The sequence below is a fragment of the Pseudomonas sp. FG47 genome (genome assembly GCF_057809115.1).
Map to the genome: position 1 here is coordinate 57672 of NZ_JBMDJI010000003.1, position 114340 is coordinate 172011.

The 114340-nt window shown below is 63.7% G+C and carries 102 protein-coding genes and 5 pseudogenes (2 of these 107 only partly in view); 43 read left to right on the forward strand and 64 right to left on the reverse strand.

What is annotated here, in order from left to right; all coding sequences use genetic code 11:
* The 3 genes in view from ACODS5_RS04505 to ACODS5_RS04515 are tightly spaced (at most 30 nt apart) and all read right to left on the reverse strand, a layout consistent with a single transcriptional unit that may run on beyond the window.
* On the reverse strand, positions 1-375 hold the beginning of the coding sequence (locus ACODS5_RS04505) for a DHA2 family efflux MFS transporter permease subunit (protein WP_489108047.1). It extends 1161 nt beyond the left edge of the window; the window shows 375 of its 1536 coding nt (coding positions 1-375); the start codon lies at positions 373-375; its stop codon lies beyond the left edge, outside the window.
* Positions 372-1565, reverse strand: coding sequence for an EmrA/EmrK family multidrug efflux transporter periplasmic adaptor subunit (locus ACODS5_RS04510; RefSeq protein ID WP_489108048.1), 1194 nt, complete (start codon positions 1563-1565; stop codon positions 372-374). The genes ACODS5_RS04505 and ACODS5_RS04510 overlap by 4 nt, the downstream gene beginning before the upstream one ends.
* Positions 1566-1595: 30 nt before the next feature.
* Positions 1596-2069 (reverse strand): MarR family winged helix-turn-helix transcriptional regulator, encoded by a 474-nt coding sequence (locus ACODS5_RS04515; RefSeq protein ID WP_134689613.1) that lies wholly within the window; start codon positions 2067-2069, stop codon positions 1596-1598.
* Positions 2070-2212: 143 nt separating this feature from the next.
* Between ACODS5_RS04515 and alkB the strand changes: the two genes are divergently transcribed.
* Positions 2213-2857 carry a DNA oxidative demethylase AlkB gene (gene alkB, locus ACODS5_RS04520; RefSeq protein ID WP_489108049.1) on the forward strand — a complete coding sequence of 215 codons (645 nt, stop codon included), beginning with the start codon at positions 2213-2215 and terminating at the stop codon, positions 2855-2857.
* A 128-nt stretch (positions 2858-2985) separates the two neighbouring features.
* Here alkB and ACODS5_RS04525 read toward each other — a convergent pair whose 3' ends face one another.
* From ACODS5_RS04525 to ACODS5_RS04570, 10 genes are all read right to left on the reverse strand, one after another.
* Positions 2986-3897 carry a LysR family transcriptional regulator gene (locus tag ACODS5_RS04525; protein ID WP_134689615.1) on the reverse strand — a complete coding sequence of 304 codons (912 nt, stop codon included), beginning with the start codon at positions 3895-3897 and terminating at the stop codon, positions 2986-2988.
* A gap of 99 nt (positions 3898-3996) precedes the next feature.
* Positions 3997-4947 carry a peptidylprolyl isomerase gene (locus ACODS5_RS04530; protein WP_489108050.1) on the reverse strand — a complete coding sequence of 317 codons (951 nt, stop codon included), beginning with the start codon at positions 4945-4947 and terminating at the stop codon, positions 3997-3999.
* Positions 4944-5420 (reverse strand): YbjN domain-containing protein, encoded by a 477-nt coding sequence (locus tag ACODS5_RS04535; RefSeq protein WP_489108051.1) that lies wholly within the window; start codon positions 5418-5420, stop codon positions 4944-4946. Before ACODS5_RS04535 ends, ACODS5_RS04530 begins: the two co-directional genes overlap by 4 nt.
* Positions 5421-5448: 28 nt before the next feature.
* On the reverse strand, positions 5449-6096 hold the full coding sequence (locus tag ACODS5_RS04540; RefSeq protein WP_489108052.1) for a DNA repair protein: 648 nt from the start codon (positions 6094-6096) through the stop codon (positions 5449-5451).
* A 15-nt stretch (positions 6097-6111) separates the two neighbouring features.
* Entirely contained in the window at positions 6112-7809 is a 1698-nt protein-coding gene (locus ACODS5_RS04545) for a putative porin (protein WP_134689619.1), read from the reverse strand.
* A gap of 38 nt (positions 7810-7847) precedes the next feature.
* Positions 7848-8522, reverse strand: coding sequence for a TonB family protein (locus ACODS5_RS04550; RefSeq protein WP_489108053.1), 675 nt, complete (start codon positions 8520-8522; stop codon positions 7848-7850).
* Positions 8523-8530: 8 nt separating this feature from the next.
* The gene (locus ACODS5_RS04555; RefSeq protein ID WP_011534002.1) at positions 8531-8956 is read right to left on the reverse strand and encodes an ExbD/TolR family protein; all 426 of its coding nucleotides are present in this window, start codon (positions 8954-8956) and stop codon (positions 8531-8533) included.
* 10 nt (positions 8957-8966) lie between these two features.
* Positions 8967-10772 (reverse strand): DUF2341 domain-containing protein, encoded by a 1806-nt coding sequence (locus ACODS5_RS04560; RefSeq protein ID WP_489108054.1) that lies wholly within the window; start codon positions 10770-10772, stop codon positions 8967-8969.
* Positions 10773-10828: 56 nt separating this feature from the next.
* Complete coding sequence (locus ACODS5_RS04565) at positions 10829-12421, reverse strand: ShlB/FhaC/HecB family hemolysin secretion/activation protein (protein WP_134689621.1); 1593 nt, start codon at positions 12419-12421, stop codon at positions 10829-10831.
* 35 nt (positions 12422-12456) lie between these two features.
* Entirely contained in the window at positions 12457-13053 is a 597-nt protein-coding gene (locus tag ACODS5_RS04570) for a transposase (RefSeq protein ID WP_489108055.1), read from the reverse strand.
* Between the two features lie 273 nt (positions 13054-13326).
* Between ACODS5_RS04570 and ACODS5_RS04575 the strand changes: the two genes are divergently transcribed.
* On the forward strand, positions 13327-14349 hold the full coding sequence (locus ACODS5_RS04575) for a FecR family protein (RefSeq protein WP_489108056.1): 1023 nt from the start codon (positions 13327-13329) through the stop codon (positions 14347-14349).
* Positions 14350-14397: 48 nt separating this feature from the next.
* On the opposite strand, the gene ACODS5_RS04580 is transcribed toward ACODS5_RS04575, so the two are convergent.
* Positions 14398-15717, reverse strand: a complete 1320-nt coding sequence (locus tag ACODS5_RS04580; protein ID WP_489108057.1) for a Na+/H+ antiporter family protein — start codon at positions 15715-15717, stop codon at positions 14398-14400.
* A gap of 587 nt (positions 15718-16304) precedes the next feature.
* Between ACODS5_RS04580 and ACODS5_RS04585 the strand changes: the two are divergent.
* The 8 genes and pseudogenes from ACODS5_RS04585 to ACODS5_RS04620 form a co-directional block, all read left to right on the forward strand.
* Positions 16305-17270 (forward strand): annotated as a pseudogene (locus ACODS5_RS04585) (methyl-accepting chemotaxis protein); the annotation flags it as partial.
* Positions 17271-17615: 345 nt separating this feature from the next.
* Positions 17616-18128 (forward strand): annotated as a pseudogene (locus tag ACODS5_RS04590) (methyl-accepting chemotaxis protein); the annotation flags it as partial.
* Positions 18129-18298: 170 nt separating this feature from the next.
* The gene (locus ACODS5_RS04595; RefSeq protein ID WP_489108058.1) at positions 18299-19315 is read left to right on the forward strand and encodes an ABC transporter substrate-binding protein; all 1017 of its coding nucleotides are present in this window, start codon (positions 18299-18301) and stop codon (positions 19313-19315) included.
* On the forward strand, positions 19312-20160 hold the full coding sequence (locus ACODS5_RS04600) for an ABC transporter permease (protein WP_489108059.1): 849 nt from the start codon (positions 19312-19314) through the stop codon (positions 20158-20160). The genes ACODS5_RS04595 and ACODS5_RS04600 overlap by 4 nt, the downstream gene beginning before the upstream one ends.
* A gap of 53 nt (positions 20161-20213) precedes the next feature.
* The gene (locus ACODS5_RS04605; RefSeq protein ID WP_489108060.1) at positions 20214-21077 is read left to right on the forward strand and encodes a LysR family transcriptional regulator; all 864 of its coding nucleotides are present in this window, start codon (positions 20214-20216) and stop codon (positions 21075-21077) included.
* A gap of 173 nt (positions 21078-21250) precedes the next feature.
* Positions 21251-22168 (forward strand): AEC family transporter, encoded by a 918-nt coding sequence (locus ACODS5_RS04610; RefSeq protein ID WP_134689629.1) that lies wholly within the window; start codon positions 21251-21253, stop codon positions 22166-22168.
* Between the two features lie 47 nt (positions 22169-22215).
* A complete protein-coding gene (locus ACODS5_RS04615) occupies positions 22216-22824 on the forward strand; it encodes a cell wall hydrolase (protein WP_134689630.1) in 609 nt (202 codons plus the stop codon).
* Between the two features lie 169 nt (positions 22825-22993).
* Complete coding sequence (locus ACODS5_RS04620; RefSeq protein ID WP_134689631.1) at positions 22994-23851, forward strand: CAP domain-containing protein; 858 nt, start codon at positions 22994-22996, stop codon at positions 23849-23851.
* Positions 23852-23930: 79 nt separating this feature from the next.
* Here the strand turns inward: ACODS5_RS04620 and ACODS5_RS04625 are convergent, their stop codons facing one another.
* Positions 23931-24893 (reverse strand): GlxA family transcriptional regulator, encoded by a 963-nt coding sequence (locus ACODS5_RS04625; protein ID WP_489108061.1) that lies wholly within the window; start codon positions 24891-24893, stop codon positions 23931-23933.
* Between the two features lie 100 nt (positions 24894-24993).
* Here ACODS5_RS04625 and ACODS5_RS04630 point away from each other — a divergent pair, with 100 nt between their 5' ends.
* Positions 24994-25605, forward strand: a complete 612-nt coding sequence (locus ACODS5_RS04630) for a LysE family translocator (protein WP_134689633.1) — start codon at positions 24994-24996, stop codon at positions 25603-25605.
* A gap of 23 nt (positions 25606-25628) precedes the next feature.
* Here the strand turns inward: ACODS5_RS04630 and ACODS5_RS04635 are convergent, their stop codons facing one another.
* Both ACODS5_RS04635 and ACODS5_RS04640 read right to left on the reverse strand, forming a co-directional pair.
* Positions 25629-26834, reverse strand: coding sequence for an MFS transporter (locus ACODS5_RS04635; protein WP_489108062.1), 1206 nt, complete (start codon positions 26832-26834; stop codon positions 25629-25631).
* 106 nt (positions 26835-26940) lie between these two features.
* The gene (locus tag ACODS5_RS04640) at positions 26941-27840 is read right to left on the reverse strand and encodes a LysR family transcriptional regulator (protein ID WP_489108063.1); all 900 of its coding nucleotides are present in this window, start codon (positions 27838-27840) and stop codon (positions 26941-26943) included.
* Positions 27841-27912: 72 nt separating this feature from the next.
* Here ACODS5_RS04640 and ACODS5_RS04645 point away from each other — a divergent pair, with 72 nt between their 5' ends.
* Positions 27913-28242, forward strand: a complete 330-nt coding sequence (locus ACODS5_RS04645; protein ID WP_134689636.1) for a cupin domain-containing protein — start codon at positions 27913-27915, stop codon at positions 28240-28242.
* On the opposite strand, the gene ACODS5_RS04650 is transcribed toward ACODS5_RS04645, so the two are convergent.
* A complete protein-coding gene (locus ACODS5_RS04650) occupies positions 28230-29600 on the reverse strand; it encodes an MATE family efflux transporter (RefSeq protein WP_489108064.1) in 1371 nt (456 codons plus the stop codon). The genes ACODS5_RS04645 and ACODS5_RS04650 overlap by 13 nt on opposite strands.
* A 103-nt stretch (positions 29601-29703) precedes the next feature.
* Here ACODS5_RS04650 and ACODS5_RS04655 point away from each other — a divergent pair, with 103 nt between their 5' ends.
* From ACODS5_RS04655 to ACODS5_RS04665, 3 genes are all read left to right on the forward strand, one after another.
* Complete coding sequence (locus ACODS5_RS04655) at positions 29704-30297, forward strand: TetR/AcrR family transcriptional regulator (RefSeq protein WP_134689638.1); 594 nt, start codon at positions 29704-29706, stop codon at positions 30295-30297.
* A 159-nt stretch (positions 30298-30456) separates the two neighbouring features.
* On the forward strand, positions 30457-32862 hold the full coding sequence (locus ACODS5_RS04660; protein WP_489108065.1) for a glucose/quinate/shikimate family membrane-bound PQQ-dependent dehydrogenase: 2406 nt from the start codon (positions 30457-30459) through the stop codon (positions 32860-32862).
* Positions 32863-32969: 107 nt separating this feature from the next.
* Entirely contained in the window at positions 32970-34220 is a 1251-nt protein-coding gene (locus ACODS5_RS04665; protein ID WP_489108066.1) for a carbohydrate porin, read from the forward strand.
* Positions 34221-34251: 31 nt separating this feature from the next.
* On the opposite strand, the gene argE is transcribed toward ACODS5_RS04665, so the two are convergent.
* Both argE and ACODS5_RS04675 read right to left on the reverse strand, forming a co-directional pair.
* On the reverse strand, positions 34252-35412 hold the full coding sequence (gene argE, locus ACODS5_RS04670) for an acetylornithine deacetylase (protein WP_489108067.1): 1161 nt from the start codon (positions 35410-35412) through the stop codon (positions 34252-34254).
* The gene (locus ACODS5_RS04675; RefSeq protein WP_134689642.1) at positions 35405-36082 is read right to left on the reverse strand and encodes a DUF1028 domain-containing protein; all 678 of its coding nucleotides are present in this window, start codon (positions 36080-36082) and stop codon (positions 35405-35407) included. The genes argE and ACODS5_RS04675 overlap by 8 nt, the downstream gene beginning before the upstream one ends.
* Positions 36083-36336: 254 nt before the next feature.
* Here ACODS5_RS04675 and ACODS5_RS04680 point away from each other — a divergent pair, with 254 nt between their 5' ends.
* Both ACODS5_RS04680 and ACODS5_RS04685 read left to right on the forward strand, forming a co-directional pair.
* Positions 36337-37653 (forward strand): flavin-containing monooxygenase, encoded by a 1317-nt coding sequence (locus tag ACODS5_RS04680; protein ID WP_489108068.1) that lies wholly within the window; start codon positions 36337-36339, stop codon positions 37651-37653.
* Complete coding sequence (locus ACODS5_RS04685; RefSeq protein ID WP_489108069.1) at positions 37653-38069, forward strand: RidA family protein; 417 nt, start codon at positions 37653-37655, stop codon at positions 38067-38069. The genes ACODS5_RS04680 and ACODS5_RS04685 overlap by 1 nt, the downstream gene beginning before the upstream one ends.
* 49 nt (positions 38070-38118) lie before the next feature.
* On the opposite strand, the gene ACODS5_RS04690 is transcribed toward ACODS5_RS04685, so the two are convergent.
* The 4 genes from ACODS5_RS04690 to ACODS5_RS04705 form a co-directional block, all read right to left on the reverse strand.
* Positions 38119-39006 carry a pirin family protein gene (locus ACODS5_RS04690; RefSeq protein WP_489108070.1) on the reverse strand — a complete coding sequence of 296 codons (888 nt, stop codon included), beginning with the start codon at positions 39004-39006 and terminating at the stop codon, positions 38119-38121.
* Positions 39007-39288: 282 nt separating this feature from the next.
* Entirely contained in the window at positions 39289-40926 is a 1638-nt protein-coding gene (gene pgm / locus ACODS5_RS04695) for a phosphoglucomutase (alpha-D-glucose-1,6-bisphosphate-dependent) (protein WP_134689646.1), read from the reverse strand.
* Between the two features lie 81 nt (positions 40927-41007).
* Positions 41008-43263 (reverse strand): ATP-dependent DNA helicase, encoded by a 2256-nt coding sequence (locus tag ACODS5_RS04700; protein ID WP_489108071.1) that lies wholly within the window; start codon positions 43261-43263, stop codon positions 41008-41010.
* Complete coding sequence (locus tag ACODS5_RS04705; protein WP_489108072.1) at positions 43260-44909, reverse strand: VRR-NUC domain-containing protein; 1650 nt, start codon at positions 44907-44909, stop codon at positions 43260-43262. The genes ACODS5_RS04700 and ACODS5_RS04705 overlap by 4 nt, the downstream gene beginning before the upstream one ends.
* 321 nt (positions 44910-45230) lie before the next feature.
* Here ACODS5_RS04705 and ACODS5_RS04710 point away from each other — a divergent pair, with 321 nt between their 5' ends.
* From ACODS5_RS04710 to ACODS5_RS04720, 3 genes are all read left to right on the forward strand, one after another.
* Entirely contained in the window at positions 45231-45620 is a 390-nt protein-coding gene (locus tag ACODS5_RS04710) for a DUF2946 family protein (protein WP_134689649.1), read from the forward strand.
* Positions 45621-45691: 71 nt separating this feature from the next.
* Positions 45692-47845 carry a TonB-dependent receptor gene (locus ACODS5_RS04715; protein ID WP_489108073.1) on the forward strand — a complete coding sequence of 718 codons (2154 nt, stop codon included), beginning with the start codon at positions 45692-45694 and terminating at the stop codon, positions 47843-47845.
* Complete coding sequence (locus ACODS5_RS04720) at positions 47845-49317, forward strand: PepSY domain-containing protein (protein ID WP_489108074.1); 1473 nt, start codon at positions 47845-47847, stop codon at positions 49315-49317. The genes ACODS5_RS04715 and ACODS5_RS04720 overlap by 1 nt, the downstream gene beginning before the upstream one ends.
* A 34-nt stretch (positions 49318-49351) precedes the next feature.
* On the opposite strand, the gene ACODS5_RS04725 is transcribed toward ACODS5_RS04720, so the two are convergent.
* On the reverse strand, positions 49352-49762 hold the full coding sequence (locus ACODS5_RS04725) for a GFA family protein (protein ID WP_489108152.1): 411 nt from the start codon (positions 49760-49762) through the stop codon (positions 49352-49354).
* Between the two features lie 179 nt (positions 49763-49941).
* Here ACODS5_RS04725 and ACODS5_RS04730 point away from each other — a divergent pair, with 179 nt between their 5' ends.
* The 6 genes from ACODS5_RS04730 to ACODS5_RS04755 all read left to right on the forward strand — a co-directional run bounded on the left by ACODS5_RS04730 (position 49942) and on the right by ACODS5_RS04755 (position 55549).
* Complete coding sequence (locus ACODS5_RS04730) at positions 49942-50289, forward strand: metalloregulator ArsR/SmtB family transcription factor (RefSeq protein ID WP_134689652.1); 348 nt, start codon at positions 49942-49944, stop codon at positions 50287-50289.
* 21 nt (positions 50290-50310) lie between these two features.
* The gene (locus ACODS5_RS04735) at positions 50311-51594 is read left to right on the forward strand and encodes an arsenic transporter (protein ID WP_489108075.1); all 1284 of its coding nucleotides are present in this window, start codon (positions 50311-50313) and stop codon (positions 51592-51594) included.
* A gap of 26 nt (positions 51595-51620) precedes the next feature.
* A complete protein-coding gene (locus tag ACODS5_RS04740) occupies positions 51621-52091 on the forward strand; it encodes an arsenate reductase ArsC (protein WP_489108076.1) in 471 nt (156 codons plus the stop codon).
* A gap of 224 nt (positions 52092-52315) precedes the next feature.
* Positions 52316-52858 (forward strand): cysteine hydrolase family protein, encoded by a 543-nt coding sequence (locus tag ACODS5_RS04745; RefSeq protein ID WP_489108077.1) that lies wholly within the window; start codon positions 52316-52318, stop codon positions 52856-52858.
* Positions 52859-53034: 176 nt separating this feature from the next.
* Positions 53035-53346, forward strand: a complete 312-nt coding sequence (locus ACODS5_RS04750; protein ID WP_489108078.1) for a cupin domain-containing protein — start codon at positions 53035-53037, stop codon at positions 53344-53346.
* Between the two features lie 544 nt (positions 53347-53890).
* A complete protein-coding gene (locus tag ACODS5_RS04755; RefSeq protein WP_489108079.1) occupies positions 53891-55549 on the forward strand; it encodes a hypothetical protein in 1659 nt (552 codons plus the stop codon).
* Positions 55550-55671: 122 nt separating this feature from the next.
* Here ACODS5_RS04755 and ACODS5_RS04760 read toward each other — a convergent pair whose 3' ends face one another.
* Both ACODS5_RS04760 and ACODS5_RS04765 read right to left on the reverse strand, forming a co-directional pair.
* The gene (locus tag ACODS5_RS04760) at positions 55672-57078 is read right to left on the reverse strand and encodes a hypothetical protein (protein WP_489108080.1); all 1407 of its coding nucleotides are present in this window, start codon (positions 57076-57078) and stop codon (positions 55672-55674) included.
* A gap of 246 nt (positions 57079-57324) precedes the next feature.
* On the reverse strand, positions 57325-58347 hold the full coding sequence (locus tag ACODS5_RS04765; RefSeq protein ID WP_134689656.1) for a zinc-dependent alcohol dehydrogenase family protein: 1023 nt from the start codon (positions 58345-58347) through the stop codon (positions 57325-57327).
* Between the two features lie 207 nt (positions 58348-58554).
* Here ACODS5_RS04765 and ACODS5_RS04770 point away from each other — a divergent pair, with 207 nt between their 5' ends.
* On the forward strand, positions 58555-59469 hold the full coding sequence (locus ACODS5_RS04770; RefSeq protein ID WP_489108081.1) for a LysR family transcriptional regulator: 915 nt from the start codon (positions 58555-58557) through the stop codon (positions 59467-59469).
* Between the two features lie 327 nt (positions 59470-59796).
* On the opposite strand, the gene ACODS5_RS04775 is transcribed toward ACODS5_RS04770, so the two are convergent.
* The 4 genes and pseudogenes from ACODS5_RS04775 to ACODS5_RS04790 all read right to left on the reverse strand — a co-directional run bounded on the left by ACODS5_RS04775 (position 59797) and on the right by ACODS5_RS04790 (position 67808).
* Positions 59797-63630, reverse strand: coding sequence for a CHAT domain-containing protein (locus tag ACODS5_RS04775; protein ID WP_489108082.1), 3834 nt, complete (start codon positions 63628-63630; stop codon positions 59797-59799).
* A gap of 349 nt (positions 63631-63979) precedes the next feature.
* Positions 63980-64145, reverse strand: a pseudogene (locus ACODS5_RS04780) (IS5/IS1182 family transposase); the annotation flags it as partial.
* Positions 64146-64540: 395 nt separating this feature from the next.
* On the reverse strand, positions 64541-67006 hold the full coding sequence (locus tag ACODS5_RS04785; protein WP_489108083.1) for a DEAD/DEAH box helicase: 2466 nt from the start codon (positions 67004-67006) through the stop codon (positions 64541-64543).
* A gap of 1 nt (position 67007) precedes the next feature.
* Entirely contained in the window at positions 67008-67808 is an 801-nt protein-coding gene (locus tag ACODS5_RS04790; protein ID WP_489108084.1) for a Hachiman antiphage defense system protein HamA, read from the reverse strand.
* A gap of 452 nt (positions 67809-68260) precedes the next feature.
* Between ACODS5_RS04790 and ACODS5_RS04795 the strand changes: the two genes are divergently transcribed.
* Both ACODS5_RS04795 and ACODS5_RS04800 read left to right on the forward strand, forming a co-directional pair.
* Positions 68261-68578 carry a type II toxin-antitoxin system PrlF family antitoxin gene (locus tag ACODS5_RS04795; protein WP_028687716.1) on the forward strand — a complete coding sequence of 106 codons (318 nt, stop codon included), beginning with the start codon at positions 68261-68263 and terminating at the stop codon, positions 68576-68578.
* The gene (locus ACODS5_RS04800) at positions 68578-69039 is read left to right on the forward strand and encodes a type II toxin-antitoxin system YhaV family toxin (RefSeq protein ID WP_489108085.1); all 462 of its coding nucleotides are present in this window, start codon (positions 68578-68580) and stop codon (positions 69037-69039) included. The genes ACODS5_RS04795 and ACODS5_RS04800 overlap by 1 nt, the downstream gene beginning before the upstream one ends.
* A gap of 384 nt (positions 69040-69423) precedes the next feature.
* Here the strand turns inward: ACODS5_RS04800 and ACODS5_RS04805 are convergent, their stop codons facing one another.
* From ACODS5_RS04805 to ACODS5_RS04840, 8 genes are all read right to left on the reverse strand, one after another.
* Positions 69424-69723 (reverse strand): LysR family transcriptional regulator, encoded by a 300-nt coding sequence (locus ACODS5_RS04805; RefSeq protein ID WP_489108086.1) that lies wholly within the window; start codon positions 69721-69723, stop codon positions 69424-69426.
* A gap of 21 nt (positions 69724-69744) precedes the next feature.
* Entirely contained in the window at positions 69745-71187 is a 1443-nt protein-coding gene (locus ACODS5_RS04810) for an efflux transporter outer membrane subunit (RefSeq protein ID WP_489108087.1), read from the reverse strand.
* The gene (locus ACODS5_RS04815) at positions 71184-74324 is read right to left on the reverse strand and encodes an efflux RND transporter permease subunit (RefSeq protein WP_489108088.1); all 3141 of its coding nucleotides are present in this window, start codon (positions 74322-74324) and stop codon (positions 71184-71186) included. Before ACODS5_RS04815 ends, ACODS5_RS04810 begins: the two co-directional genes overlap by 4 nt.
* Before the next feature lie 14 nt (positions 74325-74338).
* Complete coding sequence (locus ACODS5_RS04820; RefSeq protein ID WP_489108153.1) at positions 74339-75463, reverse strand: efflux RND transporter periplasmic adaptor subunit; 1125 nt, start codon at positions 75461-75463, stop codon at positions 74339-74341.
* An 88-nt stretch (positions 75464-75551) separates the two neighbouring features.
* Entirely contained in the window at positions 75552-76412 is an 861-nt protein-coding gene (locus tag ACODS5_RS04825; protein WP_489108089.1) for an oxidoreductase, read from the reverse strand.
* A gap of 196 nt (positions 76413-76608) precedes the next feature.
* Positions 76609-77565, reverse strand: coding sequence for an SDR family NAD(P)-dependent oxidoreductase (locus tag ACODS5_RS04830; RefSeq protein ID WP_489108090.1), 957 nt, complete (start codon positions 77563-77565; stop codon positions 76609-76611).
* A gap of 41 nt (positions 77566-77606) precedes the next feature.
* A complete protein-coding gene (locus ACODS5_RS04835) occupies positions 77607-78476 on the reverse strand; it encodes an oxidoreductase (protein WP_489108091.1) in 870 nt (289 codons plus the stop codon).
* 48 nt (positions 78477-78524) lie between these two features.
* Entirely contained in the window at positions 78525-79391 is an 867-nt protein-coding gene (locus ACODS5_RS04840) for an oxidoreductase (protein ID WP_489108092.1), read from the reverse strand.
* 104 nt (positions 79392-79495) lie between these two features.
* Between ACODS5_RS04840 and ACODS5_RS04845 the strand changes: the two genes are divergently transcribed.
* Both ACODS5_RS04845 and ACODS5_RS04850 read left to right on the forward strand, forming a co-directional pair.
* Positions 79496-80422 carry an AraC family transcriptional regulator gene (locus tag ACODS5_RS04845; RefSeq protein ID WP_134689666.1) on the forward strand — a complete coding sequence of 309 codons (927 nt, stop codon included), beginning with the start codon at positions 79496-79498 and terminating at the stop codon, positions 80420-80422.
* Positions 80423-80587: 165 nt separating this feature from the next.
* Positions 80588-80851, forward strand: a complete 264-nt coding sequence (locus ACODS5_RS04850; RefSeq protein WP_256660222.1) for a GTP-binding protein — start codon at positions 80588-80590, stop codon at positions 80849-80851.
* Here the strand turns inward: ACODS5_RS04850 and ACODS5_RS04855 are convergent.
* The gene (locus ACODS5_RS04855; protein ID WP_167659428.1) at positions 80826-81014 is read right to left on the reverse strand and encodes a hypothetical protein; all 189 of its coding nucleotides are present in this window, start codon (positions 81012-81014) and stop codon (positions 80826-80828) included. The two genes, ACODS5_RS04850 and ACODS5_RS04855, sit on opposite strands and share 26 nt — an antisense overlap.
* 244 nt (positions 81015-81258) lie before the next feature.
* Between ACODS5_RS04855 and ACODS5_RS04860 the strand changes: the two are divergent.
* Positions 81259-81375 (forward strand): annotated as a pseudogene (locus ACODS5_RS04860) (IS481 family transposase); the annotation flags it as partial.
* 164 nt (positions 81376-81539) lie between these two features.
* Here ACODS5_RS04860 and ACODS5_RS04865 read toward each other — a convergent pair.
* Positions 81540-82484: an alpha/beta hydrolase gene (locus ACODS5_RS04865; protein WP_489108093.1), complete on the reverse strand. Its 945-nt coding sequence runs from the start codon at positions 82482-82484 to the stop codon at positions 81540-81542.
* A 134-nt stretch (positions 82485-82618) separates the two neighbouring features.
* Between ACODS5_RS04865 and ACODS5_RS04870 the strand changes: the two genes are divergently transcribed.
* Positions 82619-83512, forward strand: coding sequence for a LysR family transcriptional regulator (locus ACODS5_RS04870; RefSeq protein WP_489108094.1), 894 nt, complete (start codon positions 82619-82621; stop codon positions 83510-83512).
* A gap of 134 nt (positions 83513-83646) precedes the next feature.
* On the opposite strand, the gene ACODS5_RS04875 is transcribed toward ACODS5_RS04870, so the two are convergent.
* From ACODS5_RS04875 to ACODS5_RS04895, 5 genes are read right to left on the reverse strand one after another with little or no spacing between them, the layout of a single operon-like run.
* Positions 83647-84594 carry a LysR family transcriptional regulator gene (locus ACODS5_RS04875; RefSeq protein WP_134689770.1) on the reverse strand — a complete coding sequence of 316 codons (948 nt, stop codon included), beginning with the start codon at positions 84592-84594 and terminating at the stop codon, positions 83647-83649.
* Positions 84595-84603: 9 nt separating this feature from the next.
* On the reverse strand, positions 84604-85224 hold the full coding sequence (locus ACODS5_RS04880) for a TetR/AcrR family transcriptional regulator (RefSeq protein ID WP_134689668.1): 621 nt from the start codon (positions 85222-85224) through the stop codon (positions 84604-84606).
* 31 nt (positions 85225-85255) lie between these two features.
* Complete coding sequence (locus ACODS5_RS04885) at positions 85256-86644, reverse strand: efflux transporter outer membrane subunit (protein ID WP_489108095.1); 1389 nt, start codon at positions 86642-86644, stop codon at positions 85256-85258.
* On the reverse strand, positions 86641-89781 hold the full coding sequence (locus ACODS5_RS04890) for an efflux RND transporter permease subunit (protein ID WP_134689670.1): 3141 nt from the start codon (positions 89779-89781) through the stop codon (positions 86641-86643). Before ACODS5_RS04890 ends, ACODS5_RS04885 begins: the two co-directional genes overlap by 4 nt.
* 43 nt (positions 89782-89824) lie before the next feature.
* Positions 89825-90949 carry an efflux RND transporter periplasmic adaptor subunit gene (locus ACODS5_RS04895; protein WP_489108096.1) on the reverse strand — a complete coding sequence of 375 codons (1125 nt, stop codon included), beginning with the start codon at positions 90947-90949 and terminating at the stop codon, positions 89825-89827.
* 15 nt (positions 90950-90964) lie between these two features.
* Here ACODS5_RS04895 and ACODS5_RS04900 point away from each other — a divergent pair, with 15 nt between their 5' ends.
* A complete protein-coding gene (locus ACODS5_RS04900) occupies positions 90965-91183 on the forward strand; it encodes a hypothetical protein (protein WP_489108097.1) in 219 nt (72 codons plus the stop codon).
* Positions 91173-91940, forward strand: a complete 768-nt coding sequence (locus ACODS5_RS04905) for an IclR family transcriptional regulator (protein WP_134689672.1) — start codon at positions 91173-91175, stop codon at positions 91938-91940. Before ACODS5_RS04900 ends, ACODS5_RS04905 begins: the two co-directional genes overlap by 11 nt.
* Before the next feature lie 13 nt (positions 91941-91953).
* Here ACODS5_RS04905 and ACODS5_RS04910 read toward each other — a convergent pair whose 3' ends face one another.
* The 10 genes from ACODS5_RS04910 to ACODS5_RS04955 form a co-directional block, all read right to left on the reverse strand.
* Positions 91954-92853, reverse strand: a complete 900-nt coding sequence (locus tag ACODS5_RS04910; protein WP_489108098.1) for a SphA family protein — start codon at positions 92851-92853, stop codon at positions 91954-91956.
* A 100-nt stretch (positions 92854-92953) separates the two neighbouring features.
* A complete protein-coding gene (locus ACODS5_RS04915; RefSeq protein WP_134689674.1) occupies positions 92954-94042 on the reverse strand; it encodes a zinc-binding dehydrogenase in 1089 nt (362 codons plus the stop codon).
* Positions 94039-94779: an SDR family NAD(P)-dependent oxidoreductase gene (locus ACODS5_RS04920; RefSeq protein WP_489108099.1), complete on the reverse strand. Its 741-nt coding sequence runs from the start codon at positions 94777-94779 to the stop codon at positions 94039-94041. The genes ACODS5_RS04915 and ACODS5_RS04920 overlap by 4 nt, the downstream gene beginning before the upstream one ends.
* A 78-nt stretch (positions 94780-94857) precedes the next feature.
* Positions 94858-95877 carry a 4-hydroxy-2-oxovalerate aldolase gene (mhpE, locus tag ACODS5_RS04925; RefSeq protein ID WP_489108100.1) on the reverse strand — a complete coding sequence of 340 codons (1020 nt, stop codon included), beginning with the start codon at positions 95875-95877 and terminating at the stop codon, positions 94858-94860.
* On the reverse strand, positions 95874-96806 hold the full coding sequence (locus ACODS5_RS04930) for an acetaldehyde dehydrogenase (acetylating) (protein WP_489108101.1): 933 nt from the start codon (positions 96804-96806) through the stop codon (positions 95874-95876). Before ACODS5_RS04930 ends, mhpE begins: the two co-directional genes overlap by 4 nt.
* 17 nt (positions 96807-96823) lie before the next feature.
* Positions 96824-97618 carry a 2-keto-4-pentenoate hydratase gene (gene mhpD / locus ACODS5_RS04935; RefSeq protein WP_134689678.1) on the reverse strand — a complete coding sequence of 265 codons (795 nt, stop codon included), beginning with the start codon at positions 97616-97618 and terminating at the stop codon, positions 96824-96826.
* 76 nt (positions 97619-97694) lie between these two features.
* Positions 97695-98501: an alpha/beta fold hydrolase gene (locus ACODS5_RS04940; RefSeq protein WP_489108102.1), complete on the reverse strand. Its 807-nt coding sequence runs from the start codon at positions 98499-98501 to the stop codon at positions 97695-97697.
* Between the two features lie 29 nt (positions 98502-98530).
* Positions 98531-99766, reverse strand: coding sequence for an LLM class flavin-dependent oxidoreductase (locus ACODS5_RS04945; protein ID WP_489108103.1), 1236 nt, complete (start codon positions 99764-99766; stop codon positions 98531-98533).
* Positions 99767-99854: 88 nt separating this feature from the next.
* A complete protein-coding gene (locus tag ACODS5_RS04950; protein ID WP_134689681.1) occupies positions 99855-100682 on the reverse strand; it encodes an alpha/beta fold hydrolase in 828 nt (275 codons plus the stop codon).
* A gap of 77 nt (positions 100683-100759) precedes the next feature.
* Positions 100760-101704: a catechol 2,3-dioxygenase gene (locus ACODS5_RS04955; RefSeq protein ID WP_489108104.1), complete on the reverse strand. Its 945-nt coding sequence runs from the start codon at positions 101702-101704 to the stop codon at positions 100760-100762.
* 505 nt (positions 101705-102209) lie between these two features.
* Between ACODS5_RS04955 and ACODS5_RS04960 the strand changes: the two genes are divergently transcribed.
* Both ACODS5_RS04960 and ACODS5_RS04965 read left to right on the forward strand, forming a co-directional pair.
* On the forward strand, positions 102210-102698 hold the full coding sequence (locus tag ACODS5_RS04960) for a flavin reductase (protein WP_489108105.1): 489 nt from the start codon (positions 102210-102212) through the stop codon (positions 102696-102698).
* Between the two features lie 153 nt (positions 102699-102851).
* On the forward strand, positions 102852-103541 hold the full coding sequence (locus tag ACODS5_RS04965; protein ID WP_167659431.1) for a TetR/AcrR family transcriptional regulator: 690 nt from the start codon (positions 102852-102854) through the stop codon (positions 103539-103541).
* A 291-nt stretch (positions 103542-103832) separates the two neighbouring features.
* Here ACODS5_RS04965 and ACODS5_RS04970 read toward each other — a convergent pair whose 3' ends face one another.
* Positions 103833-104645: an alpha/beta fold hydrolase gene (locus ACODS5_RS04970; protein ID WP_489108106.1), complete on the reverse strand. Its 813-nt coding sequence runs from the start codon at positions 104643-104645 to the stop codon at positions 103833-103835.
* Between the two features lie 20 nt (positions 104646-104665).
* On the reverse strand, positions 104666-105826 hold the full coding sequence (locus tag ACODS5_RS04975; RefSeq protein WP_489108107.1) for an MFS transporter: 1161 nt from the start codon (positions 105824-105826) through the stop codon (positions 104666-104668).
* A gap of 99 nt (positions 105827-105925) precedes the next feature.
* On the opposite strand from ACODS5_RS04975, the gene ACODS5_RS04980 reads away from it, so the two are divergent.
* The 3 genes from ACODS5_RS04980 to dapF all read left to right on the forward strand — a co-directional run bounded on the left by ACODS5_RS04980 (position 105926) and on the right by dapF (position 108332).
* A complete protein-coding gene (locus ACODS5_RS04980) occupies positions 105926-106414 on the forward strand; it encodes a MarR family winged helix-turn-helix transcriptional regulator (RefSeq protein ID WP_489108108.1) in 489 nt (162 codons plus the stop codon).
* A 146-nt stretch (positions 106415-106560) separates the two neighbouring features.
* Complete coding sequence (locus tag ACODS5_RS04985) at positions 106561-107376, forward strand: isocitrate lyase/PEP mutase family protein (protein ID WP_489108109.1); 816 nt, start codon at positions 106561-106563, stop codon at positions 107374-107376.
* Between the two features lie 149 nt (positions 107377-107525).
* Positions 107526-108332, forward strand: coding sequence for a diaminopimelate epimerase (dapF, locus tag ACODS5_RS04990; protein ID WP_489108110.1), 807 nt, complete (start codon positions 107526-107528; stop codon positions 108330-108332).
* A gap of 318 nt (positions 108333-108650) precedes the next feature.
* Here dapF and ACODS5_RS04995 read toward each other — a convergent pair whose 3' ends face one another.
* From ACODS5_RS04995 to ACODS5_RS05015, 5 genes are all read right to left on the reverse strand, one after another.
* Positions 108651-108851, reverse strand: a complete 201-nt coding sequence (locus ACODS5_RS04995; RefSeq protein ID WP_489108154.1) for a DUF2514 family protein — start codon at positions 108849-108851, stop codon at positions 108651-108653.
* Positions 108787-108951 (reverse strand): hypothetical protein, encoded by a 165-nt coding sequence (locus ACODS5_RS05000; protein ID WP_489108155.1) that lies wholly within the window; start codon positions 108949-108951, stop codon positions 108787-108789. The genes ACODS5_RS04995 and ACODS5_RS05000 overlap by 65 nt, the downstream gene beginning before the upstream one ends.
* 110 nt (positions 108952-109061) lie before the next feature.
* The gene (locus ACODS5_RS05005; protein ID WP_134689691.1) at positions 109062-109406 is read right to left on the reverse strand and encodes a hypothetical protein; all 345 of its coding nucleotides are present in this window, start codon (positions 109404-109406) and stop codon (positions 109062-109064) included.
* A 103-nt stretch (positions 109407-109509) separates the two neighbouring features.
* Positions 109510-109896, reverse strand: a complete 387-nt coding sequence (locus ACODS5_RS05010) for a hypothetical protein (protein ID WP_167659432.1) — start codon at positions 109894-109896, stop codon at positions 109510-109512.
* A gap of 163 nt (positions 109897-110059) precedes the next feature.
* Positions 110060-110392, reverse strand: coding sequence for a hypothetical protein (locus ACODS5_RS05015; RefSeq protein ID WP_134689692.1), 333 nt, complete (start codon positions 110390-110392; stop codon positions 110060-110062).
* Between the two features lie 371 nt (positions 110393-110763).
* On the opposite strand from ACODS5_RS05015, the pseudogene ACODS5_RS05020 reads away from it, so the two are divergent.
* The 3 genes and pseudogenes from ACODS5_RS05020 to ACODS5_RS05030 form a co-directional block, all read left to right on the forward strand.
* A pseudogene (locus ACODS5_RS05020) lies at positions 110764-111069 on the forward strand (site-specific integrase); the annotation flags it as partial.
* A 20-nt stretch (positions 111070-111089) separates the two neighbouring features.
* Positions 111090-112676, forward strand: coding sequence for an ABC-F family ATPase (locus ACODS5_RS05025; protein WP_489108111.1), 1587 nt, complete (start codon positions 111090-111092; stop codon positions 112674-112676).
* A 187-nt stretch (positions 112677-112863) separates the two neighbouring features.
* The gene (locus ACODS5_RS05030; RefSeq protein ID WP_489108112.1) at positions 112864-114042 is read left to right on the forward strand and encodes an MFS transporter; all 1179 of its coding nucleotides are present in this window, start codon (positions 112864-112866) and stop codon (positions 114040-114042) included.
* Here ACODS5_RS05030 and ACODS5_RS05035 read toward each other — a convergent pair.
* On the reverse strand, positions 113992-114340 hold the 3' portion of the coding sequence (locus ACODS5_RS05035; RefSeq protein ID WP_134689695.1) for an alpha/beta hydrolase family protein. Its footprint extends 710 nt past the window's final position; 349 of the gene's 1059 nt are visible here — the last part of the coding sequence; its start codon lies beyond the right edge, outside the window; it ends in the stop codon at positions 113992-113994. The genes ACODS5_RS05030 and ACODS5_RS05035 overlap by 51 nt on opposite strands.

The window sequence follows — 114340 nt, forward strand, 5'->3', positions numbered from 1 at the left end:
GGTCATCGGGTACAACGGCCCGGCCACCACCCCTTGCAGCACGCGAAACAGCACTAGCTCCGGCATCGACTGGGCGACGCCGCACAGGAACGAGGCCAGCACGAACAGCAGCGTGGCCCAGATGAACAGCTTGACCTCGCCGAAGCGCCGGCTGAGCCAGCCGGTCAGCGGCAAGGCAATGGCATTGCTCACCGCGAACGAGGTGATCACCCAGGTACCCTGCTCCGAGCTCACGCCAAGGTTGCCGGAGATGGTCGGCAACGCCACGTTGGCGATGGTGGTGTCGAGCACCTGCATGAAGGTCGCCAGCGACAGGCCAATGGTGGTCAGTAGCAGGCTCGGCGGGGTGAACTGCGCGGCTGCCTGCTGGCTCATCGCTGGGCCGTCTTGCCGGCGGCGCTGTTGTCGTGGATCAGACGGGCGATCAGCTGGTCGGCTTCGACCAACTGGCGGTCATACACCTGGGTGGTGTAGCTGGCCTGCTGCGGCGGTTGTTGAGCCAGGGCCGGGCCGCTCTGGTCGTGCAGGTCGACCTCGGCGACAGTGGACAGGCCGATGCGCAGAGGGTGCTCCTTGAGCTGTTCGGGGTCGAGGTGGATACGCACCGGCACGCGCTGGACGATCTTGATCCAGTTGCCGGTGGCGTTCTGCGCCGGCAGCAAGGCGAAGGCGCTACCGGTGCCGGCGCCAAGGCTGTCGACGGTACCGTTGTACGTGACCTCGCTGCCGTACAGGTCGGCGCTGATCTGCACCGATTGACCGATACGCATGTCGCGCAGCTGGGTTTCCTTGAAGTTGGCGTCGATCCACACCTCATCCAGCGGGATCACCGCCATGGTCGCGCTGCCCGGTTGCAGGCGCTGGCCCAACTGCACGGTGCGCTTGGCCACGTAGCCGGTGACCGGCGCCACCAAGGTGGTACGGGCATGGTCCAAGTAGGCCTGGCGCAGGTCGGCGGCGGCGGCCATGACTTCGGGATGCGACGAAACCACGGTGTCGTCGACCAGGGCGGTGCTGGTGTTCAGTTGCTGGCGGGCACTGTTGACGGCGGCCTCGGCCACGCTCAGGTCATCGCGCGAATGGGACACTTCCTCGGCGGCGATGGCGCCACTGTCGGCGAGAATGCGCCGGCGGTTGTAGTCCTGCCGGGCCTTTTGCAGCTCGGCCTGGCGGGTGGCCAGTTGCGCCTTGAGCGAATCGACGTTGCTGTACAGCCCGCGCACCTGGCGCACGGTACGCGCCAGCTTGGCCTCGGCCGCCTGCAAGGCGACTTCGCTGTCGGCCGGGTCGAACTGCAGCAACACCTGGCCGGCATGCACCAGGTCGCCATCATCGGCGCCGATGCTGGTGACAGTGCCGGTCACCAACGGGGTGATCGCCACCACGTTGCCGTTGACATAGGCGTCGTCGGTGCTTTCATGCCAGCGCCCGATCAGGCTGTACCAGGCCCAGGCGCCGGCCCCGGCAAGGATTAACAGCAGCAGCAGGGCCAACAGCCAGGCCTTGCGCTTGCGCGTGTTGTCCGGCGCGACGGCCGGGGGGGAAGTGTCGGCGGGAGTAGCCATGACAATACCTTGGAAAAGAGTGGCTTAGGATCAACGATCGGCGAAGCGGCGGATCGTCAGGGGGTCGCCAGCGTGCAGCAGGATCTTCGCCAGCAGGCCCTCGAGGGCCTGCAATTCTTCAGCCTGCAGCACGCCGACCAGTTCGTTCATCGCCGCCGCCCCCACCAGAGGCAGGCGATCGGCCAAGCGCTGGCCGTCGGCGGTGAGGGCCAGGCGCACTTGGCGACGGTCGTCGGGGCAGCGCTTGCGCAGCACCAGGCCCTTCTGTTCGAGACGGTCGAGCATGCGCGTCATCGACCCGCTGTCCAGGCCCAGGTAGCGGCACAGCTCGGCGGGCGTGTCGACCTGGTATTGGGTAGCGATAACCAACACCTTGAACTGGGCGGCGGTGACGCCATCGGCCTCCAGGTGGCAGTCGAGGATGCGGTCCTTGAGCAGCGCGGCGCGACCGAGCAGCATGCCGATGGTGCAAGTCTGGAAGTTTTCCGGTGTGAAATGAGACATGGGGACCTGTCCGGATAATTGTGTACAAATATTACTGCCTAGGCAGTAATTGTCAAAGACTTGATTAGCTGACTAATTAAAATTTCATGAAACATCCCCTGGAAAGGATAGAATGCTCGACATCCGCTCTGTTGATGCGCGCCATGATTCAGTCCGACCTCGACCTGTTCGGCCCCCAGCCGCAACGCCTGGCCAGCCATACCGTGCTGCTGCCCGGCTTCGCCCTGGCCGAGCTTGAGGCCCTGCTCGACGCCCTGCGCCCGGTGCTGCGCGCGGCGCCATTTCGCCACATGCGCACGCCGGGCGGGCAGCACATGGCGGTTGCGCTGAGCAATTGCGGGGCATTGGGTTGGGTCAGCGATTCCGGGGGCTACCGCTACAGCGCCACGGATCCGCTCAGTGGCAAGCCATGGCCGGCGCTACCGCCCATTCTGCTGGCACTGGCCACGCGGGCGGCGGCGTTGGCCGGTTTCGAGGGGTTCGAGGCGGATGCCTGCCTGGTCAACCATTATCTGCCCGGCACACGCCTGAGCTTGCACCAGGACCGCGACGAGCAGGACTACGGGCAGCCGATCGTGTCGATTTCCCTGGGGTTGCCGGCGGTGTTCCTGTTCGGCGGCCTGCAGCGCGCCGACCGCGCCCAGCGCATCGCCCTGAACCATGGCGATGTACTGGTGTGGGGCGGTGAGGACCGGTTGCGCTTTCATGGGGTATTGCCGATCAAGCCGGGGGTGCACCCGCGCATGGGCGAGCGACGGATCAACCTGACCCTGCGCAAGGCCGGCTGACCACCTCGCCGGGCCATCCATCGCGTCGCCTGCTTCGCCAGCAAGGCTGGTTCCTACGCGGCCGGGTTGGCCGAAACCGTCCATGGCAGCTATGCGCCTGGCTGATTTCGTCATGGGTGCCAGCCCAGCTATCGGAACCACTCGCGACGCTCGTCGAACGCCGCGCGAATCGCCGCGAGCATCACCTGCACCAAGGGGTCGCCCTCGGTATCGGCGTTGACCGCCAACCATACCCGGCGGCGCATCGGCTCGCGGAACAACCCCGGCAATGCCAGCAAGCCACGGTCCAGGTGCCCGGCATAGTGCGGTAGCAAGCCCACGCTGGCACTGCATTTGATCAACTGGCAGTACATCTCGTAATCCTGGATCTGCGTCACCCCGGCGCTACGGCTCTGCAGCAGAGCCTGCCAAGGCCTGAGCGCCTCGACGCCGACCTCCCCCTGCCACTGCACCAGCATGTAGTCCTGCAAGTCGGACAGGCTGCTCGGCCGATTCGCCTCGCGGGCGTAGCGCTTGGCGATATGCGGTAGATAGTCCAGCGTGGCCAACGCCTCGGGCGCGCCACCCTGGGTGCTGCTAGGCGGTTGCAAGTCGCCCAGCCAGAGCGCAATGTCGGCGCCTTGCCGCGGCACCTGACAGCCGTCGAGCGTGGCCACCTCCAGGCGCATGCCCGCATGCTGGCGCACAAAGTTGATCAGGTTGCGCCCCAGCAGGTCCTGCAACAGCGGCTCGGCCACCGCCAGGCGCACCCTGGCGCCCTCCTCCTCTGGCAACTGCACCGGCACCGCAGGCTCACGGGCCTGCAGCACCAGCAGCAAGCGTTCACCCTGCTGGCTGAGCATCGGGTTGTTGTTGCGGTTGACGAACAGGCTGTAGCCCAGGCGCGCTTCCAGCGCCGCCAGGCGTTTGCGCAACACCACCGGTTTGAGGTTCAGCCGCCGCGCCGCCTGCATGAAGCAGCCGCAACGGGCGGTGACCAGAAAACAGTTGAGGGTCTGTTCGTCCAGGGCCAACGGCACCTGGGAGCGAACGACAGGCATGGCAGTTTCCGGGGGTCGCCCCCGGGACAGATCGATCGGCATCCCTCGCCTCCCGCGGGCCCGCCTGGGCAGGCCCGATTCATCCATGGTTGTTGAGGTTCAGCGGCTGCTCTCGAGTACCTGGTTGAGCGCCGCGCCATCGATACTCAGGGTGGCGCTGTCGAACATGCCCTCGACATAGGCCTTGGCCACCTGTTCCTGGCGCTGGGCACGTAGCACCTGGCGCAGGCGCGGGGCGACCTCCTCGAGCGTCGCCGCACGCGCCGGCTGCTGCTCGACCAGCTTGATGATGTGATAGCCCGCCGCACTCTGCACCGGCTCGCTGACCGCGCCAACCTTGAGCCTGGGCACCACCCCACGCACCTCGGGCAACAATTGCGCCAAGGCTTGCAGGCCGGTGTCGCCGCCCTTGGTGGCAGTGCCGGCATCCTGCGAGTGCTCGCGGGCCAGCGCCGCGAAATCGGCATCGCTGGCCTGGGCCTGCTTGGCCAGGGCCTGGGCCTGCTTGCGCACCGCTTCGTCATCCCTGGGGTTCTCCAGGCGCAGGAAAATCTGGCTCAAGCGGTAGCGCACCGGCAATTGCAGCCCGGCCTTGCCTGCCTCGTAGGCTTGCTTGAGTTCAGCCTCGCTAGGGTAGTCGTCGGGCACCTGGCTCACTGAGCTCAGGTAGTCGCGCAGCACGATCTGCTCGGTGGCCGCGCGTGTCTGCGCCTGGATCTCGGGCCGTTGCAACCAGCCCTGGGCTTCGGCCTGCTGGTACAGGGCCTTTTCCGCCAGGCGCGCGCGGATCCACGCCTCCAGGGCCGGACGATCGCCACGCAGGTTGGCCCGGGCATCTTCGGGCAACTGGGCAATGAGCGCCTTGAGCTCACCGCTGCCGACCATCTGCTGCCCCAGGCTGGCCAAGGCCGGGCCGGTATCGTTGGTGGCCTGCACGGACGCCGAGCGCGCCGCCGCCACCGGTTCAGCGCCCGGGCGCAAGGCCAGGGCGACCGCCACCGCGACCACGGCCAGCGCGCCAGCGCTGGCCCAGAAAGCGCGCGCCGTCACGAGGCGCGCTCTTGGTCTGCGCCGACCTGGGCGGGCTGCTGGTCGGCGACGTTGCGGCTGTAGTCACGCAGGTAGACGATCAGTTCCTGCAGCAACCGGTCCCACAGCACCAGGCTGCCCAGCAGGTGCTGCTGGCTGACGCCGTCGGCGACCACCACGTCCTGTTCCATCACCAGGAACTCGCCCTGCACCGACAGGCGGGCGAAACGGCGCGTGGCGTTCCAGTGCTCGGCCAGGCCCGCCGGCAGCTCGCCCTGGATGCGTAGCGCGCAACTGAAGGTGAAGTCGAGGAACTCGCCCTCCTTGCCCACGGCACGGTTGCCGAAACGCACGGCATAGCCTACGCCCTGGCTGGCGCTGAGCAGTTGCACCACGGCGTTCTGTTCGGTGCGATTGACCCGGCAGCCGGCGTCCTGCAGCAGCTGGGTCAGGGAGTCGGCGCTAACGGTTTCGATCAGGGTGACTGCGGTCATGTGCTTACTTCCTTGCGTTGAGAAAACATCACTGGGTCACGCCCTTGGGGGCGTCGAACTGACTTTCGTAGAGTTTGTCGCCATAGGCCTGGGCGAGCTCCTCGAAGCGCACCCGGGCAGCGCCTGCGAACGGCTGGCGCATCTTCATCACATCGGCGATATCGACCTTCTCGTAGGCAGCCAGCATGTCCTTGGCCACCCCGTACATCTGCTGGTTGCGCGCCTGACACTGCTGCACCTGGCCCTCTCGCTCGGCCAGTTGTGCCTGCAGGCCGGCACGCTCGCTTTCCTTGGCCCGGGCCATGCCCAGCAGCTCGTCGTAAGCCTGTTTGTACTTGTGCAGTTGCGCGCTGCTGCTGGCCACCAGGGCCTGGGCCTGGCTGTGCACGGCCTGCTGCTGTCCGGCCAGTTGCTCGCTCTGGCCGCGGGCCTTGGCCAACTGCGCGGTGAGCTCGCGCACCTGGCCCAGGGCGGCATCGCGCTGCTGCTCGGCGGCCTGGCGCGCGGCGCTGGCCTGGGCCTGTTCGCTCTGCAGTGCCTGGAGTTGCTGGGTGGTGCTGCGCAGCTGGGCGCGCAAGCGTTCCTCGAGGGTGTCGGCCGACACCGGGGCCGCCAGGCTTGCGCCCAGGGCCAGCACCAGCCAGGTACAGCGACGGCGGTAAGCTCCCTTGTTCATGCCCGTGCTCCTTCCCTAGAAACGCGTGTTGACTTCAAGTTGTAGCACATCGATATCAAACGGCGCGCCGTAGACCGCCTCGCTGCTCAGCCAGCGCGCTGTAGCGTAGACGTTGTCGGCCAAGCCATAGTTGCCGCCGAGGAAATAACCCTTGGCGTTGGTGCCCCCCAGGTGGAAGCTGGAGTCGTTGAAACCGTCCGGCAAGGCATCGGGCTCGATGCGCTTGTAACCGGCGAACAGGTTCCAGTCGCCCGCCTTGCGCATGTCCAGGGCGTTGCCCAGGGTGAACTGGAACATCCAGGCATCGCTGCCGCTCTTGATGTTGCCGTTTTCATCGACGTTGTTGGCCAGTTGGCCAGCCGAGCGCTTGCGCATTTCACCCTCGTCGTAGGCCAGGTTGTGGATGTAGTTGGCCTGGCTGCGCAGCTTGAAGTCATGCGGCAGGTCGCTGTCCCAGACCAGGTTCAGGTCGAGCAGTTCGAACTCCGAGGCGATGCCGACGAACTGCGGTTGCGCCGTGGCAGCCGGGTTGGCCGGGTTCGGCGTGATATCGCGCAGCAGGAACAGGGTATTGCCCTTCTGCATGAAGGTCGGACGGGTCTCGTCGGTGTCGCAGCCGGGCTGGCCATCCCAGGGCGCGCAAGGGCTTGAACGCTCGCCGACGATATCGTCGAAGCGGTAGTAGGCGGCCGCGCCCTTGAGCCGGTTGTGCTCGTTGATCGCCCACTTGGCGCCGAGCTGGGCGCCATACAGCCACTTGTTGTCGCTGTCTTCCTTGTCGAAACCATTGCTGGTGGCGTTGTCGTCGCTGTACTGCACCGGGAACGCGCCGACGGTGCCGAACACGCTGAGGTCAGGGTTCACCGGCTGGTCGAAGATCGCCGCCAGGCCATCGAAGTTGAGGTCGTGGGAGTACAGGATATCGGTGGACATGAACGGGTTGGCGATGCGCCCGCCGGTGAGTGTCAGGTGCTCGCTGGGGCTCCAGCTGAGGTAACCCTGGTCGAGCCAGAGGTCTTTCTTGCCGAAGCCGCCACCTAGGTTCTGGGTGGTCGACACGGGGTTATTGTTGGAACCGGTGGCGATGCGAATGCCCGCCACCCAGTGCTCGGCCAGTTGCGCCTTGAGGCCGAAACGCGCGCGCAGGCGCAGGATGCTGTCGCGGTCCTCGCGGGTGTTGAGCAGTGGCGGCAGGCTCGAGCTGCTGTTGGGGTTGACGTCGTAGGGGCCCTTTTCGTTGAGTTTGGCGAAGTCGACGATCTCGTTGCTGTTGCTGTCGGCGTACGAGCGCGATTCACCGCGCAGGCGCAGGTCGCCGTCGAAGCTGATGCGCGAAGCCCAGTCAGGGAAGGTATTGGGCGCGGCCCACTGTTCCTGCTTGGCGGTGTTCAGCACCTCGGCCTTGATCTCGTCGCGGATCTGCTGGCGCACGATGGCCGGCACGTACTGCACCCGCACCTCGCCGTTGGCCGCCGGGGCCTGGGCGACGATTGGCGCGCTACTGGCGGCACGCGCCTGCTGGGCCTCGCGCTCGGCCTGGGCAATCAAGGCAGCGGCCTTGTCCTGCTTGAGCACGCCCTGCTCCACCAACAGGCGAATCAGGTTGACGGTCGCGTTTTCCGACGGCGCGGCGTGGGCGACGGCCGGACCGACCGCGGTGGCGGCGGCCAGCAGGCCGAACGCCAGGGTCAATCGGTTCACTGGGCACTTCATGGGTGTGCAACTCCTGTTGGTCTGTGCGGTTGCGTTATTCATGGCCGGCGCCCCTGCAGGGCGATCTTCACCGGCAAGGTGAGGCTGGCGGGCGGACGTTGGTCGAGGGCGCGGGCGGCGCGCAGGGCGGCGAGCACCTGGGTATCGACCTCAGGCTCGCCACTGCCGCGCAGCAGCTCGACCCGGGTGATTTCCCCGGCGGCGCTGAGCCAGATCTCGGCCTGCAGGTTGAAAACGAGGTTGCGCAGCTCGGGGCTCTCGCGCAGCAAACGCTGGAAGGCGTAGGCCAGATACTGGCTGTAGGTGCCGCTGCCCAGGCCTGCGCCGCCACCGCCGGCCATGCCGCCACCCTTGCCGGCGCCGACGTTGAAACTGTCACTGCCGGCCTGCGCGTCACCGTCCATCTGCATGGGATCGGCCAGGTCCTGGGCCGGATCCGGCGCCTCTTCGGCCGGCTTGACCTCCTCGGCCTCCGGCACCGGTTGCGGCTCGACGATCTTTTCCTCCACCGGTGGCTCGGGCTCCTTCGGCGGCTCGGGCGGCGGCGGTGGTGGCGGTGGTGGCAGCGGGATGATCGCCGGCACCTTGGGCGCCTCGCGGCGCACCCCGGCCATGTCATTGGCCCACTGCCACAGCAACCAGGCCAGGCCGACACCAGCCACGGCGAGCACTGCCCAGGTCAGCAGGCGACGGGGATTGGCTTTAGCTTGCATACTCGCCCTCACCCCTGGTTCGGCTTGCCGGTCACCAGCCCGACCTGGGCCAGTTCGAGGCGACGCAACAGGTCGAGCACCTCGACCACCTTCTGGTACTGCACCCCGGCGTCACCGCGCACGATCAACGGGAAGTCCGGATTACGCGCCTTCTCGCTGCGCAGGCGGTCCTCGAGCTCCTGCAAGGTCACTGGGTAGGCGTCGAGGAACACCTGGCCTGCGTCGTTGATCGAGATCGCCTTGGTCTTGGGCTGGGCCAGCGACACCGAGGCGCTGGCCTTGGGCAACTGCACCTGGATCCCCGAGACCTGCGCGGTGGCGGTGAGGATGAACATCACCAGCACCACCATGAGCACATCCACCAGCGGGGTGATGTTGATGCTGTCCACGGCCGCGTCGGCGTCGTCGTCATGGGCGTTGTTCACGGATGCCATGGCTGCGCCCTCACGCTGGAACCGATGGGCTGATACCACGCGCGCTGCTGCGCTGCGCGGCTTCGCCTGCCTGCCCCTGGCCATGTAGCTCGGCCAGACGGGTGATGAACTCGTCGACGAACACCCGCATATCAGCGCTGACTTCGCGGTTGCGGGTGGTCAGGCGGTTGTAGCCGAACAGCGCCGGGATGGCGACGAACAGGCCCATGGCAGTGGCCAGCAGCGCGGCGGCCATGCCTGGGGCAATGGCGTTGATGTTGACGTCACCGGCCATGGCGGTGCCGAGGAACACCACCATGATCCCCAGCACGGTACCAAGCAGGCCGATGTACGGGCCGCCGGCAATGGCGTTGGACAGGCTCGACAGCTTCGCCGACAGCGCCTGGTTCTCCCGGGTGCGCACGCCGTCCATGGAGCAGCGGATCGCCTCGATGGTGGCCGCCGACACCTCGGTGGTGTCGGCGCCCTGGGCGCGGCGGGTACGAATTTCCTGCACGGCCACCAGGTACAGGCGCCACAGCGAGGAGTCATGCAGGCGCGCTTGCAGGTCGCGATCGTCGGCGAACTGCTCCAGGCGCGTGCCGACCGTGGCGAACTGCTCACGGAACTGCGCGTTGGCCGCCGTGACGCGGTTCAGTGTGCGCTGCTTGCGCAGCATGATCACCCACGACTGCACCATCATCAGCACCAGAATGGCGATGATCACCCAGGCATCAACCGGCACCGCCTTGAGCAGGAAGCCCAGGCCGCCGAAGCCGAAGCCCGACTGTTCCTCGTCGACGCCGTACACCACTAGCCGCGACTCGGCGCCCTGGGCCAGCACATCGGCCTGCAGGCTGGCCAGGGTGCGGGCGACACGAGAGAGGCGCAGCTCATCCAGGGCGCCGACGAAGGGCGCATAGGAGCTGGCGGCCTCGCCCTCGGCTGGCGGCAGGTCGCCGCCGATACCGATTGCCCCACTGAAGGCCGCAGGGCTGGCCGCCAGGCGTGCGACAGGCTGGCCCTCGACCAGCACGCTCAGGTTGCCGCCCTCGCCCACCAGTGCCAGGTGTTGCCATTGCCCGGCGCTGAGCGCCTGGTTGGCATTGGCACGCTGGCCGTCGACCTCGACGAAAGGCACGCCCTGGGCCAGGCCCAGCAGCAGGCCATGCCCGGCCTCGCGCCGGGCCAGCAACAGTTGCTCGCCCAACGCCTGGTCCTGGCGCACCCAGGTGCTGAAGGTGAAGGCCGCGCCGGCCGGCAGCTGCAGCGCAGCGCTGGGCGGCAACTGCAAGGCCTGGCCGCCGAGCTGGATGGCCCGGCCAATCACGCCATCGACGCTGACCGTCGGCCCTTGCAGCGGATTGCCGTAAGGGCTGGCATCGCGCGGCGTGGCGCCGTCGAAGTGGTACAGCGCGGTGTAGTCGGCGTCGAAGCTCGGCTGGCCAGCGGCGGCCTGGGCCTTGGGGTTGCCGTAGTACATCCACAGCTCCTGGCGCTGCCCAGCCTCGATGCGCGGCACGTCCACCCAGATCAGCGCCATGCCCATCAGCGGGTCGAACTGCTCGACGTGGTGGTTGAGCACGGTCTTGTCGTCGGCACTGACGAAGCGGATATCAGCGCCGGTCTCGCTGACGCCGTCGAAGCTGAAATTGCCGGTGTGCAGGCGCACCAGCAGCGCCGTGCGGCCCAGCGCCTGGGTCAGGTCGGCGCCTTGCGCCGTGGTGTCCACGGCAATCTGCTTGCGGTACATCCAGTCGTCCTGCCACCAGGCGCTGGCGCTGCCTGGCAGGGCGAAGCCCAGGCACAGCAGCAAGGTCAAGATCAGGCGTTGCATGAGAGGTCTCCAGGTCGATGCTGGTCAGAAGGTTGCAAGCTCACTAGGTCGAAAGCTCAGAAGGTCGCCTGCACGCTGAAGTGCACGCGCGGGTCGTTCTTGTCGGTGTTGGGGCCGTCCTTGAGCGGCACGGCCCAGTCGAGGCTGCCGGACAACCAGTCGTTGAGGCTGGCGCGGGTGCCGATGCCGACACTGGCCAGGCTGTAGCTGTCGTCCTGTTCGGGCAGGGCGTCCTGCAAGCGCAGTTGCGCGCCTTCGGCGAACAGGTAGAAACGCCAGTCGCTGATGTAGCTACCGACATAGCGACCGATCGAGGGGGTGCGCAGCTCCTGGGAGAACAGCACGCCATCGTCACCCGTGCGCTCGGCGGCCAGGTAACCGCGCACCGACGTGGCGCCACCGGCGGCGAACTGCTCGTTCGACACCAGCGGCCCGGAGGCCAGCTGGAAGGCCAGCTTGGATGCGCTTTGCCAGTTGCCGGCAAAGTCGAAGCCATAGCTGCCGTCGCCCTTGATCAGGGCGAAGCTGGAGTCGGCGCGAAAGCGCTTGTAGTCGAACGCCTGGTCGTCGCTGCCATAGCCGAACAGGCTGCGGGTGGCGGCCACCAGGTTCAGGCCCAGGCTCAGCTGGTCCTGCTCGGTAAAGCGGTAGCCGTTGTAGCCCAGGGTGATCGGTGCGTACTTGAGCGGTACCTTGTCGCGGCTGTTGCCCAGGGCGACCTGCTCGTCGAAGTCCTTGAAGTCCACGCCAAACGACAAGGCGTGGGCCCAGGCGCCGACGCCCGGCAAGTTGTAGATGGCCGAGACGCCGTAAGAATGCCCCTTGCCCAGCACGTTGCTGCCACCCACGGTGGCCACGTCACTGTCGGACTGGTAGCCGGAGAACTGCAAGGTCCAGCGTGCGCTCAGCGGCATGGCGTAGGAGCCCGACCAGACCTCGGCGTTGTCGCGATCCTCTGGGGCGGTGAACCAGGTCAGCGAAACGCTGTGGCCCGCCTGCCAGAGGTTGTTGTAGCCGAGGCTGACGATGCTGCGCAGTTTCTCGGTGTCGGCGCTGTGGTCGTTGTTCAGGCCCAGGGTCAAACTCCAGGGCTGCTTGTCCTCGACCTGCAGGTCGACGTCCATGGTGCCGGGGCGCTGACCTTCGCGCACCAGCGGCATGACCTGGCGGCCCGGGGTACGGTTGAGGCTCGCCAGTTCATCCTGGACCTGGGCGAAATCAGGCACCTTGCCCTCCTCCAGCGCCGGCACCTGCTCGCGGATCTCCACCGGCGAGTAGTGCTTGGCGCCGACCACGCGTACCCGCCCGACCTTGGTCTCGGTCACGTTCAGGTAGACGATGCCGCCCTCGACCTTCTGCTCCGGCAGCTCGACGAACACAGACTGGTAGCCACGGGCCTGGTAGCTTTTCTGCAAGGCTTCGCGGGCGCCTTCCAGGTCAGCCAGGGTCCGGTCCGGGCCTAAGTACGGGTACACCGCCTCTTCGATGGCCTGGGCGTCGAGCACGGTGTTGCCGCGCACCACGTATTCGTTGATCTCGACCCGCCGCTCAGGCGCACCCGCCGGTGCCTCGGCCACCGCCGTGGCCGACAGCAGGCACAGCAGCACCCCTGCGCCAACGCCGCATCGCTTGAAGAAAAAATGCTCCACACCGCCCCCTTGAGCGCCTGCAGTTGGTTTGGTTTCTAGTGGTTGTCGTGACGTGCCAGCCAGCTGTGCAGCAGGCCCAGGTTGAGGCTGAACTCGGGCATCGCCTGCAGGCTGGCACCGAGCACCTCGTCGACCATTCGCTGCAACAGCGACACGGCCATGGGGCTGGCCAGCAGCACGCCGAGGTCATGGCTGAACAGGCTGAAGTTCCACACCCGCGATTTCAGCGCCAGGCCGGCGAACCAGCGGAACAGCAGGTTGTAGGTGAGCTGCTCGTAGAGCTGCTTTTCGCTGGGCACCGAATACAACAGTTGCAACAGCAACACGTGCATCAGGGTGTGGGGGGCGATGATCATGCCCTGTTGCTCGGCGAGCATCGCCAATGGCCCCTGGTGCTCGGCCAGCAGCGCCTCGATGCGGGGTTTGAGCAGCGCCAGCGAGTGCCCGGGAGGCACGCAACTGGCGACCTCGCGCAGGGCACCCTGCCAGTCTTCCTGGGAAACGATCCAGACCCAGGGCGCGCCATAGCGGTACACCGACACCGGCTGCTTGCGCGCGGCCTCGACGATCTTCGCCAGGCGTTGGTCGAGCTCCTGCATTCCCACTTTCGTGTAGCGTTCCATAGATCCCATCGCCCCGCTCCTACGCTGTGCCTGGCCTGGTGGCCCGACGCCCTTTGCGTTTCCATGGCTTTGACGGGGATGGCGCTTTGCTACCGAACTTTTGTCATGAAAGGTTCATCAGGGGATGGCGGGAGATTGGACGCATTGCCACGACGGCAACCGAATACGGATGCAACCCAACCTCAGATACGGGGAAATTCAGCATAATTGATAGTCATTCGCCATTAACACGTTCTCGGAACCCCACGCCAAGGGTAGAATGCCGCAAAACCGGGAGCCGCAATGAACCACGACCGCCACATCCCCAGCGAAGACGATGCCATCACCGATGCCGCCGCGCACTGGTGCATGCGCCTGCACGCCGAAGATTGCACGGCGGCCGAACAGCGCGCTTTCGCGCAGTGGCGCGCGGCCGACCCACGGCACGCCGAGGAATACCAGGCGATGCTGGAGATCTGGCAAACCGCCGATTTGCTCCCCCGCAGCGCCCAGGTGGTCGAACTCACACCACGCCTTGCGCCCCGGTGGAGTGCGCGCCGTTGGCAGCCACTGGCCACGGCGGCGGCCGTCACCCTGCTGGCCCTGCCACTGGCCGGCTGGATCGGCTGGGAACAAGGTTGGTTGCCCAACAGCTACCAGCACTTCGAGGCCACCCAGCAACGCCAACAGGTGCATCTGAGCGATGGCAGCCGGGTCGAGCTGAACCTCAACAGCGAATTGCGCTTTTTGAACTTCAAGGACGAACGCCGCGTGACCCTGGTCAAGGGCGAGGCGTTCTTCAGGGTCAGCCACGACGCCAACCATCCGTTCATCGTTCGGGCCGCCAACGGCCAGACCCGGGTCACCGGGACCCAGTTCAACGTGTGGAAGTACCAGGACCAGGTCAAGGTCACCCTGGTGGAAGGCTCGGTGCTGGTCAGCAGCGATGGCCACAACGGCGGTTACCGCCTGGGCCCGGGCATGCAGGCCAGCTACCGCCAGGGCGATTTCGAGCCTGAACTCAACCAGAGCGACGACTACGGCAACAGCCTGGCCTGGCGCAAGGGCAAGCTGGTGCTCGACAACCTGAGCCTGGCCCAGGCCCTGCCGGTGATCAATCGCTACCTCGAGCAGCCCTTGCGGCTGGCCGACGAGAGCACCGGCAATATTCGCATCAGCGGTATCTACAACACCGCCGAGGTCGAGCGCCTGGTCGATACCCTGCCCAAGGTGCTGCCGGTCTACCTCACCCGCAGCAAGGATGGCAGCACCGTGCTCAACCACATCAAAGCGCCGCCCGGCCGCGCGGCATCCAGCACGTTGTAGGCACCAGCCTGCAGGGCGCGCGGTTGCCTGCAGGAGCGGCGCGAAGCCTTACAGCGACATCGCCGCCAACCAGCCAAACGCCAGCAATGGCAGGTTGTAGTGAATGAACGTCGGCACCACCGTGTCCCAGATATGGTGGTGCTGGCCATCCACGTTCAGCCCCGAGGTCGGCCCCAAGGTCGAGTCCGAAGCCGGCGAGCCTGCGTCGCCCAGGGCCCCGGCGGTGCCGACGATACACACGGTGGCCAGTGGGTCGAAGCCCAACTGCAAGCACAGCGGCACGAAGATCGCCGCCAGGATCGGCACGGTGGAGAACGACGAGCCGATACCCATGGTCACCAGCAGCCCCACCAGCAACATCATCAGCGCACCGACGCCTTTGCTGTGGCCGATCCACTGAGCGGCGTCCTCCACCAGGCTGTTCACGTCGCCTGTCGCCTTCATGACTTCGGCGAAACCAGAAGCGGTGATCATGATGAAGCCGATCATCGCCATCATCTTCATCCCTTCGGTGAACAGGTCGTCAGTTTCCCTCCAGCGCACGATGCCTGACAGCGAGAACAACACAAAGCCCACTAGCGAGCCGAGGATCAGCGAGCCCAGCCATAGCTGGACAACGAAGGCCACGACAATCGCCAATGCCGCCACCAGTAATGTTCGCGCCGTGTACTGAATACCGACCTGTTCGACCTGCTCGATACGCGCCAGGTCGTAGTCGCGTTTCTTCCGGTAGGTGAAGAACACCGCGACCACGAGCCCGAACAGCAAGCCGGCAGCGGGAATCGCCATGGCCTTGGTGACATTCACCTCACTGACATCGACCCCCGCGCGGCTGACATTGGCCAGCAGGATTTCATTGAGGAAGATGTTGCCGAACCCCACCGGCAGGAACATATAGGGCGTGATCAGGCCGAAGGTGATCACACAGGCAATCAGCCGTCGGTCGATACGCAGGCGCGTCAGCACATAAAGCAGTGGCGGCAGCAATAAAGGAATGAACGCGATGTGAATCGGGATCAGGTTCTGTGAGCAAACCGCAACCACCAGGATCAGCAACACCAACACCCACTTCACTTCCCGCACGTCACCCTTTCGCCGTCCATTGATCAGCGACAGGGCCTGATCGGAAAGCGCATGCGCCAGCCCCGATTTGGCGATGGCCACGGCGAAGGCCCCGAGCAAGGCGTAGGACAATGCTACCGTGGCACCGCCACCCAACCCCCCGTTGAAGGCTTTGATCGTCCCCTCGATCCCTAACCCGCCAATCATCCCACCGGCAAACGCGCCAGCAATCAATGCGATGACGACATGCACGCGGCATAGGCTCAGGACCAGCATGAGCCCTACCGCGACGATTACTGCATTCATTCGTGTACGAACCTCAAGAAACAAACAGAAAAAGCGTGACTTGCGGCGACATGCTGCCTAAGGCAGAGGCCGAAGCTAAAGGATCTTGTCTGAAGGGCGCACACTCTGATGCACGAAAGGGACGATGTCAAAGCCGTACCTTTCTTTGGTAGGCGTGGGAATAGACGAAGGTCGTACGGTTTTAATTGAACGTTTGAATAAAGAAAAAACCACAAGCGCCGACACAGTCGGCAGCATCAAACCTATTACAAGGGATTTTCCCCATGCCTTTGCTGCGACAACTCTCCATCCAATGGAAGATCACCCTGCTGGCGGGCCTGTGCCTGGCCGCCATCGTCACCCTGCTCGTCGGCCTTTCGCTGTACCGCATGGACCACAGTTCGGACCTGGTCAAGGCCAGCAGCATGCAGATGCTCACCGAAGCGGCCCAGTCGCGCATCGAGTCCCAGGGCGAAGTACAGGCCCTGAACATCCGCCGCCAGTTCATGGACGCCTACCAGTACGGCGCCGGCTTCGCTCGCCAGGTGCTGTTCCTGCGCGAGCAGGCGGAAAAACGCTTCCTCGACGCCTACGACCTGCGCCAGGACATGACCGCCCAGGTGCGTGCGGCCTTGCAGGCCAACCCCGACCTGCTGGGCCTGTCGCTGGTGTTCGAACCAGGCGCGCTGGACGCCAAGGACAAGTTGTTCGCCGGGCAGAGCGAGCTGGGCAGCAACGAAACCGGGCGTTTCGCCCTGTACTGGTCGCAACCGCGCGCCGGCCAGCTGACCTCGATGGCCCTGCCCGAGCATGACATGGCCAATACCGAGATCGGCCCCAGCGGCCAGCCGGCCAATACCTGGTGGGTGTGTCCGCGCAGCAGCGGCGCGGTGTGCGTGGTCGAGCCGTACTTCTATGACATCGACGGCCAGCGCGTGCTGATGACCAGCATCGTGTTCCCGCTCAAGGCCAACGGCAAGGTGATCGCCACCTTGTCCATCGACATCAACCTCAACAGCCTGCAGGCCCTGAGCCAGGCCGCCAGCCGCAGCCTCTACGAAGGCCGCACCACGGTCGGCATTCTCAGCCCGGTCGGCCTGCTGGCCGGCTACAGCGCCGACGCCGGCCTGCTGGCCAAGCGTTTCGACCAGGTCGACCAGACCCAGGGCGGCGAACTGGTGCGCAAGCTCGCCGACGGCAAGTTGCAAATCCTTCACGACCAGCAACGCCTGAAAGTGCTGGCCGCCTTTGAGCCGATCCCCGGCGGCAAGCCCTGGGGCGTGCTGCTGGATGTACCGGAAAATGCCCTCACCGGCCCGGCCGAAGCCCTCAAGCAGGAACTCGACACCCTCAATACCAGCGGCACCCTGCTCGAACTCGGCCTGGGCCTGGCCGCCGCCATTGCCGGCCTGCTGCTGGTCTGGCTGATGGCCCGCGGCGTGACCCGGCCGATCCTCGGCGTGGCCGCCATGCTCAAGGACATCGCCAGCGGCGAAGGCGACCTGACCCGCCGCCTGCAATACGACAAGCGCGATGAACTGGGCGAGTTGGCGGGCTGGTTCAACCGCTTCCTCGACAAGCTGCAACCGACCATCGCCGAAGTGAAGCGCTCGGTGCAAGCCGCCCGCGGCACCGCCGATCAGTCCGCCGCGATTGCCGCCCAGACCAGCGCCGGCATGGAGCAGCAGTACCGCCAGGTCGACCAGGTGGCCACCGCCTCCCACGAGATGAGCGCCACCGCCCAGGACGTCGCCCGCAGCGCGGCCCAGGCCGCCCAGGCCGCCCGCGAAGCCGACCAGGCCACCCGCGAAGGCCTGGCGGTGATCGACCGCACCACCACCAGCATCGACACCCTGGCCGCCGACATGAGCAGCGCCATGGCCCAGGTCGAAGGCCTGGCGCACAACAGCGAGAAGATCGGTTCGGTGCTCGAGGTGATCCGCTCGATCGCCGAGCAGACCAACCTGCTGGCGCTCAACGCCGCCATCGAAGCCGCCCGTGCTGGCGAGGCCGGGCGCGGCTTCGCCGTGGTCGCCGACGAAGTGCGCAACCTGGCGCGCCGCACCCAGGAGTCGGTGGAGGAGACCCGCCAGGTGATCGAGGCCCTGCAGGCCGGCACCCAGGAAGTGGTCGGCGCCATGGACAGCAGCCATCGTCAGGCCCAAGGCGGCGTCGAGCAGGTCGGCCAGGCCGTCAGCGCGTTGCAGCGCATCGGCCAGGCGGTGACGGTGATCACCGACATGAACCTGCAGATCGCCAGCGCCGCCGAGGAGCAAAGCGCGGTGGCCGAGGAGATCAACAGCAACGTCGCCACCATCCGTGACGTCACCGAGTCGCTGAGCGGCCAGGCCAACGAATCGGCGCGGGTCAGCCAGTCGCTGAACAGCCTGGCCAACCAGCAGCAGGGACTGATGGATCAGTTCCGCGTTTGAGCCTTTAGAGTTGCAGTGCCTGTCAGACCCAGCACCGCGCGGGCGGCGCTCGCTTTGATAGGCGCTACAAGGCTATCGCCAGACACCCCGCAGCCCATCGGCCATAGCGCAAAACCCTCGTCGTCTACACTTCTGCCGGAACCCAAGGACCGGCAACCGACGAGGCCCCGATGAAAAAATTCCCCACCTTACTGGCCGGCCTGCTCCTCGCCATCGGCCTGGCCAGCACCGACAGCGCGGCGTCCGCTGAGCAACCCGCCCCCATCCATTTCGGCGCCATCGGCTGGGAAAGCGGTGCACTGACCACCGAAATCCTGCGCCTGATCGTCGAGCATGGCTATGAACTGCCTACCGATGCCCTCCCCGGCAGCACCGTCAGCATGGAGGTCGCCTTGGCACGCAACGACCTGCAGGTGATCGCCGAAGAGTGGGCCGGGCGCAGCCCCGCCTGGGTCAAGGCCGAACGGGCCGGCCAGGTATTCGCCCTGGGCGATACGGTCAAGAACGCCGAGGAAGGCTGGTGGGTGCCGGCCTACGTGATCAAGGGCGACCCGGCGCGCAATCTCAAGCCGTTGGCCCCCGAGCTGCGCAGCGTCGCTGACCTCAAGCGTTACCCCGAGGTGTTCAAGGACCCCGAAGCCCCCGGCAAGGGCCGTTTTCTCAACAGCCCCAGCGGCTGGACCTCCGAGACCGTCAACAGCCAGAAGCTCAAGGCCTATGGCCTGGACGGGCTATACAACAACTTTCGCAGCGGCTCCGGCGCCGCCCTCGACGCCGAGATCGCCTCGGCCATTCGCCGCGGCCAGCCGGTGCTGTTCTATTACTGGAGCCCTACGCCGCTGATGGGCCGCTACGATCTGGTTCGGCTTGAAGAGCCGCCGTTCGACGCCGACGCCTGGGCCACCCTGACCGATGCCGCCAACCCCAAGCCCCGGGGCAGCCGCTCACTGCCGGCCAAACTGTCCATCGGCGTGTCGAAGGCGTTTCGCGACAACTACCCGCAGCTGGTGGCGGTATTCGAAAAGGTCGACTTGCCTATCGCCACCCTGAACAAGGCCCTGGCCCACATGAGCGAAACCCGGCAAAAACCGCGTGAAGCGGCCATCGCCTTCCTGCGCGACAACCCGCAGGTCTGGAAGGCCTGGCTGCCGGCCAAAAACGCGGCCAAGGTCGAGGCCGGTCTGTGAGCGGCGGCTTTCCCGAAGCCTTGCAGTTCTCGTTCGCGCCGTCGGTCAACCACCTGGTCGATTGGCTGGTGCTGCACTACGGCGACCACCTGCGCAGCGTCTCCGATCATTTGCTGCAGCTGCTGTTGGCCTTGGAGAATCTGCTGCGCGCCTTGCCCTGGTGGCTGCTGTTGCTGCTGATAGGCCTGCTCGCCTGGCACGCCAGCCGCAGCCTGGCCAGGGCCCTGGGGCTGACCGCGCTGCTGACGCTGATCGGCGTGCTGGGGCTGTGGGACAAGCTGTTGCAGACCCTGGCCCTGGTGCTGGTGAGCACTGCTCTGTGCGTGCTGCTCGGCGTGCCGCTGGGCATCCTCCTGGCCACCCGCCCGCTGGCCCGGCGCCTGCTGCTGCCGGTGCTCGACGTGATGCAGACGCTGCCGGCCTTCGTCTACCTGATCCCGGTGCTTATGCTGTTCGGCCTGGGCAAGGTGCCGGCGGTGTTCGCCACCTTGATCTACGCCCTGCCGCCGCTGGTGCGCCTGACCCAGCTGGGCCTGGCGCAGGTCGACCCGTCGCTGCTGCAGGCCGCCCATGGCCTGGGCGCCGGGCGCTGGCAGCGGCTGTGGCGCATCGCCCTGCCCCTGGCGCTGCCGAGCATCATGGCCGGGCTCAACCAGTCGGTGATGATGGCCCTGTCGATGGTGGTGGTGGCCTCGATGATCGGCGCCCGTGGGCTGGGTGAAGACGTGCTGGCCGGGATCCAGACCCTCAATGTCGGCCAGGGCGTCGAGGCGGGCCTGGCGATCGTCGCCCTGGCCATGGTCATCGACCGCATCAGCCAGGCTTACGGGCAGCCCAGGCGCTGAGCGAGGTATTCGCGTATGGTGTCCGCCATGCCACCCACCGGAGCCTGCCCCGCGTGTCCCTCAAAGCCCTGCGTACCCTGGTCACCATCGCCCGCCACGGCACCTTCGCCCGTGCCGCCGACCTGCTGAGCCTGACCCCGTCAGCCGTGAGCCTGCATATCAAGACCCTCGAGGACGAACTGCAGGTGGCCTTGTTCGACCGCAGCCGTCGGCAAGTGGTGCTCACCGAGGCCGGCCAGTTGGCCGTGGCACGCGCCGAGGGGATTCTAGCCGCCTACGACGAACTGGCCGACACCCTGGCCAGCGGCCCGGGTCTACGCGGTCGGCTGCGCATCGGCGCCATCCACACAGTGCTGGCCCGGCGCCTGCCACGGGCGCTGGTGTGGATCAAGGCCCACCACCCGCAATTGCATGTCAGCGTGGTCTCCGGCATGTCGGCGGAGCTGGCCCGGCGGGTCGAGGATGGCGAGCTGGACGCGGCCATCACCACCGAGCCGGTCAGCCCCTATCCGCAGTGCCTGCACTATGTGCCCTTGTTCGAAGACCGCTTCTGGGCCATCGCCAGCGCCGAGCTGGCAGGGCAAAGCCTGCCCGCGTTGCTCGCCAGCCAGCCGTTCCTGCGCTTCGACAAGCGCGCCTGGGCCGGTCGGCAGATCGAGCAGGAGCTGCGCCGCCAGCGCCTGCAAGTCAGCGAGCAGATGGAACTGGACAGCCAGGAAGCCCTGGCGCGCATGGCGGCCATGGGCCTGGGGGTGGCGATCATCCCCATGAGCGACGACGACCTGACCCGCCTGCCGGCGGCCAGCGTGCTGCCCTTCGGCGAGCCGCAACTGACCCGGCGCATGGTGCTGCTCGAGCACGAGAAGAGCCAGCGCCGGCATTTGAGCGCGGTGCTGAAAACGGCACTGGAGGCCTAGCGGCTCTTTCGCCAGCACGCGGTGCCTGCAGGAGCCGGCATGGCGGCGAAAAGGGCGCAACGCGGCCCCAGCGACAATGCAGTTTTTCTCAATGGTCACTGCAGAAAACACCGTTTTTTCTGTGCACTTCCCTCCGCTACCCTGTGCCGGTACCCGTTCACGGACCGCCCGCCATGCTCCACCTGCTGCTGACCACCCTGGTCCCGATCATCCTGCTCATTGCCCTGGGCGCCTGGCTGCGGGTCCGTGGCTTTGTCGCCGAGAGTTTCTGGCCCGGCGCCGAGCGCTTGAGCTACTACGTGCTGTTGCCTGCTCTGTTCCTGCATGGCCTGGCCAGCGCCAACCTCGACGGCGTGCCAGTACTGGGCATGGTCGGCGTGCTGATGCTCTCGACCCTGCTCGGTGCCCTGTTGCTGGTGCTCTACCAGGGCGCGGCAAGCCACGACGGCGCCGATTTCACCTCGGTGTTCCAGGGCGGCGTGCGCTTCAACAACTATATCGGCGCCACCCTTGCCGCCGGCCTCTACGGCAGCGCCGGGATCGCCTTGGCGGCGGTGGCCAACGCCGCCATCGTGCCCTTGGTGAACCTGCTCTGCGTGCTGGTGTTCGCCCGATTCAGCGCCCGCCACAGCTCGCCGGCCACGGTACTCAGGGCGATCTTCGCCAATCCGCTGATCGTCGGCTGCGCCGGCGGCCTGCTGCTGCGAATCAGCGGCCTGGGTCTGCCAACGGGGCTGGAGCCGACCGTCAAGGCCCTGGGCCAGGCCGCATTGCCGCTGGGCTTGCTGTGTGTCGGCGCAGCCTTGGGCGGCGCGCGTCTGGGCCAACAGGTCAAGCCACTGCTGGCGGCCTCGCTGTTCAAGTTTCTGGTCATGCCGCTGACCACCTGGGGCCTGTGCCGCCTGCTCGGCCTGGGCGGCCAGGCGGCGGTGGTGGCGGTGCTGTTCCAGGCGCTGCCCACCGCCTCGTCGTCCTATGTGATGGCCCGGCAGATGGGCGGCAACGCGCCGCTGATGGCGACCATCATCGCTTTGCAGACCGTCCTTGCCGCCGCGACGCTGCCGTTGGTGCTGAGCCTGGCGCTGGGTTGATGCCGTTTGGCTAGACTCAGCTCAGCCCTCCCCAAGGAAGCTCGACCATGCCCCCTGCCTGGATCCTGTTCAGCCTGTCCCTGCTCGCCAGCCCGTTGCTCCACGCCGCCGACAGCCCAACGGCAGCGATCGCCGAAGACAAGGCGCAAGTGCTCGAGAACAAAGTGGTCGAGGACGCAGCACCGCCAAAACCACAGGAAACCCTCAAGCGCAGCGAAGTACAGGCCGTCGACCCGGCAGGCCAGGCACCGCTGGACGACAGCATCACCTGTCTGGCCCGCACCCTCTATTGGGAAGCCAAGGGCGCCGATGACCAGGACATGCGCGCCGTGGCCAGCGTGGTGCTCAACCGCGTGGGGCACGATGGCTTCCCCGACAGCATCTGCGCGGTGGTCAAGCAAGGCGTGGAAAGCAAGAGCTGCCAGTTTTCCTGGTGGTGCGACGGGCGCCCCGACCAGGTGGAAGAGGCCGAGCGTTATGCCGTGGCCAAGGAAATCGCGCGCAAGGCGCTCAACCAGCAGCTCGCGGACCCCACCGGCGGCGCGTTGTATTTCCATGACCGCAACGTCAAGCCCGATTGGGCCAAGGCCTACCACAAGACCGCCGAAACCCGGCACTTCCTGTTCTACCGGCCGAACCCGGCGTTGGCACGTTGAGCCATGGGTAAATCGCACTTTCCCAAATACCCAAGGTCTACTCCCTCTTTTGCCGCTCGCAATCGATTGCCGAGCGTTTTCACCCATCGCACAACGCCGGGCCAAACGCCGCGCGCTTGTGTAGGATGAGCAGCGCAGACCCGACGCTGCCAGTTACAGGGAGATCCACATGCGCGTCCCATCCGTTGCCTGCCTCTTCGGCCTGACGCTGGGCCTGCTCGCCAGCGGCGGCGCCCAGGCCTTCACCGGCGAAGAAGCGCAACTGATCGATACGATCAACAGTTACCGCAGCCAGGCCCAGCGTTGCGCTGGCGAAGCCTCGCTGGAACTGCCGCCACTCAACAGCGACACGCGCCTGGCGCTGTCGCCGGAAGGCACCCGCGACCTGCAGCAGGCCATGACCCGCGCCGCCTACCCAATGGTCAACGTGCAAGCCATCAGCCTGTCCGGCCCGCGCGACGCCAAGGCGGCGATGAAGGCCGTCGAGGAAAGCTTCTGCCAGGTGGTGCTCGACCCACAGTTCGTCGATATCGGCGTCAGCCAGGAAGGCCGCGACTGGCGCATCGTCCTGGCCCGGCCGCTGCTCAGCGGCCGCCTGGGCGACTGGCAGGCCGAAGGTCAGAAGCTGCTGCAGGAAGTCAACGCCGCGCGCAACCTGCCACGCCAGTGCGGCGGCCAGCCCTACCCTGCCGCCCCGGCCCTGACCTGGAGCACGACCCTGGCCGGGGTCGCCGCCACCCACACGCGCAACATGGCCAACCAGAACTTCTTCGACCATATCGACCGCGAGGGCCGCACCCCGGGCGACCGCGCGGAGCTGGCCGGCTACCTGTATCGGCAGATTGGCGAGAACATCGCCGCCGGGCGCGATACCGCGCGCAAGGTGGTCGATGGCTGGCTGGCCAGCCCTGGGCATTGCGCCACCCTGATGAACCCGGACTTCCGTGAACTGGGCGCGGCCTATGCCGTGGACCCGAAGAGCGACGCCGGCATCTACTGGACGGGGATGTTCGGTACGCCGCAGTAAGGCACGAAAGATCCGCCTGCCATGCACGCCCCCTGTTGGAGCGGCCCATGGAGGCGCACACTGCCAACGCCCCACGATCTCACGTCCTGCGCAACGCCTGCGCCGTGCAACCAAAGCGCCGCCGCACCCACTTGCCCAGGTAACTGGCGTCGCCCATGCCCACTTCATCGGCGATCTGCGCCAGGCTGTGGCTGGAGTTGAGCAGCCGCCAGCGCGCCTGCTGCAAGCGCATCTCCAGCCACCAGGCCTTGGCGCTCATGCCATGGCAGGCCTGGAATTGGCGGTCGAGCTGGCGCCTGCTGATACCCAGCTCCGCGGCCAAGGCCTCGATGGCCACTGGCGCCGCCAGGTGATGGCGCATCAGCGCGCTCGCCCGTTGCACCGCGCGCGCCTGCTCGGGCCCAGCCTCCAGCGAACGCAGGGCATGGCGGCTGTCGCGGCTCTCGTCCACCAGCATGTCGGCCAGGCCCTTGAGCGCCCTGGCCCGGCCGCTGGCCTGGGCGATCAAGGCCACGGCCAGGTCGATGGCGGCGGTGCCGCCGGCACAGCTGATGCGGGCGCCATCGAAGCAGTACAACTGCTCGGTCAGCACCTGTAGCTGTGGGAACGACGCGCGAAACTCGGCCTCGTGGCGCCAGTGCAGCACCACCTTGTGCCCATCCAGCAAACCGCAGGCGGCCAGCAGGAACGCCGCATTGTCGATGCTCACCAGCTTCACTCCCGCCTTCACCGCCTGGCGCAGCAAGGGTTTGTAGCGCGGGGCCAGCGCCGCGGTGTGCGCGGCATTGCGCCCACCGAACAGCACCAGGTAATCGAAGTCGCCCCAGTCCAGCTGCTGCGCGGTCAGATCCACCTGCACCACCGCGCCACTGCTCGACTCCACCGGGGTGGAATCGAGCCCGAGGATACGCCAACTGCAGTAGCGTTGGCGGCTGTAGTCCTCGTCATCGGCCGAGAACCGCAATTTGTCGAGAAAACCGCCAAAGGGCAGTAGCGCGAACGTTGGCAAGGGCAGAATCAGCAAGCGTAGGTCGGGAGTCATCAGGATGTCCAGATAAAACCTTTGAATGTCTAGATAATACCCGTCCGTTGCAACGCCGTGCCCTACACTGGCGCCCTGAATTCGTCAAAGGTACCTAGGCATGGCACTCGACACCTGGCTCATCTACCTGCTCGCCAGCATTGGCCTGTCGCTGACCCCAGGCCCCAACAGCCTGCTGGCCCTGACCCACGGCGCGCTATACGGTGCCCGGCGTACGCTGTTCACCATTCTCGGCGGGGTGTTCGGCTTCAGTGCCCTGATCGCGCTGACCATGTTCGGCTTGAGTGCCTTGCTGCAAGCCTCTGCCTCGCTGCTGAGCGTGCTCAAGTGGCTGGGCGGGGCCTATCTGCTGTGGCTGGGCATCCAGTTGTGGCGCAGCCCGGCGCTGCACCTGGAGCAGCCCCAAGGCAACGCCCGGTTGAACAATGCCGGGCTGTTCCGCCAGGGCTGCCTGTCCGCCATGGCCAACCCCAAGGTGCTGTTGTTCTACGGCGCCTTCCTGCCTCAGTTCATCGACCCGCAGCGTGGCTTGCTGATGCAGTTCGTGGTGATGGCGGCGACCTTCGCCAGCGTCGAGTGCCTGGTCGAATACCTGCTGGCGCGCCTGGCGTTTCGCATTCGCCCGTGGCTGGCCAAGGGTGGCCGGGGTTTCAACCGTTGTTGCGGGGGATTGTTCGCGGTAATCGGCGTGGCCTTGCCACTGGGGCGTTAGCGGGACGTGACAGGCCCTGCCGCTCAAGGGCGTCGTCCATCCGCGACCAACAGGAAGACCACCAGCGCCACGGTCGGCAACCCCGCCCCCAGCAGCGCCACGCCGCTCCAACCGAACTGCGCATACACCCCGCTGGCCAGCGCCGAGCCCACGGCGCCGCCGAGGAAAATGCTGGTCATGTACAGCGCGTTGAGCCGCCCGCGGCTGGCAGGGTCCAGCGCATAGACCTCGCGCTGGCCGATCACCATGTTCATCTGCACCGCGAAATCCAGCATCACCCCGGTAAGTCCCAGGCCAATCACGCTCATGCCCGGCGCGCTGACACCTATCACCAGCGCCAGCGGCGCCAAGCCCATCGCCAGCAGCGACGCCCGCCGCCCATGCCCGGCATCGGCCAGGCGCCCGGCCAGCGGCGCCGCCACCGCCCCCACCGCCCCGACCAGGGCGAACAGGGCAATCTGGCTCTGGCTCAAGCCATGCGCCTGCGCCAGCGCCAGCGGCACTGCGGTCCAGTACAGGCTGAAGGCGGCGAACATCAGCGCCTGGTAAAGCGCCCGCCGACGCAGCAGCGGATAGCGACGCAGCAGCACCAGCAGCGAGCGCATCAATCCGGCATAGCTGGCTTTGTGTTCAGGCACCCGGCGCGGCAGCGTCAGCGCCAGCAGCAGGATGATCGCCAACATCACCCCGGCGGCACCGATGAACACCAGGCGCCAGCCGAAGTGATCGGCCACCAGGCTCGACAGCGGGCGCGCCAGCAGAATGCCCAGCAGCAGGCCGCCCATGATGTTGCCCACCACCCGCCCGCGCTGCTGCTCGGGGGCCAGGTGCGCCGCCAGGGGAACCAGCATCTGCACCGACACCGAGCTGAACCCGATCAACCCGGCATAGGCCAGGAACGCGGCCCCCTGGCCATGGTCACGGGTGCCGGCCAGCAACAGACTGAGCGTGGCCAGTAGCGCGGTGGCGACCATCAACCGGCGGTTTTCCAGCAAGTCGGCCAACGGCACCAGCAGCAACAGGCCCAGGGCATAACCCAGCTGGGTCAGGGAAACGATCAGGCTGGCACGCTCGCCGGACAGGCCCAGGTCCGGGGCGATCATCCCGACGATGGGTTGCGCGTAATAGATATTGGCGACGATGGCGCCGCAGCAGAACGCCAGCAGGGTCACCAGGGCCCGGCTCAGGCCGGGGACCGAGGGCTGGGCGACAGCCAGGGAAGGATGCATGGGGCAATGCCTCGCAAACGACGGAAAGTGCGCGCATGGTGCCGTGCCAGCCCGCGGGCGAGAATCCACCGCCAGCGCAACGGGCCTTTGCGCAGCGCGCAACGGTTCAGCCTGCCAGCAGTGCCTCGCAGAACGCCACGAACGCCATCACCCGCCGCGAACCGCGGTGGTTGGGCAGGTACAACGCATTGATCCCGGTGCTGGCGATGCCGGGGCTGACCTCCCAGTCGGCGAACAGGCGGTGCAGGCGCCCGGCCTCGACATCGCCGCGCACCAGCCAGTCGGCCAGCAGCGCGACGCCACTGCCGGCAATGGCGGCCTCGCGCAACAGGTCGGCGTTGGCGCTGCGCAGGGGCCCGGCGACATTCAGTTCCAGGGTCTGCTCGGCCTGGCGCAGCCGCCAAGGCCGGGCGGCCTGACCGTAGCGAAAGCGCAGGCAGGCGCAATCGGCCAGTTGTTGCGGATGCTGCAAGGGCGCCCGCGCCGCCAGGTAAGCCGGGCTGGCCACCAACCAACGCTGGAAACGCCCCAACGGGCGGCACACCAGTTCGTCACTGGGCGCAGGCTCGCCGAGGCGGATGCTCAGGTCGTAGCGGCCATCGAGCAGGTCGTCGAATCGATCGCTGAGGTCGATGTCCAGCTCCAGCCCCGGGTGGCGCGCCAGAAACGCGCCCAGGTGCGGGGCGATCACGCGCCGCCCGAACTCCACCGGCAGACACAGGCGCAGCACCCCCACCGGCTCCTCGCCACGGTCGGCGACACTGGCATCGGCATCGGCCAGGGCCTCGACGATATCCCGTGCACGCTGGTAGTAACCGGCGCCGGCTTCGGTCAGGCTCACCTGGCGGGTCGAGCGATTGAACAGGCTGGCGCCCAGGTCCTGCTCCAGGGCGTCGACCAGCCGCGACACCGACGAGGTTGCCACGCCGAGCTTGCGCGCGGCGGCGGAAAACCCCCGGGCCTCGACAGTGGCCATGAACGCCTTGATCGCCAACAGCTTGTCCATTGCACTTTCCCTGGGGCAAAGCCAGGAACCTTCCTACAATCTTGCCGTGCAATCAACTCCATGGAGGTCTACATGCCTGGCAACCTGTTCACCGCCCTGCCGCCCCTGAACGCCCAGGCCGAGGAGCAATTGAGCACCTTGCTCGAACGCCCGGGCATGCGCATCGAGCGCATCGTTTCCACTGGCCAGGCCAGTCCGCCGGGGTTCTGGTACGACCAGGACGAAGGCGAATGGGTGGTGCTGCTCAGCGGCAGCGCCGGGCTGCAGCTGGCAGATGAAAACCAGCCTCGCGTACTACGTGCTGGCGATCACCTGGATATCCCCGCCCACTGCCGCCACCGGGTGGCCTGGACCGAACCCGGCGTGGCGACGGTGTGGCTGGCGGTGTTCTATCGCGCCTGAACAGCAGCGCCGCGCGGCGCCGGCCGCTGCAACTGGTAGAAGCGCCAGGGCAGCAGCAGCGCCGCCACCGCCAGGCCGCTGGCAAAGCCGACCCACACCCCTACCGCGCCCAGCGCCGAATGGAACGCCAGCCAGTAGCTCAGCGGCAGCGCCAGCAACCAGTAGCTGACCATCGTCACCCCCACCGGCCAGCGGTAATCCTGCAAGCCGCGCAGGGCCCCCAACGCGGTGGACTGCAAGCCGTCGGCCACTTGCATGGCAGCCACCACCACGAACATCGGCACGGCGATGGCGATCACCTGCGGGTCGTCGCTCATGGCCTCGGCGATGCGCCGGCCAAACAGCGCCAGCAGCAGCGTGGCCACCAGCATCCAGGCCGTCACGCTGATGAAGGTGGCGCTGCCGATGGCGCGGATGCGCGTGGTCTGGCCGCGGCCCTGGGCCTGGCTGATGCGGATGCTCACCGCCGCCGCCATGCCCAGCGGCAGCATGTACAGCAGCGCACCGATCGACTGCACCACCTGGTTGGCCGCCAGGGCCGCGGTGCCCAGCCAGCCGAGCATCCAGGCGGCGATCACCACCGCGCCGGCCTCGGCCAGGTAGCCCAGGCCCAATGGCCAGCCCTCGCCGAGCAAGGTCTTCCAGCCCAGCCGTGGCCCCTGGGGCGCCAGGCGGTAACGCGCCAGCGACGGTGCCAGGCGCCAGTAGGCCAGGGCCAAGGCGACCGCCAACGACTCGGCGATCACCCCGGCGATCCCCGCCCCGACCAGGCCCAGGGCCGGCAAGCCGCAATGGCCATGGATCAGGCCATAGCTCAGCGGAATATTGAACAGCACCGCGCTCATCACCAGCAGCACCGCCACCCACGGCCGGCCGATGGCCTCCAGCACGTCCTTGAACACCACCATCAGGCAATACGGGATCAGGAACACCGCCATGGCCTGCCAGTACGGCGTCAACAGCGCCACATCCGGCAGCGGCACGCCCAGCCATTGCAGCAGCGGCAAGCTGGCGAGCATCAGCAGGCAGCCGAGGCTGCCGATCAGCAAGCCGTAGCCAAGCCCGCCGCGCAAGGTGCGCGCCACGTCAGCCGGGTCATCGGCGCCATGGGCATGGCCGACGCGCACGCTCAGGGTCGCAAGCATGCCATACAAACCGGCGTGGAAAATCAGCCCGGCGCTGCTGGTCAGGGCGACACAGGCCAGTACCACGGTGCCCAGCGATGCCAGCAGCACGGTGTCGGTCAGGCTGATCAGCTCGGCGGCCGACAAGCCCAGCACCAGGGGCAAGGCCAGGCGCAACAGGCCTGGCAGTTCGCCCAGCCAGGCCACAGGGGTAGATGAATCACGGGCAGTCACGGCCACAACCTCCAATTGACATACGTCGCGTATGCTAATGCCATTTATTGACATACGCAACGTATGCTAATTTGTGTTCCATCGCTTTCACCTTGGAGTTGCCATGCCCGCCCCTCGCCGCAGCCGCGCCGCCATGAGCGCCGACACCACCGAACGGCTGATTGCCGCCGCCCGCCGCCAGTTCGCCGAAAAGGGCTTCGCTGCCGTGGTCATGGACGACCTGTGCGCCGAGGTCGACCTGACCCGTGGCGCCCTGCACCACCACTTCGGCGGCAAGGCCGGGCTGTTCAGCGCCGTGGTCCAGCACTTGCTGGATGCGATCAACCAGGCCCTGGATGCTCGCTACGACAGCCATACCGACCCGTGGGAGGGCTACATCGACACCTGCCTGCACTATTACGACCTGCTGCACGACCCGGCCCTGCGGCGGATCCTGCTGCAGGACGCCCCAGCCGTGCTCGGCCCGCGCTTGCGCGAGCTGGAGGAAGCCAGCTACATCGGGCCGATGGCCCAGGGCCTGGTGGAGTTGCAGCAAGCCGGCCGGTTGCGGGCGTTCGATGCCGTGGCCATGGCCCATCTGATCAACGGCGCGATGGGCGACAGCGGAATGTGGCTGGTTGCCCAGGACGATCCGCAGCAGGCCGCAGAACGGGTGAAAGCGGCGCTGCGCTGCTTGCTGGAAGGCTTGCAACTGTAGGAGCCAGCTTGCTGGCGAACCAGGCGGCGTGGCGGATGGCAGCAGCTGTGTCGATGTTCGCCGGCAACCCGGAATCTCGCCAAGACAAAATGTACTAACTTGTTAATTAGCTTGCTAAGGGCTTACACTGCCGCGCATTCCACCTGCGAGATCCCTGGCATGAAACACACCCCCCGCGCCCCTGGCGCCTGCACATTCATCCTGGTCGGCCTGGGCGTGGTCATCGCCCTGCTTGGCCTGCTCCTGGCTGCTGGCGGCGTCACGCTGGCCGGCCTGGGCGGCTCCTGGTACTTCCTGGTCGGCGGCCTGGCCATGGCCATCGCCGGCATCCTCATCGCCCGGCGCAAGCCGGCTGGGGCCTGGTTGTACGCCCTGTTCCTGCTCGGCACCCTGGCCTGGGCGCTGGCCGACACGGGCCTGGTGTTCTGGCCACTGTTCTCGCGCCTGTTCATGTTCACCGCGATCGGCCTGCTGGTCGCGCTGGTCTACCCACAGCTGGTGCGGCGCCAGGCCCGCGCTGCCTATGGCGTGGCCGGCGTGCTGGCCGTGGGGCTGGCCATCGCCGCCGGCAACATGTTCATCGCCCACCCCAGCGTCGTCGCCAACGGCAAGGGCCCGGGCCTGACCCCGGTGGCGCCGGGCAAGGCGCAACAGAACTGGGCCCACTACGGCAACAGCGAAGGCGGCAGCCGCTTCGCCGCGCTGGAGCAGATCAACCGTGGCAACGTCGACAAGCTCCAGGTGGCCTGGACCTACCACACCGGTGACGTGGCCATCAGCGACGGCAACGGCGCCGAGGACCAACTGACCCCCTTGCAGGTCGGCGACAAGGTGTTCATCTGTACCCCGCACAACAACCTGATCGCGCTGGACGCCGACAGCGGCCGCGAGCTCTGGAAAAATCAGATCAACGCCCAGTCCAAGGTCTGGCAGCGCTGCCGCGGCATGGCCTACTTCGACGCCAGCGCCCCCTTGGCGCAACCGACCCAGCCGGGCAGCTCGCCAGTCACCGTGGCCCAGGTGGCGCCCGGCGCCAACTGCCAGCGCCGCCTGCTGACCAACACCATCGACGGCCGCCTGATCGCCGTCGACGCCGACACCGGCGCGTTCTGCCAGGGCTTCGGCAACAATGGCCAGGTCGACCTCAAGGCCGGCCTGGGCAATGTGCCGGACTCCTACTACCAGTTGTCGTCCGCGCCGCTGATGGCCGGCACCACCGTGGTGGTCGGCGGGCGCGTCGCCGACAACGTCCAGACCGACATGCCCGGAGGCGTGATCCGTGGCTTCGACGTGATCAGTGGGGCCATGCGCTGGGCCTTCGACCCGGGCAACCCGCAACAGCGCAACGCCCCGCAGGGCGACGCCACCTACGTGCGCAGCACACCGAACAGTTGGGCGCCGATGTCCTACGACCCGGCGATGAACACCCTGTTCCTGCCGATGGGCTCCTCGTCCACCGATATCTACGGGGTCGAGCGCAACACCCTGGACCACACCTACGGCGCCTCGGTGCTGGCCCTGGACGCCACCACCGGCAACCAGAAATGGGTGTACCAGACCGTGCACAACGACCTGTGGGACTTCGACCTGCCGATGCAGCCGAGCCTGATCGACTTCACCGGCGATGACGGCAAGACCGTGCCAGCCGTGGTCATCGGCACCAAGGCCGGGCAGCTCTACGTACTCGACCGTGCCACCGGCAAGCCGCTGACCCAGGTCGACGAAGTGCCGGTCAAGCCGGGCAACATCCCCCATGAGCCCTATTCCCCTACCCAGCCGAAGTCGGTGGGCATGCCGCAGATCGGCGCGCAGACCCTGACCGAGGCGGACATGTGGGGCGCGACGCCATACGACCAGCTGCTGTGCCGCATCGATTTCAAGAAGATGCGCTACGACGGCCTGTATACCGCGCCCGGCACCGACCTGTCGCTGAGCTTCCCTGGCTCGCTGGGCGGCATGAACTGGGGCAGCCTGTCCACCGACCCGGTGCACGGTTTCATCTTCGTCAACGACATGCGCCTGGGCCTGTGGATCCAGATGGTGCCGTCGCAGAACCAGGGCGACGCCGCCTCCGGTGGCGAGGCGCTGAATACCGGCATGGGCGCCGTGCCGCTCAAGGGCACGCCGTACGCGGTGAACAAGAACCGCTTCCTGTCGGTGGCCGGCATCCCCTGCCAGGCGCCGCCCTACGGCACCCTGACCGCCATCGACATGCGCACCCGGCAGATTGCCTGGCAGGTGCCGGTGGGCACCGTCGAGGACACCGGCCCGCTCGGCATCCGCATGCACCTGCCGATCAAGATCGGCCTGCCGACCCTCGGCGGCACCCTGTCGACCCAGGGTGGCCTGGTGTTCATCGCCGGTACCCAGGACTTCTACCTGCGCGCCTACGACAGCGGCAACGGCAATGAGCTCTGGAAGGCCCGTCTGCCGGTGGGCAGCCAAGGCGGGCCGATGACCTACGTGTCGCCCAAAACCGGCAAGCAGTACGTGGTGATCAGCGCCGGTGGCGCGCGCCAGTCGAGCGACCGTGGCGATTATGTGATGGCCTACGCCCTGCCGTAAGCATCGCGTTCCCATACGCGCCAAGCGCACTCCCACGGGTCTTGTACAAGGCCCTGCAGGAGCGCGCTTGCCGCGCGATGGCCTTCAGCAGTCCCGAGAATTTTGCAATGCGCTTCGTACCCCGCATCACCCCCGCCCTGCTCCTGATCCTGGCCAGCACCACCGCCCTGGCCGACGCCACTACCCTCACCGGCGACTGGGGCGGCCTGCGCCAGCAACTGCAAGCCGACGGCGTCACCTTCACCGGTGACTATAGCGGCGAAACCGCCTACAACGCCCACGGCGGCCAGCACCGCTCAGCCCGCTATGCGCAGAACATCAAGCTCGGCGTGCAGTTCGACCTGGCGAAACTGTATGGCCTAGACGACGCCGGCCAAGTCCAGTTGAGCATCAACGACCGCCGCGGCAACAGCGCCTCCGAGGACCTGGTCGGCAACCGTCTGCCCATCCAGGAAAACTACGGCGGCCTGTATACCCGCCTGACCGAGCTCAGCTACGCGCGCAACCTGACCCCGGCGCTGAACCTCAAGCTCGGCTACATGGCCATGGGCAACGACCTCGGCGGCCTGGACAGCGGCATCCTGTGCAACTTCATGAACGCCGGATTCTGCGGCCATCCGCTGAACATGTCCGGCGGCAGCGGCTGGAGCAACTACCCCAACGCCCACCTTGGCGCGCGCCTAAAGTACGACCTGGCACCGGCCTGGCAGCTACGGCTGGCGGCGTTCAACGTCGACCCTGCGAGCAACGGCAATGCCAGCCGCGCCTGGCACCTGGGGCCCAAGCACACCACCGGCACCGTGCTGCCGCTGGAGCTGGTGTACAAGCGCCCAGGCGTGCTGCCGGGCGAATACAAGCTCGGCTACTACTACGACAGCTCCAACGTGCAGCGCATCGGCAGCGACAAGCGCGTCACCGGCCGCGGCGGCCACTACCTGCTGGTCGACCAGGCGCTGTGGCACGACCCGGCATCGGCTGGGCGCAGCTTGCATGCCTTTGGCCAGTATTCGGCATCGAGCCAGGCCGCCTCGCCCTTCACCCGCTGGTATGGCGCCGGCGTGGTGCTGTACAAGCCATTCGCAGGTCGCCCGCGCGATACCCTGGCATTCGGCTACGGGCGCGCGGTGCCTAACCCGCGCAGCCGCGATGTGCAGCAAGCCGCGGCGTTCGAGGCCGGGCAAGGTTTCCCCAACCTGGACAGCGCCGAACAATTGCTGGAGCTCAGCTATGGCTACCAGGCCACCTCCTGGCTGAACCTGCGGCCGGACGTACAGTACATTGTCGAGCCTGGGGCGTTTTCCGGGCAGGACATCGACAATGCGCTGGTGTTCGGCTTGCAGGTCAAGGCGACATTCTGAAGCCTTGCAGCAGCGGGCTTTCCCCGCGATATCAAGCCTGCCTGAGGTATTCGGCCAAGCGCCGCAGCATCGCGTCACAGCCCTGCAACTGCTCGATACTGACGAACTCATCTGGCTTGTGCCCCTGCTCCATGCTGCCCGGGCCGCACACCACCGTGGGAATACCGGCCTGGTCGAACAGACCGCCTTCGGTGCCAAAGGCCACGGTGGCGAAGTCATCCGAGCCACTGAGCAACGCCACCAGCCGCGCCGCCTCGCTATCGGCCGCTGTCGCCAGGCCCGGGTAGGCGCTCAACGGCTGCAGGCGAATGGCACTGGCGGCGTTGACTGCCCGCATGCGCGGCAACAGTTCGGCTTCGGCGTATGTGTGCAGCCGGTCGGCCACGACCTGGGCTGCGAAGCCTGGCAAGGCACGCACCTCGAAGTCGAACGCGCATTCTTCAGGCACGATGTTCAGCGCCCTGCCACCCTGGATGACGCCGGTCTGGACCGTGGAAAACGGCGGGTCGAAGCGCTCGTCGTGGTGCTCGGGGCGCGCCAGGTCGTCGCCGATCTCAGCCAGCTTGCCGATCAACCGCGCCGCGTACTCGATGGCATTCACGCCATAGGGCGCATAGGCCGAGTGACAAGCCGCGCCCTGAACCTGGCAGCGCATCGCCAGTTTGCCTTTGTGGCCGAGCACCGGTTTGAGTTCGGTGGGTTCGCCGATCAGGCACAGGCGCGGCTTGTGCGGTCGCTGCGCCAAGGCGGCCAGCATCGAGCGTACTCCCAGGCAGCCCACCTCCTCGTCATAGGAAAACGCCAGGTGCACCGGCGTCGCCAGCGGTTGCGCCAGAAAAGCCGGCACCGCGGCCAGCACGGCGGCGATGAAGCCTTTCATGTCGGCGGTGCCACGGCCATACAGGCGGCCATCACGTTCGCTGAGCTGGAACGGCGCGACGGTCCAGGCCTGGCCGTCCACCGGCACCACGTCGGTGTGCCCGGACAGCACCACGCCACCACGCTCGCTCGGACCGATCGTGGCGAACAGGTTGGCCTTGGTGCCCTCCTCGTTGAGGAACAGCTCACTGGCAACGCCAAACCCCGCCAGGTAATCGCGAATGAAGGCAATCAGCTCCAGGTTGGAATCGCGGCTGACCGTGGCGAACCCGACCAATCGCGCCAGCAACGCCCGACTGCACAGCTCATTCATCGCCCGCCACCCCGTAGCTTGGCGCTGTGCTGGGGTCCAGGGCGCGGGTCACGTAGTCTTGCATCTGCGGCCGGTAGGCCTGCCACAGGCGGTCCAGCTCGGCGATCGGATCGTGCTCGGTCCAGTCCACGCGCAGATCCACCAGTGGCCAGGTCAGCTCGCCGGCGACCTTCAGCGCCGCCGAGTGCACCGGCCCCGCTTCGCCACCAGCGGCCATGGCCGCGTGCAGCGCCGCCAGCAGGCGCTCGGCCAAGTGGCCGGTGGCCTGTTCGAACGCGCCCAGCATGGCCTCGATCACCGCAGGCGACGACAACAGGTTGCCGGCCGCCACACAGTGTTCGCCGGCCACGGCGTTGTGCACGCCCAGGGCCCGCTTGCCGGTGAACAGCGCCACCTGGCCCTGGCTGTCGATCACCGTGACCTGGCGGTACTCGCTCCAGCCGTTGGCGCTGAGTACCCGGTCCAGGGCGGCGGCAGGCGGCAGTTGGCCGTGTTCCAGGGCGTCGAGGATCTGCGGGCCGAGGGCCGGCAAGGTGATGTTCTGGCTGGCCACGGCGCCGACCCCGGCCCGCACCCAGGGGCAACGGGCGCCGACGGCGATGCTCGATGAACTGATGGCGATGCCCAGTTGGCCGGTTTCCTGGCAGCGGCCGACGATGGAGAAGGTCATGGGTAAAGCTCCTGTTGGGGGTTTACTGGCATTCTCGACCGCACCCGTAAGCGACGAAACCAACATTTTCCTCGGCACTGGGCAGGAAAAAACTAAGGCGCCTATAAGGCCCCACGCCCCCCTGAACATCTGGTCTTCGCCGTTTTATCGGCAAGCCCCAGCTAAATACTATTTTCGCGGTTACCGGCCCATCCCTAGTCTGGCTCCAGGCAACACCGACTTGAACAAGAACGCCGCAGAAGAAGGGCTGGGACATGACATTGAACAATCTCGAAATCGACACCCTCGTGGTCGGCGCCGGCCAAGCCGGCGTGGCCATGAGCGAACACCTGAGCAAGCTCGGCGTGCCGCACCTGGTGCTGGAGCGCAAGCGCATCGCCGAAGCCTGGCGCAGCGGGCGCTGGGATTCGCTAGTGGCCAACGGCCCGGCCTGGCACGACCGCTTCCCCGGCCTGGCTTTCGACCTCGACCCCGACGCCTTCGCCGGCAAGGAGCAGGTCGCGGACTACTTCGAGCAGTACGTGCGCAAGTACAACCTGCCGGTGCGCACCGGGGTCGAGGTCAAGCGCGTGCTGCGCAACAGCGACCGCCCGGGTTTCACCATCGACACCAACCAGGGCGTGATCCATGCCAACCGCGTGGTGGCCGCCACCGGCCCGTTCCAGCGCCCGGTGATCCCGGCCATCGCCCCGCAGGATCCCGGCCTGCACCAGCTTCACTCCGCCGCCTACTACAACCCTGAACAGTTGCCCGAAGGCGCGGTGCTGGTGGTCGGCGCCGGCTCTTCCGGGGTGCAGATCGCCGAGGAACTGCTGCGCGCCGGACGTCAGGTGTACCTGTCGGTGGGCGCCCATGACCGACCACCGCGCAGCTATCGCAACCGCGACTTCTGCTGGTGGCTGGGGGTGCTCGGCGAGTGGGACGCCGAGATCGCCAAGCCCGGTCGCGAGCACGTGACCATCGCCGTATCCGGCGCCCGAGGCGGGCACACCGTGGACTTTCGCGCCCTCGCCCACCAAGGCATGACCCTGGTCGGCCTGACCCAGTCGTTCGAGGGCGGCGTGGCGCGCTTTCAGGACAACCTGGCCGAGAATATCCAGCGTGGCGACGAGAACTACCTGGCCCTGCTGGACGCGGCCGACGCCTATGTCGCGCGCAACGGCCTGGACCTGCCCGAGGAGCCCGAGGCGCGCAAACGCCTGCCCGACCCGGCTTGCCTCACCCAGCCCCTGCGCGAGCTCGACCTGGCCCAAGCCCAAATCAGCACCATCATCTGGGCCACCGGTTATGGCGTCGACTTCAGCTGGCTGCAGGTCGACACCTTCGACGCCAACGGCAAGCCGCAGCACCAGCGCGGCGTATCCAAGGAGCCAGGCGTGTACTTCCTCGGCCTGCCCTGGCTGTCGCGCCGTGGCTCATCGTTCATCTGGGGCGTGTGGCACGACGCCAAGCATGTCGCCGGGCATATCGCCACCCAACGCACCTACCTGGCCTACCGCGACCGCGAACAGCGTGCCGGCGCCGAACAGACTTCCTCGATCAGCAACGTCAGCACCTTCGGAGCCCACTGATGCCTACCCATACCCGCATCCGCATGTTCAACACCAAGGCCACCTACCCCAACCAGACCCTGGACAACGACCTGTGCCAGGCCGTAAGGGCCGGCAACACCATCTACGTGCGTGGCCAGGTCGGCACCGATTTCGAGGGGCGCCTGGTGGGCCTGGGCGACCCGCGGGCCCAGGCCGAGCAGGCGATGAAGAACGTCAAGCAACTGCTCGAAGAGGCCGGCTCGGATCTGTCGCATATCGTCAAGACCACCACCTATATCACCGATCCACGCTTTCGCGAGCCGGTGTACAAGGAGGTCGGCAAATGGTTGAAGGGGGTGTTCCCGATTTCCACCGGGCTGGTGGTGGCAGGCTTGGCCCAAGCCGAATGGCTGATGGAGATCGATGTGATCGCGGTGCTGCCGGAGCAGGTGTAACCGAAAAACAACAATCGCCGGCTTGCCGGCGATTGGGATCTAGCTGTGATCAGTGCCGGGCGCCACGCTCGGCGCCGCCCATCTGGCCAAACCGCCCGGCCTGGAAATCGTCGAACGACTCGGCAATTTCCGCCTGGCTGTTCATCACGAACGGGCCGTAGCCGACGATGGGCTCGTCGATCGGCTCGCCGCTGAGCAGCAGCACGCTGACATCCTCCAGCGCCTCGATGCGCAGGTTTTCGCCGTCCCGCTCCAGCAGTACCAGGCTGGCCGGGCCAGCTTCACGCTGATCATTGACCCGCAGGTTGCCACGCAGTACCACCAACGCGGCATTGCGGCCGGCGGCAACGGGCAGTTGCAGCGAGGCGCCAGCCTTCAGGCGCAGGTCCCACACGTCCATTTCGGTGAAGGTTCGGGCCGGCCCCTGGTGGTCCAGGTAACTCCCGGCGATCACCCGCAGGCTGCCCGCCTCGCCGTCCAGGGTCACCAGCGGAATGTCACTGGCCAGCAGGGTCTGGTAGCCGGCGGCGGCGCGTTTGTCCTTGGCCGGCAGGTTGACCCACAGCTGGACCATTTCCAGCGTGCCGCCACGCTTGGCGAAGGCCGGCGAGTGGAACTCCTCGTGGAGGATACCGCCGGCGGCGGTCATCCATTGCACGTCGCCCGGGCCAATCAGGCCGCCGGCGCCAGTGGAGTCGCGGTGTTCCAGTTCGCCCTGGTAGACGATGGTCACGGTCTCGAAGCCGCGGTGCGGGTGCTGGCCGACGCCACGACGGGCGCTGGTGGGCGTGAAATCGTGGGGACCGGCGTAGTCCAGCAGCAGGAACGGGCTGATATGGCGGGCCAGGTTGTCGTAGGTGAACAGGCTGCGTACCGGGAAACCGTCACCCACCCAGTGGGCGTTGGGGCTGCGGTGGATACCTTGGATCTTTTTCATGAGAAGCCTCCTCTCGTGGATGAATATCACCTTACCGGTGAGGCTAATCATGCGGTAGATAGCTAAAACGGCATGGATCGTTCCAAAAATGGAACAATATACTCGGCAGCGACTTGCGCTGAACATCGGCGTCGCCTGCTTCGCCAGCAAGGCTGGCTCCTACGCAGAGAGCAGCCTGCTGTGCCCTGTAGGAGCCAGCCTTGCTGGCGAACCAGGCGACGCGGTGCATGGCACCGGCTGCGCAGAGCAGCCTACAGGCCGGTAAACGCTGGCAGAGGCCGGTCAGGCAATCGCCGCATCCACCAGCACCTGCGCTTCCTGTACCAGACGTGCCAGGTGCGCCTCGTCGATGAAACTTTCGGCGTAGATCTTGTAGATATCCTCGGTACCGGATGGGCGCGCGGCGAACCAGCCGTTGGCGGTCATCACCTTCAACCCGCCGATGGCCTGGCCGTTACCCGGCGCGTGGCTGAGGATCTGCTCGATGGGCTCGCCGGCAAGCTCGGTGGACTTGACCTGCTCCGGCGCCAGCTTGCTCAGCAGCGCCTTCTGCCTTGCATCGGCCTTGGCCTCGACGCGAGTGGCGTAGGGCTTGCCCAGCTTGGCGGTCAGATCAGCGTAGATCTGGCTCGGGTTGCGCCCGGTGCGGGCGGTCATCTCGGCCGCCAGCAGCGCCGGAATCAGGCCGTCCTTGTCGGTGGCCCAAACGCTGCCGTCCTTGCGCAGGAACGAGGCGCCGGCGCTCTCTTCGCCGCCAAAGCCCAACGAGCCGTCGAACAGGCCCTGGGCGAAGAACTTGAAGCCCACCGGCACTTCGTACAGCTCACGGCCCAGCGCCGCGGTAACGCGGTCGATCAGGCCGCTGGAAACCACGGTCTTGCCCACCGCCGCATCGCTGCGCCATTGCGGGCGATTGCGGTAGAGGTAGTCGATGGCGACGGCCAGGTAGTTGTTCGGCTGCAGCAGGCCATCGGCGGTGACGATGCCGTGGCGGTCGTGGTCCGGGTCGCAGGCGAAGGCCACGTCGAAGCGCTCGCGCAGGCCGATCAAGCCCTGCATGGCGTACGGCGAGGATGGGTCCATGCGGATCTGCCCATCCCAGTCGACGGTCATGAAGCGGAAGGTCGGGTCTACTTCGGTATTCACCACTTCCAGGTTGAGCTGGTAGCGCTCGGCGATGGCCGACCAGTAGCGCACCCCGGCACCGCCCAGTGGGTCGACGCCCAGGCGCAGGTTGGCGCCACGGATCACCTCGAAGTCGATGACGTTTTCAAGGTCGGCGACATAGCTGCTGACATAGTCATGGCGCTGGGTGGTCGCGGCGCCAAGGGCTTGCTGGTAATCCATGCGCTTGACCCCGGCCAGGCCTGCGGCCAGCAGCTCGTTGGCCTTGGCCTCGACCCACTTGGTCACGTCGCTGTCGGCAGGGCCGCCATTGGGTGGGTTGTACTTGAAGCCGCCGCTTTGCGGCGGGTTGTGCGACGGGGTGATGACGATACCGTCGGCCATGCCCTGCTGGCGGCCACGGTTGTAGCACAGGATGGCGTGGGACACCGCTGGGGTCGGGGTGTACTCGTCGTCCTTGCTCAGCATCACCTGCACGCCATTGGCGGCCAGCACTTCCAGGGCGCTGGCGGCGGCCGGGGCGGACAATGCGTGGGTATCGGCACCGATGAACAACGGACCGTCGATGCCTTTCTCTTGGCGATACAGGCAGATGGCCTGGGTGATCGCCAGCACGTGGTATTCGTTGAAGCTCAGCTCGAACGAAGTGCCGCGGTGGCCCGAGGTGCCGAAGGCCACGCGCTGGGCCGCTACCGCGGCGTCGGGGCGGCCGGTGTAGTAAGCGGTCAACAGGCGGGGGATATCGACCAGCACGCTGGCCGGAGCCGGCTTGCCTGCCAAAGGACTGAGCGTCATGCAAGAACCTCGAGATTCAACGGATGTTGGTGTTGGAGCACGCAGTGTACTGGGAGTTTCAGCGCCAGGCGATGGGCATGTTCAGGCGCAGTGCCACCAACTGGGGAACATCTGCCGCACCCGCGGCTCGACGAAGCGCTCGTCGATCAGCAGCAACACCCCGCGATCCTGATCGCCCCGGATGACCCGACCCGCGGCCTGGATCACCTTGCGCACCCCGGGGTACAGGTAGGCGTAGTCGAAGCCGGCACCGAACTGTCGGCCCAGGCGCTGCTTGAACTGCTCATTGACCGGGTTGACCTGGGGCAGCCCCAACGTGGCGACGAAGGCGCCAATCAGCCGCGTGCCCGGCAGGTCCACGCCTTCGCCGAAGGCACCGCCGAGCACGGCGAAACCCACACCCTGCCCGTCCTCGACGAAACGCGCCAGAAACGCCTCGCGACTGCCTTCGTCCATGCCCGGTGCCTGGCGCCACAAGGGGATGCCGGGGTGCGTCGCGGCCAGCAACCCGGCCACCTGTTCCAGGTACTCGAAGCTGCTGAAGAACGCCAGGTAGTTGCCCGGCTGGCGGCTGTACTGGGCCGCGATCAACTCGACGATCGGCGCCAGCGAGGCCTGGCGTTGCTGGTATCGGGTCGACACCTCGCTGACGATGCGCACCTCCAGTTGCTCGCCGCGAAACGGCGCGGCGACTTCCAGCCAGGCCGTGTCGGCCGGCATGCCCAGCAGGTCGCGGTAATAGTGCTGCGGATTGAGGGTGGCAGAGAACAAGGTGACGCTGCGCGCCGCGCCCATCCGCGGCCCCAGCAGCCGCGCCGGCACCACGTTGCGCAGGCACAGCGTGGCCAGGCGCCGGCCGCGCGGCCCGCTACGCAGGGTGATGTCGAACAGGAAGTGTGAGTCGAACAGTTCAGCGACCCGGCTGAACTGCAACGCCTGGTAGAAGAACTCCAGTACTGCAGGCTCGACTTCGTTCGGGGCCTGGTTCAGGCGTTTCTGGATCAGCCCGATGCACTGTTGCAACGCCCCCAGGAAGGCTTCGGGCAATTGCTCGGCAGCCTGGTACGGCGCCACCTGCGCCTTGTACAACGCGTTCCATTGCCGATTCAGGCGGTCAAGGGCGCCGCCCAACCCGGCAGGCTTGTTTTGACGCAGGGCCAGCAAGCGGCCCTGGTCAAGGCTGGCGCTGTACATCTGCCGACCGCGCTCCACCAGGTTGTGCGCTTCGTCCACCAGCACCGCGGTGCGCCACTGGTTGGCTTGGGCCAGGCCGAACAACAAGGCGTGGGCGTCGAAGTAGTAGTTGTAGTCGGCCACCAACAGGTCGACCCAGCGTGCCATCTCCTGGCTCAGGTAATAGGGGCAGACCTGGTGCGCCAGAGCCACTTCGCGCAGCGTCGCACGGTCGAGCAACGGCACCTGCGCCGCCGCCTCGCGGGCGGCCGGCAGGCGGTCGTAGAAACCCCGCGCCAAGGGGCAGGACTCGCCATGGCAGGCCTTGTCCGGGAATTCACAGGCCTTGTCGCGGGCGATCAGTTCAAGGCTGCGCAAGGCCGGTTGCGCGCAGGCCTGGGTGATTTGCCGCAGGGCATCCAGCGCCAGGGCGCGGCCGGGCGTCTTGGCGGTCAGGAAGTACAGCTTGTCCAACTGCTGCGGTACCAGCGCCTTGAGCAGCGGGAACAACGTGCCGAGGGTCTTGCCGATGCCGGTACTGGCCTGGACCATCAAGCAGCGGCCGGTGCTCACGGCCTTGTACAGCGTCTCGGCCAACTGTCGTTGGCCCTGGCGAAACTCAGGGTAGGGAAATGTCAGCGCCTGCAGCCCCTGATCGCGCTCGGCCAGGCGCCGTGCTTGCGCGTGCGCCCAGGCCAGAAAACGCTGGCACTGGGCTTCGAAGAACTGCCGCAGCTCATCAGCGTCATGGCGTGCGCTGATAATCGTCTGGCCGTCGCTGTCCACATCCAGGTACACCAGTGCCACCTCGATGGCCGTCAGTTGCCGCGCCTGGCACAGCAGCCAGCCGTAGACCTTGGCCTGGGCCCAGTGCAACTGGCGATGATTGTCCGGCTGGCGAGCCAGGTCGCCACGGTGGGTCTTTATCTCCTCCAGGCGGTTGCGCGCGGGGTCATAGCCATCGGCTCGACCACGCACGCGCAGGCCCTGGTACTCGCCCTCGAGCGTCACCTCGGCTTGATACCCGGCGCCGCGCCGGGCCACCACCCGGCGATGACCGGCCATGCCTTCCTCGGCGGTGGGCGACGGGGTGAACCGCAAGTCCAGGTCGCCAACCTTGGCGCTGAACTCGCACAGGGCCCGCACGGCAACTGCATAGCTCATGCCGGCGGCGCCCAGCGGACATGGCACACGGCAACCGGCAGGCCGTGTTCATGGCAGAACTGGAGCCAGCGCAGCTGGTTGTCCTGCAGGCGGTCCCCCGGGCCCTTGACCTCGACCATGCGGTATCGCCCCTCGTGCGGCCAGAACTGGATCAGGTCAGGCATGCCGGCGCGGTTGGCGCGGATATCCTGCAACAGGCGCTCGAAGCAGGCCTTCAGGTGCGCCGCCGGTACATGGGCCAGGGCCTGCTCGAGCAATGCCTCATCGAGCATCTGCCAGAACACGAACGGCGATTGCAGGCCCTGCTTGGCCGCGTAGCAGTCACGAATGGCCGCGCGGTAGCTGCCATCGTCCAGGCGGCCCAGGCAGCGCTCGAACAGGGCCGCCCGACGCTGCTGGAAGTCGGCGTCATGCAGGTCCTGCGGGCCGGCCTGGAAGGGGTGGAAAAACGCCCCCGGCAGCGGGGCGAAGATCGCCTCCCAGCACAGCAGGCCGAACAAGCTGTTGAACAGGGTGTTCTCGACATAGTGGGCGACTGCGCCGGCCTGTTGCAGGTGCACCCGCACGGCCTCCTCCACGCCCAGTTCGGCAAGTTCCGCCGGCAACACCAGTTCGATCAACGCGACCGCGGCCTGGCGCTGGCGCGGCTGTGGCGGCCCGCCCAGCTTGCGCCGCAGGCGCGGCAGCAGGCGCGCCAAGGCCTGTTGCTCCAGGGCATTGACCGGTGCCGAAGCCATGCGCGTGGCCAACGCGTGGGCTTGTGGCCACTGCTCGCTGCGCTCGTACACCCGCACTTGGCGGATGCGCGCCTCAGGGTGGGCACAATCGGCGTATACCTGCAGGGCCAGGTCCCAATCGCCCAGGCGCTCGCATTGCTGGCCGAGGCTGAACAACAGGCGCGCCCGGCGCCGGGCCAGCCAAGGGTTGCCACTGTCGAACCCGGGCAACGCCGCCAGCACCTCGGCCGGCGCCGCGCCCTGCTGCAGCTGTTCGGCGCATTGGTGCAAGGCCATGGCCAGGTCGACCTCCGCGCGCTGGCGCAGGGCCCGGGAATCGTCGCTGAACAGCACCTGCTCGTAACGAAATACGCCCAGGTCGGTGAGCACGAAGTCCGACCAGTCCTGGTAGAGGTTGCCGAAGAACAGCAGGCGCATACGGTCGCACAGGGGTTGCAGGAGCCAATGCAGCAGGTCTGGCGCGAAGCCTGGGTACCATTCGGCCAGGGGCCTGGCGGGCAGTTCCAGCGCTTGCAACTGCGCCAGCAGCTCGGCCTTGCCCGCCCGTGGCCGCGCCAACAGCCCGGCAAAGCACAGGGCCAACTCGTCCTTGCGCAGCAGCGGCCACAACTGCTCTAGCGTCATGGGCCCGTCGGCCTCGACCCAGCCCAACGCCAGCAAGGGCGCCAGCGCGGCCTGGGTATCGCCGATTTCGCTGTAATCGAGCTTGTCGCTGCGAAACCACTGGCCCTTGCGCATGACCATGCGCACCAGCAGAGCCTGGGCCGCGGTCGGCAAGCCAGCGAAAGCCTGGATGAAGGCGAGCTCGTCGTGGTTCAGCAGGTCGGCGTAGCGCTGCTCGACCCAGCTCAGCACCTGGCGGAAGTTGTACAGGTAGTACAGGGGGTCGTCGACGGGATGGGCGATCACGGGGTAGGAAGCGGGGCTGGGAATGAATGCTGGTTATACATACAGTCGCACAGAGAGACAAGTGTCGCCGGGCCCTCGGTCCGATGGGCGGTATTCATCGTTCTATTAGCCCAGCGGCCCAGCGGGTGTCCATCGAAATCCTGGCAGCGCTGGATCTGGCCCTCGCCATAACCACCAGGCGCGTCCTCCTGCCGAAGCATCCCTCCCCCTGCTAAAGACACTCATACGAATTGCCATTACCTCGCAAATGCGCTTTTCAGGCATGGCAAAACCTGTAAACTCCGCCCTCAAGTTCGCCTGACCACTGCCCGAGCCTTACCCATGACACTGGCCCGCCACACACGCTCGCAAGTCGCCTGGGTGCTGTATTTCAGCATCCTGTTCGGCTCGTTGCTGTGCGCCATGGGCCATGGCCAGATGGCCGGCTTGCGCCTTGCCGGGCTGGATGACGCCGCCTGGTGCGCGGCCGACAGCAGCGGCGTGTTCAAAGGCGACCAGGACCTCAGCGACCCGGTGCTGCCCGCCAGCGGTGACTGCGTGATCGCCAGCCTGTTCAACGCCACGCTGCTGGCCGTGTTCTTCGGCCTGCTGGCCTTGCTCAGCCTCGAGTCGCGCCAGCCCTTACCCAGACAACCCGCGCCACGCCTGCCCAAGCAGCGCTGGCCACTGGTCAATCCCCGCGCCTCCCCCGCTTCGCTTCTAGCGTTCTGACATCGCCACGCCCTCGTGCTGCCTGATCGGCAGCGGGCGTGCGCTCATCGATTTCAGCCAGGAAGCCTTGCATGTTCCGCATGACCACTTTGGCGCTGCTCGTTGGCAGCGCAACCTGCGCCTGGGCGCAAAACGACACCTTGACCCTGCCCGCCAGCAACGTCACCGCCTCCGCCGACGAGAACCAGGAGGCTACCCGCCTGGACCTCGACCGGACCATCGAAAGCGGCTCGCGGCTGAACCTTAGCGCCCGCGAGAACCCCGCCTCGGTCAGCGTCGCCGACCGCAAGACCATGGCGCGCATCGGCGCGCGCAACTTCCAGGACGCCGCCAACGCCCTGCCCGGGGTCAATGCCTCGGCGCCACCCGGCTGGGGCGGCTATGTGGCATACCGCGGCTTCAACGGTGCTCAGGTCAGCCAGCTGTTCAACGGCATCAACCTGCAGTCCGGCGCCGCCGGGCGCCCGGTCGGTGCATGGATCTACGACCGCGTCGAGTTGCTCGGCGGACCTTCGTCGTTCCTCAACGGTAGCGGCGCGGTCGGCGGCAGCCTGAACGTGATCACCAAGCTGGCCAACCGCGACGAGGACAGCTTCGAAGGTCGCCTCAGCTATGGTCGCTACGACACGATGGAAACCTCGGTCGGCTTCAACAAGGCGCTCAACAGCGGCGACGGGCCGCGCCACTACGCGCGGCTCGACTACAGCCGCACCAGCACCAACGGATACATCGACCGCCAGGAGAACGGGGCCGGCAACCTGGCCTTCTCGCTGCTCAGCGACATCAACGATCAGCTTTCGCACACCTTGGCCATCGAGTACCTCGAAGAGCAGGAAGACAGCCCCTACTGGGGCGCGCCGGTGCTGCAGCCGGCGGTCGGTACCCTGCACATCGACAAGCACAATCGCTTCGACAACTACAACGTCGAGGACGGCCGTTACGAGCAGCGCACCCGCTGGCTGCGCTCGATCACCGACTATCGCATCGACGACAGCAACCAGCTGCGCAACACCTTCTACCACTACAATGGCCAGCGTGATTACCGCAACCTCGAGGTGTACCGCTACAACGCCGGCAACACCAACATCGCCCGCTCCGGCGGCTACCGCCAGCGCCACGACCAGCAGGTCAACGGCAATCGCCTCGAACTGACCCACCAGGGCCAGCTGTTCGGCCTGGCCAGCGACTGGGCGTTCGGCGTGGACTACAGCCGCAACCAGCAGACCACCTACCCACTGTCCAAAGGTGCCTTCGACAGCATCGACCCAAACGCCTTCCAGCCCGGCCACTTCCTCGACATCCCCGGCATGGGCGCGCCGCGCGCCAAAGGCCGCAGTACCACCACCGACACCACTGCAGGCTTCGTCGAGAACCGCACTCGTCTGACCGACCAGCTGTCGTTGATCACCGCGCTGCGCTACGACCATATCGACTTCGACGTGGTCGACCACGTGACCCGGGCCAAGTTGGACCGGCGCTGGGATGCCTTCACCGGCCGCCTGGGCCTGGTCTACGACCTGACATCCAACGTCAGCCTGTACACCCAGTACAGCACCTCGGCCGAGCCACCAGGCGGCGCGCTCACCGGCGCCTCGCTCAGCCAGGTCGGCGACTTCGACCTGAGCAGCGGGCGCCAGGTGGAAGTGGGCAGCAAGTTCGACTTCCTCGACGGGCGCGGCTCGGCTACGGCGGCAGCCTATCGCATCGTGCGCAAGAACATCTCGGTGCCCTCCTCGACGGTGCCTAACACCACCGAACAGGCGGGCCAGCAGACTTCCACAGGCATCGAGCTGGCGGCCTCGTTCAAGGTCACCCCCAAGCTGCTGGCAGCGGGCAACTTCAGTTGGGTCAACGCTGAGTACGACGAGTTCAACGAAAGCATCGGCGGCGTTGTGTACTCGCGCAAGGGCAAGAATCCGGTGAACATCCCCGACCGCGTCGCCAACCTGTGGCTGACCTACGACCTGGCGCCGGGCTGGCAGGTCGGCGCCGACGCCCGCTATGTGTCATCGGTGTACGCCAACACCGCCAACACCGCCTGGGTGCCGTCGTATACCGTCTACGGGCTGTCGATGACCCACGACCTGGACCAACACGTGCAGCTCAGCGCCCGACTGCGCAACCTCACCGACGAGGTCTACGCCCGCTTCATCCACCAGACCAACACCCAGTACTACCTGGGTGAGCCGCGCAGCCTGGAAGTCGCTGTGCAGTGGCGCTACTGATGGGCCTCAAGCGCCAGCTGTACCTGTGGCACCGCTGGCTGGGCATCGTCGCCTGCCTGTTCATGGTGCTGTGGTTCGTCTCTGGGGTGGTCATGCTGTATGTCGGCTATCCCAAGCTGACCCAGGCCGAGCGCCTGGCCCACCTGCCGGCATTGCCGGCGGGGTGCTGCGCCGAATTGCCAGCGCAGTGGGCGCAACAGCCATTGAAGGCGTTGCGCCTGACCAGCCTGGGCGGACGCGCGCATTACCTGCTGGAGCTGGCCGACGGTCGCCGCGTCACCCTCGATGCCGCCAGCGGTGAACCCCTGGTGCATGCGGACGCCGCCTGGGCCCTGGCCAATGCCCGGCAGTACGCCGGTGACGCGGCACTGGCTTACCAGGGCACGGTGGACGAGGACATGTGGACTCACTCCCGAGCCTTGGACGGCGACCGGCCCTTGCACCGGGTGCGGGTGGACGATGCCGCCGGTACCTGGCTGTACCTGTCCGGGCGCAGCGGTGAAGTGGTGCGCGATGCCACCGCCCAGGAGCGTGCCTGGAACTGGGTCGGGGCCTGGCTGCACTGGCTCTATCCCTTGCGTGGCGGGTTCGGCTTCGACAACGGCTGGCGCACGCTGGTGATCGGCTTGTCCGTGCTCGGCACGCTGATGGCGATCCTCGGCATGGCGGTGGGCATCCTGCGCCTGCGCTTGCGCAGGCGCTATCGCGGCGGCTCGTGCAGCCCCTACCCGGGCGGCTGGCTGCGTTGGCACCACCTGGTCGGGCTGTTGTTCGGCGCAGTGCTGGTGCTGTGGGTATTCAGCGGCTTGATGTCGATGCGCCCCTGGGGCCTGACCGACAGCCGCGCGCAGCTCCCCCTGCAACCCGCTCCGCTGCGCGCCGCTGATCTCAAGCTTGGGATCGGCACCGCGCTGGCGCGGTTGCACCAAGAGGTGGGCTTCGACGCCGTCGAGTTGCAGTGGCAACGGCTGGCCGATACCACCTATCTGCTGGCCCGCAGCGCCAACGGCGACAGCCGCCTGGTCGAGGACGGCGCGGCCCCGGCCCGTGGCTTCACCCGGCAGCGCCTGTTGGCGGCCGCGCAGGCCATGGCCCCAGGCATTGCGCTGCGCGACGACTGGCAGAGCGCCTACGACTTCCACTATTTCGCCCGCGACCCGCAGAGCATGTATGGCTCCCAGGCCCGGCCACTGCCTGTGCTACGGTTGCGCTTCGCCGACCCGGCTGGCACCTGGGCCTACCTGGACCCGGCCAGTGGCATGCTGGTGGCCAGCCACGACCGGGCGCAACGCACCGGGCGCTGGTTGTTCAATCTGCTGCACAGCTGGGACTGGCAACCGCTGCTGGCGCGACCGCAGTTACGGGAAGGATTGATCATCGCCTTCAGTAGCGGTGGGCTGCTGCTAGCCGTCAGTGGCGTAGTGCTGGGCTGGCGGCGTTTGCGCAGGGCCTGCAAACAACGCTCACGCTGACGGCGCGGTTGGTGGGAAAGCCATGGGCTTGCTCCTACGGCTTTTTCACCTTCACCGACTCGCCGCTCGATGGCGTGTACCAAGACGCTGCCGATTCGAGGTGAAGATGACTCTGTTTGTTTGCCAGGAGGGGGGTATCCAGCGTGCCCAGCGCTATCGAAACCCAATCGGCAAACTCGCCTTGGGAGCTTGACCAGAACAAGTTCGAGCCGCACTCCACGCAGAACTCGCGCGCCACCTTCGGTGAAGAGGCATAGGTCTTGATACTATGGGCGCCGCGCAGTAATCGCAGCTTGCTGCGTGGAACGCTGCCATACGAAGCAAATGCAGCTCCGTGGCCTTTGCGGCACTGGCTGCAATGGCAATGAGTCACTGCCATTGGCCGGGTGAGTAGCTCGAAACTGACTGCTGCGCATAAGCAGCTTCCTTGGTATGCCTCTGTCATCGGCGCGTCCGTACAGGTGAAGATCGCCAGCGTACCGGCACCGACTGAATCGGTCGACTCGCCGTTGACCGCTCTGCATTTCACCAGCTGCTTTCGACCCAGGGGCGTGTCGCACGACGCACTTGCCCAACACATATGAAAATTCGTATATTCGAATTTCCGAATATACAAACACAGCCATGATCAACCCACCTGATGTGTTCAAAAGCCTCTCCGACGAGACCCGTGCTCGTGCCACCTTGCTGATCGCAAGCCTCGGCGAGCTTTGCGTGTGCGAACTGATGTGCGCGCTGAATGACAGTCAACCCAAGATAAGCCGCCACCTCGCGCAGTTGCGCAGCAGTGGCATGTTGTTGGATCGCCGACAGGGTCAATGGGTGTATTACCGCCTTAATCCACAGCTGCCCGCCTGGGTGCATGAAATGCTGCAGGTGACCTTGCAGGCCAACTCACAATGGCTGGCAGACAACGCTCTTCGGCTGAAGAACATGGACGGCCGCCCCGTTCGTGATGCTGCCTGCTGCTGATTATCACCGAGCGAGATCCTCATGCTGGTCGCAATTGCCGTCTTTGTTTTCACCCTCATATTGGTCATCTGGCAACCGAAGGGGCTTGGGGTTGGCTGGAGTGCCGCGCTCGGTGCCCTCATCGCCCTGGCGGCGGGTGCCGTTTCGCTGCACGACATACCGACCGTGTGGGCCATCGTCTGGAACGCCACCGCCACTTTCATCGCCGTCATCATCATTAGCCTGCTGCTGGATGAGGCCGGTTTCTTCGAGTGGGCCGCGTTGCATGTGGCGCGCTGGGCAAACGGTAGCGGCTACCGCCTGTTTGCCTTCTGCGTGCTGCTCGGTGCTGCGGTGTCGGCGCTGTTCGCCAATGACGGTGCGGCATTGATCCTCACGCCTATCGTCATGTCGATGCTGCTCGCGCTGCGTTTTTCTTCTGCCGCAACGCTGGCCTTCGTCATGGCCGCCGGTTTCATCGCCGACACGGCGAGCCTGCCGCTGGTAGTCTCCAACCTGGTGAACATCGTCTCGGCCGACTACTTCAGGCTGGGTTTCAGCGAATACGCGTCGGTGATGATGCCCGTGAATTTCGCCAGCGTGTCGGCAACCCTGCTGGTGCTGTTCTTGTTCTTTCGCCGTGATATCCCAAGACACTACGCGGTCGCGGCCCTGAAGATGCCAAGCGCGGCGATTCATGACCGCGCCACCTTCAAGGTTGGTGGCTGGGTGCTGCTGATGTTGCTGATCGGCCTGTTCGCCCTGGAACCACTGGGTATCCCGATCAGCGCGGTAGCCGCGGCCTGCGCGGCGGTCCTGTTTGCCGTCGCCGCCCGCGGCCACCGCATCTCGACCCAGCGGGTACTGCGCGAAGCGCCCTGGCAGGTGGTGATCTTCTCTCTCGGCATGTACCTGGTGGTCTACGGACTGAAGAACGCCGGCCTTACTGACATGCTCACACACCTGCTCAACCGCCTTGCGCAGCAAGGGCTATGGAGTGCAACCATCGGCACCGGGTTGATCGCAGCAGTACTGTCCTCGGTGATGAACAACATGCCCAGCGTGCTGGTCGGCGCCTTGTCGATCCAGGCCAGCGAGGCGCAAGGGCTGGTGCGCGAGGCAATGATCTACGCCAACGTTATCGGCTGCGACCTTGGCCCGAAAATCACCCCCATCGGCAGCCTCGCCACGCTGCTTTGGCTGCATGTGCTGGAGCGCAAAGGCACGCGCATCACCTGGGGTTACTACTTCAAGGTCGGCATCCTGCTGACGCTGCCGGTTCTGTTGATCACCCTTTCGGCGCTGGCATTGCGCCTGAGCCTCTGACATCCGCCACGAAGCGGGGGGGCCCCATGCGAGTCCTGTTCATGTGCACGGCCAACAGCTGCCGCAGTATCCTTTCCGAGGCCATGTTCAATCACCTGGCGCATCACGGTTTTGAAGCCGTCAGTTCCGGCAGTTTGCCCAAAGGCCAAGTGTTGCCTCGCAGCTTGAGCACTTTGCAACAAGCCGGCATCTCTACTGAAGGGCTGAGCAGCAAGGGCAATGGCGCGTTCGAGGGCGCCCCTCCTGACATCGTCATCACCGTTTGCGACAAGGCTGCCAGCGAAGCGTGCCCGGTGTATTTCGGCCCTGCGCTGCAGTCGCACTGGGGGCTGGAGGATCCGTCGGATGTCGTGGCTGGCGAGGCCTCGGTCGACGCTGCGTTCCGCGCCACGCTGGCTCGCATCAAGGCTCGCTGCCAGGCCTTCTTCGCACTGCCTTTCGATCACCTCGACCGCGAGCAGCTCAAGCATGAGCTCGATCGCATCGGTAAGCTTTGAGCAGGAGCAAACATGTCCGAGCAACTCTCTGCCCGTGTGAAGCAACGCTCGATCTGAGGCTATGCCCCGAATGTCCGCTATGGATCGATAGCGGTCACTCGTGAACGGCGCGTTCCGACCCGAAGCAGCCCCTCACGAACGGCGGAATCCGCCCCATTGCAATCACTAATTGGGAACAGCGACAATCCCCATCGCCGGTTCATTTTGTAAGGAAGCAGATATCAATGAAAGCATTGATCGTAATCGATGTGCAGCACGGGCTATTTACGCCATTGCCCAGACCCTACTTATCATTAGAGGTCATGAGCCGGATTAACGAATTGGCACGGCGCGCTAGATTGGATAACGCGCCCGTTATCTTTGTTCAGCACGAAGCCATCAGCGGCGACTATTTCAGGCATGGCAGCGAAGCATGGGCCCTGGATGCCAGCCTAATTACATGCAGCACTGACCGTTTTGTTCGCAAGAGCACCCCTGATTCATTTTTGAGAACGAATCTCGAAGCCATACTATCAGAAAGCGGCATTTCTCATCTTGTTATATGTGGTTATGCTACGGAATTCTGCATCGACACCACGGTCCGCCGTGCAGCTTCACTGGGGTATGACGTGACCATTGTGAGTGATGCTCACACTACTCACGACAAAACTCATGCCGAGGCGGCGCATATTATCGCTCACCATAATGCTACTTTACCCAATATCAAAAGCTTCGGGGTGCATATCCTGGCCCAGGAAAGTAACGCCGTTGAGTTCGCTGACCTTTAGGCGTCCAGCATTCTGACAGATAAGTGATATGTTCACTCGAGTGGCTGTTCTTGGCAGAGGGTAGCCAACTGCAAATAGCAGGCGTTCAGGCTATTCCTGCTTTTCAGTTAAGAGTGGGCAGTCAACAGCGCTGAAAAATGGGTGCAAGTTCACCACCTTTTTGAGAGTCTCAATCAATGAAAGTTTTTCGTAGCAAAAATTTTACAGCTGCCCGCGCTTGGGGTGCCGAGGACATAGCTAACATGGATGGCACTACCGTCCGACTCCACTGGACCGACCAGCCGTACAAGTGGCATGTCAATGATGGTGAGGAGGTATTCGCAGTCCTCGATGGGACGGTAGATATGCATTATCGCGAGTCCGGCGCTGAGCGCGTCGTAACATTGGTAGTTGGAGACGTGTTTTTCGCGGGGGTTGGATGTGAACATGTTGCACATCCTCGCGGAGAAGCCCGGATTCTGGTCATCGAACGTGAAGGCAGTGTTTAAGCTATCCTGGCTTTCGTTCGCCATTATCAGCCCCCGAACAGATCGCTCAGGGTCGATTGCGGGCATTGAGGACTGGCCACCTTTGACCGTTTTCTGCCGGCCATAAATGGCAGTCACGGCGAATTGCAGACCATGGATTCGCTGCTAGACTCCGAGAAATGGCCATAAGCCATATTGCACTTTTTCCTCGCATTCGTAGGGTATGTACGAAAAGTCGCCGAGCGGCGATCAGACGAGCCTGTTTTTAACGCAGCATGATCGTCACGGCACTTTTCGTACAAAGCCTAGCATTCAGTGCGGCAGGGCCCAACAGCACAAGAACACTTCGCGCTGCCGGCTTGCAGCCGAGCAGTCTAGGAGGTGCCTTAGCTTCTCTCGTGACGAAATCCGATAAAGGCTATGTGCGTACCTGAACGCAAAACCGGCGATTTCCGCGATCGTATGTGCAGCGTCTAGAGAGGGCCAACTAAGGCTAAAGATTTGATATCAGCCCTCACCTGTATAGGGCGCGCACCGAAATATCTGCAGCTCAGGGGAATTTAAAATGCGAATTTCCGTTCTGGCCGCATCGCTACTGCTTACCTTGTCTGCGAATGAGGTGGCCGCCTGTTCCGATTGTGAATACGAACAATGCGCCCCCCTTCTCGGATGTGCCTGCTTTGCAAAGCTCGGGTGCATCATTCCCGTGGCACCGGACATCCCTACCCCGGGCAAGGTACTTGAGAAGCCTGGCGAGAGTATCGAGAAACTAGGAAATGACACACTGAAGACAGTTGATAATCTCGCAGGTGACACAGTTAAAACACTTCAGAAGGCGACGGGGGACACAGTACGGACGGTCGAAAAGGCCAGTACTGACACAGTCAAGACGTTTGTAAAAGCAGGTGAAGACGCCACTGCTACCTATATCAAGGGTTGGGGCGATACGCTCGAGCAGGCGAAGAAGTCCTTCGAAGACGTGGTCGATGCCGGCGAGGCAGTCGCCAACTACACCGCGAATCAGGCGAAGTCCTATGAGTCGACGCTTAAGAACGCAGAAAAGCGCGTTCGCGAAGGAAAAGTCATCGACGCGATTTGGCACGCGGGAATCGAACCGATGCAGACCTCAGAAAAGAACTTCTTCATCGCAACTCAGCAGAGCGAGATCATCAACGCTGCTGCCGCGTCTACCGCATCGGTGTATGGCGGCCCTGCTGGTGCTGCCGCTTACGCCTCGTGGTCAACCTATAAGGCCACGGGGGACATCGACATGGCGATCCGCACGGGACTGATCGCTGCCGCAACGGCTCAAGCTGGTTCATATACTTCTCAAATGCCTGCTGGAACTGCAGGAGAGGCCCTTAAGAAAGCTGCCGTTTCCGCCGCCGCAGGCGGAATTGCGGTCGCCGCCGCTGGTGGCGACGAGAAAGCAATCCAGGAGGGTTTCCTTAAGTCTGGAGGCGCTGTACTTGTCCAATACGGGAACGACCAAGCGAAGGCTTACTCGCCCAAGGCGAAGGATGCCTGGGACACTGTCCAATGCATCTCTGCCCGGGATGTCGATTGCGTCTCAAACACAACGTGGGCCAAGGACGCGAAAGGCAAGATCCTCTACGACGAAAATGGGAAGCCGCGCGTTAATCCGACGGCTTTCGATCCCAAGCAGTACGTCGGGACGTGGAGTGGTCTCGATCCCAATTCACCTGAATGGAAGAAGAACGAGTTCATCACTCGAATCTCAAAGCTTCCCAAGACCGATGCGCTTCCGGCTCTCAACAACATGTGGGTATTGACCTATACCGCAGGGAAAGAAACAACCATCGCACATGGGCAGCCCACCGTGGTTCTAACCTACATGGGACCTAAGCCGTCCTTCAATTCCATCGTTGACTATGGCGGCGCCGACTCCGTGCCCACGTGGGCGGCCGAACCAAATACCACGTTCGCCAAAGCGCGTCCTTTCTATACGTGCTCGCTGGGGGGAATCGACCGAACTGTCTCTGTGCGTCGAAAAGGAAAGGGTTGCATATCGATGTACGTTCGATCGGATGGTAAACAGCAAATCGTCTACGAGTCGGCACATTACCCGGATAAATGCGATGCCGAGACGCACCTTTTCGTAAAGAACGATCTTGCCCATAAGGGGATTCTCTGCTCATCAGGAAAAATGGAAACCATGTCTACTTTTCTCGGGCGAACCAAATCACGACTCCAAAAAGAGTAGAGGCCCATCCAGCCCAAGCGCTCCCTGGCGCCTCAGATCGCAAGTTACCGGTATGGCCATTGATGCAGCATTCTGCGCACTGCAAGGCGCAGAATCCTGAATGACAGTGATCCCGCGGGTGTTTATACCGCAGACCGTTGCCCCCGCCCCTGGCAGCCGGCCAATTCAGGTACCCGCCGCAACCACAGGTCGCGTTGCGCCAACAACCGGTACAAACGCCGGACCTCAGGCCGCACGGTACCTGCATAAACCGCCCTCAGTTGCGCAAGCGTCAACCCGCTGGTCTCGGTCAGCCACTGGCTGACCGGGCCAGGGCATGGTCTGCCCTGTAGCGCGCTGTGCAGATAGGGCAAGGCGACCCGCATAGTGGGATGGCTGCTCGACACGAAGGACTCAAGATTACGCCCATGGGCGTCGAAGGGTTTGAACAACAAGCACTGCAGCTGTTTCGCGGCAACCCCATAGGCGTCACCCAGGCGCTCCTGGGCCTCGTTGCGCAACACCGTCCCCTGCGGCCAGGGCATGGCGTGATCACCCAGGCCAGCGAAGTACGCCTGGGCACCCTCGCGATAGCTGTTTTGTTCGACAGCCTGCGCCCTCAGGCCATGCAGGTGCGCCAACGGTAGCGGATCGAACAGGCCCGCCGGCCCCTGGGGCTGGCAGGTGTCGGTCAATTTACGGCCAAGCATGCGTTCAAGCGGACCAGCTTGCTCCGGGTGCGGCAATAGCGCCTCGACCGAAACCACCCGCACCACCCGCCCCCCCTCTGCAGGGGGTTGAGTTGAAGGGGATCGCAGCGGGTCGGACAAAGCATCGCCCAGTTGCCTCATGCCCGCGGCCCAACTGACGACACTGTCGGTGCCCGCGCTTTGCGTCAAGTGCTCGGTATGGCGCAGGCAGCGCCGCCCCCACGCCATCAAGTGATGCAGGCGGGTCGGCGCGATGGCGCTGACCAGCAGGTTGGCGCCATCTTCGTCGCCAAGCGCCTGTGCCAGGCTGGCCGCCAGTTCCACGTAGCCCCTGGCGCCGAGCAGGACATCGGGCTGAGCACCGGTGAGGTGGCCGAACAGCAGCCAGGCCTTGCCCGCTTCACTTGTCTGACTGGGTGAGCAAGCCGACCGGGCGCCGAATGGACCTAGTTGTCCCCCGTCGGCGCGCAGCAGCTCGACCCGAGGGTCATCCTGGAGGAACAGGGCACTGAAGCAGCGCTCGTGAAGGGCCAAGGCTTCGCAGTCAAGGCCGGGCAGCCTGGCCACCAGTACCTGGAGGCGAAAGGTACTGGCATGGCGCAGGGCAATGATCAACTGGGCGGCCCGCAGGCAGGCCAGCAGGTGCGTGCTGCGCGAGTCCAGCCCCTGCAGCACCAGTACCCGAAAAGCACCGATGTTGTCCGCGCCACCACCCATCACCAACATCCTCTGCACCAGCAGTTGCACCGACGCGCGCTGCGCCTGGTTCATGTGATCGAGCAGGCGTTGCAGCACCTGCTGGTAGATATAGTGCATGGCTTGATCGTGGGTTGTGCTCATGCGTTCGCTCCATCTTCCTGACGGCTTCTAGGTGAAGCCTGGATTCTGGCAGTGAATACAGCACCACAGTTGAAGGACGCTTCCCATAACCCTGTAGGACAATTATTGGAACGCAGCATCAGGGCTTGCAGGCATCGGTGTTGCGCCCTTGGCGAGTCACGCAGACGCACATCGCTCACTCAAGGCCTGCGCCAATGAAAAAGCCCGGGGCAATGCCCGGGCTTCGCTATCAGTCCAGCAAAGGCGTCACTGCACGCCCATGTCCAGCACCACGCGCCCGCCACAGGGGCACTCATCCATGTAGCGATGCGCCTCGACCACCTGGTCGAATGGGTAGACCTTAATGATCTGCGGCGTCAGCAGCTGATCGGCGGTGAACTGGTTGATATCGCGCAACGCTCGTTGCAACGCCACCTGGTCCTGGGCGATGCCCAGTTCCGGCTTGCCGGTGAAGTTGCCGATGCAGTGCACGTGGAACTGAATGTTCTTCTGAAACGCCGCGCAGGCCGGGAACGGTGTCTGGTTGCCGCCCTGCAGCCCGTACAGCACCAGGCTGCCACGGGGCGCCAGGGCATCGCCGAGCAGCGACATCTGCGGCCCGCCCATGCCGTCGAGCACCATGTCCACGCCACGGCCATCGGTGTACTTGCCCACCTGCATCAGCAGGTCCTGCTCCTCGCTGACGATTACCTTGTCGGCGCCCAGGCCCAGCAGGTACTCGCGTTGCTCCGGCTCCTTGGTAACGGCGAACACCTTGAGCCCCAGGGCCTTGCCCAGTTGCACGAAGGCCGGCCCGGCGCAATGGCTGGCGTCGGTGATCAGCGCGGTCTGCCCGGCCTTGGCCCGGGCCAGGTCGACATAGGCGAAATAGGCGATCAGCAGCGGCGTGTAATGCACGCTGGCCTCGATCGGGGTCAACACGTCGGGGTAACGGGTGATGGCGCTGCGCGGCAGGACGATAACATCGCCATACACCGGGTGATCGTTGGGGCTGGTGGCCGGGAAGCTGGCGACCCGGTCGCCCAGGGCGATGTCGTCCACGCCGTCGCCGACCGCCGTGACCACGCCGGCCATCTCATGGCCGATGCCCGCCGGCAGGCGCGCCTGGGAAGGGGCCAGGTTCTGCCGCCAGAGCACGTCATACCAACTGACGCCGATCGCCTCGACGCGCACCTGCACCTCGCCGGTCGCCGGGGACGGCGCGGCCTGCTCCTCGCAACGGAGCACATCGGCCTGGCCGAACTTGTGGAAACGGATCATGCGGGACATCGCATACCTCGCCTGTGTGAATCTGGTATTACCACGGACTTTATCCGGGCTTTGGCGGATCGACCATCAGTGGCTGTTAATAGTCGACATGCCTGTCATTGATTGGGCCCCTGACATTTATGTGCATTGGCCCCCGGAAATCGGTGCAGGGTAACAGCCTTTGGCCTTAAGATTCACCCCTGCCCCACTTCTGGCGAGCCGCATCGAATGAATCGTAACGACTTGCGTCGCGTAGACCTCAACCTGCTCATCGTGTTCGAGACGCTGATGCACGAACGCAGCGTGACCCGCGCCGCCGAGAAACTGTTTCTCGGCCAGCCGGCGATCAGCGCGGCGCTGTCGCGCCTGCGCAACCTGTTCGACGACCCGCTGTTCGTGCGCACCGGCCGCAGCATGGAGCCCTCGGCCCGGGCCCACGAGATCTTCGCCCTGCTGTCGCCGGCGCTGGACTCGATCTCCACGGCGGTCAGCCGCGCCGCCGAATTCGACCCGGCCACCAGCAACGCGGTGTTCCGCATCGGCCTGTCCGATGACGCCGAGTTCGCCCTGTTGCCGCAGTTGCTCAAGCGCGTGCGCGCCGAGGCCCCTGGTATTGTCCTGGTGGTGCGCCGAGTCAACTACCTGTTGATGCCAACCCTGCTCGCCTCGGGCGAGATCTCGGTGGGCGTGAGCTATACCAGCGAACTGCCGGCCAACGCCAAGCGCAAGGTATTGCGGCGCAGCAAGCCCAAGCTGCTGCGCGCCGACAGCATGCCGGGCAGCATCAGCCTGGACGATTTCTGCGCCCGGCCGCATGCGCTGGTGTCGTTCGCTGGCGATCTGTCCGGGTTCATCGACGAGGCCCTCGACGAAATCGGCCGCAAGCGCCATGTGGTGCTGGCGGTGCCGCAGTTCAACGGGCTGGGGAGCTTGCTGGCGGGGACCGATATCGTCGCCACGGTGCCGGACTACACCGCCGATGCGCTAACCGCCGCGGGTGGCTTGCGCGCCGAGGACCTGCCGCTGCAGGTACGTACGTTCGAATTGCACATGGCGTGGCGTGGGGCACAGGACAATGATCCGGCGGAACGCTGGTTGAGGTCGCGGATACAGATGTTCTTTGGCGACCCTGACAGTCTTTAGGGGCTTCGCGCATGCTTGGTTAGCTGATCATTTCTGCCCTTTTCTAGCCTCGAATAGCCATTTACTTCCAGTTAATTGCTACATTTTGGGCATATTTGAGGGCATGCTTTGGATGGTTGGCGCGACAACTACCTTGAAAAACGCCGATGCTCAGCGCTTTCGGTAATCTGCTGACCACGCTGTTCCTCTCGGGTACCAAAGACTGACTTCGCAGTGATTTTTCGCTTTCCAGAGCGCTCCCAAAAGTAAGACCGCCGCTCAAGCTCACCACCTTCAAAAACCAGGCTGCCCAGCAACCGCCGATCAATCACCAGCCCCCTTCGCCGTTCAATGATCACCCTCCCCCTTGGTCAGAAGGAGGTCACCGAAGACCGTCATAGCGAGTGCGTACTGCGGGGCATCACCCAGCGCTCGACCCACTGCCTCGTTGGCCATCTTCGTGGCTTTGAGGACCGTCGCACCCGCCTCCCATGCCCGAAGGAATGGTTCCAGCCAGCGGTAGGTCACCTTCACATCCAGCGGCCATGGTGAGGCGATAACCGCTCGGCACCCCCTGTTCAGAAGCAACTTCGGAAGCCCAACCGAGGTATTGTCCAAAGGGTGCTTGTCGATTCGTCCCCCGCTGCAGACAAATAAAATCACAACTTCGACCCCCGCAAGCGTGGAGGCCAATGCGGCTGGAGCTTCGAACAGACTATCTTCGTCACGAATGCTGTGGATATAGCGCCCATCAGCTGTCAACCCGCCATGAGCTGTCACCACAGCCAGCCCAGCGTCCGATATCCCCTCTGGCAGCTTGCGACTTGTATCCACTACAAAGCCGAACTCATCAAAGGTGCCCCTGAGTCGATCAAGTGCCAGGTCTAATGGGCCCTCCACCTCAGGGCCGTCCTGCGCCGAAATCCAAGCCCTATAAGCGGTTTTACCGCTGCGGGCTTGGTTTCGGACAAGCAAGAACCAAGTAAGCGACGGCACCATACCGATGGCCGAAGAGGTGCCGTGAAACTGGCTAAAACCGCCAGCGTCGTCCGGTTGGGAGATGCAGAGATTGAAGGTCATCTGTTGCAAAAGTGGCTCGGCAACCACCATCAGATCGGTTGAACGAGGGAATTGCACATCCAGCGCCTCCATCGTGCTGTAAAAGTCGTTGTTGCCATCAGCAAGGTCGACGTAGCCGTAGTTCCGCGGATAGTCCCGAAGCCACGCAAGCAATCGGAGCTTAAAGGAGCGCGGATGGCTGGGCTGTTCGATACACTGTACTTTTCCCTGTGACACGTAGGTCACATTCAGCTCTCCGAAATTGTCCACACCAAGGAATGCTACATCCAGGCCAACCTCGTTGAGGGAGCGCGCAAAGCCAGCCGGCCAGCCACTTTCTAGAGCAGGAGGTACTGCTGGTAGAGTCACCGCGTGATCGGCCAGCAACTCGACCCCAAATGCCTTATCTTCGCCAGTTACCGATGTTCCAGCCGAAGGGTCCAGAAGTCGCCGTGCAGCTACACCTACAAACGCGAAATCACCAGGGGCATCGCTCGCATAGAGTCCTCTCTGCACCCTATTGAACATGTCAGCAATGTCAGCGGCCAACGGTGTAACAGTCGAAACCGTTTGCACCAATTGAGAGGCTTCAGCCCCCATCAACTCAAGCCCTACCTTGAGTTGATCACGTGCTTGTTCGCTGACCGGCACCGATAAATTATCTGCTCTCTGGATGGACTGGCCGAGTAAAACCACGAGAGGAAAGAGCAAGCTGCGATCATCCAAAGCACCTTCACAACTGCGATTCAATACCTCAACAATCCCTCCGATTTCCGCTGCATCGTTCTTGGCCGTTAACAGTCGTAGACTCATTTCCAGGGCGACGATGCGGGCATCATGGTCGGCATCATGCCCCAAATCCGCAGTCAACGCTTTCAGGCTAGCCATGAATTCGTTTGCCAAATCGAAGAGTCCCAAGTCTCGCAGAATGCGAATTGCGGTATGCACCTCATTCCAGAGGTCAGATTCTTCCACTGGTGCGTCAGACGCCATCGCGCACACCAATCCAACCAAAGCTTCTGTCAAGTTGCGGCAACGCTGGTAGATGTCGGCAAAGGCTTGCCAAGCCAGCCGTGTACGTCGAATGTCGCCCTGGCCAATTAGTAGCGCCTGCTCGGCCAAGTTTCGAGCCCGCTGATACTGCCCCACTGTGGCGCACTGTCCAGCAAAAAGACGAAGCACACGGAGGTCTGCATCGCGCTCTTTGATCGAATGTGGCGCCATGGCGCAAACCAACAGCACAAGGTGCTCAAGAAAGTCTAAGTCGAGATCTTCACCTTTCGGGGCGCTCATTAAAATCAAGCGCGTAACGAGGCGAATTACATGATCGGGATAAGTCGCCAGCTCTTTTGGCAGTACAGTCACCCCATGCTCGCCTGCACCTTGCTCGCTAAACCATTTCAGCCCCTGCTCCATCACAGCCTTAAGGGTATCTTCATCAGGTTCTTCGTCAGATAGGTATTCCTCGTTGCGAACCTCCGGCTCTACGTTGCAAGTGGCTAGACGTATGCCCGCGCCAGCCAGATCAAGCATGATGAGAGCAGCAATCGGTACGCCAATATCACCGCACGACTCAACGGATAGCAGTCGCGATACCCCCGAACGGATTGAGCTATCTTCAGGATGCTTGGCTAGATAACGAAACACCGACTGCAGACATCCTCGATAGTAATCGCGCTCATCTCGTCGAATGTCCTCCTTGAGCATCATCGCTCGCACTGAGTACAGCGTGAGCTGCGTCGCCTGCCTGCCATAGAGTTCGGACATTGTGATTTGGCTTGCGGCATCAGCGGCATCCCGGCACAACCCGAGATGCCACGCATGCATGGCGCAACAAATCACAGCCAGCTCAAACCAGTCTCTGCCCCAACCCTGCGCAGTTTCGATGACACGGATGTAATCCTGCCGGGGCGCCAGCACTCCGTCCAGAATGGCCAAATGATTTTCAGTGAACCCCTCCGTAGTGAAGCCGCTGTCCGCGTCGAGTGTCGCATCTCGGCAATTCATCAACAGCCTGCGGTCACGGTTCTCCCTTAGGGTTGAGGATGTCGGACAAAGCTGCCCCAGACGGTGATCGTAGCGTTCGATTAGCGCGTTCTGCTCAAGGATGGTTGCCAGTTCCAGTCCTTGTTCGAGCCACATCACACCGTTCAAATTGGCTGCATCCTGCGGAAGGAACAGGAGCGCCAATGAGTTGTTGCCCGCCTTGTGAGCCAGCCAGGAAACCTGAACCAGATTCGTAGGGTCCATCGAATCGAGGTGTGAAGTAAGTTGCGCCAGCGCATCAAGCGCTTCATCGGTCCTACCTGCCCGGAAAAATAGCTGGGCGAAAAGATGCAGTCGGTTGAGATCGGGCAGTTGCATAGCCTCAATCTCTCCCGCAACCATGGCCATTTCCCCACGTAGAACAAGCGATACCCAGCGCTGCGCACTCTGCTCAATCTGGTCCTTTGCATCTGGCTCACCAACCAGCTCAACCACGTAACAGCCGTCCACGCCGGTCAGCAGGTCTATGTTGCGCTCTTGCTTCGCCGGCGTTTCCTCGACATGAACGACCGCATAGCCCTGGCTCGCTTGTACCGCAGAAACTATAAGGTTGCAGAGACCGACCAAATGCGGGACCCACAGGTCTTCGGATGTGCGGACCGCCGATACACCGAATGCTGCTGGCACTTCCACGCTGTCATCTCGATACAGGCTCGCCTCGGCAATCGCCACAATTCTGCGCTGGCCTTGCGCAGCGATGACTGACTGAATATCGGCAACCTCAAGGGTCGGACTGGTTACCACACGCGTGACGCGTTTCAGGAATGCCAATTGCCTGTCATTAGGCCCTGCGCCAGTCAGATCCGTAAATCCTGATCGCAGTGCTTCGTGGACGCAGTCGGCCGTCAAAGAACTCACTGAGGTCGGCGGTAATACGACGAGGACTCCATCGAACGGTGATTTACCTTCGTGATCTCTCACATGCAGTAGCAGTGCTATCACCGTACGCCCTACGATCTCTGCGAACGCCCCGCCCTGGACCAGATCAATGGTCCCAAGAGAAAATCCCTTAGCGAACATCATGCTTGGGTTAAACCCATGGATGCGCGCCGTTTGCGAAATGTCCGATTCGCCCATACCTACTCTCCCTATCCTCTGGTCACGATAGCCCCAACGAGCCATCCGCCTCAATATCAGAGTTTGCTTGCCCATCACAACTGCTCATCTCCATGGATTCCCCCCCACAAACAGCTGTGAAGTAATAGCAATGGGGGGTGCCCCCTCGTTGCGCTGCAGCCGATCGGGATGATTGATGTACAGCCCTGGCCGGTAGACGGTTGCCAGGCAAGCATTGGCTGAAATAGTGGCACGTCAACAGCCACGCGAGGCGGATAGAAAGATACGAGATATCGAAGCTAATGATGAAGCGTTGGTGGAAAGTTGCTGCACGATGGCTGACATCACCGCGAACCGCTCGTATGCCGATCAGCATGGCTGCCAAGGTGACTATCGCAGCGTAGCTTTGCGCGAGCTTGCAGTAACGGGTCCCCAAGCGACGGTGCTCTTTCAGCCAGCCAATTTAGCCGCCCGATGATGTTTCGCTCTTTGTACTTCGGCTTGTCGAGCAGACGTGGCAATTGAGGTCTCGGCTTGTCCCGCCAGGTTGTGCCGGAGCAAAGTACCCATAACACGCCATTGAGCATCAAACGATCGTCAGCTCTTGGGCGCCCTGTACGTTGATGTTTAGTAAAAGCTCAGCGACTACGGCCAGTGTTCGTCAGAAAGTTCGTATCGCTTGGGCATAGCAGAATCCTTCGCCTAAAAGGCGAGAACTCTACGGAAATCGGGCCTCCAGAGGCTTTGCGGGGTTTCAAAGGTTTTCGTACAGAACCTAGTAGGCGTAGCGATTGAAAGCCTGGACTGTAAAGATTAATTGGCCAATTGAGGGGTCAGGCCTAGGAATCAAGCAGACTAGGCCTTTCGGAGGCTGATGATCGATGCGAGGGAAGCAATCTGATAACCTCCCAAGCGCTTTCAGAAGCCTCAATTAAACAGGTTTGAGGTTCATCTTGGCTTCAAAAATTAGCAGATCGCTTTCCTCATTGTTGATCATCATGTTGACCAGACGAGGACTCACTTCGATGTCTCCGCCTAGCGTCGCACGCACGGTTTCGGGGTAGCGTTCAAGCATCAGATCTGCCAAACCATGGCTGTAGCCATCCCGGATGAGCTTGATCTTGATGTCATCTGCAGTGCCGTACTTGATGAGCTTATAGAAGCCAGGATCCAGGGCACCTACCCCATTCAGCACCTCGACGAACTTGAAGATCTTATTGTCGAAGAAATCGTCTTCATCCTTTAGACGGACGATTGCCAGGTTAATCCGCTCAGCGTCATCCTTCTGGGAGATTCTTACCCAGTTCTCGTAGTTGCTGTCGCGGTACTTGGTATCCCCCCATTTCCCCACGAACACGTGATCGCTATGGCTCGTCTCGACCAGTTTTTTCCAGTACGCGAGCGTCTGCCGGATCGTCTGCTTGACGCTGAGTTTCTTCAGCTTCCAATCTAGGATCATGGCGTAAAAATTCCGAGCAGGCTCTTGCTTGAGACGTACGAGGTCGCTGTACTCTCGGCTGTTATCGAAGTGATCAACGAACGATTTGGAGATGGCAAGCATCAGCCTCTCAACGGTGTTGATAACGCCGTTTGCCTCGATGGCTCGCATGATCTTCCGTTCAATCGCCTCTTCTTCTGCGAACACATCAATTTCACTGACGCTGTTCGCAATGAGGAGCTTGCCCACCTGAGTGGTCACGTAGCGACACTTCCGGTCCTTAACCACGCCAGGGTGTAGATTCTCAAGACGAGCCACAGCGTCGTCGTAGAGAATCGACACCTTCCCATCGATGATCTTGGTGGCTTCAAGCAGAACGTTGCTAACCGTGTCCTTTACTACTTTGGAGACGTTGACCGATTTATCGTAGAACGTTTCAAGCGCCGCATTGTTGCGGGTGTAGCCGTCCACGCCTAGCAGGTAGATGCTGGACTCCAGCTTCCTCAACGCAGCCTCAGCGCCGGGCGCGAAGACCTCACTGAATCGGTTAACGCGTCCGACCAAATTCTTGAATTGGGATGGCGTCAGCGCTTTCTTTCCTTTGAAGTAATCAAAGACGAAGAGCCGTTCGATCGGCAGGTTTACCCCTTCCAGAAGCGTGGAATTGCAGACCAGAAACCTCATCTGCTTGGAGCTGCTGAACAGGTTCTCGAGATACAAGCGGATGGTGTCAGGGATCGAACCATGGTGGTACATCACCCCTTTACGCAGACAGCCAATAAGTTTGTAGCGTCGGTCAAAAAATTCTTCAAGCTCGGTACAGGCCGTATGGATCAGCTGACAATCCACGGGCGGCAACACCGCTGCCAGCTCGACCGCGAATGACTCAATGCTTTTCTTTTTGTTGCCATAAACTATGTTTTTGGACAGCGCTTCGCCTTTGATGAACTCGAAGCAGTTTGCATACCTCCGATCAAACTCCATCCAGTCATTCAGGAAATGGTCATAGAGCTTGAGCTTTTTCCGGCCCCTCCCAGCCCTGAAGTCCTTGATGTAGAAGCGCTCAGACTTGATGTACTCGTCGATTTTGAATCCGCTCGGAATCATGTCCAGGAAGCGCACACGGACATTGAGCTCATCACACAGGAAGGGGGTCAGGAACTTGAATGACGTTTCAGGGTTACGCGCCCCCAGGATGCACAGCATGGCAGCCAACAACTCACTTCTGCGATCGCTCTGCAGCAGGTTGTGGGCCTCGTCGACGAAGACCATGTCGAAGGTCAGCCCGGCGTTCTCGTTCAAGAGCCTGTTGAGCCGTTCCTGGGTTAGGACAAATGCCCTGTTATTTCGCTCAACCGAATACATTTCGGGGTGGGTTACCACCTTGCCCAAGCCCTCGATGTCCGCGTAGATCAACCGCTTCTTCGTCTGTGCCAGCAGGGCCTTCGAGGGGACGAGAATCAACACTCGCTGACCCGGATTCTCCTTCACCGATTGGATGATGAGCTCAGATTTGCCGTAGCTGGTCGGTGCAACCACGACTGACGACTTACGGTACTCCGACTGTACAAATGTTCGCAGTGCGTCCTGTTGCTCAGTGAGCACGATGCCCTGATCACGGAAGGTATCGACGTAGCTGCCCACGATGTTTCTGATGAACGACTCGCTGCGGTGGTCGTCCTCGGAAAAATAGCTGCTGATCACCGCTGAGACAGGGTGTAGGCCACTGTCGAGCGCCACATCGTAGAGCGCCTGGTACTGACCCGTGGCGTTCCCGTAAAACAAGATGATTCGGTAGCCAAGACGCCGAATTTCAGGGGTTTTGTGGTTTAGGAGCAGCACGGCGATGGCCAGTAACTTTACGGTCTGCGTGTTACCCAACTCGTCTCCCTTGAGGAGTTGAAAATACAGATCCTTGAACTTGGTGTTGCCCAGCTTCCTGATGGTCAACTCTTCCATGCTACTGCTCCGCCTCCTGCCTCAAGAACTCTTCCAGCTTTTCCATAGTGCCCTTGTGCAGGGAGAGTACCCACACCGTCTTGAACACCGCCTCCGCCACAAGCTTCGTGGTGAAATTTGATACGGTCTTCTCGGCGATGGCCTGGGACACATCGCTGAACAGGGCGGAGATCAGAAACACATTGTTGTCCGAGGCAGTCGCACCGTCTTCTTCGGCTAGATCACCTTCCATCTCCAAAATCTCAATCACCGAGTCCCGGTAGTTGGCTTTGTTGTGGATCGCATTTTTCGCGGCATTGATCGCGTTGAGCCAGTGATTGAGCTCCGGCTCTGCCAAGCGCTTCTTGAGATCATCCCGAGCCAGGCGCAACAGCCCGCTGGTGGCGGAGCAAGAGGTCTTGTCCGCTCCTCGCCCCCCCGATTTGACCTCGGTGATCCAGACGTTGTTGGTTGAGGTCTCGTACAGAAGGAGATCGAAGCCCTTGCGAATGCTCTTTTCTTCCATGTTGAAGAACGGCGAGACGACGTCGAAATCGGGGAAAAGCTTCAGAATGATGACGTGCGACAGAAGCTCGCCGAGCATGCCTATCCGGGTTTCCCAGGGCTTTTTGCAGTAGCGCTCGTTCCAGAAATGCCTGATCGTCGCAGGGTATTTGTAGATGGCCCTGTCCTTGCTGGCCTGGTCGGCGCCGTGGCAGATTCGCGTGAGGTTCTCCCTCAGCTCGAGCTTGAGCTCCTCAGAGAAATCCTCGACACAACACAGGGCATATTGATCTACCTGCTTGAAGCTCACGCCATCCATAACACTTCCCACAAACACGAAACCGCAGAATCTTCATACGGTTGCTGCGCACGATCAATGATCCCGCCCTGTTTAAGGGTAGGCACCAGCTGAGCAGCAGTGTACGCATGCGAGGACTAATCGAAGGACGACCGATAGCGGCACTGTGCCAGCGTTGCCGCAAATTAGCGTGATTGATGGGGAGCGGTAAACAAGATTGAGGACAATTTTGGTGCAAATCGTCTGAGATTGCGTAAAGACTGGATATATAACCAACCATTTGTGGATCAACCCGGGTCAGACTCAAAACTCGCGGCACCGTAAAAGCTCCTATCGTGTCCTAAGGGATGGTGTAACTAATGCTGCGGTGCTTCCGAGCTTTCATCCTGCTTATGCTCAATTAGCAGAAAACCAAGATTGACCAAGTAAGGATTATTCCTTACGATCCAATCAATACATCCGGGAGAACGCTCATGCCTGCCATCCACGAAATCGCCACATTGACCTCGAAGGGACAGGTCACACTGCCCAAATCCGTTCGCCAGCTTTTGGGCATAGATACTGGAGGCAAGATCGCATTCGACGTACGCGGCGGTGAAATCGTGGTCAGCCGCGTAGAAACCACCCACGAAGACCCTGCCATCGGTGCGTTCCTGGGGTTGCTGGAGGCTGATATCCGAGGCGGCCGTAATCTCACCACCCTGCCGGAAGACTTGGCGCAAACCATGCTCGCCAACGCAAACCACCCGGTAAACCTGGACGAAGATATCGACGGTGAGGTCGCGATCTGATGCTGCGACATGGCTGGACACTGTTGTTCCATGAAGGTGTGACTTTACAGCTACGCAAATTGCAAGAAGCCGCCGCCCGGGCCGAGCAGAACGACCCGCAAGGTTTTGAGAGCAACGCCAACGTCAAGCTATTTCGGGCATTGAGCCATCTGATCATGGAGGCTGTGCCTGCCGACCCCGGCCGTGATGAGTTCCGCCAAGGCAACACGCCGGGCACCGCCTACCGACATTGGCGGCGGGCAAAGATCGGTAGGCGCTTTCGGCTGTTCTTTCGCTACGACTCAAGATCCAAGGTCATTGTCTATGCATGGGTCAACGACGAAAGTACCCTCCGGTCTGCAGGCAGCAAATCCGATCCCTACGCCGTATTCGAGAAGATGCTGGGCCGCGGCAACCCTCCTGATGACTGGGATGCGCTGACTGCTGCGACGCGTAGCGACTGGGACGAGCCCAAAGCGTAAGCGGCACGCTTTGGCGAGTGATAGCACGTTCAACACCGCGCCTCAGTGCGTCCACTATCGTCCACTCGGAACCACTGAAAAAGGGGTACTTCTGGGGGTACAAGTTGAATTTCTCACTCGTAACTTTTTGATTAGCATGGTTGCCCAAGTGTTCTTTGGGGATCCCGACAGCCTGTGACTGACGTCCACTCAGGTCCATAAACCCCAATAAAATCAGTATTTTAATCTGGACTTGAGTCCAAGACCGTCCGTCGCATTCCAGTCATTTTCGACGCATCTGGCTCTTTTTTAATGAGATTCAAACAAGAAATTTACGTCATCCGGGTAACAGGCCTACATGCGTCAAATGAGTCACTAACCGAGATATCAACGTATTGAGTCGGCCTACAGTGGCGCGCCGCAAGCATCTGTCTGCACGACAACATCTTGCAGCGCAACCAGCACGGGGCTAAACAATCTAGCAATGCGATCAGCTCGCCCCGTAGGCTCCATGCCTCGGCCACACCTCAGGAAAAGCGGGTCACCGAACTGCCTGCGCAGCTTGCCGAGCACATTGCTCACCGCAGGTTGCGTGAGCCCCAGGCATATAGCCGCCCGCGACACATTGCGCTCCCTGAATACCACCAGGAACACCACCAACGCATCGAAGTCGAGCGCCTTCAGTATCCTCTCGTCGAACTGCATGCCAGTGACTTCCATAACGTCTCAAGGTGCCGGGTGGCCCAAGCTGCCTTGCACGGCAGCCACGGTTTCGCTGTGCCACCCGCCGCCAACGGCCTTAAACAGATTCACCTCGGCCAGCAACTGCGCCAGGCGATCCTGAATTAGCTGCTGCTGGGCCGCGAACAACTCACGCTGGGCATCGAGCACCGCCATGTAGCTGTCCACCCCTTCGTCATAACGCTGGCGAGCCAGCTCGTAGTAGGCCTGATTGTCCTCTACCCTGCCCTGCTGGCTGTGCAACTGCTTGCCATAGGTGCCTCGCGCCGCCAAACCGTCCGAGACTTCCTGGAAGGCGGTCTGGATCGCGCCTTCGTACTCGGCCACGTTGATATCGCGACGAATCCGCGCGTAATCCAGGTCGGCCTTCAATCGACCGGCGTTGAAGATCGGCAGGTTGATCTGCGGCACGAACTGCCACATCCCCGCACCGCCCTTGAACAGCCCATCGAGCTCGGCGCTGGCGGTGCCGGCGGCACCGCTCAGGCTGATGCTCGGGAAGAACGCCGCGCGGGCCGCACCGATGTTGGCGTTGGCCGCCAGCAGGTGGTGCTCGGCAGCGCGGATGTCCGGCCGGCGTAGCAGTACCTCGGAATTCAAACCGGTAGGGAACACGGCGAGCATCGACTCGCCCAATGGCTGGCCCTGCGGCAGGTCCGTCGGCAACCGCCCCCCGAGCAGGCGTTCCAGGGCGTTGAGGTCCTGGGCCACCTGGCGGGTATATAGGCTTTCTTGCACCTGGGCTTGGGATACCAGGGTACGCGCCTGACGGACATCGATCTGCGAGGCAGTACCGTTGTCGAAGCGGTCCTCGACCAGGGCCAGGCTGTCACCCTGGCTCTTGAGCGTAGACTGAGCCAGGGCCAGTTGCTCCTGGTCGCTGCGCCAGGTCAGGTAGGCGCTGGCCACGTCAGCCACCAGCGACACCTGCACACTGTAGCGCGCCGCGTCCGAGGCCAGGTACTGCTCGGCGGCAGCGCGGTTCAGACTACGCAGGCGGCCGAACAGGTCCAGCTCGTAGGAAACCCCCAGCGCCACCTGGTACTGGCTCTCGATGCCTGCTTCACCCGTGGGAGACAGGTCGGCAGGCACCCGCTGGCGACTGCCGCTAGCCCCCAGCTCGACGTTGGGGAACTGCTCGGCGCGCTGGATACGGTGCAACGCCCGATACGCCTCGACGTTCAACGCCGCCTGGCGCAGGTCGGTGTTGTTGGCCAGGGCCTGGGCGACCAGGCGCTTGAGCGCCGGGTCCTGGAACACCGACTGCCAGGCCAGTGCACTCGCATCACCGGGCTGGGCAGGCGCGGCGTAAGCCGCGCCCTGTGGCCAGGCGGCAGGGATATCCGCCTCGGGCCGCTGGTAGTCGGGGATCAGGCTGCAACCGCTCAGCGCGAGAGCCACAGCCAGGCTCAAGGTCTTGAGCTTCATGCTTTTTCTCCTTCCAGCGCGGCCTGTTTCTTGCCACGCCGCTCGAACAATGCCACCACGGCCACGTAGAACAGCGGTACGAAGAACACCGCAAGCACCGTGGCGGTGATCATCCCGCCCACCACACCGGTGGCCAGCGAGTGCTGGCTGCCAGAGCCGGCGCCGGCGGCGCGTGCCATCGGCAACACGCCGAAGGTGAAGGCCAGCGAAGTCATCAGGATCGGGCGCAGACGCAGACGCGCCGCTTCCACCGCCGCCTTGGCCAGCGGCATGCCTTCACGCTCGTACAGCTCTTTGGCGAACTCGATGATCAGGATCGCGTTCTTGGCGGTCAGGCCGATGGTAGTCATCAGGCCGATCTGGAAGTACACGTCCGCACTCAGGTCGCGCCACAGGGTCCCCAGCACCGCACCGAGAATGCCCACTGGCACAATGGCGATCACCGCCGCCGGCACCGACCAGCTTTCATACAGCGCCGCCAGGCAGAGGAACACAATCAGCACGGTCAGGGCGTAGAGCATCGGCGCCTGGCTGCCAGTCTTGATCTCCTCGTACGACAGGCCGTTGTAGCTCAGGCCGACGCCGTTGGGCATTTGCTGCATGATCTCGGCAATCGCGATCATCGCATCGCCGGTGCTGTAGCCCGGGGCCGGCTGGCCGAGGATCTGCACTGCCGAAATACCGCCGAATCGCTCGAGCTTCGGTGAGCCGCTGACCCAGCGGCCGCTGGCGAAAGCCGAGAACGGCACCATCTGCCCACGGTCGTTGCGCACATACCACTTGTCGAAGTCCTCGGGGCCGATGCGCGAGGTGTCCTCGCCCTGCAGGTAGACCCGCTTGATCCGCCCCCGGTCGATGAAGTCGTTGACATACATCGAACCCCAGGCCGCCGACATGGTGTCGTTGATCGACTGGATGCTCACTTGCAGCGTACGTGCCTTTTCTTCGTCGACCTCGATCTTGTACTGCGGCTCATCACCTTTGCCATTCGGGCGTACTGCGGCGAGTACCGGGCTCTTGGCAGCCAGCGCCAGGAACTGATCACGCGCTGCCATCAAGCCGTCATGGCCCAGGCCGGCGTTGTCCTGCAGGTAAAAGTCGAAGCCCATGGCGTTGCCCATCTCCAGGATCGCCGGCGGCACAAAGGCCATCACCGTGGCGTCCTTGATCCCGGAGAAGCTGGCGTTGGCGCGGTTGGCCAGGCTGAACACGTCCTTGCCCGCGGCATGGCGCACACCCCAATCCTTGAGCAGGACGAAGGCCACACCGGAGTTCTGCCCGCGGCCGGCAAAGTTGAAGCCGTTGACGGTCAGTACTGAATCGACGATATCGCTCTCGTTCTTCAGCAGGTAGTCGGTCACCTGGGTCAACACCGCCTCGGTACGCTCGGCCGAGCCATTGACCGGCATGCGCGCCTCGATGATCAGCACGCCCTGGTCCTCATTGGGCAGGAACGCGTTGGGGATACGGGTGAACAGGTAGCCGGTGCCGACCGTGATCAGCAGGAAGATCAGCAGGTAGCGGCCACGGCGGCCGAGCATGTGCTGCACGCCGCGCTCGAAGCGCTGGGTGCCACGGTCGAAGGTACGATTGAACCAGCCGAAGAAGCCTTTCTTCTCGGCGTGACCATGGCCCACTGGCGCCTTGAGGATAGTCGCGCACAGCGCCGGGGTGAACACCAGAGCCACCAGTACCGAGATGCCCATGCACACCACCACGGTGACGGCGAACTGCTTGTAGATGATCCCCGCCGAACCGCCGAAGAAGGCCATCGGCACGAACACCGCCGAGAGCACCGTGCCGATGCCGATCAAGGCACCGGAGATCTGCTCCATGGATTTGCGCGTCGCCTCCAGCGGCGACAGCCCTTCGTCATGCATCAGGCGCTCGACGTTCTCCACCACCACGATGGCATCGTCCACCAGCAGGCCGATGGCCAACACCATCGCGTACATGGCCAGGGCGTTGATGGTGATACCGAACAGTGGCAGCACAGCGAAGGTCGCCAGCAGCACCACCGGGATGGCCAGGGTCGGTATCAGCGTGGCGCGGAAGCTCTGCAGGAACAGGAACATCACCAGGAACACCAGCACCACTGCTTCGAAGATGGTATGCACCACCGAATCGATCGACGCGGTGACCACCGGCGTCGTGTCGTAGGGGAAGATCACCTCCACCCCTTCTGGCAGGTGCTTGGCCTGTTTCTCCACCACCGCGCGCACTGCCTTGGAGGTTTCCAACAGGTTGCCGCCCGGTGCCAGGCGCAAGGCCAGGCCCGAAGACTCATGGCCGTTGTGGCGGATGCTAATGGAGAAGTTGTCGGCGCCCAGGGCGACCTTGGCCACGTCCTTGACCCGCACCTGCGAGCCATCGTCGTTGACCTTGATCAGCACGTCCTCGAACTCGCGCACGCTGGTCATGCGGGTCTTGCCGATGATGGTGGCGTTGAGCTGCACGCCGCCACGGGTGGGCAGACCGCCGAGCTGGCCGGACGACACCTGTACGTTCTGCTCGCGGATCGCCGCGGCGACATCGCTCGGGGTCAGTTGGAAGCTGTTGAGCTTGCTCGGGTCGAGCCAGATGCGCATGGCATAGGGCGCACCGAACAGCATCACGTCACCCACGCCGTTGACCCGCGAGATCGGGTCCTGGAAGTCCGAGGCGATGATGTTGCTCAGGTCGAAGTTGTCGAGCTTGCCGGACTTGTCCACCAGGCCCACCACCAGGAAGAAGTTCTGCTGGTACTTGACCACCCGCAGGCCCTGGCGCTGCACCTCTTCCGGCAGGCGCGGGGTGGCCAGCTGCAGTTTGTTCTGCACCTGTACCTGGGCGATGTCCGGGTTCACCCCCTGCTCGAAGGTGATGATGATGGTCATGCTGCCGTCGGCGTTGCTCTCGGCGGACATATAACGGAAGCCGTCCAGGCCGCTCATCTGTTGTTCAATGACCTGGACCACGGTGTCCTGCACGGTCTGCGCCGACGCGCCCGGGTAGGACACCTGGATGGACACGGCCGGCGCGGCGATGTTCGGGTACTGGCTGATCGGCATGTTCGACAGCGATAGCGCGCCGGCGAGCATGGCGATGATCGCCAGCACCCAGGCGAAGATCGGTCGATCGATGAAAAAGCGTGACATCTGCCCTGCGCTCCTTAGTTGGCCGCTTCAGCGGTGCCGGTGTAATCAGTGACCAGCTTGACGTTGCCGGCCTCGACCGGTTCGACCTGCAAGCCTTTACTCAGACGCTGCAGGCCTTCGGTGACCACCCGCTCACCGGACGCCAGGCCCTGGCCGATCAGCCAAGCGTTGCCGACCGTGCGTAAGGTCTGGACCTCGCGCTGCTGCACGTGATTGTCCGCACCCACCACCCACACCAGCGGCTGGCCGCGGCCGTCGCGCACGACCGCCTGTTGCGGAACGAGCAGGGCCGCTTCGTTCACGCCCTCATTGAGCCGAGCACGCACGAACATGCCGGGCAGCAATGTGCGCCGGGGGTTGGGGAACTCGGCGCGCAGGGTCACCGATCCGGTGGTCGGGTCAACCCTCACTTCGGAGAATTTCAGGGTGCCCTTGAGCGGATAGGTGCTGCCGTCGTCCAGCGTCAGGCCGACCTCAGCCTGGCGCTCGCCGTTCTGCAGACGCCCAGACTCCAGGGCTCGCTGCAGACCGAGCAGCTTGGTGATCGGCTGGGTCACGTCGACATAGATCGGGTCCAATTGGGTCACGGTGGCCAGCTCCTGGGGCTGGCCGCTGGTGACCAGCGCGCCTTCGGTCACCGAAGAACGTCCGATGCGCCCGGAAATCGGCGACAGCACTTGCGTGTACTGCACGTTGATCCGCGCCATCTGCGCATCGGCCTGGGCCTGCAGCCAGTTGGCTTGCGCGTCGTCGTACTGCTGCTGGCTGACGGCGTTGGTCTGCAACAGGCGCTGGTAGCGCTGGGCCAGGTTACCGGCGCTGCGCAAGTTGGCCTCGGCGCGGCCCGACTGGGCGTTGTAGGTGCGGGGGTCGATCTGGTACAGCGCTTGGCCTTGCTTGACCTCGCTGCCTTCGACGAAGGTGCGTTTCTGCAGGATGCCCGAGACTTGCGGGCGCACTTCGGCCACTCGATAGGCCGAGGTGCGGCCAGGCAGGTCGCTGGTCAGTTCCAGCGGCCGGGCGTTGACCTGATAGACGCCTACCTGTGGCGTGACCACCGCTTGTGCCGCATCCTGCTTGCCACAGCCGACCAGCGCTGCAGCGAACGACAGGGGCAGCAACGCCGGAATGGCACGCAGGGAAGAGCTAAGAGCCACCTTGAGGTTCTCCTGGAAAATGTCGGAAAAGAAAAGCGGCCAGCGGCGATCGCCACTGGCCGTAGGGCACTCAGAGCGCCTGGACGGGATTCTTCACAGCGTCCGCAAAGGCGGTGTCCTCGCCCCGGGTGCGCCAAGGTGCGATGTCGCGATTGCGCGAGGCGACGGCGCCTTCCCACAGTTGATAGGCGTCCTCGCCGAGCAGCAGGCGCACCGGGGCGAACGCGCTGTTGACCATATCGACGATCACCGCCGCTCCCTTGGCCGGATCGCCCATCTGCCGGCCGTTCTGGCTGGCGTAATACTCGGCCATGCCGGCGTCCAGTGCCGCGTACTCGGCGATCTCGCCCTCGGCCTTCATCGCCGCGCTGCCGGCGAAGTCGGTGCGGAACGCGCCCGGCTCGATCAGCGTCACCCGGATGCCTAACGGTTTGACTTCATGGTGCAACGCTTCGGTGAAGCCCTCCAGGGCAAACTTGGAGGCGTTGTACAGACCGCTGCCGGGAAAGGCCACCAGGCCGGCGATGCTGGTCAGGTTAAGAATGTGGCCGGACTGTTGCGCGCGCATCTGCGGCAGCACTTCGCGCGACAGTTCGGCGGCGGCGAAGAAGTTCAGCTCCATCTGGGCGCGGATCTGCGCAGAGGTGAACTCTTCCAGCGCGCCATAGGAACCGGCGCCTGCGATGTTGGCCAGCACGTCGATGCGGCCGAATCCGTCCAGGGCCGCGCTCAAGGCGGCTGCGCGTGATTCGGCATCGGTAACGTCCAGCTTCACGGCCAGGGCGCGACCGCCGTAATGAGCGGCAGTTGCCTGAAGCGGCTCCAGGCGCCGGGCGCACAGCACCACGTTATCGCCCTTGGCCAGTGCGGCCTCAGCCAATTCACGGCCGAGGCCGGACGATGCGCCGGTAATGAACCAGGTCTTGCTCATTGCAATTTCCTTTATAGCGTGGGGGCGACTTGGCCCAAGTGAGGGCCTCGTCGCCCGTGCATTCGAAGCGTTTGAACAGTGGTAAATTACCGGTCAAGGCCGGTACTTCCCATACTGGAAAGCACTTAAAACTTTGCTGATCGTACGGGCAATCTTTCAGCGATCGACCTGCAGGCCTGGCCGCCGGAAACCAGGCTCAGGCGAAGGCATCGACGCCCGTCAGTTCGGCCGACAGCGCCCACAGACGCTGGGCCTGCTCCGGATCGACGGCAAAGCTGCGCACCCCGGACTCGGTTGGCTGCAGGCTGTCGTCACGCACGGCCACGTCGCAGTCTTCGCAATACAACCCGCCCTTGCCCTCGAGCAGGGCTGAGGTGGCGGCCCATACGGTGGTCGCCGCACCTTGCGGCGGCGTCTTGAACGTCGGGTCGATGACTTCGCCGGCCTCGTTGAGCCAGCCCAGCGCCGTCATCTCGGCCATGTCCATGTGTCGTTGCAGCGGGGTGTAGATCTTGCCCGGGTGCACCGAGAACGAACGCACGCCCTTGGCCTGCCCCAAGGTGTCCAGGTGCTTGGCGAACAGCGCGATGGCGGTCTTGGACTGCCCGTAGGCCAGCCACTTGTCATAGCCGCTGTCGAACTGCACATCGTTCCAGCGCATGGGCGAATAGTGGTGGCCCATCGACGACAGCGAGACGATCCGCGCCCCCGGCGCAATGGCGGGCCACAGCAGGTTGATCAGCGTGTAATGCCCCAGGTGGTTGGTGCCGAACTGCGACTCCCAACCATTGCCCACGCGGCTTTGCGGGTTAGCCATCACCGCGGCGTTGCAGATGACGATGTCGGCCTGCCGGCCGCTGGCGACGAACCGCTCGGCACAAGCGCGCACGCTGCCCTGGTCGGCCAGGTCCAGCGTGTCGACCTCGACATTCGGCAGGCCGGCCAGGGCCTGGGCGGCCGCCGCCGGATTGCGCGCCAGCACCAGCGCTTGGGCACCTGCACCGGTCAACGCCCGGGTGGTTTCCAGAGCCAGGCCGGAATGGCCACCCGTGACGATGACCTGCTTGCCAGACAGATCGATGCCGGCCAGCACCTCGGTGGCTGTGCTGTGCCTGCCAAAACCGGTGTTCAGGGGCGTCTGCGGGTCCGACATGGCCTTACCCTCCTCCAGGCCCCAAGCTGCTGTGCTGGTCATTACAGTTGGATCTCCACCAGCTCGGCACCATCGAAGGCGGTGTCCTCGCCGCGTTCGCGCCAATGGTTCAGGTCTTCCTGACGCTTGCCGAGGGTCGCCTCCCAGATCGAGAAGGCATCGCGCCCCAGCATCAGGCGGATCGGCGGCGCCTCACTGGCCACCACTTCGAGCATGCGCTGCGCGGCCTTGGCCGGGTCGCCCATCTGTTTGCCGGCAGAGGTCTCCAGGTACGTCTCGAACGGCTCGACCATCGGGCGGTAAGCCTCGATGCGATCCACCGGGCGCATGTTCACGTCGCCGGCGAACTCGGTGCGGAACGCCCCCGGTTCGACTAGGGTCACGTGGATGCCCAGCGGCTTGGCCTCGATGGCCAGCGACTCGGTCCAGCCTTCGATGGCGAACTTGGCGGCGCAGTAGGGCCCTGCGGCGTTCATCGCCACCAGGCCGGCGATGCTGCTGACGGTGAGGATGTTACCCGCGCCTTGCTTGCGCATCTGTGGCAGGACGGCACGGGTCATTTCCGCGGCGGCAAAGAAGTTCAGCTCCATCTGCTCGCGCAGTTGCTCCAGGCTGAACTCTTCGCAGGCGCCGGCCACGCCCCGACCGGCCACGTTGGCCAGCACGTCGATGCGGCCGAAGCGCGCCAGGGTGTCGGCCACCGCACGTTCGCGGGCGGCGGCGTCGGTGATGTCCACGGCCAGCGGCAGTACGCGGTCCTCGAACCCCCGGGCTATGGCTTGAAGGCGTTCAAGGCGGCGGGCGGTGAGGACGGCGATGTCGCCGTTGGCGATCACCGCTTCGGCGAGGGCTTTGCCGAAACCGGACGAGGCGCCGGTGATCAGCCAGACTTTTGCGCATGGATTGCTCATTTTGTCGTCTCCTGGGTCAGTGTGACCCGGTGAAAGAGTTGGGGCGGATCAGCCGCCGATGGGCTTCAGCTCGACGCCGTCGAACGCGGTCGCCAGGCCCCGCTCCCGCCAGGCATCGATATCCCGGATGCGCCGTTCGATGGCCTGGTCCCACAGCGCATAGGCATCGGCGCCCAGCATCAGACGAACCGGCGCCGCCGAACTGTTGACCGCTTCGAGGATCACGCCGGCCGCCTTGGCGGGGTCGCCGATCTCGTGGCCGGCGGACTGCTCCAGAAAACGCTCGACCGGGCCGACGATGTCGCGGTAGGTGTCGAGACGGCGGGCCGGACGCACATTGACGTCGCCGGCGAAACCGGTGCGGAACGAACCCGGCTCCACCAGGGTGACGCGGATGCCCAGCGGCGCCACTTCCATGGCCAGGGTTTCGGTCCAGGCTTCGAGGGCGAATTTGCTGGCGCAGTACGGCCCACAGCCGGTGATCGGCGCCAGGCCCGCGACGCTGGTCACGGTCACGATATGCCCGCTCCCCTGTTGACGCATCTGCGGCAGTACGGCGCAGCTCATCTGGGTGGTGGCGAAGAAGTTCAGCTCGAACTGAGCCCGCAGTTCGGCTTCGGTGAATTCCTCGACCGCACCCAGCGAGCCGCTGCCGGCCACGTTGGCCAGCACGTCGATGCGGCCGAAGCGCGCCAGGGTGTCGGCCACCGCACGTTCGCGGGCGGCGGCGTCGGTGATGTCTAGGGCCAGGGGCAGCACTTGCGCCTCGCGGCCTTGGGCCAGTGCCTGCAAGCGATCCTGGCGACGGGCGGTGACGGCGACCCGGTGGCCGGCGGCGATGACGGCTTCGGCCAGGGCCTTGCCGAAGCCTGAGGAGGCGCCGGTGATCAACCAGACGGTGTTCGGCGTGTTCATAGGGTGTTCTCCAGATGACGATGGCTGTGAAGATACGTCTTGAGCTACGAACGGACCATGTCGTAAAGTCCGCTTATCTTTTTTAAAAGTACGGAATTGCTGCCATGGATCCTCTGTCCGACGTACTGTCACTGCTACAGCCACGCAACCAGTTCTACGCCGGCTTCGACGCCGCCGGTGACTGGTCCTTCGATTTTCCCGCCCATGATGGCATCAAGTTCACCGCAGTGATCCGCGGCAGTTGCTGGGGCATCACCGAGGGCCTGGAGCAGCCGATCCGGTTCGAAGAAGGAGACTGCTTCCTGCTCAACAGCGACCGCCGTTTCATTCTGTCTTCCGACCCGGACCTGCCGGCCGAAGGCGGCGACCGCATCCTGGAAGCCGTGAGCCGCGACGGTATCGCCGTGCACAACGGCGGAGGCGAAGTCTTCCTCATCAGCGGCCGCTTCGCCTTTTCCGGCGACCATGCCGCCGTGCTGTTCGAAGCCCTGCCTGCCGTCATCAATATCCCCAAGGCCTCAAGCCAGGCAGGGGTGCTGCGCTGGTTGCTGGACCAGTGGGCGAACGAGCTGCGCAATCCGCAACCCGGCGGCGCACTCATGTCCACCCACCTGGCGCACCTGATGCTGGTGCAGGTGCTGCGCCTTTATCTGCAAAGCGCCAACGAACTGCCCAAGGGCTGGTTCCTCGCCCTCACCGACCGGCAGATCAGCCTGGCCATCGCAGCCTTGCACGCCGAGCCGTCGCGGCAGTGGTCCCTGGAGGAGCTGGCGCGAATCGCCGGTGTTTCCCGCACGGTGTTTGCGCAACGCTTCAAGGCGTTGGTCGGCAACACCGCGATGGACTACCTGGCGCGCTGGCGGATGCTGATGGCCGCCAACCGGCTGCGTACCGGCACCGACAACGTGTCGACCATCGCTTTTTCCTTGGGCTACGAGTCGGAAAGTTCGTTCAGCACCGCATTCAAGCGCATCATGGCCGCCACGCCGAGCCAGTACCGGCGCCGGGCGATCAGCATCGCCGTGGAGTGAGGGCCGCTGGCGCAGACGCAACCCCCCGGTTCGGGATTTGCGAATTGGTCGCCGTCGGCCCGCGGGGTAGCTTACGAGGCTCCTGACACGACCGAGGCCCACGCCAACGATGCAGATCCCCGTAACGATCCTGACCGGTTTCCTGGGTGCGACGAAACCACACTCCTGAAAAGACTCCTTGAGGAACGGCACGGCCAGCGGCTGGCGATCATCGAGAACGAACTCGGCGAAGAGAACATCGACAAGGAGTTCTTGGTCTCCTGCCGCGAGGAACAGATCTGCACTTCGAGCCGCGTCAGGCTCAAGGCGAATCCCAGGGTGAGCAAGCCGACCACCAGGCTGACCGACACGCGATGGGCGATGCACCATTCGGCAAAGCGCACTGCGAAACTCTGCAAGGCTTTCATGGCCGCCCCTCCGCGCCGATGACCTGCAGGCGAGTGTCACTCGCCAAGGCCAGCTGGCGCCCGACCAACAGGTTGCCGCCGGCCACAGGCAGGATGCGCGTGAGGTAGCCCTTGCCCGGCTCACCGAAACCGAGGGCAGGTTCTGGAAGCGACAGATGAGGCTCTGGGCAGAAAGCTGCCGCCATCGTCAGGTGATCGGCAGACGATGCAATCGTCGGGAAACGACTCCAGGTTTTGCATACAGGCACCTTGTGTTTGTTCTTGTGCGTTTTGCCGATCGTGCCGGGCGATCGGAACCTGCACGTCCCCCCAGGTCAGGGGGCAGGTGGGGGGCGGTACTGTTAGCTGAGGAGGGCAATCAGGAGGGCGCTGGCGCTGCATGGCAGCGTGTCAGATACAGCCGATGATGTTGGGCGGTAGTCCTTAATGCATCGGCTAACCAAACCCTACCATCCGCGGACGAATGGGCAGGTCGAGCGTAAGAACCGGATGATAAAAAAGATGACAGTCAAGGCGTTCCATTACTCCAATACCGAGGCTCTAAAGGAAAGCTGCCCGTGGTAAAGGGCAGCTATCGACCCAGGCTGTGTGAAAACCTTCGGCACGACCAGACTGTTTAGAAAATAACCAAGATTTCGTGCTTCTACGCGATAACGGGTCACTCACGCTATGAATCAGAACTCCTCGCGTTACCGCGAGGAGCCACTTCGTCATGCAGACAGATGCTTCTTGAAAAAGGGCAGCACCCGCTCCAATGCTTTCCCTGTCGCCTCAGGCTGGTCGTAAAGCTGGTAATGCGAGGTATTGGGCACTACCAGTAGCTCCTTGTCCTTCGACGCTGCACGGCCGTAGATCTCCTGGCCGTCACGATAAGCACCGAAGCCGCCTGGTTTGTCACCGATTACCACCAGCAACGGTTGGGTCAACAGCACTTCGGCCAAATGGAAGGCATCCCAGTCCACCGCCGCCGCACGGCGCGAAAACAAGATACGGGTCGGCCCGTGCTCGGCATGGCCACGCGCGGTCTTGTAGTAGTCGGTCGCTTCAAGGACATCGATGTCGGAGATGCCGGCCTGCATGGCCTGCTCCACCGAGGGCGGTAGCACATCATCCACACGGGCCTGGCCACCACGCGCTTCGACGGTCCGTTGCTCGGCGATGGCCTCCAGCGTGCCAAGGGGGTCGTGGCCGGCAAAACCTTCACGGCTGAGGCGCCCGAAATTGACACCGGTAATGCTGACCACGGCCTTGATGCGCCGTTCGGACTTGGCGGCACTGATGGCATAGCCGCCGCCACCGCAGATGCCCAGCACACCGATTCGGCTGCTGTCGACATAGGGCAGTGTCACCAGGTAGTCGACCACCTGGCGGAAGTCCTCCACCCGCTGCCCCGGCTCCTCGATGAAACGCGGCTCACCACCGCTCGCGCCCTGGTAGCTGGCATCGAAGGCGATCACCACAAAGCCTGCCTTGGCCAAGGCCGCGCCATAGACATTGCCAGCGGTCTGCTCCTTGCAACTGCCAATCGGATGGGCGCTGATGATGGCGGGGTACTGGCTGTGCTTGTCGAAGTGAGGGGGAAAATGGATATCCGCGGCAATGGCCCAGGCCATGCCGGGGTTGCAGAACTGGACGGTTTCGATGGTGTGGCTCATGGCTGAGTCCTCGCAATGATGATGAACGCAAGATCCGCTCTTTCGGCCAACGCCGAACTGCCACCAAGGTAAGCCGTGAGGCGTTGATTTATAATCCTTCAGAATCAGGATTCAGTCATAAGCAGGATTGATAAATGCAGGCACCTCGGCTACGGGACCTGGAAGCATTTCTAGCGGTCGCGCAAGAGGCCAGTTTCACCCGGGCGGCTGCTCGGCTGGGCATTTCGCAGTCAGCCCTCAGTCAAGTCATCCGTGGGCTTGAGGAAAACCTGGGCCTGCCGCTGTTCGCGCGCACCACGCGGAGCGTTTCCGTGACTGCGGCAGGCGAGCGCCTGCTGTTGCTGATCGGGCCGGCGGTGGGCCAGATTCAAGCGGGACTGGAACAGGTAACCGAACTGCGAGAAAAGCCTTGCGGGACCGTCCGTATCACGGCGGATGAATACGCCGTGCAGAGTGTCCTGCAGCCGGTGTTGAGCCGCTTTCTGCCGCAATACCCGGACATCAATGTCGAGCTCACCGTCGACTATGGCATGACAGATATCGTCAGTGGCCGCTACGACGCCGGTGTGCGTCGAGGCGCCCTGGTGGCCAAGGACATGATCGCGGTGACCATCAGCCCGCCACACCCCATGGCCGTCGTCGGCACGCCGACCTACCTTGAACAAAGAAAACAGCTAAAGCATCCTCGCGACCTGACTGAACACACCTGCATCAATCTGCGCCTGCCAACGCATGGCGAGCATTTCGCCTGGTTCTTCGCCAAGGCAGGTCAGGAGCAGCGCGTCAGGGTGACAGGCCAATTCGTCAGCAACAGTATTTCAGCAGCACGCGATGCTGCTTTGCATGGGCTAGGCCTGGCGTATCTGCCCTTCGCCTACGTAAGCGATGCCCTTGATAGCGGTCAGCTCAGCGAGGTTCTGCCAGACTGGCGCAAGACATTCGAGCCCTACTGCTTGTACTACCCTAGCCGACGTCACCCCAGCGCCGCCTTTACGTTGCTTGTCGAAGCTCTACGCCATGCACCGTAGCTTTTGGCCCAGGTCGCTTCAGCACAGGCGGTCCTCTCCAGGCATGGCCGCGATCACCCGGTCACGCAGAGGCGCGGCAACCGCTGTCAGTTTGGGGGGGAATGCTGTATAGATCGATCCCGTCTCGTGCTGGCTCATGAGGCGCCCACATGCTGGGCCGCCCAGTGGCGCGGGTTCTCCAGCGCGAGTCGGTCACGTTCGAACGCCTTTGGCAGGTGTGCCTTGAGGTGCTCGACCCAGGTGCGGATCTTGGCATCGAGAAAGCGCCGTGACGAGTAAAGCGCGTACACCTCGCGCGGATGCAACTGGCAATCCGGCATCAGGCGCAGCAGGCGCCCTTCGCTGAACGCCTTGGCCGCGACGAAACTCGGCAGCAGACAAACGCCCAGGCCGCTGGCCGCGGCCTGGCAGGCCGCCTCCGGTTGGTTGACGCGCAACACATTCTGGAATCTGAAGGTCGCCTCTGGACCGAAGTACCAGCCCTGCGGGTACAGTGGATCGGCCAGCAGGATGCAGCGGTGCTCGTGCAATTGCGCTGGCCGGGTCGGCACCCCATGCCGCTCCAGGTAGGCCGGCGCGGCACACAGCACGCTGTGGATCTGCCCCAACCGCTGGGCGACGAAGTCCGAGTCCGGCAGGCCCAGCGCCAAGGTCACCAGCACATCCAGGCCCTCATCCAGCAGCGCCGGCGTCTGCTCTGTCAGCGATAGATCGATGGACACCTGCGGATGCTGCTCGAGGTAATGCCCCACCAACGGCATGAGGTATTCCAGGCCGAACTCGGTGATCGTGTGCAGACGCAGGCATCCAACGGCCCGGGACTGGGCACTGGAGGCCTCGGCGGCGGCGCTTTCGAGCTCGGCGAAGATGGTCTTGCAGCGTTTCAGATAACGCTGCCCGGCCTCGGTCAGCGCCAGCGAGCGGGTGGTTCGCTGCAGCAACCGCGCGCGCAGTTGCTCCTCGAGCGCGGCGACCTGCCGCGAGACAGTCGGCGAGGAAATCTCCAACTGCTGCGCCGCCCGGCAAAAACTGCCGCTCTCGGCCACGCGCACGAATGCCTGCATGCAATGCAACAGGTCAATGGCCATGCCCTACTCTCCCGCCCCACCGGGCAACAGCAAAGCCAGGATGAAACGCTCGACCTCACTGCCTATCGGATAGTGCTCGCCCGGCAACCCCAGCAATAGGGCCTCGCTGAGCGCACCGAACATGAACACCCCTACCGCCCGGGCCTGCGCCTCGCGCTCGGTGTTCGCCAGGCGCCCCGCGCCAGCATGCTCGAGCACCAGCGACACATAACGGCGGATACGCTGCTGCATCCCTTGCAAACGAGCCTGCACACGCGCGCTGACATGCCGCAGCTCATGCCCCTGTAGCAGGATCGCCGCACTGCGACGCAGGTGCGGCTTGGCCAGGGTGTCCTGCAACCCCTGGCCAAGTACACCGGCCATGCTGGCGATATCCGGCAACGCCTGCGCCTCGCTGCGTGCGACCGGCAACTGGTCCCAGGGGAACCAGGCCCGCTCGATCACCGCCTCGAGCAGCTCCGGCTTGCCCTGGTAGTGCCAATAGATGGAGCCGCGGGTCAGGCCGGCGACATCGGCGATGTCCTCCAGCCTGGCGATCGCGTAGCCGCGATCGCTGAACACCCGCTCGGCGGCGTCGAGCAGGCGCTGGCGCGTCTGCTCGACCTCGGCCTTGCACCGCCTCATCGCCACGATCTCGACAACGCCAGGCCCAGCATCACTGGCTCCCTCCACCCAGCGCCTTGTACAACGCGATCAGGTTCTGGCTGCGCGCCAGCTGGGTGCTCACCAGCTCCTGCTGCGAGGCGAACAGGTTGCGTTGCGCATCCAGGCTGTTGAGGTAAGTGTCCACCCCGGTCTGGTAGCGCTGTTCGGCCAAGCCATAGCTGCGCGTGTTGGCCTTGACCAGCAAGTCCTGGGCCCTGACCTGGTTGTCCAGTTCACGACGCGCCACCAGGCCATCGGCCACTTCCTGGAAGGCCACCTGGATCGCCTTCTGGTAGTTGGCCACCTCGATCGAGGTCTGCACCTTGGCCACGTCGAGATTGGCCTGGTTGCGCCCCCAGTTGAAAATCGGCACGTTGATCGACGGCACGAAACTCCAGGCCCCCTGCCCGCCAGAGAACAGGTCACCCAGCTGGCGGCTGGCCGAGCCCGCCGAGGCGGTCAGGCTGATGCTCGGGAAGAACGCCGCGCGGGCCGCGCCGACGTTGGCGTTGGTAGCCTTTAGCGCGTGCTCCGCAGCCAGAATGTCGGGGCGCTGGGTCAGCACCTGCGAGGGCAATCCGGCCGGCAGGCTGGCGCCCAGCACCAGCGACTCGGGCGCGCTCACAGCCATCTGCTGCGGCGCCAGCGGCTTGCCCACCAGCAACACCAGGGCATTGCGGTCCTGCTCCACCAGGCGCTGGTACTTGGCCTCGCTGGCCTGCGCCGAGCGCACGGTGCTCTCGGCCTGGCTCAGGTCCAGTTCGGTGGCGACATCCTCCTGGTAGCTGCTGCGGGTGGTCAGGTAGCTCTGCTGCTGGCTATCCAGGGTCTGCTTGCTCAAGGCCAGCAACTGCATGTCGGCCTGCAGCTGGTAATAGGCGTTGGCCACTTCCGCCACCAGGGCGATCTGCGCGCTGCGCTGCGCCTCGACGGTCTGCAGGTAGCTTTCCAGCGCCTGTTCGTTGAGGCTGCGCACACGGCCGAAGAAGTCCAGTTCATAAGAAGCGAAGCCGACGCCAGCATCATAGCGGTGGCTGGTGCCATTGCGCCCGTCCGCGGACAGGTCCGCCGGCGTACGCTGGCTGCTGCCGGAGACCGTGGCATCGATCGACGGCAGCAGGTCGGCACGGCTGATGCGGTACTGCGCCTGCGCCTTTTCGATGTTGAGCAGCGCCACCCGCAGGTCGCGGTTGTTGTGCAAGGCATCGCCGATCAGGGCCTTGAGTTGCGGGTCATGGAAGAAGGTAGCCCAGGGCAGGACGCTACCCGCCTCGGCGGACGGCACCTTCCACTCGGAAGCCACCGGCGCCGCCGGGCGCTGGTACGCGGGGATCAGCGAACAACCGCCCACCAGGCCCATGGCCAGTGCCAGGGCCGCTTTCAGATTGCCGTGGCTCATGCGTGCTCTCCTTGTGCCTCGGTATTGGCCTGCTGCGCCTTGCGGCTGAACAGACGGGTGACGACCACGAAGAACAGCGGCACGAAGAACACCGCCAGGAAGGTCGCGGTCAGCATGCCGCCGACCACGCCGGTGCCGATCGAGTGCTGGCTGCCCGAACCTGGGCCGCTGGAAATCGCCAGTGGCAATACGCCGAGCACGAAGGCCAGGGAGGTCATGATGATTGGCCGCAGACGCTGACGCGCTGCCTCCGCCGCGGCTTGCAGCAAGGGCATGCCCTCCTCGTGCAGCGCCTTGGCGAACTCGACGATCAGGATCGCGTTCTTCGCCGACAGGCCCACCGTGGTCAGCAGGCCGACCTGGAAGAACACGTCGTTGGCCAGGCCACGACCGAGGGTGGCGAGCACCGCGCCGATCACGCCCAGCGGCACGACCATGATCACCGCCAGCGGTACCGACCAGCTCTCGTACAGCGCCGCCAGGCAGAGGAACACGATCAGTACCGACACCGCATACAGCGCCGGTGCCTGGGAACCGGACAGGCGCTCCTCATAGGACATGCCGGTGTACTGCAGGCCCACGCCATCCGGCAGCTGGGCGACGATGCGCGCCACCGCCTGCATGGCGTCACCCGAGCTGTAGCCCGGCGCCGGTTCGCCCTGGATCTCCACCGCCGGCACGCCGTTGAAGCGCTCGAGCTTGGGCGAGCCATAGGTCCAGAAACCATGGGCGAAGGACGAGAACTTGACCATCTCGCCGTTGGCGTTGCGCACGTACCACTTGTCGAAGTCTTCCGGGGCGATACGCGAGCCGATTTCACCCTGCACGTACACCTTCTTCACCCGACCGCGGTCGATGAAGTCGTTGACATAGGACGAGCCCCACGCAGTGCTCATGGTGTCGTTGATGTCGCTGATGCTCACCTGCAACGCCCGGGCTTTCTCCTTGTCGATCACGATCTGGTACTGCGGCTCGTCGCTCATGCCGTTGGGGCGCACGTTGGCCAGCACCGGGTCGCTCGCGGCCAGCTGCAGGAACTGGTTGCGCGCCGCGATCAGCTTCTCGTGGCCCATGCCGACACGGTCTTGCAGGTAGAAGTCGAAGCCCATGGCGTTGCCCAGTTCGAGGATCGCCGGCGGCACGAAGGCAATGACGGTGCCGTCCTTGATCTGCGAGGCGCGCGCCTGGATGCGCTGCGACAGGGCGAAGATATCGGTGCCGTATTCGCTGTTACGTGCCTCCCACGGTTTGAGCCCGACGAACAGCATGCCCGAGCTCTGCCCGCGACCGGCGAAGTTGAAGCCGTTCACCGTGTACGCCGACTCGATCAGACCGCCCTCGTCCTCCAGCAGGTAATCGCGAATCTCGTTGAGCACCACCTGGGTGCGCGCGGCACTGGTATTGGTCGGCATCTGCACCTGGACGAACATCGTGCCCTGGTCTTCACCCGGCAGGAACGCCGTGGGGATCTTCGGGAACAACCAGCACAGCGCTACCACGATCAGGCCATAGATGCCCAGGAACAGCGCCTTGCGTTTGGCGATACCCAGCACCCCGAGCTTGTAGCGATCGGCGTTGCGCTCGAAGGTACGGTTGAACCAGCCGAAGAAGCCCTTCTTGTCGTGGTGGTCGTGCCCGATCGGCTTGAGCAGGGTCGCGCACAAGGCCGGCGTGAGGATCATCGCCACCAGCACCGACAGGGCCATGGCCGAGACGATGGTGATGGAGAACTGCCGGTAGATGATGCCCGTGGCCCCGCCGAAGAAGGCCATCGGCACGAACACCGCCGACAGCACCATGGCGATGCCCACCAGGGCGCCCTGGATCTGCCCCATCGACTTGCGCGTGGCTTCCTTGGGTGACAGCTTGTCCTCGATCATAACCCGCTCGACGTTTTCCACCACCACGATGGCGTCGTCCACCAGCAAGCCGATGGCCAGGACCATGCCGAACATGGTCAGGATGTTGATGGTGAAGCCGAACGCCGCCAGCACGCCGAAGGTGCCCAGCAGTACCACCGGTACCGCCAGGGTCGGGATCAAGGTGGCCCGCAGGTTCTGCATGAACAGGTACATCACCAGGAACACCAGGACGATACCTTCGCACAGGGTCTTGACCACCTCGTGGATCGAGGCGCCGACCGCCGGCGAGGTGTCGTACGGGTAGACCACCTTCAGCCCCGCCGGCAGGTAAGGCTCCAGCTCACCGACGGTGTCACGCACCCGTTGCACGGTGTCCAGCAGGTTGGCGCCGGTGGCAAGGCGCAGGGCGATGGCCGCCGCCGGCTTGCCGTTGTAGGTACCGGAGATCGAGAAGTCCTCGGCCCCCAGGCCGACAGTGGCGACGTCCTTCAGGCGAACCTGGGAACCGTCCGGGTTGACCTTGAGCAGGATCTCGAGGAACTGCTCGGCGCTCTGCATCCGCGACATGCCCAGCACGGTGGCGTTGAGCTGCACGCCTTCATGGGTCGGCAGGCCGCCCAGCGAGCCCGAGGACACCTGGACGTTCTCGGAGCGCACCGCGTTGATCACGTCCTGCGGTGTCAGCTGGTAGCTGAGCAGTTTCTTCGGGTCGGTCCAGATGCGCATGGCGTACTGCGCACCGAGCATCTGGAAGTCGCCCACGCCCTTGACCCGGGTGATCGGGTCCTTGAGGTTGGAAGCGATGTAGTTGCCGATGTCGAAGTCATCCATGCTGCCGTCTTCGGAGTACAGGCCGACGATGAGCATGAAGTTGATCTGGTACTTGGCCACGCGCAGGCCCTGGCGCTGCACTTCCTCGGGCAGCAGCGGGGTCGCCAGTTGCAGCTTGTTCTGCACCTGGACCTGGGCGATGTCCGGGTCGGTACCCTGGTCGAAGGTAACGATGATGGTCATGCTGCCATCGCTGTTGCCCTCCGACGAGATGTAACGCAGGCCGTCGAGGTTGTTCAGCTGCTGCTCGATGACCTGCACCACGGTGTCTTGCACGGTCTGTGCCGAGGCGCCTGGGTAGGTGACGGTAATGCTTACCGCGGGCGCGGCGATGTTGGGGTATTGGTTGACCGGGAGCTTCATGATGCTGAAGCACCCGGCGAGCATGATCACGATAGCGATCACCCAGGCGAAGATCGGCCTGTTGATGAAGAACGATGCCATTTGAATTTACCGAAAAGTGGCGGCGATGCCGGGACAGCCTGGGTTACTTCGAGCTGACGATGGATTGCAGCGGTGCGACGTTGCTGGCGGCCACTGGCTTGAGGGCGATGCCTGGGCGCACACGCTGCACGCCCTCGGTGACCACCCGCTCGCCGGCGCTGAGGCCGGATTCCACCAGCCACTGGTTACCCACGGTGCGCGACGTGCGGATATGGCGCAGCTCGGCCTTGTCGCCTTCGCCTACCACCCAAGCCGTGGCCTCACCCTTGAGGTCGCGGGTCACGCCTTGTTGCGGAACCAGCACGGCATTGCGGCGCACGCCTTCGGCCAGGGCGCCATGGACGAACATGCCTGGCATCAGGATGCCGTCGGGGTTGGGGAACTGCGCACGCAGGGTGACCGCGCCGGTGGTCGGGTCGACCGTCACTTCGGAGAACTTCAACGCGCCCGGCTGGGCATAGGGCGTGCCGTCTTCGAGGGTCAGGTCGACCTTGACCTGGCCGGGGCCGACCATCGCCAGGTGCCCGGCATCCATCTCGCGACGTAGCCGGAGCATTTCGGTGGAGGCCTGGGTGACGTCCACGTAGATCGGGTCCAGCTGGTTGATCGAGGCCAGCTCCTGGCTCTGCTCGGCGCTGACCAGCGCGCCCTCGGTGACGTTCGAGCGGCTGATGCGGCCATCGATCGGCGACAGCACGCGGGTGTATTCAAGGTTGATGCGCGCGGTCTTCAACTCGGCCTCGGCCTGTTTCCAGCTGGCCTGGGCATCGTCGAACTGCTGGCGGCTGATGGCTTTGGTTTCCAGCAGGCGCTGGTAACGCTGGGCCAGGTTACGCGCGGTGTCGCGGTTGGCTGCGGCCTTGTCCACGGCAGCTTGGTACAGCGCCGGATCGATCTGGTACAGCTGCTGCCCCTTGCGCACCACGGTGCCTTCGGTGAACAGGCGCTTTTGCACGATGCCGCTCACCTGCGGACGCACTTCGGCCACCCGGTACGCGGTGGTACGGCCCGGCAAGTCGCTGCTGAGCAGCAGGTCCTGCGCCTTGAGTTCGACCACCCCCACTTCGGGAGCCTGGGCCGTCACCTTCGGCTCGGTCTTTTCGCACGCGGACAGCGCGAGGGTCATCGACAGCAAGGCACCGAGGCCCCGCGAGGTTCTGCTGATCATGGATTCTCCTTGGACATGACGCCGACCCGGACGCTGCAGGAGGAACTTGCAAGCATCACGAGCATTGAGCGATTCTTGATGTACCACAATACGGTACCTTGTACCGCATTACGATACAAGCAGTACAGTAAAAGAAAAACCTTCGCTGCCGAGCGGCGAAATGAACCTGTACACTCGCCCAGCCGCCAAGGTGTCGGCGGCGGCGCCGTTTACGAGGAAAGTGATGAGCAGTGACAAAGACAACGCAGCGGACGAGCAACGCAGTGGCGGCATCCAGGTCATCGCGCGCTCAAGCGCCATCATGCGGGCCCTGGGGGCCCAGCCCCAGGGCCTGAGCCTGGCAGCCATCGCCCAGGCCACCGACCTGCCCCGCTCCACCGTGCAGCGCATCATCGGCGCGCTGGAAACCGAAGGCCTGGTCGAAAGCCTCCCTGGCAGCGGCTATCGTCTGGGCCCGGCGCTGGGCCAACTGATCCACCATGCCCATGGCGACATCATTTCCGTGGCCCGCGAGTCATTGGAGCAGCTCGGTGAAGCCCTAGGGGAAACCGTGGTGTTGTCGTGCATCCGCGGCAAGCGGACCAACGTCATCATCCGCGCGATCAGCGAGCAGGAACTGCGCGTGGTGATTCCGCTGGGCCATACGCTGCCCATGTACTCCACCAGTGATGGCAAGGTGCTGCTCTCGACCCTGAGTGACGAGGGCATCCGCGAATGGCTGCCAGACACGCTGGAAAAGCTCACGGCCAATACCCTCGGCTTGCCGGAACTGCTGGCGCAGATGCCGGAGATCCGTCGTAGCGGCATGGCCGTGGACATCGAGGAACACACCTTGGGTGTGAGCGCGATGAGCCTGTTGATCCCCACGTTCATGGGGCCGCACGCAGTATCGGTGGTCGCGCCCACCGCGCGCTTCAAGCCGAGGCTGGCGGAGTTTCGCAGTGCCCTGACCCGCTTCAAGGCTGCGCTGGACAAACAGTTCGAGGGTTAACGGCCAGCGAGACTCAGAAGGCCTTTACGAGCGTAAAGCGCAACACCGAGCCCTTCGCGGCGGCGGCACTGCCCGCCGTCACGCTGACCTCCTTGTAAGCCGCGCCCTTGAACAGAACGCCCGTGCCGGGAAGCGGATAATCGAGCTCCAGGCCGACCGCGTGGCGTGATGAGCGATCATTACTCGCGCCATAGCCCTTGTCGTCCGATGCCTGCCATTGGCTGTAACCCACCACCCCGGCCTGGAAGGTGCCCAGGTTCTTGCCCACCCCCCATTCCAGCGTCACTTCATTACCCGGCTGGAACCCCGAATCGTCCTCGCCATTGCGCTCGAAACGCATCAGCGCCGAGGCGGTGATCGTCTTGGCGCTATCGAAGTAGTAGGTCGCGCCACCTGAAAGCATGGTGGTCTTGAAGCCCTTGCCAGGCGAAGCTGGGTCGCTGGTGCTGCCGTTGTCGAACCACAGGCCGCCGACCGCTGCCGCATCCCACTGCTGCCCATGCCAGATCAGCGCCACGCCGGCGTAGATATCACCGATGCCGGTGCGCGAGTCGGATATTCCTGCGGCGTTCAGGTTGAGCGAGGTGTGCGCGACGGGAACCATCGTCTCCACGGCGAAGTCGGCGCCGAGCACTTTCTTGTCGGTGACCCAGATAAGCCGGTTCGCCACCGCGGTGACATTACCTCGATTGTGGCCCGGCAAGTCGTCGTTGCTGCCAGGGGCGCGGAAGCTGTCGATGTCGTAGTTCACCACATAGGCAAGGTAGTAGAGCCCGGGCGGCGGCGCGCTGGCCGCTTGCAGGCCTTCGACACCCGGCGTGTAGTGGCCACCGGCAGTCGCACACAAAGGCAACATCGCGGCGGCCAGAGTACTGGCGGTGGCGATGGTCCGGACTTGTTTCTTGTTATTCATTATCAAATCCTGTCTTTCAATGGGCAGGCCGAAGCCGTGGCGGGCAGTAATGCCCACCAGGTCGGTTACCGAGAAGGTGTGGGTGTTGGTGATCCGGCGCTTACGGTCGCATGACGACTTTCCCCGCCTGTCCTGAGGTCACCAGGCCAAGCGCCTGCCGAGCCTCGTGCAGGCCACAGCGATGGGTGATGAGCGCTTCGAAGGGGAACGCCTGGTGATGCAGCGAGACGATCTTCATCGCATCGTGATAATGACGCCCCTGGGCGTACTGGGTGCCGATCAGCCGCAGGTTGCGCTGGACGATCAGCGAAGGATCGAAGGGCTGCTCGCCCTGGCTCGCCCACAAGCCGATCAACAGGTATGCCGCATTCCTGGCGCACAACCCCACACCCTCGGGGAAAGCCGAGCGGTGCCCGCTGGCCTCAATGACCAGGTCGGCCCCACGCCCCCCGCTGACTGCGCGAACGCGCGCCAGGCGCTCGTCCAGCGAAGTGCTGGCCAGGTCCAGCACGCTGGTCGCGCCGAACTGCTCAGCCAATCTCAAGCGCAAGGGCGAGGCGTCTATCGCGGTCACTGTGGCGGCCCCGGAGAGCTTGGCCAGCATGACCGCCGCCAGGCCGATCGGCCCGCAGCCTTGAACCACGACGTGGCTCAACGGCTTGATCCCGCCCGCGCGTTCGACGCCTTGCAAGACTGCCGGCAACGCACAGCCGAAGGCGATCACGGCCTCGCTCGTCGTGCCATCGGGAATACGGAAGAAGGCCGCGCCCTCGGGCAAAGTCACAAAGTCGGCGTAGCTGCCCCAGGTCGGCTTGTCCACAGGACCGAACCAGGTCGCCTGGGTGCAGGACGAGAAATCCTTCTCGATCGTGCAATACCAGCACTTGTGGCAAGGCGCGATGGGGCACCAGTAAATGCGATCGCCGGCGGTAACATTGACGCCGGCGTAGTCATGGAGCACGCCCTCGCCCAGCTCCTCGATCACACCGACACCTTCATGACCCAGCACAATCGCGTGAGGCAGATTGAACTCGCCCTTGGTCATGTGCACATCGCTGCCACACACGCCACCGTACTCCACCCGTGCCACCACGGCGCCTGCAGAGGGCGACGGCACACAAAGCTCACGCAAGACCAACGACTCAGGGCGCTCCAGCACCACGGCCCTACCTTTGCGGATAGTGTTCATAGCTTCCACATCCCCCCATCCACCACCAGCGTCTGCCCCGTCACGAAACCGGCATCCTCGGAGGTCAGGAACAGGATCGGCCCGACAATGTCCTGCGGCTCGGCGAAGCGTCGAATCGCCTGCTGGTTCCAGACCGCGCGGGTCACCTCTTCCGGCACGGCGCCGGTCCCAGGGGTACGGGTGATTGCCGGAGCGACGGCATTGACCGTGATGCCCTTTTCACCGAGCTCATTGGCCAGGCCGCGGGTCAGCCCGATGACACCCATCTTGCTTGCCATGTAATGGCTCAGGCCGGGCAAGTTGGTGCCGATGGAGTCGGAGGAGATGTTGACGATACGCCCCCATCCGGCCTTTTCCATCAACGGCACGAAGGTGCGTGCGCCCAGAAACGGGCCCACCAGGTTCACGGAAAGCACACGGTTGTAGGTTTCGACGCTCAGTTCCTCGAGCAGCGCAAATGGATAGATGCCGGCATTGTTGACCAGGATATCGGCCCGCCCGAACGCCTGCTCCACGGCATCGCGCGCCTTCTTCCAGTCTGCCTCGGCCGCCACGTTGCAGGCGACCCGGATGGCCTTGACGCCCAAAGCCTCGACCTCGGCCTGGGTCTGCGCGCAGTCGTCCAGGTCCAGCAGTGCCAGGTCGGCACCGCGTTGCGCGAAGCTGACGGCAAGGGTGCGACCAATGCCCTTGGCGGCACCGGTGATGACCGCTACACGGCCGGTATGAGTGTTCATGTTGAATGCTCCAGCAACCATGGGTTGAACCTGCCAGGCCAGCAGCCCGACAGGCCATTGGGTTGGACCCGCAGCGGGTCAGCCCGCCTGCCGCGCCCGCAACAGATCGAGCGCCACGTCCACGATCATGTCCTCCTGGCCGCCGACCATGCGCCGGCGCCCCAGCTCCACCAGAATGTCGAGGGTCTTGAGGCCATACTTGGCCGCGGCGATCTCGGTATGGCGCAGGAAGCTGGAATAAACCCCGGCATAGCCCAGCCCCAGGGTCTCGCGATCGACTCGCACGGGCCGGTCCTGCAGTGGGCGCACCAGATCGTCGGCGGCATCGAGCAGTGCATAGAGATCGGTGCCGTGGTGCCAGCCGAGCTTGTCGGCGGCGGCGATAAACACCTCCAGCGGCGCATTGCCGGCGCCAGCGCCCATGCCGGCCAGCGAGGCATCGATGCGATCGCAGCCCTCCTCCACCGCGGCGATGGAGTTGGCCACGCCCAGGCTAAGGTTGTGATGGGCGTGGATGCCGGTTTCGGTTTCGGGTTTGAGCACGGCTTTCACCGCCCTGAACCGCGCGCGGATATCCGCCATGTTCATCGCGCCTCCGGAGTCCACCACATAGATGCAAGTGGCGCCGTAGCTCTCCATGAGCTTTGCCTGGCCAGCCAGGCCTTCGGGGGTCTGCATGTGGCTCATCATCAGGAAGCCGACGGTGTCCATGCCGAGGTTGCGGGCGTACTCAATGTGCTGCTTGGACACATCGGCCTCGGTGCAATGGGTAGCCACCCGTACCACTCGCGCACCGGCGTCATAGGCGGCCTTGAGGTCATGCAAGGTGCCGATGCCCGGCAGCAGCAGCGTGGCGATCTTGGCGTGTTGCACCACGTCGGCCGCCGCCTCGATCCACTCAAGGTCGGTGTGGGCGCCGAAGCCGTAGTTGAACGACGAGCCTTGCAGGCCGTCGCCATGGGCCACTTCGATGGAGTCGACCTTGGCCTGGTCCAGCGCCGTGGCGATGGCGCGCACGTCGTCGAGGGAGTACTGGTGGCGAATGGCATGCATGCCGTCGCGCAGCGTCACGTCGGAGATATACAGTTTCTTGCTCATGCCAAAACTCCCATCGCCTGCGCCATGCGCTCGGCGGTGGCCAGCGCGGCGGAGGTCATGATGTCGAGATTGCCGGCGTAGGCCGGCAGGTAATGGGCGGCGCCTTCGACCTCGAGGAACACCGAGGTCTTCAGGCCGGTGAAGGTCCCCTGCCCCGGCAGTTTCAAGTCGCGCACCTGTTCGAACTGCACCTGCTGCTTGAGGCGATAGCCCGGCACGTAGGCCTTCACCGCGGCGGCCATTTCCTCGATGCTCGCCGCGACCTGGGCCTGGTCGGCCGGCTCGCTCAGCACGTACACCGTGTCGCGCATCATCAGCGGCGGTTCGGCCGGGTTCATGACGATGATCGCCTTGCCCTTGCTCGCACCGCCGATCACTTCGATGGCCTTGGCGGTGGTCTCGGTGAATTCGTCGATGTTGGCGCGAGTACCGGGGCCCGCCGACTTGCTGGCGATCGAGGCGACGATCTCGGCGTAGTGCACCTTGGCCACCCGCGATACCGCGGCGACCATGGGAATGGTGGCCTGGCCGCCGCAGGTGACCATGTTGACGTTGAGCTGGCCCAGATGCTGCTCCAGGTTGACCACCGGCACGCAGTACGGGCCGATGGCCGCCGGGGTCAGGTCGATCAGGCGCAGGCCTGGTTTGTGCCGGCGCAGGAAGGCGTCGTTCGTGACGTGGGCGCCGGCGCTGGTGGCGTCGAAGACGAAATCGATGTCCTGGAACACCGGCAGGCGGGCCAGGCCCTCTACCCCCTCGTGGGTGGTGGCCACGCCCAGGCGTGCGGCGCGGGCCAGACCGTCGGAGTTGGGGTCGATGCCGACCATGGCCGCCATTTCCAGGTGCTGGCCGTGGCGCATGATCTTGATCATCAGGTCGGTGCCGATGTTGCCGGAACCGATGATGGCAACTTTGCGTTTAGTGCTCATGAAAGTTCTCCCTGCGATTAGTCGCTGCTGAAGGTCACGCCGACCCGGCCAAGGCCGTCGATCTCGGCGTCGAAACGATCACCGGCCGCCACCGCCACCATCGGCCCGAGGGCACCGGTGAGGATGATGTCGCCGGCCTTCAGCGGGTCGCCCAGGCGCGCCATGGTGCGTGCCAGCCATACCGCGGCATTGAGTGGGTGGCCCAGGCATTCGGCACCGCTGCCGGCGGACACTGGCTCGCCGTCGCGGGTCATGCGCATGGTCGCGCCGCGCAGGTCGAGGCCGTCGAGGCGACGGGCCGGCCCGCCGAGCACGAAGCAACCGCTGGAGGCGTTGTCGGCCACGGTGTCGGCGAAGCGGATGCGCCAGTCGGCGATGCGACTGCCGACGACTTCCAGGGCCGGCACGACCCAACCGGTGGCATCGAGCACATCAGCGAAGGTGGTGTCGGCGTTGGGCAAGTCGCGCTCGAGTATCAGGGCGATCTCGGCCTCGATCTTCGGCTGCAGTACGCGACTGAACGGCACGGTCTCGTTGTCGCCGTAGGCCATGTCGGCGAACAGGCAGCCGAAGTCTGGCTGGTCGACCCCTAGCTGGGCCTGCACCTTGGGGTTGGTCAAACCGATCTTGCGACCGACCAGGCGGCGCCCCTTGGCCAGGGCATGGGCCACGTTCAAGCGTTGGATGGCATAAGCGGCTTCGGCGTTGTTTTCGCCAATCTGCTCGCGCAGAGGGGCGATGGCTTCGCCCTGCCGCTCGGCCTCGCGCAGGACGTGCGCGAGCCGCTCCAGGGTGTGGTCTGTTGGCGTCATGATGATTCTCGTCAATCAGGCGGTTGAAAGGAGCATGGGTGGATCGGGGGCCCGTGGCCCCCTTGCCGCCGCTGCGCTACTGCGCCTGCTCGCCCAGGAAGTCCAGGGTTGCGCCCAGGGTGGCTTCGAGGTTTTCCATCTGCGGGATATGCCCTGCGTTGGCGATCATCCGCACGCGGCTGCCAGCGATGCGCGTGGCGAATTCATCGGCGTACACTGCCGGCACCAGGCGGTCGTGCTCGCCCCAGACGATCAGGCTCGGCACCGCGATGCGATGCAGGCGCTTGTTCAGGCCACGGTCGGCAATCGGCCAGACGAACTTGCCGGTACAGCCCAGCGCCCAGACACCCGCCGCCATGGCCTTGACCCGCTCCTCGGGGTCCTGTGGCAGCTCGAACATCTTGCGCGCCACCTCGATGGCCGGGTCATGGAACAGCAGCGCCGGCATGTCGGGCGCGGGCACCTCATTCCAATTGGCGATTGGCGCGTCGTCACGCCACAGGCCGATGGCATTGAGGATGACCAATCTCGACGGCAATTGCGGGAAAACACTGGCGAGTTCCGCCGCCAGCATGCCGCCAAAGCTCTGCCCCACCAGCACAGGGCGCTCCAGCTGCAGCTTGCCGATCACCTCCTGGTACAGCAACACCACGTCCTGCAGGTCGTCGAGCTGCTTCACGGCATAAGGATCGTCCGGCGTTGTGCCAGGAAACTCCGGCGCATAGACGGTGTATTGCTCGGCCAGGCGATCGAGGAAATCGTCCCACAGCGGACCTGCCGCCGAATGCAGGTAGACCAGTGCCGGGCCTTGGCCGGCCACCCGCACGCGCACCGTGATCTTGCCGTCCCAGGCCTTTACTTGAAGGTATTGAGTTGAGTTCATTGCAGTGACTCCAAAGACTGTGGGGATGTTCAGGCCGGCTTGCCACCGAGACGCTCAGGCCACCAGTGATGCTGGTAACCCTGGTCGCTCCAGAGCTGGGACAGGTGCGGTTTGACCTCCCTGGCGAACAGCTCGATGTTGTACTTGGCCAACTCGGTGGGCATTGAGCCGAACTGCAACATCGCGTGCAGGTTGCCGATCTTGAAATCGCTGGCGAACTCCTTGATGCGCTCGCGCACGGTGCTCGGGCTGCCGCAGATGATCGCGCCGCACTCGACCAACTCCTTGAAGGTGATGGTGCGCATCTTTTCGTAGATGCCGAAGTCCTTGGGATCGCGGTAGATGAACTCCAGGCCGCGGATATCGATGCCCCCCGGCAGCGCCAGGCGGTTCATGCCGATGCCGCCCAAGGACTTGCGGAAGAAGTACTCGGCATGGCGGGCATACAGGCGTTCGGCTTCGGCGTCGGTCTCGGCGACGGCGACCATCTGCATGAAACCGACCTGGTAAGGGTTGACCTCCTTGCCAAGCTCCTCGGCGATCTGCTGGAAACGGTCGAAGATCCGCCGCCCCGTGACCTTCGGGCCAAACCAGCCGAAGTAGTTGAAGCCGTAGTTGTTTTCCAGGATGAACTTCATGGTGTTCGGGTTACCGATGGCGGTGATCCACACCGGCGGATGCGGCGCCGTCTGCAGCGGGCGTGGCCAGATGTTCACGTTGCTAAGCTTGGTGAACTTGCCGTTGAAGGCAAACGGCTCGCGCTCACGCCAGGCCCGCAGGATCAGCTCGAGGTTCTCGTCGAAACGCTCGCGGGTTTCCATCGGCGCCACGCCATTGTTGGAGTTGGCGTCATAGGCCAAGCCGATCGGGAAGCCACAGATCAGACGCCCACCCGACATGCAGTCGAGCATTGCCTGCTCCTCGGCCACGCGCAGCGGCTCGCGGGTTTTGCCTAGCGAACGACCCAACGGGTAGATCGCCGTTTCCAGGCCTTCCTGCTCGGTCATATAGGCCACCACGGACTGGAACAGGTCCGGGTTGGGCATCATGTCGTAGCTGCTCTGGCCATGCTCGGTGATGGCGATGCCATCGAAGCCGCAACGGGCGGCGAACATCATCTCGTCCAGGGCGTCCTTGAAGGCGCTGCGGATGCCCTCCGGTGTCACCAGGTCGTGGTAAGGGGTGGTCACGACAGACTCGTGCCTGGACTCGAAGTCATCCGGCAATGACCGATAGGGTACTTGCTGGAAATAACTGATTTTCATGATTAACTCCGCACTGCTTGGCGCCGATGGCGTACATCGCCACTCGCGTATTGATAGACAATCGGAAAGGTTTCGAGCCGGCCCTGCTTCAGCTGCCCAAGAAGCCTTTCAACAATGAAGCGAAACGCTCTGCGTGTTCGATCTGTACCCAGTGCCCACACTTTCTGAACACATGCAGTTCGGCGTTTTCCAGCAACTCGAACAAGCGATGACTGTTCGCCACCGGAATAACCTGGTCTTCATGACCGTGCACAATCAACGTCCGGTTCTTAAGCGCGGAAAGTTGGTCGACCGGCACCGTCAACTTGTCGATGCCGGCCTGGCGCGGCGCCGGGAACATCGAGGCGAACGCCTCCTGGAAGCCGGGGCGAATGCTCGCCTCGTAGCGCATGCGCGCCAGGTCGTCATTGACCAGGTCGTGGTTGAAGGCAAAGACTTCCAGCAGTGCCCTCATGTTGGCGATCGAGGGTTCATACCCCCATACCGCGTCCAGCCCGGGAGTCAGCTCGAACGCGACGCCCACGCTGCCCATGAGCACCAGCTTGTTCACCCGCTCCGGGTGATCGACCGCCATTGCCAGTGCCAGGGCGCCGCCAAAGGAGTTGCCCACCAGGTTGACCTTGTCCAGGCCCAGCGCGTCGATGAAGTCCAGCAAATGCTTGACCCAGACCTGGCGCCCATAGCGAATGCCCTCTGGACGCTGGGTGTAGCCGAAACCAACGATATCCGGGGCGATCACCCGCATCTGTGTGGCCAGCACCGGCAATACCAGGCGCCAGTTCGCCCAGGCGGTGACACCCGGGCCAGACCCGTGGATGAATAACGTCGGATAACCTTCGCCCTGATCGTGATAATTGGTCGCAATGCCGCCAGCATCGATGACCAAACCCTGTTCGGGAGAGTTCTCATGTTTCATAAAACACCCAACTTTCAGATAAAGCCTGCCCACCGCGGCCACGGACGGCTGCGGAACCTCTAACGATAAAGTTCGACTCAGGTATAGTTTTCGAGGAAGTCCGGACGTGGCGTACCGTCATGGAAGAAGATGCCGCGCCATATATCTTTGGCCAGCCAGGTAATCGTCGGCATGTCCGGTTGGGCGAAGTAGCCCATCCCGGCGAACATCTCATTACGATTGCCACTGGGGTCGAAGAAATACGTGGTCTGGCCACGGGTGATGGCATGCCGTTGCGGCGTCACATCCATCGGCACCTTGTGCTTGCCGAGGATGTCAGCTCCGCGCAACACCGCGTTCCAGTCCTCCAGGTAGAAGGCAATGTGGTGCAACCCCGTGCCCCCTCCCGCACCCAGCGCCAGGTCATGGGCCTTGGTGCCGCGGAACAGCCAGGTGGCGAACTGGTTCTTGCCTTCGTCATCGGTGACCACTTGTTCGGCGAGGTTGAAACCCAGCACCTGCATGAGGAAGTCGGTGGTGGTCACGACGGTGTTGATCCCGCGATTTTCGTCCACCGGACAGGTGAGCATGACGTGATCGAGCCAGTGCACGCCCGCGCCAAGCAGGCCATCGGGCCAAGGCTCGGGGTTCAAGGTGCCGACCGCCTTGCCGATGAACGCCTTCTCAGCGTACAGGTACATGCGATGGCCGCTGGGCAGGTCGAACCCGATCGAGCGACCGCATTGATGCAGGTAGCCTTCGGCGTTCCAGCTCACCTCCACGCCGTGGCTGCCGATCTTCTCGGCGAGCACGTTCAGGTCATTGTCGTGTTCGACCTTGTAGGCGATGTGGTTCAAGCCCGGTCCACCGGCAGGCGACAGCACCAGCGAATAGGCATCCCACTCGTCCCAGGCTTTGAGGTAGACGCGTCCGTGGGCGTCACGCGAGGTCTCGCTCAAGCCGATGATATTGACATAGTGGTGCAGTGCCTGGTCCAGGTCGTCCACCTTCAGGTCGACGTGGCCCACTCTGAGAATTCCCATTGTTCAGCCTCTTGTTCTCGATGGTTGTTTGCCTGCGCGCGGCAGGCTGTGCGCATGACCGCGATCAGGTGGGAAAACGTGACGGTCGCAGCCGAGTCGACGCCAAGGCGTCGTTCGGGCGCAGGAACAATGAGCGAGAGGCTTTCGAGCGTGCGCAACGGCAACGCGCAAGCAAGGAGGATGGAGACAGGCAAATTGGCATGCTCATTGTTTTTATTCTCCGACAGTCCGCTGGATTGCGGTCAGCATCATGACTAAACAATCACAACTGATTTAGTCATCAGTTGCGATTAGGCGATCATATTTTCTGTTTGTCAACATCCTTTCACCCCCCTCCAGACCACCGCTGGTCGTCATCGGCGAGGCGCGCTGGACGGCACTGGTCAACACGAAAATCTTCTGGTAGCGTTTTAGGTGACGAATTCATCAGTTCTGATTTAATCGTCAATCAAACAAGAACAATCAAGCGCTCCACGGCCAATGCCTGGAGTCAACGGAGGTAACGATGGACGCCATCAGCTTTCGCGAAGCCATGACCCATCTCGGCGCGGCTGTAAACGTGATCACCACTGACGGTGCTGCCGGGCTCGGAGGGTTCACAGCCTCCGCCGTCTGCAGCGTGAGCGACTCACCGCCAACCCTGCTGTTCTGCATGAACAAGGGCGGCTTCCAGTACGAACGCTTCGTCAACAATGGCGTGGCCTGCGTCAATGTGTTGCACGGGCGCCAGGAAGACATTTCGCGCACCTTCAGCGGCGCCCTGAAGATCAGCCTCGAAGAGCGTTTCCAAGCCGTCGCCTGGAGCGCTTTGCGCACTGGCGCGCCGTCACTGGACGACAGCCTGGTGTCCTTCGACTGCCGGGTCGTCCAGGTCACCGAGGTCGGCACCCATGGTGTGTTCATCTGCGAGGTGCAGGACGTGCGCTTCGGTCCACCCAACGAAAGCCTCATGTACTTCCGGCGCCAGTACCACCGCTTGGCAGAAGCCTGTTAGAGCCGCGCTGCCATGCCGCTGAAGCGCGTTGCCAGACGATGCTTCGGCGGCGATACCCCAGGCCCCGCCATCTGAGGCATCATGTGCCCGATACGCGCCCGCCATCGCTTGCGACCAAGCAGGCGGCGCAACAACGAGCACAGCGGGGATTTCATGAAGAACAACGAGCATCGCCCAGCCGAGGACAGCAAACCGGTTGCCATGCCGCGGGGGCTCAAGTCGAAGATGCGCACGCGCAAGAAGCTGATCGACTCCGTGCAACGGCTGATCGCGGTGAAAGGCTTCGAGCAGATGACCATCGAGGACATCACCAACGGCGCCGATGTCGGGTTTGGCACCTTCTACAACCATTTCCATTCCAAGGAAGACATCGCCACGGCCCTGTTTCTCGAGAAGAACCACGAGATCGAACGGATTATCGGCGCCATCAACCAAGCCGAGCAGGACCGCGCCCTGTCGATCACCTACGTGCAGAAACTGTTTCTCACCCAGGCCATCCAGAATGAGATCTGGGGGTGGTTCATCGTGCGCTCGCATGCCAGCCATAAGGCCATGAGCGACTCGTTCAACGAACAGGCCAAGTCGGATATCGCCGAAGGCGTTGCCAGTGGGCGCTTCGACGTCGCCTGTGTGGAGGCCGCAGCCCAGATCACCATCGCCGGGCTCATCGCCGCCATGCGTAACCTGCTCGAAGGCCAGGCGCCGCCCAATACCGTGAACAACACCATCGAGTGCTTCATGCGCCTTTATGGGCTGACGCCAGCAGAGGCGAAGGATATCGCCAGCAGCGAACTGCCCGCATACGTAACTGCCTTGTTCCATGTCAGCGAAGGCACTTCTTAATCGAAGGGGCCTACCGATGACGTTGCAGTTGAAGGTGCGCCGGTGAGCAGGTATCGACCGAAGATACAGCAGTGCCGAGCTTCCGCTCGGCTGGCGATGCGAGCAGAGCTCGCGCATCCGGCTGGGGGTATCGAGGTTTTTTTGGCAGGTACATTGCAACTTCTGCTCACCGAAAACAGCGCCTCAGCGCCATATCCAAATGTTCTTCGCCGCCCCTGATTGCCTCCAGGTTGCGGCTAGAACGGATCCACTCCTGCGTGCCGTCGTTTGCAGATACAACTGTTGCAGCTCTTACTGGATAGATGCACCACGCAGCAGGAATGCAAGAAGCCGCGCCGTGAACTCGTCTTGCGAGTCGACATTGGAGATATGCGCCGCCCCCTCAATGATGGATAGCTCCCCATGCGGCGTCTGCGCGGCCATGCGTCGGCTCAGTGCGGGTGGCGACATTTTGTCGAGACTGCCCGCGATATAGAGTGTGGGCATTGCCAACTCGCCAAGTCGTGCCGAGACATCGAACCTTGTGATGCCGCGTGCTACCTGTGCCAGAGACGGTCCATCGGTAGTCGCCGCGATCCCGTGCCAGGTCTGATAGGTTCGCATGCCGTCCGCCGTGGAGCGAAACGCTTCTGAAACAGAAGCAATCCAGTTCGACTCCAGGCGTGTCACTGGACCATGCGGCTGCTCGAAGACCTTGGCCCATCCTTCAGCCATCTCCTTGAACTCCAGCGTTGCCGATTTATCGAAGCTGTTGGCAACAACGAGCCGCTGGACTCTGGCAGGATGGCGCAGCGCCAGCTCCAACGCCACCATTCCTCCAAGCGATAGGCCCACCACATCGAGGTTGTCGATCCCAAGATGTGCGAGCAGGCACTCCACGTCGTTGGCAATATCGGCGACGCCAAACGGGCGCACCACATTAGCCGAAGCGCCATGCCCGGCGTGGTCGGGCACGATTACCCTGTACCCGGCATCTGCCAACGCAGGAATTTGCGGCGACCAGGCGCGGCCAGAATTGCTGATGCCATGCAACAGCAGAACAGGCTTGCCTTGGCCAAATTCCATGTAGTAATTGCTGCGACCCTGTACATAGTAATAAGCCATGCGATGCTCCTTCGGGCGGTTCAAAATGAAATGTGCGTGCCTGGGCGCAGACGGCTGGCGATCAACCAAAGCACCAGGCATAGAACAGCCATCAGCCACCAAGCCAGCGAGAGGTCAGCCAGGTGCTGACGCAGAAAACCCGCCAAGAGCGGCAGTGCAGCAGCAAGCACATAGCCACCGCCCTGGACAAAACCGGCAATCGCTCCTGCCTCGTCCGCCGTTTCGCCATGATCCATCGCAACGATCAGGCCCAGCGGGAACAGTGCACCAATGCCCAAACCTGCCAGCAAGGCGCAGGGCCACGCGCCAAGCTGCGGTTCAATGGCGAAACCGAGCAGCCCCAGGAAAAGCGCGCCGATGGCCGCGAATATCACCAGACGACGATCGGCGCAGCGGCTGACCCAGTACGACACACCAACTCCGGCGACCACTTGCGCCAAAGTTACGATGCCGAGCATTATTCCTGCCGACTCGGCGGACCACCCCAAGCCTGTGTAAAAAGGCGGCAGCCATGCTAGAACGAGCGTGTAAGCGCCTGTGCTCAGTCCAAAGAACGCCAGCAACAACCACGCGCGCGACTTGCTCGATACGAGCAAGCGTCGCGGTTTGCCAGGAACGTTGTCCTTACCGGTGGTGGCGCCCCACCAAACCAGGCACCCAACGAGGGCAGGAAGTGCCCAGATGCCCAATGCAGCAGGCCAGTCGTAAACTTTCGCCATCCATGGGCTGGCCGTCCCCGACAGGAAAGCGCCACCCATGATCGCGGTTGAGTAGACGCCCATCAGGCTGGCAGCCCCGACGCCGGCACGGTGTCGGATCAGGATCGGAAGCATGGCCTGCACGACAGCAATCCCGATGCCGCCCAGGATCGCCGTGGCAAGCAGCAAGTCTGCGCTAGGTATTAACCAGCGAAGCAAACTGCTCATGAGGATCAACGCTACCCCCAGCGCGATGCCGTTACGCTCCTTGACCCAGGTTGTCAGTCGCGAAGTTGCAAGCAAGCACACGCCCATCAACGCGACAGGCAGCGTAGTGAGCAAGCTTGCGCCGGTATCGGACAGGCCGGTGTCGCGCTGAATGGCATCCAGCAGCGGACCGATAGCCGCCATGGTCGGACGCAGATTGATCCCGACGAGCACTATTGCCAGGGCATAAAGCCAACGGTTGTAAGCAGTGGGCATGATCAGGTTCCTGAACCAGTGTTTTCCGCGTGTCCGCGCTCTGTTATCTTAATGTAGAGATAAATTATCTCTACGTAAAGATAAATAACGGACGGGACAATGGACAGAGCACTGAAAGCAGCCAGCCAATGGGCGCGCGAACGGCCAGACCTCGATACCAAACCGATGACCTTGTTGGGTCGCCTGGCAGAAGCCGCACTGGTGGTCGCGCGTGACCGGCTAAACCCCTTGTTTGCGGAGTTTGGATTGCAGCCAGGGGAGTTCGATGTCTTGGCCACATTGCGCCGCAGTGGCGCACCGTACGCCCTGACGCCGACCGACCTCTATGAAGCCGCCATGATCTCGTCTGGAAGCATGACCAATCGGATCGATCGGCTGGAGAAGGCTGGCTGGGTTGCGCGCCGGCCGAACCCGGCAGACAAAAGAGGAACGCTCGTTGCACTCACATCCGACGGCCTCGCGCTGATTGAAAAAGCCGTTGAGCTCCATGTCGCCAACCAGCACACGATCGTTGCTGGGCTGGATACGCAAGAACAGGAGCAGCTTTGCGCGCTGTTGGAAAAACTGCTGGCGTCGCAGCGCGGCTGACTTGTGTCGAATATCGCCGCACTCACGCCCCCTGTGGTTACAGCCCTGCCCTGCTTCCGACTACCCCGCCATGGAGGTACACTCAGGGCCGGTGCGCACCACCTCGACCAGGGGCCACATTATGATGTTCTAAGGAGCGGGATTTCATGGCGGCATTGGATGATGTGTTTCATGGTCTTCACCAGAACGGCTTGCTGACCCTGGCCAACGTGGCTGACGCGGGCGGCGCGCGTCTCGTCGAGCGCCTGGGCAGCAAGGCCGTCGCCACCAGCAGCGCGGCGATGGCCTGGTCCCACGGCTATCAGGATGGCAATCAGCTGCCGCTGGCGTTGTTGCGGTCCACCATCGGCTCCATGACGCGGGTGCTTGGCGTCCCCCTGACGGTGGATATCGAAGGGGGTTATTCGGAGGACCCTCAGCAGGTCGCGCAAGTGATCGACGCTGTCATCACCGAGGGCGCGGTCGGCATCAATATCGAAGACGGCGCGGGCTCTCCCGAGCTGCTCATGCGCAAGCTCGACGCCGCCAGGAACGTTGCCAGTCGGCACGGGGTCAAGCTGTTCGTCAACGTGCGCTGCGACGTCTACCTGAAAAACCTGGTGCCTGCCGAGCAACGCCTGGAAGAACTCCTCAAGCGCGCCGCGCTGTATACCAATGCCGGCGCAGACGGATTGTTCGCCGCTGGCGTGGTCGAGGCTGGTGAAATCGCCACGCTGTGCCGAACATCGCGTTTGCCAGTCAACCTGCTCTGGCGCGAAGGCCTGGCTGCGCCGGGCGAGCTGCAACGCCTCGGTGTCAGGCGCCTGAGTGCCGGCTCGAGCATCGCCGAGTTCTTGTACGGCGCCATGGCTGGCTTGGCCCGCAGCTTCCTGGAGCGTGGGCAACTCGACAGCCATGCCTTGAAGGCCCACACCTATGGCGAGTTGAACTCATTGATGGCTGCCACGCCCCGCTGCCCATGACCGCGCAGCGCTGGCCGAAACAAGTTCGAACATCCGCCTCAGACGTCAACGGCCACTCGCCGCATGACTGATGAAGCCTGTTGCGGCTGGCGTAGCGGTGTAGCAAGACTGACCCTGACCGCCCCAGGCGCCTCTTGGAGCTATAACCCATGCAGTTCATGAAATACCACGCGGCCGGCAACGACTATCTGGTCTACCACGACCACACACCGTTCGCCTGTTCGGCCCAGGCAATCTCGCTGATCTGCGACCGACACAAAGGGCTGGGCAGCGACGGCATCCTGGTGCCGCTAATCGCGGCCGACGCGCCGCTCGCGGTGCGCATCTTCAATATCGATGGCTCCGAGGCAGAGAAGAGTGGCAACGGCCTGCGTATTCTCTGTCGCTATCTTTGGGATCAGGGCATCGTGACGCACGCGCCGTTCGAGCTGACAACCCAAGGCGGGCGGGTTCATTGCCAGGTACTCGACAACGGTCGGCGCATTTCCATCGCCATGGGCATGGCGAGCTTCCCCGAGATCGAAAGACACGCCGTGGACCTCGATGGCATGCAACTGCACCTGCACCCAGTGTCGATGGGCAACCCCCACTGCGTGGTGTTCGTCGATCAGCCCACCGAGGCACTCGCCCGCAGGCTCGGGCCGATCATCGAACATTTATCGCGGTTCCCGAACAGGACCAATGTTCAATTCGTGAGCGTCATCGACCGCGCAAACCTGAGGGTGCAGATCTGGGAGCGAGGCGTTGGCTACACGCTGTCTTCGGGTACCAGCAGTTGTGCCGCCGCGGCAGTTTCGCGCCGGCTTGGGTTCGTTGACCGGCAGATAACCGTGCACATGCCGGGTGGTCAAATCGCTATCGAGCTTGATGACCACTACAACGTCCTTATGCAGGGACCGGTGTGCAAGATAGGTCAATATTGCTTGGATCAAGAATGCCTGACGCAGGTCTCTTGAGCCTTCCCCACAGACGGAACAGGTGCTGCTTCCCAAGCGTGGTTTACTCTCCATACCGCCCTGGTGGCTTGATCAGGGCAGCATAGGCTCGAGCGGACCGCAACGAGCACCGCTTCAAGTCAGCATGCGGTGCCAGGCCAAAGTGGCCAGCGCAATACCGCAGACCCAGAGCGCAACCATAGCCCAAGACTGGACCTCCCTCTTCAGCTCTTTCCTTCGCATAATCTCTCCCTTGCCGGCATATCGCCGGGTGCATCACGATCTTGTTGTGACCCAACGCTATAAAGCGGGGTTCATTCTTCTTGTGCCTCAGTTGCCCTACTCGGCCAAGCGGTCGTAGGACGCCTCGCATGCCAGGCCGGCTTCGTCGCGCAGCCGCTGGCCAGCAGCATCAGCCCCAGCAGCATCGTTATCGGCAAACGCCTGCTGTTCATTAACGTGCGCCCTCACCTCTTCATGTGCCGCGGCGCGACGTTGTTCTTCTGCTCGAGCGCTGCTGTCGATACTCGCCCGGGTCAACCGTCCAGAGGCTGGCCAGGCTAGGACCAAGACGATCAAGGTTACCGCCAACGACGGCGTCGATGACGTATTGCTTGAGGCGCTTCGACTCTTCGTTCATCTGTGTGCTCCAGAAACAAAAAAGCCCCGGCAAATGCCGAGGCGATGGATTAACTAGAGACTTATGTCTACTGTGGGGCCTCTATCGAAGCCCTTACACGCACTCTCAGATCAAACCAAGACATCCCACGTCAGCGCAACCGCTGCGCCTGGAACACTTGCGGCGAGCCACAGCCCCTGACCTGCGGGAAGAAACAATGGGTAAGGAAGAGCAAGCTCCGAGCCAGTGCCGACAGCCGAACTCGCATTTGCTGAGAAAATGATTGGCTTGGATTGGTCGGCAATGCTCGAAGGAGCAGAAGTACCAGTGAACACTCCCACCCCGCCGTTGGACGTACTGATGAGGCAAGTGCTAACAATCACACCGGAGGTATTTGCCGCAGGAGCTACAACCTGAACCACATTGCTACCTGGGTTTACTGTCAGGTAATTCTTGCCAACTTTTACTGCGTTCATACTAACCACCTATTGAGTCGAATGTTGTATCGCGGAGAATTCCGCTTTCATGTCGCTCACAGGCGATGGCTCGAAGCTCAGGGCTTTCGTTCAGTCCTATAGATCAGTGCCACGAGTGTGCATGTGCCGCTATTGGACCTAGGAGTGAAATTACTATGGCAGCATAGCACTGTATATGCAACCAGTTGACTGCGAGTTTTTTCGATCCTGAATGGTGAATACGCAGCCAAGAAAGACCTTGGCGCTGATGTCGCGGTGCAGCCAGGGCCATGGCGATCACGGCAAATCCGATCCAGCCTAGAGCGGTAACGCCTTCTGACGAATTGATGTTCGGGTGTTCGCCATCAGAGGATTTGAGTGGGATGTCATGCACGACGGCTACGCCTGCCTTGGTGTCCGCGTAGATCACGCCAGTGGTGATGACTCCGCTGATGATCCCGTCTCGCCCCTTACCGCTCAGTACGTACCAGGTCGCCCAGATGACGATCATCCCGGACGATACGGCGTTGATTGCACGGTGAAGGGCTGCGATGAGAGAGTCGCCAAAGGTACCCAGAAGAAAGCCGACACCAGCAACACTCCCAACTCGGAGCAATCGGTGAGGCGGAGCCACAATGAAAGATCCCGCCACTAGGCGGGATCAGAAGGAAGCATTAGGCCAGTAAATCCCAAGTCAGTGCGATTGCACCATTCGGTGTAGACGAGTATGCCCACAATGCTTGTCCCGCGGGAATGCGGATCGGGTACGGCATAACAATCTCCGAGTCGCTACCAGCGATGGTGGAACCATTGCCGGAGAAGATGATTGCCGAGTTGGAAATGGTTGAACCGGTCGGGCCAACATACAAATCAACGGTACCTGTCGAGGTCTTGATCAGGCCGGTCTGGATGATCAGACCACCAGTGTTTTGTGCCGCGGAAACGATCTCCAGAACCCCTTTAGGAAAAGCGGTAATGAAGTGTTTACCCATAGTTACTGTGTTCATTTTTTCACCTTTGAATTGAATGATTGATCGCGGGAAATTCCGCATTCATGTCGCTCAAAGGCGATGGCTCGAAGCTCAGGGCTTTCGTTCGGTCCTATTGATCAGCACCACCAGTGTGCATGTGCTGCATTTGGACCCGGGAGTGAAATCACTATGGCAGCATATTACTGTATATGCAACCAGTGCCCTGCGAGTTTTTCGATCCTGAATGATGAATAGCAGCCAAGAAAGACCTTGGCGCTGATGTCGCGATGCAGGGCGTAGCTTGCCAGGGCCATGATGAATGCCAGGAGGCTCCATGCGCTTTCCTGCAGGCAACAAAAAGCCCGACGCTGTGGTCGGGCTCTGGGATCCGTCGGCTACGTGCTTACGTGTTCCCTCCGTCGAAGGGGAGCGAATACGTGAAACAGACGTCGGACCTGCACAAGCAATGGGTGCCGGTGCTGAATGAGCTGGGTATCAGGAGGAGGCCCCCATACAACTGTCGTCACACCTATGCGACAATATGCTTAATGTCTGGCCTCAACCCCGCATTTATCGCCCAACAGCTGGGTCACAGCGTGCAAATGCTGCTGTCGACGTATGCGCGTTGGCTCAACTCAAGCTCCGACTGGAGCGAGCTGGAAAAGCTCAAGATTGGTATCAAATCGGTATCAGCCGAGAATCCAGCCGCGTAAGTTACTGATAGGTAAGCGCTTTGATCTCCACCGCCAATATCACCATGCAGTTCGGCTCCAAGCCGCTGTTCGAAAACGTCTCGGTCAAATTCAACAACGGCAACCGCTACGGCCTGATCGGCGCCAACGGTTGCGGCAAGTCGACCTTCATGAAGATCCTCGGCGGCGACCTCGAGCCGTCCGGCGGCCAGGTGATGCTCGAGCCGAACACCCGCCTGGGCAAGCTGCGCCAGGACCAGTTCGCCTACGAGGACTTCACCGTGATCGACACGGTGATCATGGGCCACGAACAGCTGTACAAGGTCAAGGCCGAGCGCGACCGCATCTACTCGCTGGCGGAGATGACCGAGGAAGACGGCATGGCCGTCGCCGAGCTGGAAACCGAGTTTGCCGAAATGGACGGCTACACCGCCGACTCCCGCGCCGGCGAGCTGCTGCTGGGCCTGGGTATCCCTCTGGAGCAGCACTTCGGCCCGATGAGCGAGGTCGCGCCCGGCTGGAAACTGCGTGTACTGCTGGCCCAGGCGCTGTTCTCGGACCCGGACGTGCTGCTGCTGGACGAACCGACCAACCACCTGGACATCAACACCATTCGCTGGCTGGAAACGATTCTCACGGCGCGCAACAGCACCATGATCATCATTTCCCACGACCGCCACTTCCTCAACAGCGTCTGCACCCACATGGCCGACCTGGACTACGGCGAGCTGCGCCTGTTCCCGGGCAACTACGACGAATACATGACAGCTGCTACCCAGTCGCGCGAGCAGTTGCTGTCGGACAACGCCAAGAAGAAGGCACAGATCGCCGAGCTGCAGACCTTCGTCAGCCGCTTCTCGGCCAACGCCTCGAAGGCCAAGCAGGCCACATCGCGCGCCAAGCAGATCGACAAGATCCAGCTGGCCGAGGTCAAGCCTTCGAGCCGCGTCAGCCCGTTCATCCGCTTCGAACAAACGAAGAAACTGCATCGCCAGGCAGTGATCGTCGAGAAAATGGCCAAGGCCTTCGATGACAAGGTGCTGTTCAAGGACTTCAGCTTCACCATCGAGGCCGGCGAGCGCGTGGCGATCATCGGCCCCAACGGTATCGGCAAGACCACCCTGCTGCGTACCCTGGTCGGCGAAATGCAGCCTGACGCGGGCGCGGTGAAGTGGACCGACAGCGCTGAGGTGGGCTACTACGCCCAGGACCACGCCCACGACTTCGAAGACGACATGACCCTGTTCGACTGGATGGGCCAGTGGACCAGCGGCGAGCAGGTGATCCGCGGCACCCTGGGGCGCATGCTGTTCTCCAACGACGAGATCCTCAAGTCGGTGAAGGTGATTTCCGGTGGTGAACAAGGCCGCATGCTGTTCGGCAAGCTGATCCTGCAAAAGCCCAACGTACTGGTGATGGACGAACCGACCAACCACCTGGACATGGAATCGATCGAGGCGCTGAACCTGGCGCTGGAAAACTACCCGGGCACCCTGCTGTTCGTCAGCCACGACCGTGAGTTCGTGTCGTCGCTGGCCACCCGCATCATCGAGCTGAGCGCCGATGGCGTGGTGGACTTCAGCGGTACCTACGACGACTACCTGCGCAGCCAGGGCGTGGTGGTCTGATCGACGGGTAACGATAGCCAGCGCTATTGACCGCCTGACTCAATCGCGGGGCAAGCCCGCTCCCACAAGGTCTGTATAGCCTTTGTGGGAGCGGGCTTGCCCCGCGATGGTTTAGTTAGCCTGCTTTCTTTTCCGTCGCGCAGCGGCCATGATGGGCACAGCCCACCGCCCGCCCGCGAACGAGCCCATGACCACGCCCCACAGCACCCTCGGCATCACCCGGCAAATCCTCGCGATCGTCTTCTACACCTTCATCGCCTTCCTCTGCATCGGCCTGCCAATCGCGGTATTGCCCAGCCACGTGCATGATCAACTAGGCTTCGGCGCGGTCATTGCCGGCCTGACCATCGGCCTGCAGTACCTGGCCACTCTGCTCAGCCGGCCCTTTGCCGGGCGCGTGGCCGACACCCTGGGCGGCAAGCGCGCCATTCGCTACGGCTTGTACGGTATCGCCGGCTGCGGCCTGCTCACGCTGTTCTCGGCCTGGAGCCAGGCCCTGCCCTGGCTGAGCCTGGCGCTGCTGTTGGGCGGGCGCCTGCTGCTGGGTATCGCCCAGGGGTTGATCGGGGTGGCGACGCTGAGCTGGGGCATCGGCCAGGTAGGCGCGCCACACACGGCGCGGGTCATCTCATGGAACGGTATCGCCTCCTACGGCGCCATCGCCATTGGCGCGCCGGCGGGGGTGTTGCTGGTGGATGCGCTGCACTTCGTGGTGTTAGGCCCTGCCTTGCTGGTGCTGGCATTGCTGGCCCTGGCGGTGTTGCGCAGGCGCCCGGATGTCGTGGTGGTGCGCGGTGAGCGGCTGCCATTCTGGTCGGCCTTCGCCCGAGTCGCACCCTGCGGCCTGGGGCTGACCCTGGCGTCGATCGGCTATGGCACCCTGACCACCTTCGTTACCCTCTATTACCTGGAGCGCGGCTGGGTTGGCGCGGCCTGGTGCCTGAGCGCCTTCGGCTTGTGCTTCATCGTTTCGCGGCTGCTGTTCGTCAACGCGGTCAACCGCTTTGGCGGCTACAACGTCGCCATCGCCTGCATGGGCACCGAGGTCCTGGGCCTGGCGCTGCTGTGGCTGGCGCCAACGCCGCTGTGGGCGCTGCTCGGTGCCGGGCTGACCGGGTTCGGCCTGTCGCTGGTATACCCGGCCCTGGGCGTCGAGGCAATTCGCCAGGTGCCGAGCAGCAGCCGCGGTGCCGGCCTGGGCGCCTATGCGGTGTTCTTCGACCTGGCCTTGGCCATTGCTGGCCCGGTGATGGGGGCGGTGGCGGTACGCCTGGGCTATGCCTCGATCTTCTGCGTCGCCGCCCTGCTCGCGCTGTCAGGGGTTGCGCTGAGCTTGTGGCTGGCCCGGCGCAGCCAGCGCGGCTGAACGCTCGGCAGGCGCCGGCGCGCCCAGGGCCTGGCCGAAGAACGCCGAGGTTGCGCTGCGCAACGAGCGGTGGATATACCGGCGGTCGACCCCCTCGGGGTCTTTGCACAGCACGGGCATGCGCTGGTGCTGCTCGGCATCGCAGGGCGCCATGAACACGAAGTGCCCGGCTCCCGACAGCAGCCGGTAATCGGGGCTGACCGGCAGCTTGCGGGCCAGGGCGTCGGCGTTGTGCTCCAAGGCCAGCAACTGGTCGCGATCACCGCTGTAGATCAACGCCGGCACCTGCACGCCAGCC

Coding starts and splice junctions, on each gene's coding strand:
- ACODS5_RS04510 (WP_489108048.1), bottom strand. CDS start 1,565: ATGGCTACTCCCGCCGACACTTCCCCCCCGGCCGTCGCGCCGGACAAC.
- ACODS5_RS04515 (WP_134689613.1), bottom strand. CDS start 2,069: ATGTCTCATTTCACACCGGAAAACTTCCAGACTTGCACCATCGGCATG.
- alkB (WP_489108049.1), top strand. CDS start 2,213: ATGATTCAGTCCGACCTCGACCTGTTCGGCCCCCAGCCGCAACGCCTG.
- ACODS5_RS04525 (WP_134689615.1), bottom strand. CDS start 3,897: ATGCCTGTCGTTCGCTCCCAGGTGCCGTTGGCCCTGGACGAACAGACC.
- ACODS5_RS04535 (WP_489108051.1), bottom strand. CDS start 5,420: ATGACCGCAGTCACCCTGATCGAAACCGTTAGCGCCGACTCCCTGACC.
- ACODS5_RS04540 (WP_489108052.1), bottom strand. CDS start 6,096: ATGAACAAGGGAGCTTACCGCCGTCGCTGTACCTGGCTGGTGCTGGCC.
- ACODS5_RS04545 (WP_134689619.1), bottom strand. CDS start 7,809: ATGAAGTGCCCAGTGAACCGATTGACCCTGGCGTTCGGCCTGCTGGCC.
- ACODS5_RS04550 (WP_489108053.1), bottom strand. CDS start 8,522: ATGCAAGCTAAAGCCAATCCCCGTCGCCTGCTGACCTGGGCAGTGCTC.
- ACODS5_RS04555 (WP_011534002.1), bottom strand. CDS start 8,956: ATGGCATCCGTGAACAACGCCCATGACGACGACGCCGACGCGGCCGTG.
- ACODS5_RS04560 (WP_489108054.1), bottom strand. CDS start 10,772: ATGCAACGCCTGATCTTGACCTTGCTGCTGTGCCTGGGCTTCGCCCTG.
- ACODS5_RS04570 (WP_489108055.1), bottom strand. CDS start 13,053: ATGGGATCTATGGAACGCTACACGAAAGTGGGAATGCAGGAGCTCGAC.
- ACODS5_RS04575 (WP_489108056.1), top strand. CDS start 13,327: ATGAACCACGACCGCCACATCCCCAGCGAAGACGATGCCATCACCGAT.
- ACODS5_RS04580 (WP_489108057.1), bottom strand. CDS start 15,717: ATGAATGCAGTAATCGTCGCGGTAGGGCTCATGCTGGTCCTGAGCCTA.
- ACODS5_RS04595 (WP_489108058.1), top strand. CDS start 18,299: ATGAAAAAATTCCCCACCTTACTGGCCGGCCTGCTCCTCGCCATCGGC.
- ACODS5_RS04610 (WP_134689629.1), top strand. CDS start 21,251: ATGCTCCACCTGCTGCTGACCACCCTGGTCCCGATCATCCTGCTCATT.
- ACODS5_RS04615 (WP_134689630.1), top strand. CDS start 22,216: ATGCCCCCTGCCTGGATCCTGTTCAGCCTGTCCCTGCTCGCCAGCCCG.
- ACODS5_RS04620 (WP_134689631.1), top strand. CDS start 22,994: ATGCGCGTCCCATCCGTTGCCTGCCTCTTCGGCCTGACGCTGGGCCTG.
- ACODS5_RS04625 (WP_489108061.1), bottom strand. CDS start 24,893: ATGACTCCCGACCTACGCTTGCTGATTCTGCCCTTGCCAACGTTCGCG.
- ACODS5_RS04630 (WP_134689633.1), top strand. CDS start 24,994: ATGGCACTCGACACCTGGCTCATCTACCTGCTCGCCAGCATTGGCCTG.
- ACODS5_RS04635 (WP_489108062.1), bottom strand. CDS start 26,834: ATGCATCCTTCCCTGGCTGTCGCCCAGCCCTCGGTCCCCGGCCTGAGC.
- ACODS5_RS04640 (WP_489108063.1), bottom strand. CDS start 27,840: ATGGACAAGCTGTTGGCGATCAAGGCGTTCATGGCCACTGTCGAGGCC.
- ACODS5_RS04645 (WP_134689636.1), top strand. CDS start 27,913: ATGCCTGGCAACCTGTTCACCGCCCTGCCGCCCCTGAACGCCCAGGCC.
- ACODS5_RS04655 (WP_134689638.1), top strand. CDS start 29,704: ATGCCCGCCCCTCGCCGCAGCCGCGCCGCCATGAGCGCCGACACCACC.
- ACODS5_RS04660 (WP_489108065.1), top strand. CDS start 30,457: ATGAAACACACCCCCCGCGCCCCTGGCGCCTGCACATTCATCCTGGTC.
- ACODS5_RS04665 (WP_489108066.1), top strand. CDS start 32,970: ATGCGCTTCGTACCCCGCATCACCCCCGCCCTGCTCCTGATCCTGGCC.
- argE (WP_489108067.1), bottom strand. CDS start 35,412: ATGAATGAGCTGTGCAGTCGGGCGTTGCTGGCGCGATTGGTCGGGTTC.
- ACODS5_RS04675 (WP_134689642.1), bottom strand. CDS start 36,082: ATGACCTTCTCCATCGTCGGCCGCTGCCAGGAAACCGGCCAACTGGGC.
- ACODS5_RS04680 (WP_489108068.1), top strand. CDS start 36,337: ATGACATTGAACAATCTCGAAATCGACACCCTCGTGGTCGGCGCCGGC.
- ACODS5_RS04685 (WP_489108069.1), top strand. CDS start 37,653: ATGCCTACCCATACCCGCATCCGCATGTTCAACACCAAGGCCACCTAC.
- ACODS5_RS04690 (WP_489108070.1), bottom strand. CDS start 39,006: ATGAAAAAGATCCAAGGTATCCACCGCAGCCCCAACGCCCACTGGGTG.
- pgm (WP_134689646.1), bottom strand. CDS start 40,926: ATGACGCTCAGTCCTTTGGCAGGCAAGCCGGCTCCGGCCAGCGTGCTG.
- ACODS5_RS04700 (WP_489108071.1), bottom strand. CDS start 43,263: ATGAGCTATGCAGTTGCCGTGCGGGCCCTGTGCGAGTTCAGCGCCAAG.
- ACODS5_RS04710 (WP_134689649.1), top strand. CDS start 45,231: ATGACACTGGCCCGCCACACACGCTCGCAAGTCGCCTGGGTGCTGTAT.
- ACODS5_RS04715 (WP_489108073.1), top strand. CDS start 45,692: ATGTTCCGCATGACCACTTTGGCGCTGCTCGTTGGCAGCGCAACCTGC.
- ACODS5_RS04720 (WP_489108074.1), top strand. CDS start 47,845: ATGGGCCTCAAGCGCCAGCTGTACCTGTGGCACCGCTGGCTGGGCATC.
- ACODS5_RS04725 (WP_489108152.1), bottom strand. CDS start 49,762: ATGACAGAGGCATACCAAGGAAGCTGCTTATGCGCAGCAGTCAGTTTC.
- ACODS5_RS04730 (WP_134689652.1), top strand. CDS start 49,942: ATGATCAACCCACCTGATGTGTTCAAAAGCCTCTCCGACGAGACCCGT.
- ACODS5_RS04735 (WP_489108075.1), top strand. CDS start 50,311: ATGCTGGTCGCAATTGCCGTCTTTGTTTTCACCCTCATATTGGTCATC.
- ACODS5_RS04740 (WP_489108076.1), top strand. CDS start 51,621: ATGCGAGTCCTGTTCATGTGCACGGCCAACAGCTGCCGCAGTATCCTT.
- ACODS5_RS04745 (WP_489108077.1), top strand. CDS start 52,316: ATGAAAGCATTGATCGTAATCGATGTGCAGCACGGGCTATTTACGCCA.
- ACODS5_RS04750 (WP_489108078.1), top strand. CDS start 53,035: ATGAAAGTTTTTCGTAGCAAAAATTTTACAGCTGCCCGCGCTTGGGGT.
- ACODS5_RS04755 (WP_489108079.1), top strand. CDS start 53,891: ATGCGAATTTCCGTTCTGGCCGCATCGCTACTGCTTACCTTGTCTGCG.
- ACODS5_RS04760 (WP_489108080.1), bottom strand. CDS start 57,078: ATGAGCACAACCCACGATCAAGCCATGCACTATATCTACCAGCAGGTG.
- ACODS5_RS04765 (WP_134689656.1), bottom strand. CDS start 58,347: ATGTCCCGCATGATCCGTTTCCACAAGTTCGGCCAGGCCGATGTGCTC.
- ACODS5_RS04770 (WP_489108081.1), top strand. CDS start 58,555: ATGAATCGTAACGACTTGCGTCGCGTAGACCTCAACCTGCTCATCGTG.
- ACODS5_RS04775 (WP_489108082.1), bottom strand. CDS start 63,630: ATGGGCGAATCGGACATTTCGCAAACGGCGCGCATCCATGGGTTTAAC.
- ACODS5_RS04785 (WP_489108083.1), bottom strand. CDS start 67,006: ATGGAAGAGTTGACCATCAGGAAGCTGGGCAACACCAAGTTCAAGGAT.
- ACODS5_RS04790 (WP_489108084.1), bottom strand. CDS start 67,808: ATGGATGGCGTGAGCTTCAAGCAGGTAGATCAATATGCCCTGTGTTGT.
- ACODS5_RS04795 (WP_028687716.1), top strand. CDS start 68,261: ATGCCTGCCATCCACGAAATCGCCACATTGACCTCGAAGGGACAGGTC.
- ACODS5_RS04800 (WP_489108085.1), top strand. CDS start 68,578: ATGCTGCGACATGGCTGGACACTGTTGTTCCATGAAGGTGTGACTTTA.
- ACODS5_RS04805 (WP_489108086.1), bottom strand. CDS start 69,723: ATGCAGTTCGACGAGAGGATACTGAAGGCGCTCGACTTCGATGCGTTG.
- ACODS5_RS04810 (WP_489108087.1), bottom strand. CDS start 71,187: ATGAAGCTCAAGACCTTGAGCCTGGCTGTGGCTCTCGCGCTGAGCGGT.
- ACODS5_RS04815 (WP_489108088.1), bottom strand. CDS start 74,324: ATGTCACGCTTTTTCATCGATCGACCGATCTTCGCCTGGGTGCTGGCG.
- ACODS5_RS04825 (WP_489108089.1), bottom strand. CDS start 76,412: ATGAGCAAGACCTGGTTCATTACCGGCGCATCGTCCGGCCTCGGCCGT.
- ACODS5_RS04830 (WP_489108090.1), bottom strand. CDS start 77,565: ATGTCGGACCCGCAGACGCCCCTGAACACCGGTTTTGGCAGGCACAGC.
- ACODS5_RS04835 (WP_489108091.1), bottom strand. CDS start 78,476: ATGAGCAATCCATGCGCAAAAGTCTGGCTGATCACCGGCGCCTCGTCC.
- ACODS5_RS04840 (WP_489108092.1), bottom strand. CDS start 79,391: ATGAACACGCCGAACACCGTCTGGTTGATCACCGGCGCCTCCTCAGGC.
- ACODS5_RS04845 (WP_134689666.1), top strand. CDS start 79,496: ATGGATCCTCTGTCCGACGTACTGTCACTGCTACAGCCACGCAACCAG.
- ACODS5_RS04855 (WP_167659428.1), bottom strand. CDS start 81,014: ATGGCGGCAGCTTTCTGCCCAGAGCCTCATCTGTCGCTTCCAGAACCT.
- ACODS5_RS04865 (WP_489108093.1), bottom strand. CDS start 82,484: ATGAGCCACACCATCGAAACCGTCCAGTTCTGCAACCCCGGCATGGCC.
- ACODS5_RS04870 (WP_489108094.1), top strand. CDS start 82,619: ATGCAGGCACCTCGGCTACGGGACCTGGAAGCATTTCTAGCGGTCGCG.
- ACODS5_RS04880 (WP_134689668.1), bottom strand. CDS start 85,224: ATGAGGCGGTGCAAGGCCGAGGTCGAGCAGACGCGCCAGCGCCTGCTC.
- ACODS5_RS04885 (WP_489108095.1), bottom strand. CDS start 86,644: ATGAGCCACGGCAATCTGAAAGCGGCCCTGGCACTGGCCATGGGCCTG.
- ACODS5_RS04890 (WP_134689670.1), bottom strand. CDS start 89,781: ATGGCATCGTTCTTCATCAACAGGCCGATCTTCGCCTGGGTGATCGCT.
- ACODS5_RS04895 (WP_489108096.1), bottom strand. CDS start 90,949: ATGATCAGCAGAACCTCGCGGGGCCTCGGTGCCTTGCTGTCGATGACC.
- ACODS5_RS04900 (WP_489108097.1), top strand. CDS start 90,965: ATGACGCCGACCCGGACGCTGCAGGAGGAACTTGCAAGCATCACGAGC.
- ACODS5_RS04905 (WP_134689672.1), top strand. CDS start 91,173: ATGAGCAGTGACAAAGACAACGCAGCGGACGAGCAACGCAGTGGCGGC.
- ACODS5_RS04910 (WP_489108098.1), bottom strand. CDS start 92,853: ATGAATAACAAGAAACAAGTCCGGACCATCGCCACCGCCAGTACTCTG.
- ACODS5_RS04915 (WP_134689674.1), bottom strand. CDS start 94,042: ATGAACACTATCCGCAAAGGTAGGGCCGTGGTGCTGGAGCGCCCTGAG.
- ACODS5_RS04920 (WP_489108099.1), bottom strand. CDS start 94,779: ATGAACACTCATACCGGCCGTGTAGCGGTCATCACCGGTGCCGCCAAG.
- mhpE (WP_489108100.1), bottom strand. CDS start 95,877: ATGAGCAAGAAACTGTATATCTCCGACGTGACGCTGCGCGACGGCATG.
- ACODS5_RS04930 (WP_489108101.1), bottom strand. CDS start 96,806: ATGAGCACTAAACGCAAAGTTGCCATCATCGGTTCCGGCAACATCGGC.
- mhpD (WP_134689678.1), bottom strand. CDS start 97,618: ATGACGCCAACAGACCACACCCTGGAGCGGCTCGCGCACGTCCTGCGC.
- ACODS5_RS04940 (WP_489108102.1), bottom strand. CDS start 98,501: ATGAACTCAACTCAATACCTTCAAGTAAAGGCCTGGGACGGCAAGATC.
- ACODS5_RS04945 (WP_489108103.1), bottom strand. CDS start 99,766: ATGAAAATCAGTTATTTCCAGCAAGTACCCTATCGGTCATTGCCGGAT.
- ACODS5_RS04950 (WP_134689681.1), bottom strand. CDS start 100,682: ATGAAACATGAGAACTCTCCCGAACAGGGTTTGGTCATCGATGCTGGC.
- ACODS5_RS04955 (WP_489108104.1), bottom strand. CDS start 101,704: ATGGGAATTCTCAGAGTGGGCCACGTCGACCTGAAGGTGGACGACCTG.
- ACODS5_RS04960 (WP_489108105.1), top strand. CDS start 102,210: ATGGACGCCATCAGCTTTCGCGAAGCCATGACCCATCTCGGCGCGGCT.
- ACODS5_RS04965 (WP_167659431.1), top strand. CDS start 102,852: ATGAAGAACAACGAGCATCGCCCAGCCGAGGACAGCAAACCGGTTGCC.
- ACODS5_RS04970 (WP_489108106.1), bottom strand. CDS start 104,645: ATGGCTTATTACTATGTACAGGGTCGCAGCAATTACTACATGGAATTT.
- ACODS5_RS04975 (WP_489108107.1), bottom strand. CDS start 105,826: ATGCCCACTGCTTACAACCGTTGGCTTTATGCCCTGGCAATAGTGCTC.
- ACODS5_RS04980 (WP_489108108.1), top strand. CDS start 105,926: ATGGACAGAGCACTGAAAGCAGCCAGCCAATGGGCGCGCGAACGGCCA.
- ACODS5_RS04985 (WP_489108109.1), top strand. CDS start 106,561: ATGGCGGCATTGGATGATGTGTTTCATGGTCTTCACCAGAACGGCTTG.
- dapF (WP_489108110.1), top strand. CDS start 107,526: ATGCAGTTCATGAAATACCACGCGGCCGGCAACGACTATCTGGTCTAC.
- ACODS5_RS05000 (WP_489108155.1), bottom strand. CDS start 108,951: ATGAACGAAGAGTCGAAGCGCCTCAAGCAATACGTCATCGACGCCGTC.
- ACODS5_RS05005 (WP_134689691.1), bottom strand. CDS start 109,406: ATGAACGCAGTAAAAGTTGGCAAGAATTACCTGACAGTAAACCCAGGT.
- ACODS5_RS05010 (WP_167659432.1), bottom strand. CDS start 109,896: ATGATCGTCATCTGGGCGACCTGGTACGTACTGAGCGGTAAGGGGCGA.
- ACODS5_RS05015 (WP_134689692.1), bottom strand. CDS start 110,392: ATGAACACAGTAACTATGGGTAAACACTTCATTACCGCTTTTCCTAAA.
- ACODS5_RS05030 (WP_489108112.1), top strand. CDS start 112,864: ATGACCACGCCCCACAGCACCCTCGGCATCACCCGGCAAATCCTCGCG.